Annotated in this window: 96 protein-coding genes and 1 pseudogene; 62 read left to right on the top strand and 35 right to left on the bottom strand. The window is 69.5% G+C overall.

The genetic code is table 11. The annotated features are described in order from the left end of the window. Positions 1–53 precede the first annotated feature (53 nt). The 7 genes from ACWGPE_RS01775 (at position 54) to ACWGPE_RS01745 (ending at position 7,231) form a co-directional block, all read left to right on the top strand. Positions 54–431, top strand: coding sequence for a hypothetical protein (locus tag ACWGPE_RS01775; protein ID WP_452047975.1), 378 nt, complete (start codon positions 54–56; stop codon positions 429–431). Then, positions 428–772 carry a hypothetical protein gene (locus ACWGPE_RS01770; RefSeq protein WP_452047974.1) on the top strand — a complete coding sequence of 115 codons (345 nt, stop codon included), beginning with the start codon at positions 428–430 and terminating at the stop codon, positions 770–772. The genes ACWGPE_RS01775 and ACWGPE_RS01770 overlap by 4 nt, the downstream gene beginning before the upstream one ends. Before the next feature lie 108 nt (positions 773–880). Next, the gene (locus ACWGPE_RS01765) at positions 881–2,689 is read left to right on the top strand and encodes a hypothetical protein (protein WP_452047973.1); all 1,809 of its coding nucleotides are present in this window, start codon (positions 881–883) and stop codon (positions 2,687–2,689) included. 119 nt (positions 2,690–2,808) lie between these two features. Beyond that, complete coding sequence (locus ACWGPE_RS01760; RefSeq protein WP_452047972.1) at positions 2,809–4,254, top strand: DUF1254 domain-containing protein; 1,446 nt, start codon at positions 2,809–2,811, stop codon at positions 4,252–4,254. Between the two features lie 410 nt (positions 4,255–4,664). After that, entirely contained in the window at positions 4,665–5,117 is a 453-nt protein-coding gene (locus ACWGPE_RS01755; protein ID WP_452047971.1) for an HAD family hydrolase, read from the top strand. A 132-nt stretch (positions 5,118–5,249) separates the two neighbouring features. Then, positions 5,250–6,131, top strand: a complete 882-nt coding sequence (locus ACWGPE_RS01750) for an alpha/beta fold hydrolase (protein ID WP_452047970.1) — start codon at positions 5,250–5,252, stop codon at positions 6,129–6,131. A gap of 119 nt (positions 6,132–6,250) precedes the next feature. Next, complete coding sequence (locus tag ACWGPE_RS01745; protein WP_376930838.1) at positions 6,251–7,231, top strand: M20 family metallopeptidase; 981 nt, start codon at positions 6,251–6,253, stop codon at positions 7,229–7,231. Here ACWGPE_RS01745 and ACWGPE_RS01740 read toward each other — a convergent pair. After that, positions 7,219–7,854 (bottom strand): TetR/AcrR family transcriptional regulator, encoded by a 636-nt coding sequence (locus ACWGPE_RS01740; protein ID WP_275506181.1) that lies wholly within the window; start codon positions 7,852–7,854, stop codon positions 7,219–7,221. The two genes, ACWGPE_RS01745 and ACWGPE_RS01740, sit on opposite strands and share 13 nt — an antisense overlap. Before the next feature lie 274 nt (positions 7,855–8,128). Between ACWGPE_RS01740 and ACWGPE_RS01735 the strand changes: the two genes are divergently transcribed. The 11 genes and pseudogenes from ACWGPE_RS01735 (at position 8,129) to ACWGPE_RS01685 (ending at position 21,002) form a co-directional block, all read left to right on the top strand. Further along, a complete protein-coding gene (locus ACWGPE_RS01735; RefSeq protein WP_452047969.1) occupies positions 8,129–9,997 on the top strand; it encodes a prolyl oligopeptidase family serine peptidase in 1,869 nt (622 codons plus the stop codon). Positions 9,998–10,123: 126 nt separating this feature from the next. Further along, positions 10,124–11,824 carry an ABC transporter substrate-binding protein gene (locus ACWGPE_RS01730; protein WP_275506183.1) on the top strand — a complete coding sequence of 567 codons (1,701 nt, stop codon included), beginning with the start codon at positions 10,124–10,126 and terminating at the stop codon, positions 11,822–11,824. A 33-nt stretch (positions 11,825–11,857) separates the two neighbouring features. Then, positions 11,858–12,826 carry an ABC transporter permease gene (locus ACWGPE_RS01725; RefSeq protein ID WP_275506184.1) on the top strand — a complete coding sequence of 323 codons (969 nt, stop codon included), beginning with the start codon at positions 11,858–11,860 and terminating at the stop codon, positions 12,824–12,826. Next, the gene (locus ACWGPE_RS01720) at positions 12,823–13,725 is read left to right on the top strand and encodes an ABC transporter permease (protein ID WP_275506185.1); all 903 of its coding nucleotides are present in this window, start codon (positions 12,823–12,825) and stop codon (positions 13,723–13,725) included. Before ACWGPE_RS01725 ends, ACWGPE_RS01720 begins: the two co-directional genes overlap by 4 nt. Then, positions 13,722–15,703 (top strand): annotated as a pseudogene (locus tag ACWGPE_RS01715) (ABC transporter ATP-binding protein). The gene ACWGPE_RS01720 and the pseudogene ACWGPE_RS01715 overlap by 4 nt, the downstream one beginning before the upstream one ends. A gap of 54 nt (positions 15,704–15,757) precedes the next feature. Next, complete coding sequence (locus ACWGPE_RS01710) at positions 15,758–16,840, top strand: tartrate dehydrogenase (RefSeq protein ID WP_275506188.1); 1,083 nt, start codon at positions 15,758–15,760, stop codon at positions 16,838–16,840. Positions 16,841–16,903: 63 nt separating this feature from the next. Beyond that, complete coding sequence (locus ACWGPE_RS01705; protein ID WP_452047968.1) at positions 16,904–18,049, top strand: glycerate kinase; 1,146 nt, start codon at positions 16,904–16,906, stop codon at positions 18,047–18,049. Next, on the top strand, positions 18,046–18,675 hold the full coding sequence (locus ACWGPE_RS01700) for an HAD-IA family hydrolase (protein ID WP_452047967.1): 630 nt from the start codon (positions 18,046–18,048) through the stop codon (positions 18,673–18,675). Before ACWGPE_RS01705 ends, ACWGPE_RS01700 begins: the two co-directional genes overlap by 4 nt. A gap of 619 nt (positions 18,676–19,294) precedes the next feature. Beyond that, positions 19,295–19,507 carry a helix-turn-helix transcriptional regulator gene (locus ACWGPE_RS01695; RefSeq protein ID WP_231428770.1) on the top strand — a complete coding sequence of 71 codons (213 nt, stop codon included), beginning with the start codon at positions 19,295–19,297 and terminating at the stop codon, positions 19,505–19,507. A 640-nt stretch (positions 19,508–20,147) separates the two neighbouring features. Continuing rightward, entirely contained in the window at positions 20,148–20,699 is a 552-nt protein-coding gene (locus ACWGPE_RS01690; protein WP_452047966.1) for a site-specific integrase, read from the top strand. Between the two features lie 114 nt (positions 20,700–20,813). Then, a complete protein-coding gene (locus ACWGPE_RS01685; protein ID WP_231428768.1) occupies positions 20,814–21,002 on the top strand; it encodes a hypothetical protein in 189 nt (62 codons plus the stop codon). 61 nt (positions 21,003–21,063) lie between these two features. On the opposite strand, the gene ACWGPE_RS01680 is transcribed toward ACWGPE_RS01685, so the two are convergent. Both ACWGPE_RS01680 and ACWGPE_RS01675 read right to left on the bottom strand, forming a co-directional pair. Continuing rightward, positions 21,064–21,927 carry an amidohydrolase family protein gene (locus tag ACWGPE_RS01680; protein WP_231428767.1) on the bottom strand — a complete coding sequence of 288 codons (864 nt, stop codon included), beginning with the start codon at positions 21,925–21,927 and terminating at the stop codon, positions 21,064–21,066. A gap of 30 nt (positions 21,928–21,957) precedes the next feature. Beyond that, entirely contained in the window at positions 21,958–22,341 is a 384-nt protein-coding gene (locus ACWGPE_RS01675; protein WP_452047965.1) for an L-rhamnose mutarotase, read from the bottom strand. Between the two features lie 209 nt (positions 22,342–22,550). On the opposite strand from ACWGPE_RS01675, the gene ACWGPE_RS01670 reads away from it, so the two are divergent. Further along, positions 22,551–23,528, top strand: a complete 978-nt coding sequence (locus tag ACWGPE_RS01670; protein WP_231428765.1) for an aldo/keto reductase — start codon at positions 22,551–22,553, stop codon at positions 23,526–23,528. 2 nt (positions 23,529–23,530) lie between these two features. Here ACWGPE_RS01670 and ACWGPE_RS01665 read toward each other — a convergent pair whose 3' ends face one another. Then, the gene (locus ACWGPE_RS01665; protein WP_255680038.1) at positions 23,531–24,265 is read right to left on the bottom strand and encodes a FadR/GntR family transcriptional regulator; all 735 of its coding nucleotides are present in this window, start codon (positions 24,263–24,265) and stop codon (positions 23,531–23,533) included. Between the two features lie 104 nt (positions 24,266–24,369). Between ACWGPE_RS01665 and ACWGPE_RS01660 the strand changes: the two genes are divergently transcribed. After that, positions 24,370–25,218 (top strand): fumarylacetoacetate hydrolase family protein, encoded by an 849-nt coding sequence (locus tag ACWGPE_RS01660; RefSeq protein WP_231428763.1) that lies wholly within the window; start codon positions 24,370–24,372, stop codon positions 25,216–25,218. Further along, positions 25,215–25,982: an SDR family NAD(P)-dependent oxidoreductase gene (locus tag ACWGPE_RS01655; protein ID WP_231428762.1), complete on the top strand. Its 768-nt coding sequence runs from the start codon at positions 25,215–25,217 to the stop codon at positions 25,980–25,982. Before ACWGPE_RS01660 ends, ACWGPE_RS01655 begins: the two co-directional genes overlap by 4 nt. Positions 25,983–26,154: 172 nt before the next feature. On the opposite strand, the gene ACWGPE_RS01650 is transcribed toward ACWGPE_RS01655, so the two are convergent. After that, complete coding sequence (locus ACWGPE_RS01650) at positions 26,155–30,093, bottom strand: discoidin domain-containing protein (protein ID WP_452047964.1); 3,939 nt, start codon at positions 30,091–30,093, stop codon at positions 26,155–26,157. A gap of 62 nt (positions 30,094–30,155) precedes the next feature. Next, positions 30,156–31,178 (bottom strand): LacI family DNA-binding transcriptional regulator, encoded by a 1,023-nt coding sequence (locus tag ACWGPE_RS01645; RefSeq protein ID WP_452047963.1) that lies wholly within the window; start codon positions 31,176–31,178, stop codon positions 30,156–30,158. Positions 31,179–31,249: 71 nt separating this feature from the next. Here ACWGPE_RS01645 and ACWGPE_RS01640 point away from each other — a divergent pair, with 71 nt between their 5' ends. Both ACWGPE_RS01640 and ACWGPE_RS01635 read left to right on the top strand, forming a co-directional pair. Continuing rightward, the gene (locus ACWGPE_RS01640; RefSeq protein WP_452047962.1) at positions 31,250–36,211 is read left to right on the top strand and encodes an Ig-like domain-containing protein; all 4,962 of its coding nucleotides are present in this window, start codon (positions 31,250–31,252) and stop codon (positions 36,209–36,211) included. 109 nt (positions 36,212–36,320) lie between these two features. Next, positions 36,321–37,094 (top strand): FadR/GntR family transcriptional regulator, encoded by a 774-nt coding sequence (locus ACWGPE_RS01635; protein ID WP_231428758.1) that lies wholly within the window; start codon positions 36,321–36,323, stop codon positions 37,092–37,094. A 9-nt stretch (positions 37,095–37,103) separates the two neighbouring features. Here ACWGPE_RS01635 and ACWGPE_RS01630 read toward each other — a convergent pair whose 3' ends face one another. Beyond that, the gene (locus ACWGPE_RS01630; protein ID WP_231428757.1) at positions 37,104–40,229 is read right to left on the bottom strand and encodes a glycoside hydrolase family 2 TIM barrel-domain containing protein; all 3,126 of its coding nucleotides are present in this window, start codon (positions 40,227–40,229) and stop codon (positions 37,104–37,106) included. Further along, entirely contained in the window at positions 40,226–41,476 is a 1,251-nt protein-coding gene (locus tag ACWGPE_RS01625; RefSeq protein WP_231428756.1) for an ROK family protein, read from the bottom strand. The genes ACWGPE_RS01630 and ACWGPE_RS01625 overlap by 4 nt, the downstream gene beginning before the upstream one ends. A gap of 194 nt (positions 41,477–41,670) precedes the next feature. On the opposite strand from ACWGPE_RS01625, the gene ACWGPE_RS01620 reads away from it, so the two are divergent. From ACWGPE_RS01620 to ACWGPE_RS01575, 10 genes are all read left to right on the top strand, one after another. Next, positions 41,671–42,972, top strand: a complete 1,302-nt coding sequence (locus ACWGPE_RS01620; protein ID WP_231428755.1) for an ABC transporter substrate-binding protein — start codon at positions 41,671–41,673, stop codon at positions 42,970–42,972. Between the two features lie 85 nt (positions 42,973–43,057). Then, entirely contained in the window at positions 43,058–43,954 is an 897-nt protein-coding gene (locus tag ACWGPE_RS01615; protein WP_452047961.1) for a carbohydrate ABC transporter permease, read from the top strand. 32 nt (positions 43,955–43,986) lie between these two features. After that, positions 43,987–44,889: a carbohydrate ABC transporter permease gene (locus ACWGPE_RS01610; RefSeq protein WP_255680036.1), complete on the top strand. Its 903-nt coding sequence runs from the start codon at positions 43,987–43,989 to the stop codon at positions 44,887–44,889. Next, the gene (locus tag ACWGPE_RS01605) at positions 44,870–46,162 is read left to right on the top strand and encodes a Gfo/Idh/MocA family protein (protein WP_308191585.1); all 1,293 of its coding nucleotides are present in this window, start codon (positions 44,870–44,872) and stop codon (positions 46,160–46,162) included. Before ACWGPE_RS01610 ends, ACWGPE_RS01605 begins: the two co-directional genes overlap by 20 nt. Before the next feature lie 61 nt (positions 46,163–46,223). Then, complete coding sequence (locus ACWGPE_RS01600) at positions 46,224–48,233, top strand: hypothetical protein (protein ID WP_452047960.1); 2,010 nt, start codon at positions 46,224–46,226, stop codon at positions 48,231–48,233. Next, the gene (locus ACWGPE_RS01595; protein ID WP_452047959.1) at positions 48,230–48,928 is read left to right on the top strand and encodes a ThuA domain-containing protein; all 699 of its coding nucleotides are present in this window, start codon (positions 48,230–48,232) and stop codon (positions 48,926–48,928) included. Before ACWGPE_RS01600 ends, ACWGPE_RS01595 begins: the two co-directional genes overlap by 4 nt. Further along, the gene (locus tag ACWGPE_RS01590) at positions 48,907–50,031 is read left to right on the top strand and encodes a Gfo/Idh/MocA family protein (RefSeq protein ID WP_452047958.1); all 1,125 of its coding nucleotides are present in this window, start codon (positions 48,907–48,909) and stop codon (positions 50,029–50,031) included. The genes ACWGPE_RS01595 and ACWGPE_RS01590 overlap by 22 nt, the downstream gene beginning before the upstream one ends. A 37-nt stretch (positions 50,032–50,068) precedes the next feature. Continuing rightward, positions 50,069–51,829: a class I mannose-6-phosphate isomerase gene (locus ACWGPE_RS01585; protein WP_231428748.1), complete on the top strand. Its 1,761-nt coding sequence runs from the start codon at positions 50,069–50,071 to the stop codon at positions 51,827–51,829. Then, the gene (locus ACWGPE_RS01580; protein ID WP_231428747.1) at positions 51,826–52,722 is read left to right on the top strand and encodes an ROK family protein; all 897 of its coding nucleotides are present in this window, start codon (positions 51,826–51,828) and stop codon (positions 52,720–52,722) included. The genes ACWGPE_RS01585 and ACWGPE_RS01580 overlap by 4 nt, the downstream gene beginning before the upstream one ends. Before the next feature lie 527 nt (positions 52,723–53,249). Continuing rightward, a complete protein-coding gene (locus ACWGPE_RS01575; RefSeq protein WP_275506191.1) occupies positions 53,250–53,483 on the top strand; it encodes a hypothetical protein in 234 nt (77 codons plus the stop codon). An 83-nt stretch (positions 53,484–53,566) separates the two neighbouring features. On the opposite strand, the gene ACWGPE_RS01570 is transcribed toward ACWGPE_RS01575, so the two are convergent. From ACWGPE_RS01570 to ACWGPE_RS01555, 4 genes are all read right to left on the bottom strand, one after another. Continuing rightward, positions 53,567–53,998, bottom strand: coding sequence for a DUF1761 domain-containing protein (locus ACWGPE_RS01570; RefSeq protein WP_452047957.1), 432 nt, complete (start codon positions 53,996–53,998; stop codon positions 53,567–53,569). Between the two features lie 193 nt (positions 53,999–54,191). Then, on the bottom strand, positions 54,192–57,059 hold the full coding sequence (locus ACWGPE_RS01565) for a GH32 C-terminal domain-containing protein (protein WP_452048014.1): 2,868 nt from the start codon (positions 57,057–57,059) through the stop codon (positions 54,192–54,194). 238 nt (positions 57,060–57,297) lie between these two features. After that, on the bottom strand, positions 57,298–58,278 hold the full coding sequence (locus tag ACWGPE_RS01560) for a PfkB family carbohydrate kinase (RefSeq protein WP_231428744.1): 981 nt from the start codon (positions 58,276–58,278) through the stop codon (positions 57,298–57,300). Then, positions 58,275–59,279, bottom strand: a complete 1,005-nt coding sequence (locus ACWGPE_RS01555) for a LacI family DNA-binding transcriptional regulator (protein WP_231428743.1) — start codon at positions 59,277–59,279, stop codon at positions 58,275–58,277. Before ACWGPE_RS01555 ends, ACWGPE_RS01560 begins: the two co-directional genes overlap by 4 nt. A 174-nt stretch (positions 59,280–59,453) precedes the next feature. Here ACWGPE_RS01555 and ACWGPE_RS01550 point away from each other — a divergent pair, with 174 nt between their 5' ends. The 5 genes from ACWGPE_RS01550 to ACWGPE_RS01530 all read left to right on the top strand — a co-directional run bounded on the left by ACWGPE_RS01550 (position 59,454) and on the right by ACWGPE_RS01530 (position 64,031). Next, positions 59,454–60,548 (top strand): substrate-binding domain-containing protein, encoded by a 1,095-nt coding sequence (locus ACWGPE_RS01550; RefSeq protein WP_231428742.1) that lies wholly within the window; start codon positions 59,454–59,456, stop codon positions 60,546–60,548. Positions 60,549–60,699: 151 nt separating this feature from the next. Beyond that, positions 60,700–61,776, top strand: coding sequence for an ABC transporter permease (locus ACWGPE_RS01545; RefSeq protein ID WP_231428741.1), 1,077 nt, complete (start codon positions 60,700–60,702; stop codon positions 61,774–61,776). Next, positions 61,773–62,567, top strand: a complete 795-nt coding sequence (locus tag ACWGPE_RS01540) for an ATP-binding cassette domain-containing protein (protein ID WP_452047956.1) — start codon at positions 61,773–61,775, stop codon at positions 62,565–62,567. The genes ACWGPE_RS01545 and ACWGPE_RS01540 overlap by 4 nt, the downstream gene beginning before the upstream one ends. Beyond that, positions 62,564–62,932: a putative quinol monooxygenase gene (locus ACWGPE_RS01535; RefSeq protein ID WP_452047955.1), complete on the top strand. Its 369-nt coding sequence runs from the start codon at positions 62,564–62,566 to the stop codon at positions 62,930–62,932. Before ACWGPE_RS01540 ends, ACWGPE_RS01535 begins: the two co-directional genes overlap by 4 nt. Positions 62,933–62,987: 55 nt before the next feature. Continuing rightward, positions 62,988–64,031, top strand: coding sequence for an aldo/keto reductase (locus tag ACWGPE_RS01530; RefSeq protein ID WP_452047954.1), 1,044 nt, complete (start codon positions 62,988–62,990; stop codon positions 64,029–64,031). A gap of 95 nt (positions 64,032–64,126) precedes the next feature. Here ACWGPE_RS01530 and ACWGPE_RS01525 read toward each other — a convergent pair whose 3' ends face one another. From ACWGPE_RS01525 to ACWGPE_RS01495, 7 genes are read right to left on the bottom strand one after another with little or no spacing between them, the layout of a single operon-like run. Continuing rightward, entirely contained in the window at positions 64,127–64,675 is a 549-nt protein-coding gene (locus ACWGPE_RS01525) for a hypothetical protein (RefSeq protein WP_452047953.1), read from the bottom strand. 7 nt (positions 64,676–64,682) lie between these two features. Then, a complete protein-coding gene (locus tag ACWGPE_RS01520) occupies positions 64,683–64,817 on the bottom strand; it encodes a hypothetical protein (RefSeq protein WP_255679799.1) in 135 nt (44 codons plus the stop codon). After that, on the bottom strand, positions 64,817–66,298 hold the full coding sequence (locus ACWGPE_RS01515) for an aldehyde dehydrogenase family protein (protein ID WP_452047952.1): 1,482 nt from the start codon (positions 66,296–66,298) through the stop codon (positions 64,817–64,819). The genes ACWGPE_RS01520 and ACWGPE_RS01515 overlap by 1 nt, the downstream gene beginning before the upstream one ends. Beyond that, positions 66,295–67,506 carry a M20 family metallopeptidase gene (locus ACWGPE_RS01510; protein ID WP_452047951.1) on the bottom strand — a complete coding sequence of 404 codons (1,212 nt, stop codon included), beginning with the start codon at positions 67,504–67,506 and terminating at the stop codon, positions 66,295–66,297. The genes ACWGPE_RS01515 and ACWGPE_RS01510 overlap by 4 nt, the downstream gene beginning before the upstream one ends. Beyond that, positions 67,499–68,182, bottom strand: coding sequence for a DUF1028 domain-containing protein (locus tag ACWGPE_RS01505; protein WP_231428735.1), 684 nt, complete (start codon positions 68,180–68,182; stop codon positions 67,499–67,501). The genes ACWGPE_RS01510 and ACWGPE_RS01505 overlap by 8 nt, the downstream gene beginning before the upstream one ends. Further along, positions 68,179–68,613 (bottom strand): RidA family protein, encoded by a 435-nt coding sequence (locus ACWGPE_RS01500; RefSeq protein ID WP_231428734.1) that lies wholly within the window; start codon positions 68,611–68,613, stop codon positions 68,179–68,181. The genes ACWGPE_RS01505 and ACWGPE_RS01500 overlap by 4 nt, the downstream gene beginning before the upstream one ends. After that, on the bottom strand, positions 68,610–69,938 hold the full coding sequence (locus ACWGPE_RS01495; protein WP_452047950.1) for a flavin-containing monooxygenase: 1,329 nt from the start codon (positions 69,936–69,938) through the stop codon (positions 68,610–68,612). Before ACWGPE_RS01495 ends, ACWGPE_RS01500 begins: the two co-directional genes overlap by 4 nt. 118 nt (positions 69,939–70,056) lie before the next feature. Here ACWGPE_RS01495 and ACWGPE_RS01490 point away from each other — a divergent pair, with 118 nt between their 5' ends. Next, a complete protein-coding gene (locus tag ACWGPE_RS01490) occupies positions 70,057–70,980 on the top strand; it encodes a LysR substrate-binding domain-containing protein (RefSeq protein ID WP_452047949.1) in 924 nt (307 codons plus the stop codon). A 433-nt stretch (positions 70,981–71,413) separates the two neighbouring features. Here the strand turns inward: ACWGPE_RS01490 and ACWGPE_RS01485 are convergent, their stop codons facing one another. Next, positions 71,414–73,417, bottom strand: coding sequence for a primary-amine oxidase (locus tag ACWGPE_RS01485; protein ID WP_452047948.1), 2,004 nt, complete (start codon positions 73,415–73,417; stop codon positions 71,414–71,416). Continuing rightward, positions 73,414–74,925 (bottom strand): APC family permease, encoded by a 1,512-nt coding sequence (locus ACWGPE_RS01480; RefSeq protein ID WP_452047947.1) that lies wholly within the window; start codon positions 74,923–74,925, stop codon positions 73,414–73,416. The genes ACWGPE_RS01485 and ACWGPE_RS01480 overlap by 4 nt, the downstream gene beginning before the upstream one ends. A gap of 281 nt (positions 74,926–75,206) precedes the next feature. On the opposite strand from ACWGPE_RS01480, the gene ACWGPE_RS01475 reads away from it, so the two are divergent. Genes ACWGPE_RS01475 through ACWGPE_RS01465 form a run of 3 tightly spaced genes read left to right on the top strand, consistent with a single transcriptional unit; the run spans position 75,207 to position 78,531 of the window. Then, complete coding sequence (locus tag ACWGPE_RS01475) at positions 75,207–76,709, top strand: APC family permease (RefSeq protein ID WP_231428729.1); 1,503 nt, start codon at positions 75,207–75,209, stop codon at positions 76,707–76,709. Continuing rightward, entirely contained in the window at positions 76,709–77,389 is a 681-nt protein-coding gene (locus ACWGPE_RS01470; RefSeq protein ID WP_231428728.1) for a TetR/AcrR family transcriptional regulator, read from the top strand. Before ACWGPE_RS01475 ends, ACWGPE_RS01470 begins: the two co-directional genes overlap by 1 nt. Next, the gene (locus ACWGPE_RS01465) at positions 77,386–78,531 is read left to right on the top strand and encodes a DmpA family aminopeptidase (protein ID WP_452047946.1); all 1,146 of its coding nucleotides are present in this window, start codon (positions 77,386–77,388) and stop codon (positions 78,529–78,531) included. The genes ACWGPE_RS01470 and ACWGPE_RS01465 overlap by 4 nt, the downstream gene beginning before the upstream one ends. A gap of 39 nt (positions 78,532–78,570) precedes the next feature. On the opposite strand, the gene ACWGPE_RS01460 is transcribed toward ACWGPE_RS01465, so the two are convergent. From ACWGPE_RS01460 to ACWGPE_RS01425, 8 genes are all read right to left on the bottom strand, one after another. Continuing rightward, positions 78,571–80,016 carry a rhamnulokinase gene (locus ACWGPE_RS01460; protein ID WP_452047945.1) on the bottom strand — a complete coding sequence of 482 codons (1,446 nt, stop codon included), beginning with the start codon at positions 80,014–80,016 and terminating at the stop codon, positions 78,571–78,573. A 16-nt stretch (positions 80,017–80,032) separates the two neighbouring features. After that, positions 80,033–82,069 (bottom strand): bifunctional aldolase/short-chain dehydrogenase, encoded by a 2,037-nt coding sequence (locus ACWGPE_RS01455; RefSeq protein ID WP_452047944.1) that lies wholly within the window; start codon positions 82,067–82,069, stop codon positions 80,033–80,035. A 99-nt stretch (positions 82,070–82,168) separates the two neighbouring features. Next, entirely contained in the window at positions 82,169–83,335 is a 1,167-nt protein-coding gene (rhaI, locus tag ACWGPE_RS01450) for an L-rhamnose isomerase (RefSeq protein ID WP_231428724.1), read from the bottom strand. A 40-nt stretch (positions 83,336–83,375) separates the two neighbouring features. Beyond that, positions 83,376–83,774: an L-rhamnose mutarotase gene (locus ACWGPE_RS01445; protein WP_231428723.1), complete on the bottom strand. Its 399-nt coding sequence runs from the start codon at positions 83,772–83,774 to the stop codon at positions 83,376–83,378. 103 nt (positions 83,775–83,877) lie between these two features. After that, entirely contained in the window at positions 83,878–84,918 is a 1,041-nt protein-coding gene (gene rhaS / locus ACWGPE_RS01440; RefSeq protein WP_231428722.1) for a rhamnose ABC transporter substrate-binding protein, read from the bottom strand. A gap of 64 nt (positions 84,919–84,982) precedes the next feature. After that, complete coding sequence (locus ACWGPE_RS01435; protein WP_231428721.1) at positions 84,983–86,041, bottom strand: ABC transporter permease; 1,059 nt, start codon at positions 86,039–86,041, stop codon at positions 84,983–84,985. After that, the gene (locus tag ACWGPE_RS01430) at positions 86,038–87,060 is read right to left on the bottom strand and encodes an ABC transporter permease (protein ID WP_231428720.1); all 1,023 of its coding nucleotides are present in this window, start codon (positions 87,058–87,060) and stop codon (positions 86,038–86,040) included. The genes ACWGPE_RS01435 and ACWGPE_RS01430 overlap by 4 nt, the downstream gene beginning before the upstream one ends. Next, positions 87,057–88,586: a sugar ABC transporter ATP-binding protein gene (locus ACWGPE_RS01425; protein WP_452048013.1), complete on the bottom strand. Its 1,530-nt coding sequence runs from the start codon at positions 88,584–88,586 to the stop codon at positions 87,057–87,059. Before ACWGPE_RS01425 ends, ACWGPE_RS01430 begins: the two co-directional genes overlap by 4 nt. Before the next feature lie 253 nt (positions 88,587–88,839). Between ACWGPE_RS01425 and ACWGPE_RS01420 the strand changes: the two genes are divergently transcribed. Then, positions 88,840–89,847 (top strand): LacI family DNA-binding transcriptional regulator, encoded by a 1,008-nt coding sequence (locus tag ACWGPE_RS01420; protein ID WP_231428719.1) that lies wholly within the window; start codon positions 88,840–88,842, stop codon positions 89,845–89,847. Between the two features lie 88 nt (positions 89,848–89,935). On the opposite strand, the gene ACWGPE_RS01415 is transcribed toward ACWGPE_RS01420, so the two are convergent. The 4 genes from ACWGPE_RS01415 to ACWGPE_RS01400 form a co-directional block, all read right to left on the bottom strand. Further along, positions 89,936–91,021, bottom strand: a complete 1,086-nt coding sequence (locus ACWGPE_RS01415; protein ID WP_452047943.1) for a LacI family DNA-binding transcriptional regulator — start codon at positions 91,019–91,021, stop codon at positions 89,936–89,938. Further along, a complete protein-coding gene (locus ACWGPE_RS01410) occupies positions 91,018–92,052 on the bottom strand; it encodes a DUF2804 domain-containing protein (RefSeq protein ID WP_376930858.1) in 1,035 nt (344 codons plus the stop codon). Before ACWGPE_RS01410 ends, ACWGPE_RS01415 begins: the two co-directional genes overlap by 4 nt. Before the next feature lie 121 nt (positions 92,053–92,173). Next, positions 92,174–94,072: a glycoside hydrolase family 2 protein gene (locus tag ACWGPE_RS01405; protein WP_452047942.1), complete on the bottom strand. Its 1,899-nt coding sequence runs from the start codon at positions 94,070–94,072 to the stop codon at positions 92,174–92,176. Next, the gene (locus ACWGPE_RS01400; protein ID WP_452047941.1) at positions 94,069–95,430 is read right to left on the bottom strand and encodes an MFS transporter; all 1,362 of its coding nucleotides are present in this window, start codon (positions 95,428–95,430) and stop codon (positions 94,069–94,071) included. Before ACWGPE_RS01400 ends, ACWGPE_RS01405 begins: the two co-directional genes overlap by 4 nt. A gap of 102 nt (positions 95,431–95,532) precedes the next feature. Between ACWGPE_RS01400 and ACWGPE_RS01395 the strand changes: the two genes are divergently transcribed. From ACWGPE_RS01395 to ACWGPE_RS01310, 18 genes are all read left to right on the top strand, one after another. Continuing rightward, positions 95,533–95,934, top strand: a complete 402-nt coding sequence (locus ACWGPE_RS01395) for a hypothetical protein (protein WP_231428714.1) — start codon at positions 95,533–95,535, stop codon at positions 95,932–95,934. 264 nt (positions 95,935–96,198) lie between these two features. Continuing rightward, positions 96,199–96,882: a hypothetical protein gene (locus tag ACWGPE_RS01390; protein WP_275506209.1), complete on the top strand. Its 684-nt coding sequence runs from the start codon at positions 96,199–96,201 to the stop codon at positions 96,880–96,882. A 125-nt stretch (positions 96,883–97,007) separates the two neighbouring features. Further along, positions 97,008–98,915 carry a DEAD/DEAH box helicase gene (locus ACWGPE_RS01385; RefSeq protein ID WP_452047940.1) on the top strand — a complete coding sequence of 636 codons (1,908 nt, stop codon included), beginning with the start codon at positions 97,008–97,010 and terminating at the stop codon, positions 98,913–98,915. A gap of 270 nt (positions 98,916–99,185) precedes the next feature. Continuing rightward, entirely contained in the window at positions 99,186–99,779 is a 594-nt protein-coding gene (msuE, locus tag ACWGPE_RS01380; RefSeq protein ID WP_275506211.1) for an FMN reductase, read from the top strand. A 53-nt stretch (positions 99,780–99,832) separates the two neighbouring features. Continuing rightward, on the top strand, positions 99,833–100,021 hold the full coding sequence (locus tag ACWGPE_RS01375) for a hypothetical protein (RefSeq protein ID WP_231428710.1): 189 nt from the start codon (positions 99,833–99,835) through the stop codon (positions 100,019–100,021). Next, complete coding sequence (locus tag ACWGPE_RS01370; RefSeq protein ID WP_231428709.1) at positions 100,018–100,476, top strand: hypothetical protein; 459 nt, start codon at positions 100,018–100,020, stop codon at positions 100,474–100,476. Before ACWGPE_RS01375 ends, ACWGPE_RS01370 begins: the two co-directional genes overlap by 4 nt. Before the next feature lie 47 nt (positions 100,477–100,523). Continuing rightward, complete coding sequence (locus ACWGPE_RS01365; RefSeq protein ID WP_231428708.1) at positions 100,524–101,612, top strand: fatty acid desaturase family protein; 1,089 nt, start codon at positions 100,524–100,526, stop codon at positions 101,610–101,612. Positions 101,613–101,779: 167 nt separating this feature from the next. After that, the gene (locus ACWGPE_RS01360) at positions 101,780–103,234 is read left to right on the top strand and encodes an NtaA/DmoA family FMN-dependent monooxygenase (RefSeq protein WP_231428707.1); all 1,455 of its coding nucleotides are present in this window, start codon (positions 101,780–101,782) and stop codon (positions 103,232–103,234) included. Positions 103,235–103,303: 69 nt separating this feature from the next. After that, positions 103,304–104,938, top strand: coding sequence for a TIGR04028 family ABC transporter substrate-binding protein (locus tag ACWGPE_RS01355; protein WP_452047939.1), 1,635 nt, complete (start codon positions 103,304–103,306; stop codon positions 104,936–104,938). A 136-nt stretch (positions 104,939–105,074) separates the two neighbouring features. Beyond that, positions 105,075–106,013 carry an ABC transporter permease gene (locus ACWGPE_RS01350; protein WP_452047938.1) on the top strand — a complete coding sequence of 313 codons (939 nt, stop codon included), beginning with the start codon at positions 105,075–105,077 and terminating at the stop codon, positions 106,011–106,013. Positions 106,014–106,231: 218 nt separating this feature from the next. Then, entirely contained in the window at positions 106,232–106,999 is a 768-nt protein-coding gene (locus ACWGPE_RS01345) for an ABC transporter permease (RefSeq protein WP_374201052.1), read from the top strand. Then, positions 106,996–108,708 carry a dipeptide ABC transporter ATP-binding protein gene (locus ACWGPE_RS01340; protein ID WP_452047937.1) on the top strand — a complete coding sequence of 571 codons (1,713 nt, stop codon included), beginning with the start codon at positions 106,996–106,998 and terminating at the stop codon, positions 108,706–108,708. Before ACWGPE_RS01345 ends, ACWGPE_RS01340 begins: the two co-directional genes overlap by 4 nt. Continuing rightward, positions 108,705–109,718, top strand: coding sequence for a putative FMN-dependent luciferase-like monooxygenase (locus ACWGPE_RS01335; RefSeq protein ID WP_376930865.1), 1,014 nt, complete (start codon positions 108,705–108,707; stop codon positions 109,716–109,718). Before ACWGPE_RS01340 ends, ACWGPE_RS01335 begins: the two co-directional genes overlap by 4 nt. A 192-nt stretch (positions 109,719–109,910) precedes the next feature. After that, positions 109,911–110,510, top strand: coding sequence for a CMD domain protein (locus ACWGPE_RS01330; protein WP_452047936.1), 600 nt, complete (start codon positions 109,911–109,913; stop codon positions 110,508–110,510). Then, the gene (locus ACWGPE_RS01325) at positions 110,507–111,142 is read left to right on the top strand and encodes an alkylhydroperoxidase domain protein (protein WP_231428700.1); all 636 of its coding nucleotides are present in this window, start codon (positions 110,507–110,509) and stop codon (positions 111,140–111,142) included. Before ACWGPE_RS01330 ends, ACWGPE_RS01325 begins: the two co-directional genes overlap by 4 nt. A 107-nt stretch (positions 111,143–111,249) precedes the next feature. Further along, the gene (locus ACWGPE_RS01320; protein ID WP_452047935.1) at positions 111,250–112,617 is read left to right on the top strand and encodes an aminotransferase class V-fold PLP-dependent enzyme; all 1,368 of its coding nucleotides are present in this window, start codon (positions 111,250–111,252) and stop codon (positions 112,615–112,617) included. Positions 112,618–112,684: 67 nt separating this feature from the next. Continuing rightward, complete coding sequence (locus tag ACWGPE_RS01315) at positions 112,685–113,494, top strand: hypothetical protein (protein WP_231428698.1); 810 nt, start codon at positions 112,685–112,687, stop codon at positions 113,492–113,494. A gap of 43 nt (positions 113,495–113,537) precedes the next feature. Continuing rightward, on the top strand, positions 113,538–114,032 hold the full coding sequence (locus tag ACWGPE_RS01310; RefSeq protein WP_376930869.1) for an FBP domain-containing protein: 495 nt from the start codon (positions 113,538–113,540) through the stop codon (positions 114,030–114,032). 112 nt (positions 114,033–114,144) lie between these two features. Here the strand turns inward: ACWGPE_RS01310 and ACWGPE_RS01305 are convergent, their stop codons facing one another. After that, complete coding sequence (locus tag ACWGPE_RS01305) at positions 114,145–114,432, bottom strand: MerR family transcriptional regulator (protein WP_231428696.1); 288 nt, start codon at positions 114,430–114,432, stop codon at positions 114,145–114,147. A 78-nt stretch (positions 114,433–114,510) separates the two neighbouring features. Further along, a complete protein-coding gene (locus tag ACWGPE_RS01300; RefSeq protein WP_231428695.1) occupies positions 114,511–114,699 on the bottom strand; it encodes a hypothetical protein in 189 nt (62 codons plus the stop codon). 154 nt (positions 114,700–114,853) lie between these two features. Here ACWGPE_RS01300 and ACWGPE_RS01295 point away from each other — a divergent pair, with 154 nt between their 5' ends. After that, on the top strand, positions 114,854–115,282 hold the full coding sequence (locus ACWGPE_RS01295) for an Hsp20/alpha crystallin family protein (protein WP_231428694.1): 429 nt from the start codon (positions 114,854–114,856) through the stop codon (positions 115,280–115,282). Positions 115,283–115,343 lie beyond the last annotated feature (61 nt).

Below are 115,343 nucleotides of genomic sequence, written 5' to 3'. Positions count from 1 at the left end.
CGGCTGAGAATCCTTGGAGCCCCTGAGAGACCGTTTACAGGTACCCTCGCCTCATGTGCGGTCAGTTCACGCTCAAGGAGCGGCCGGCGGAGCTCGCGGCCGCGCTCGGCGCGCTCGCGGGGGATTCCTCGAACTGGCGGCCGTCATTCAGCATCCCACCCAAGTCAACGATCCCCGTGTTCGTCGAGGCGAAGCTGCCGACTCCGAGCAGTTTGGTCGACGCTCGTGGGCCATCCGCGACCGATTCCCACGGCCGCTCCCGCGACCTCTGGGGCTGGTGGCTTGACCCGTCCCTTGTTGGCGACCACGCGCTGGTCGACGAAGCCGTGAAAGCCGCCCTCCGGCTCGCTGAACAGCTCGACGTCTACACGGTGCGACCATCTAGGGTCGGGCAGGACGGGCCTACCCTCATCGATCCAGTCGACGCATGAACGTGAGCAGCAGGGCTCTGTCACCCACGGCGGCGATGGTGGCGGCCGCCCTGTTCATGTCGGGTTGCGCAGATCCCGGCCCGTCGAACGGGTCCGTACGGGTCGAGATCGTGACGGCGGAGTACCCCGGCGGTCAGGCTGCGTTCCCGGTGACGGTGTTGGACGGCACTGGCGCCGTGGTCTACGACGAAGTGCTCCGGCCAGGCGAGAGTGTCGTCGTCGAGGACGTCTTGTCAGGGGAGGTGACGGTCTCGATCGAGGGACAATGCGACCTGACGGCCACGGTCAACGGCGGGCAGATGGAAGCGATTGTCGAGCCGGGGCACTGCACAGTCGGCTGACCAACGGGCAGACCAACCGAGGTTCTCGAGCCGCGCAACGACCGGGCGACACAACGAGAAGGTGCTTGCTGGGGTCTCGAATCATAGATTCCGGGCAGAATTGTTGGCGTGGTCGCCAGCGTAGAAAAGCATGCGGTCCTCGCCGTCGAGGGGCTGATCGTCGAGTGCCCGCACTTGAAGTCGGTCATCGACACGAACGACAGGACCCCGATCACAGACGGCCACATTGATATGTACCGTGGACTCGCCCGGAGCAATACGGACTTCGTCGGGCGGATGCCAGTACAGGTCAAGGGCCTCAGCATTGGGAAACGCCGGCTTAGGCCGAGATACTCGATCAGTCGAGGCGAACTCGACACGCTACGTAAGCACGGCACTGTCCTTTACTTCGTGGTCTTCGTCAGCGAAAACGGAGACCGCCACCCGTACTACGCGATTCTGTCGCCGTTCGCCATCGATCACATCCTGCGCTCCACTCCTGCGAAGCAGAAGAAGCCGACACTGCAGCTGAAGGAGGTCCCACGCGACCCGAAGAAGCTCGAGGGCCTCGTCGGCCTTGCACTGATGACTCAGAAGCAGAAGGATGCCTCGGACGTCAGCGCCGCAGTGTTCGAGAAGATGGCGAGTCTGACTGTGCACTCGGTAGAGGGGCTCGATTTCAGCGCGCCGCTCGTGATCTCACCTGACTCAGGCGAATATGCCCTAGAAATTGAAACCGAGGACGGGCTGAGGCTCCCATTGGACGGTGAACTGACGATCCTGCCTCCGTCGTATGTTGAGCGTGAGGTCGACCTTCGCGTCGAGTGCGGGGGGATTGTTTACGAGAATCCGCGATCGCAGCAGCTCGACGCTGAACGGCATGAGCTCAAGCTGTCCAACGGGTTGACGATGCATATCCGGCTTGCCGAGCAAACCCAAACGAACTCCTTGAATCTCACTCTTGTCAGCAACCTTGCGGACCGGGTGAAAGACATTGACTTCTATCTCAGCATCGTCGAGCAGCACCCGCTCACCTTCAACGGTTCCAGGTTTCGATTCGATGTGAACGATCACGCTCATCTCGACGAGCTCCGTGACCACCGCGCCTATCTAGGCCGGCTCCTTGAACTATTCGACGTGCTTCACGTCGATCCGAATCTGATTCTCCTCGACGAGATCGACGAGCCACAGCATGAGCGGCTGAAGTTCATCTACGCATCGCTCGTGAAGAAACGAGACCTCTACGCGATCAATGGGCAACCCGGCCAGGTGCTCGAACGGGTCGGACGCTGGGCCCTGAAACTACTCGTGACGCCCGGGTCTGCCCCGGACACCTGGTGTTATGTCGATCCGTTCGACCCCGACAGTCGTCACCGAGTCCGGGTCTACCGCGAACAGGACGGAAAGCAGGAGGAGTTTGCCGGGACGGTTTACGAAGGCGTCACACCCTCCGAACTCCCGGAGATTCTGAATCTCCACCTCGAGGCCGTCGTCGACGCATACAGACTCATCGCCGAACTCTCGCACGCAACCGGCCTTGCGAACTACGAGGTACTCAGGCTACTCGCCGCTGCGGACGCCTCCGACCAGCGGAGGGATGAATTTACCCGCGCAGCGACCATGCTCAACGAGTGGCTCATCGAGGAGGAAGGGGCGACGGCGATTCATCGCATTAACCGTTGGCAGATCCTCTCGCGCACCACGGGGCTGGGCAGTGCGGACCGTCAGGAGATCCGAGATCTCCGCCGCGAGGTCCTGATCGAGCGGCCGCCTCGAGAGCGCCAGCTTGAGGCGTCCTGCGCGATCCTTCTCGGCAATCAGGAAGACGTCGATAACTGCCTGCGGCGACTCGCTCTCGAAGAACGGCAGGAGATGGAGGAGTGGCCGATCTGGGCCCTTCATCCGGATCAGAATTCGTTCGTTGAGCAGACGGAATAGCCGCGTCGCAACTACCCGACCGAGCGCGCCGCGGGGTGTCGCCTTCGTGCGATCTTGGTGATGCGCAGTCGTGGCCGCGGTGCCACGATGGCCGGACCTGACTAGCGAGGGGAGTGCGCATGTCGACCGAGCCAACCACACGGGCGGGGCTGACGAAGGACGAGTTGGCGGATGAGGTGTCGCATCTGTCGACCCCCGACCGTTTGTCGACACCGTTCGGTGAGTTCGAGTTCTTCGATGGCGTGCCCAAGCCCGAGTCGGTTCAGACGATCTTCGACGGGCTCGACCTCGTTCGCGGTATCGACGCGTTCCTGAACACGATCCCCGGGGCTTCTCTCGTCGCTTTCCGCAAGGGGCTGCGGGTCGCCGGCGTCGACTCGCCCGACACGATCGGGTATACCGACCCGAGGTTCAACTCGGGCGCCATCTGGCTCACGCCGAACACCGAGACCACGTATGGCGTGGGGTTCCTCGACTTGAAGGCGTGGGGGCCGACGGTCGTCGAGGTGCCGCCGCAGTCGCTGTGCGTCGTCGACGACTTCTGGTTCCGCTACGTCGCCGACATGGGCATCGCGGGCCCTGACAAGGGTGCCGGCGGCAAGTACCTCTTCCTGCCTCCGGGATACGACGGTGAACGGCCCGACGGCTACTACACCTACGAGAGCCCGACATTCACGAACTTCCTGGTGATTCGAGCCCTGGGCGGGGTGCCCGCCATCAAGCAGGCTCGCGTCTACCGGCTCACGGACTCCGACGCCGTCCCCGAGACCACCTTCGTGAACGTCGCCGACACCGTGCACAACACCGTGCACTCCAACGACTTCTCGTTCTTCGAGGAGATCGCAGAACTCGTCGCCGAAGAGCCGGCTGCAGCGCTCGACCCCGAACGTGCGGGCACGCTCGCCGCGCTCGGTATCGCACACGGCAAGCCGTTCGCGCCCGACGACCGCCTGCGTGGAATTCTCGATGACGCGGCCAGGATCGGCGCGGGCATGGCACGCGCCATTCTCTACAAGCCCCGCGACCCCGAAACCTACCGTTGGGACGGGTCGTCATGGAAGAACGCCTTCGTCGGCGGCAGCTACGAGTTCCTGAACGACGGTGCACGCAACCTCGACGCACGCACTCTGTTCCACTACGCGGCAACGGTGATCACACCGGCGATGGCGAACGCACAGGTCGGCGCCGGCTCGGCCTACATCTACACCGCTGAAGACGCCGACGGCGCACTGCTCGATGGAGCCGCCACGTACTCGCTGACGATCCCCGCGAATCCGCCGGCGAAGAACTTCTGGGCGTTCGACCTGTACGACACGCAGACCAGGTCGCTGCTGCAGTCGACGCCATACCCGGCGCTGTCAAGTCTTGGCGAGGGTCTCCAGGCCGAACCCGATGGGTCGTACGTGCTGTGGTTCGCGCCGACCGCTCCCGAGGGCAAGGAGTCCAACTGGATCCCTACGCTGCCCGGCAAATCCTGGTGGCCCGTGCTGCGCCTCTACGGACCGCTCGAACCCTGGTTCGACAACACGTGGCGCCTGCCCGAGATCGTTCGCGTGAGCGAGTGATTCGCGATCACGGTTGAGTCTGCTACGGCGAAGCTCGCGAATACGAGGCTCTACCGGCATGGGTCGTTGCTTCTGAATGAAGGAACCCGGATGCGTGCTGGTCACCATCTGATGCGCGCACGCTTATTCAACGAATATCCACCCGATCACGGTCGAGACATTCCCAGCTCATCCGAGTAGCATCGCCGTCGTAGCATCCGTTCTCTCAAGAAATCCCGGGCCAGACCAAGAAAACTCGAGATCTCCGGAGCGCGAGCAGAAGGCTCGAGTGGGACCCCGTCGCCTCCGTGGTGTCGCGGGTTCGAGTCCCGCCCTCGCTACCAGAAATCTGGGGTTGATCTGGGGTTTCTTGTCCTATCGAAAGGCAAGGACTCAACGCTTTTCCGTCGAGCGTCCGTCCGCCGAGGTCGATGCGATGGCGGGAACTCCGCCGCTCCTCGATCGCATCGTTGCCGGCGCCCTCCGCGCCGCAGCGGCAGCCCGACCTCGAGGTCCGCTCGGGCGGTTCGACCTCGGCCGACATCACGAACCGCGGCATCGACAAGGCCCACGGCATGACGCGGCTCGCCGAGCAGGCCGGCATCCCGCTCGACGCCATGCTCTTCGTCGGCGACCGTCTCGACGAGCAGGGCAACGACTACCCCGTGCTCGCCATGGGCATCGAATGTCGTGCCGTAACCGGCTGGGAAGACGCGGTCGCCTACCTTCGAGGCGCTAGTGCCGTCACTTGCGCCGCATCTCGTTGCGGTAGTCCTGCCCGGCGGATCTGGACGGCGAGCACGGCTCGTTCGCGGCGAGGAGAACACCCGGTCGTGGCAAGGCAGCAGTGCATTGTCGGAAGGATTCGGCGCCCGGTGTTCTAGCGGTCCCCGGCGAGCTCCTCCCCGCCGGCCCGAGTCGGGTGCGCAGCGGCGCCGCATGGGCCGTCGAAATGGCGCGAAGTCAGTGTTATAGTCAACGTCATTGACAAGCAACGATGCTGAGTGGAGCGGCCGATGGTGTGGTTCGAAGGTCACCGGGTGAACGTCGAAGTCGACGGCGCGGTCTCCGTGGGGGCGACCCTGAGCGGCGATGGGCCAGCGGTGCTGCTTCTGCACGGCTACCCGCAGACGCGCTCGATGTGGCGTCTCGTCGCTCCCTTGCTCGCCGAGCACTTCACGGTCGTCGCGAGTGACCTGCGGGGCTACGGCGATTCGGCCAAGCCCGCCGGTGAGGTCTACGACAAGCGCGCCATGGCTGCCGACCAGCTAGCGCTCATGCGGTCGCTCGGTTTCGAGCGGTTCGCGGTGGTCGGGCACGACCGTGGCGGACGGGTCGGTCATCGGCTCGCGCTCGACGCCCCTGACGCGGTGACATCCCTCGCGGTACTGGACATCGTGCCGACCCTGCACATGTTCGAGCATGTCGACCGAACGATGGCCACGAGCTACTTCCATTGGTTCTTCCTCACCCAGGGCGGGGGGCTGCCTGAGAAGCTGATCGGTTCGGAACCGCGGGCCTGGCTCGAGAGTCGCTTCCGTGGCCGCGCGCTGCGGCCCGGGGTGTTCCCGGCTGAGGTGATGGACGAATACGAACGCTGTTTCGACAGTGCCACGGTCGCCGCATCCTGCGCCGACTACCGTGCCGCCGCCGGAACCGACCTCGAGCATGACCGTCTCGACCGCGCTGATGGTCGAGTGGTCGATGCGCCCGTCCTCGCGCTCTGGGGCGAGGCGAGCTATGTCGGCCGCAACTTCGATGTCCTGTCGGTCTGGCGAGGGTTCGCCGCTCGAGTCGAGGGCCGGGCGATCTCGGCCGACCACTATCTCGCCGAAGAAGCCCCGGTCGAGACCGCCGCGGCGCTGAACCAGTTCCTCGGTAGCGAAGGAGCAGCGTGAGCGCCGGGGAGGAGCGTGCCCTCGACCGGCTCCGGTCGCTCGTCTCGATCGAGACCCCGACGGGAGACGCCGTCGCGATCGGCGCGGCCCACGCCCTCATCGACTCGTGGATCGCCCCCGTGGTCGGCGCTCCGGGAGAGGTGGTCGAGGTCGACGGCGTGCGCCATCTGTCGTGGCGCGGCGGGGAGTCGCCCTCCGTGCTGTTGCTGGGACACGTGGACACCGTCTGGCCGTGTGGCACCGCTGCGGAGCGGCCGTTCGGCGTGGACGGCGATCGAATCACCGGACCCGGCGTCTTCGACATGAAGGCCGGCATCGTCGTGATGGCGGAGGCGCTCGGGCGCGTCGCGGATCCTCAGGACGTCGCGATCCTCCTGACGAGCGACGAGGAGACAGGATCGCTGACGTCGAGAGCGCTCATCGAACGCGAGGCGAAGCGGTGTGGCGCCGTTCTCGTGCTCGAGCCCAGCTTGGACGGCGCGGTGAAGACCGCGCGAAGGGGTGGCAGCATCTACCGCGTCGAGGTGCACGGCCGCGCGGCGCACGCCGGCCTCGAACCGGAACGTGGACGCAATGCCCTGACCGAGCTCGCGCATCAGGTGCTGGCGCTGCCGGTGCTCGCCGACGCGAGCCTCGGCACGACGATCAGCCCGACCGTTGCGCGGGCGGGCACCGTCACGAACGCCATTCCGGACCATGCGGAACTCCGCATCGACGTTCGCGCATGGTCGATCGCCGAGCTGGAGCGCGTCCACCAGGGGCTGCTCGCGCTTCCCGCCCACACGCCCGACGTGAGCGTCGTGCTGCACGGCGGCATCAACCGGCCGCCGATGGAACCGAACGCCTCCCGCACGCTGCTCGCCGTGGCGCGCGCGGTGGCCGCGAAGCTGGGGCAGTCCGAACTGTGCGACGTCGCTGTCGGCGGGGCATCCGATGGCAACTTCACGGCCGCGGCCGGCGCGTCCACCCTCGACGGGCTCGGGCCGAAGGGCGGGGGCGCTCACGCGATCGACGAGTGGGTCTCACTCGCCTCGATGCTCGAGCGGATCGCTCTGATCGCCGGGACGATCGACGCGATCGCGGCAGATCACGTCGCTTGAGCCCCGCCGTCGCCGGGTGCGCGACGGACGATGCTCTCGATCATGAGGTCGAGTGCGGTCTCCCACGCCCGCGGGTCGCGGATGCCGGGAAGGCTCTGCCCGGCCCAGACGATATTGGGGTGGTCCGATTCCTCGAGCCTCCGGTAATCCATCTCCCAGGTGACCTCGTCGGCCTCGCGGATCTCCGCCGGCTGCGCCTCGATCGCCGCCTGGATGCTCGTCGCCGAGCGCACCAGTTGGCCCAGGGCGCGAGCGTAGAGGGCGGACTCCTCCGGGCCGTACCCACCCCGCCGGAGCGCGCCGATCATGAATTCCATGGAGCCGAAGTCCGTCGGCCGCCGGGTTGCCATCTGCAGGGCGAACTCGGGATACCGCATGTAGTGGTCGTGGATCAGGTGCGCCTGCGCGCGAATGTCGGCGACCCAGTCGTCGGTGGCGACCATCGCCCCGGCGTACGAGCGGGCGCGCAGGGTGTCGATCAGGACCAGCATCAGCTCGTCCTTGTCCCGGAAGTGGCGGTAGATGGAGGTGGGGTGCGCGCTGAGCTTCTCGCCGATGGCCTGGAAGGTGAGCCGATCGAGTCCCTCGCGCAGCGCGATCTCCTCGGCCGCTGCGACGATCACGTCCCTGCTCAGGGAGTCACGGGCGCGTCGCTTCCGGCCCGTGCTCGCCGACGCCGCCTGCACTGGTTTCGCCGTTGACACGCGTGTCCTCCATCAGAACTGGTTGCGGGGAAGAGCCCGACTCCGCCCCGTGCGGATCCGCACCCACCGTACAACACGGGAGTCTTCCACGTAGTCAACGACATTGACGACGCAAAATGGTGCACCTGCTTGCAAGTCAACGGTATAGTCATTCATGCTGATTACGGATGCCGCCTTGCGAAGGAGCTTGTGGATGACCGAAGCGATCGATCGACTCGACCAGCGGATGCGTGCGCGATTCGCGGTGCAGCACACCCTTGCGATCCGCCCGGCCCAGTCCGACCCCGACCTCGCGCTCGTCGTCGAGGACCAGCGAACCGAGTCGTTCGCGAGGCTCTGGAGAGCGGGCGAGGCGCCCGGCGACGAGTTGCCCTTCCCGGTCGCGGTCGGCGCGATCATCGCGGGCGAAGGGAGCGGATGGATCGTCGACCTCGCCGACGGCGGAGGCTCCGAAGTCGGCACGCTCGTCGCGACGAGCCTCGACGGCGAGCAACGAGTCGACCTCACCCCGGGTCGCGAGTCCTTCGTGCTCCGCGGCCTGGAGGCCAGCGCCGACGGCTCGCTCGTGCTCGCCTCGATCGTGGACGAAGCGGGCTACCACCTACTGGCGATCCCCGCCCGCCCCTGGGGGAACGCCTCCGTCGTGCATCGCACCTCGGCAGAGGCCTGGTACGGCCAGCCGTCGGCCGACGGCCGGCTCGCCTCGATGGACACCACCGATCACAACCCGGGCGTCCGCCGGGCCGCGGTCAGCGTCTTCGAGGTCGCGAGCGGCGCGCCGGTCGCGGTGCTGAACGACATGCCCGCCGGCCCGGTGCGGGCGGTGCGCTTCTCACCTGAGGTCGGCGACGAACGCCTCCTCGTCTCGACGGAGCAGACGGGCTACGCACGTCCGGCGATCTGGGACCCGGTGAGCGGCGCGCGCACCGACTACCCGGTGCCGGATCTCCGCGGCGAAGTCATCCCGCTCGACTGGCACCCGGCCACCGGGCGCATCCTCGCCGCCCATGTCGAGGACGGCATTCAGCGCCTCGTCGAGATCGACGAGCATTCGGGCGAGCACCGGGTGATCCGCACGGGCGGGAGCTTCGCCAACCCGGATGTCGCCGACGTGCACGCCTTTCAATGGGCGTCCTGGTACCGCGCCGGTGGGGAGCTCACGGCCCTCCGGTCCGCCTGGGATCTGCCCCTCCATGCTGAGCTCATCGATGCCGACGGCGACGTGACAGCGGGATTGCCGCCGGCGGCGACACCGGCCGGCGTGCCGTTCACCTCGCGGATGGTCGCGAGTGCCGACGGCACACCCGTGCAGGTCTGGCTCGGCCTCCCGCCGGAGCGCGAACCGCTCGGCACGGTCCTCGAGGTGCACGGCGGGCCGAACCTCGTCTTCCTGGACGAATACAGTCCGACGGCACAGGCCTGGATCGATGCCGGCTTCGCCTATGCGACCGTCAACTATCGCGGATCGGTGACATTCGGGCAGGCGTTCCGCGAAGGGTTCTGGGGATCGGGCGGCGACCGCGAGATCGAGGACATCGCCGCTGCGGTCGGCTGGCTGCGCGACCAGGGGCTCGGCCAACCGCACTCCACCTTCATCACCGGAGCGTCGTTCGGCGGGCATCTGACCCTCCTGAGTCTCGGCCGGCTTCCGGAGCTCTTCGCAGGCGGGTTCGCGCACGTCGCGGTCGCCGACTGGGAGGCGGCGATCGCGGCGATGAATCCTGCGGTCCGCGGCGTCTGGCAGACATGGGTGCCGCCGGAGGCGGTCGCACGTTACTCCGCGGTGAGCTACGTCGATCGGATCCGCGGATCCGCCTGGATCAACCAAGGCGCGCTCGACACCAGGACACCGATCGTCGGCGTGCAACGGTTCGTCGACGAGCTGGCCGAACGCGGCGGCGACGTCGTGCTGCGAATCTTCGACGGCGGCCACGAGCCGACCGGTCTCGATCTGCTCGAATCGGAGCAGCGGATCATGCTTGAGCTCGCCCTGCGCGCGCTCGAGGGGCGCCGCTGGAGCGACGGCAACAAGCGCGACATCGCCCCGGCGCCCCGTTCATAGCACTTAGTCACTTACGTTGACTATGGGCATTGCTAACCTTCCGCAATGCGCCTATAGTCAAACCACCCACCGGCCCTCGCCGGTGGTGGCACCGGACGTCTTCCCCCACGATCACGGAGTTCCCCAATGCAGAGGTCTCAGGTTTCACAGTCCCAGCGGCGTCGGCCGGTTCGCGCCGCCGCCGTGCTCATCGCGACGCTCGCCGTCGCTTCCGTCTCGGCCTGCTCAGCGACGAGCGCCGAGCCCACCGACACCCCTAACCTCACCGTCACGGACGGCGGCGAGCTCGTCATCGGTGCCGAGCAGGAGCCCGACTGCGCCGACTGGATCGCCACCTGCGCGGGCTCCATCTGGGGCAGCTACATCATGCAGGTCCCGACGATGCCCGTCGCATTCGAGACCCGCCTCGTCGACGACGTCTGGACCCCGGTCGCGTCCGACCTCATGAGCGAGGAGCCGGAAGCCGTCATGCAGGGCGACAAGCAGGTCATCACCTACCGCTTGAACCCCGAGGCGGTGTGGTCGGATGGCACGCCCATCACGTCGGCCGACTTCGCCTACACCGCAATGCAGATCCGCGACGGTGACGACATCTTCGACAAGAGCGGCTACACCGGCATCGAGTCGGTCGAGACGCCCGATCCGCAGACCGCGATCGTGACCCTCGGCAGCTCGTACGCCGGCTGGCGTTCGCTCTTCAGCGTCTACGGCGTCCTTCCCTCGCACCTCCTCGACGGGAAGGACCGCGCAGCGATCATGAAGGACGGGTACGACTTCAGCGGCGGACCCTGGAAGATCGAGTCCTGGGACCGCGGCACCTCCGTGACGCTCGTGCCGAACGAGGAGTACTGGGGCGAGCAGCCGCACCTCGACAAGGTCACCTTCATGTTCCTGCCCGACACCGCCGCCGCGTTCCAGGCGTTGAAGAGCGGCCAGGTCGATGCCCTGTACCCATCGGCGCAGCTCGACGCGCTGAAGCAGATCGAGGCCGGGCTGCCCGGCATCAGCTCATCGATCGACGCGCGCAGCGGCAACCTCGAGGCGCTCTGGTTCAACAACTCGGTCGCTCCGTTCGACTCGAAGGCGGTCCGCACAGCGATCGCGTACTCGCTCGACCGCGACGCGATCGTGAAGCGGCTGTTCGGTGAGCTCGGAATCGATTCGGCCCAGCAGAGCTTCAACACCCCCATCGTCGGCGCGTTCGGCGGTGACGACTTCGCCGAGTACACGAAGGATCTCGACCAGGTCGACGAGATCATGACCGACGACGGGTGGGAGAAGAACGCCGACGGCGTCTGGGCGAAGGACGGCGAGACCGCCTCGTTCACCCTCGAGACGCTCGCCGGCAACAAGCGGCGCGACCTCACCGTCCAGGTCATCCAGTCGCAGCTGCAGGAGGCCGGTTTCGAGATGGACATCAAGTCGGTCACCCCGGCCGACCTGTTCGGCACCATCGCACCGGAGGGCGACTTCCAGGCGGGCCTGTGGGCGATCGTGGACACCTTCCCGGAGCCCACGCTCAGCGCCTCGTTCACCTCGACGAACATCCCGAGCGAGGCGAACGGCTACTCCGGGATCAACTTCTTCCGCGCCGACATCCCCGAGCTCGACGGCCTGCTGGCGCAGGTCGACGACGAGCTCGACCAGGACGCACGCGTCGCGGCCTCGATCGAGGCCGACCGCCTGATCGCCGAGGAAGTGCCGTCGATCCCGATCGACACCGTGCCGAACGTGCTGCTCTGGAACCAGAAGGTCGGCGGTCCGCTGAGCATCAACCCGGTCGAGGGCCCGTTCTGGAACCTCGCGGCCTGGGGCCTCGCCGGCTGACGCCGGACCGGAACGGCTCAGGAGAGGACGACGTTGTTCACCTTCATCATCCGACGAGTGCTGTATTCGATCCCGGTGATCCTGGTGGCCTCTTTCGTGCTCTTCTGGGCCGTTCGCTCGACCTTCGATCCGCTCGCGAAGCTTCGGCAGGCGCAGGATCCCACCGCGGTCGCGCGCGAGATCGAGCGACTCGGGCTCGACCGCTCCATCCTCGAACAGTACTTCCTCTGGTTGCGGAGCTTCGTCACCGGTGACTGGGGTACGAGCTCGCGAACCGGTTCGCCAGTGCTCCAGCTCATCGGCGAGGCGCTCTGGCCGACCATCCAGCTCGCGTTCTGGGGACTGCTCGTCGCGGTCGTCGTCGCGGGCCTCGTCAGCGTCTACTCCGCCGTCCGGCGCTACTCGCTCGGTGACAACCTGCTGACCGGCACTGCGTACCTCGGCATCGCCATGCCCGCCTTCTGGTTCGGGCTCATCCTCATCCAGACCTTCGCGGTGTGGCCGAAGGAGCAGTTCGGCCTCGCCGAGCCCCCGCTGTACTTCATCGGACTGCACTCGCCGGGGCAAGAGGGCTTCAACCTCGACTACGTCAGGCACCTGGTGCTCCCCGTCGCGGCGCTCATGATCGCCCTGGTCGCGACCTGGAGCCGATTCGGCCGGGCAGCGATGCTCGATGCCATGTCGAGCGACTACGTGCGGACCGCACGCGCGAAGGGCGTGCCTCGACGACAGATCATCTGGCGGCACGCTGTTCGCAACTCGCTCGCCCCCTTCGTGACCGTCGTCGCGCTCGACGCGGCTGTGCTGATCGGCGGGCTCGTCGTGACCGAACAGATCTTCGCGATCCCGGGCATGGGGCGGCTCTTCCTCGACTCGCTCGTCGCCGGCGACGTCTTCGTGCTGCTGCCGTGGATGATCGTCGTCGCGATCGCCGTCGTGATCTGCAACCTGCTGGCCGACGTCGGCTACGCACTACTGGACCCGAGAGTGAGGCTGCGATGAGCGGGGCCGGATTGGCTGGGAACGAGGAACTCCTCGCCGAACAGGACGTGCAACAGGGGTCGGGTCGCCAGCTCCTGCAACGCTTCCTGAAGCATCGGCTCGCGCTCGGGAGCATGATTGTCCTGCTCGTGCTCATGATCGTGTGCTTCGGCGCCGACTGGATCGCCCCCTACCCTCAGGGCCAACAGGATCTGCTGCTCGGGCCGACAGCGCCGTCGGCCGAGCACCTGCTCGGCACCGACGAGCTCGGACGGGACTTCCTGAGCGAGATCCTCTACGCCGGACGCATCTCCCTCGCGATCGGCCTGTTCGTCGCCCTGCTGTCCACGCTCGTCGGCACGACGCTCGGCGCGGTCGCCGGCTATCTCGGCGGCTGGGTCGGTGAGCTCCTCATGCGTATCACCGACCTCTTCCTCATCGTCCCGGCGATCGCGCTGCTCGCGGTCATCGTGCAAGGTCTCGGTCCCTCGCCGGTCACGATCGTGTTCGCGCTCACCGCACTCGGCTGGACGTACATCGCGAGGGTGGTGCGGGCGCAGGTGCTCTCGCTCCGGGAGAAGGACTTCATCGAGGCCGCCCGCGGAATCGGGGCGTCGAACCTCCGGATCATCCTCGCTCACCTCCTTCCCAATCTCGCCGGCGTGGTCGCCGTCGGCATGAGCCTCGCCGTCGCATCCGCGATCATCGCCGAGTCGACCCTCAGCTTCCTCGGCTTCGGCGTGCAGTCGCCGCAGACGAGCTGGGGTTCCATGCTCAGCCAGGCCGCCGGGTACGTCGGCACGCCGCAGGTGTACCTCCTCTACTTCCCGGGGCTGTTCATCCTGGTCACCGTGCTCGCCGTCAACTTCATCGGCGACGGGCTGCGCGACGCCCTCGATCCGCAAGGGAAGCACCTGTGAGTACCGACATCCTGCTCGAGGTCGAGCACCTCTCCATCGGCTTCCCGACCGATTCCGGTCTCGCCCGCACGGTCGAGGACGTCTCCTTCGTGCTGCGCGAGGGGGAGACGCTGGGCATCGTGGGGGAGTCGGGCTCCGGGAAGTCGATGACCGCGATGGCGATCATGGGGATCCTGCCGAAGGCCGCCGTCGTGACCGGTTCGATCCGGTTCCGTGGTCGCGAGCTGGTCGGGCTCTCCGAGGACGAGCTTCGCGAGGTGCGAGGCCGGCAGATCGCGATCGTGTTCCAGGACGCGCTCACCGCCCTGAACCCGGTGATGACCGTCGGTGACCAGCTCATCGAGGCTGTCCGGGTGCATCGCCCCGACATGAGCGGGGAAGCGCGCCGTGCCCGCGCGATCGAGCTGCTGACCCTGGTTGGGATCCCCTCCCCGGACCAGCGGATGGCGCGCTACCCGCATGAGTTCTCGGGCGGCATGCGCCAACGAGTGATGATCGGCATGAGCATCGCGAACGAGCCCGATCTGCTGATCGCCGATGAGCCGACGACCGCCCTCGACGTCACCGTGCAGGCGCAGATCCTCGACGTCCTGCGCGAGGTGCAGGCCCGGACCGGCACGACCGTCATGCTCATCACCCACGACCTGGGCGTCGTCGCGGGCAGCGCCGACCGGGTCCTCGTGATGTACTCCGGTGGGGTCGTCGAGTCCGCCCCGGTCGAGCCGCTCTTCTACGAGACCGCGCACCCCTACACGGCCGGCCTCCTTGCTTCGTTGCCTCGCCTCGACCGGCGTTCCCGCGACGAGCGGCTGTTCCAGATCCCCGGGCAACCGCCCGTATCGACCGCCTGGCCGCCCGGCTGCCGATTCGCGCCCCGCTGCAGGTACGCGATCGCCGGCCGCTGCGACGTCGCGGTGCCACCGGCGGTCGAGGTCGGCGACGGGCATGTGGCGGCATGCGTGCGTGTCGGCGAATGGCAGGTGGAGGCACGATGACAGCGACACTCGAAGTCGGCGGGCTGGTCAAGGAGTACCGGGTCGGCGGCGGTGGGCTGTTCGGTCGCGGCGGCGAGATCGTCCAAGCGGTCTCCGACGTGAGCCTGGAGGTCGCTGCCGGCAGGACCTACGGACTCGTCGGCGAGTCCGGCTGCGGGAAGTCGACACTCGGCCGAACCGTCGCCCGCCTGCAGACCGCCACCGCCGGCACCATCGCCCTCGATGGCGAGGACATCACGTCGATCGGAGGCTCGGCGCTTCGCAGCCTGAGGCGACGCGTCCAGTTCGTCTTCCAAGACCCCTACGCGTCGCTGAACCCCCGAAAGACGGTGCGTGCGACGCTCAGCGAGCCGCTCGAGATCCACGGACTGCACCGGACCGACCGGGCGGCCCGGATCAACGAACTGCTCGAGCAGGTCGGGCTCGACCCTCGGCATGGCAGCCGATTCCCGCACGAGTTCTCGGGCGGTCAGCGTCAGCGCATCGGCATCGCCCGGGCCCTCGCCGTCGAGCCGTCGCTCATCGTCCTCGATGAGCCCGTGAGCGCGCTCGACGTCAGCGTCCAGGCCGGTGTGCTGAACCTGCTCGATGACCTCCAGCGAGACCTCGGCCTGGGCTACCTCTTCATCGCGCACGACCTCTCGGTGGTCAGGCACCTCAGCGACCGAGTCGGCGTGATGTACCTCGGCAAGCTCGTCGAGGAAGCCCCGGTGGATCAGTTGTTCGATCACGCGAAGCATCCGTACACCCAAGCGCTGCTGTCCGCGATCCCGGTCCCCGACCCCAGGGTCGAGCGCGGTCGGCAGCGGATCGTTCTCGGCGGCGACGTACCGAGCCCGGTCGACCCGCCGTCCGGATGCCGCTTCCGCACCCGGTGCTGGAAGGCGACCGAGCTCTGCGCGGCCGTCGAGCCGCCGCTCGCCGGGCTCGGCGACGGACAACGCGTCGCCTGCCACTACCCGGAGGAGCGGGCCGCCGTCTAGGTCCGCGCCCGTCCACCGAGCCGCTCCGCACACCGACGAAGACAGGAACTCTCCATGACTGAACGCGCCCACCGCATCGCCGTGATCCCCGGCGACGGCATCGGCACCGAGGTGGTCCCCGAAGGGATCCGCGCCCTCGACGCCGCCGCGAAGCGCTTCGGCATCCCGCTGGAGTACGAATGGTTCGACTTCGCCTCTGCACCGTACTGGCAGCAGCACGGGCAGATGCTGCCGGACGACTGGTTCGAGACGTTGCGCGGATTCGACGCCATCTTCTTCGGTGCCGTCGGCTGGCCCGACGTCGTCCCGGACCACGTCTCGCTGTGGGGAAGCCTCATCCAGTTCCGCCGCACCTTCGACCAGTACATCAGTCTGCGGCCCTGCCGGCTGATGCCCGGCATCGAGTCGCCCCTCGTCGGTCGCGGGCCGGGCGACATCGACTTCGTCGTCGTCCGCGAGAACACTGAGGGGGAGTACTCCGCGATCGGTGGCCGAATCTTCGACGGAACCGACCGTGAGGTCGTGATGCAGCAGACCGTCATGACTCGCACCGGCGTCGACCGGGTGCTGCGCTACGCATACGACCTCGCTGACCGTCGACCGAAGAAGCACATCACCTCCGCCACCAAGAGCAACGGGATCACGATCTCGATGCCTTACTGGGACGAACGATTCGCAGCCGTCGGCGAGGAGCACCCCGACATCGACCGTGATCAGTACCACATCGACATCCTCGCGGCGAACTTCGTCCTTCATCCCGACTGGTTCGACGTCGTCGTGGCGAGCAACCTCTTCGGCGACATCCTGTCCGACCTCGGACCGGCCTGCACCGGAACGATCGGCATCGCACCGAGCGCAAACATCAACCCCGAGCGCACCTTCCCGAGCCTCTTCGAGCCGGTCCACGGGTCAGCACCCGACATCGCCGGCCGTGGCATCGCGAACCCCATCGGCCAGATCTGGGCAGGCGCCATGATGCTCGACCACCTCGGCCACCCCGAAGCAGGCGACGCTATCGTCGCCGCGATCGAAGCCGTGCTCGAGATCTCCGACGACTCGATGCTCACCCCGGATCTCGGAGGTCGGGGCACGACGGTTCGACTCGGCAGCGAGATCGCCGAGGCGATCGAGGGGTAGGTTCCACGTGTTCTCCCTTCCCCGTCAGTACTCCCTACCGGTGCGGCCGGTCGGGCACGCCTGATGAAGGTGGTGGTAGCGCCCGACTCGTTCAAGGGAACTGTCGGTGCGGACGAAGCCGCGAAGCTGATCGCGGCCGGCTGGAAGACCCGACGCCCGGAAGACGAGCTCGTGCTCAAACCCATGGCGGATGGCGGTGAGGGGACTCTCGCAGCGCTCGCCACCGCCATTCCGGGCGCCTCGTGGGAGCACGCCCGAGTTTTCGGCCCAGACGGCAGGGCGATGAACGCGCCGTGGCTCATGCTCCCCGACGGGACCGCGGCTGTGGAGCTCGCGAGTGCTTCCGGCATCACTCTGATGGACGCGCTTTCGCCGCTCGATGCCCATACGTTCGGACTCGGTCAGGTCATTTCGACGGCGCTTGATGCGGGGGTCACCCGGGTCCTCGTCGCCCTCGGCTCGAGCGCATCCACGGACGGCGGGTCCGGCATGCTTTCGGCCCTCGGCGGACGATTCACCACTGCCGACGGCCAGCCGATCAGTCTCGGCGGTCGGGGGCTCATGGGGCTCCGAACCACCGATCTCGCAGGCCTTGCCCGTGTCCCGAGCAGGGGCGTGATCGGGCTGTCGGACGTCACCAATCCGCTGCTCGGACCGCACGGAGCGGCCGCCGTCTTCGGCCCGCAGAAGGGTGCCGATGCGGACGAAGTCGACATCCTCGAACGAGCGTTGGACCACTATGTCTCCGTTCTGGGTGAAGCGGGCGTCCGTGTCGCGCACGACTCCGCTGGTGCTGGGGCCGCCGGCGGTACCGGCTACGGGCTCATGGTCTGGGGCGCCAGCCTGGAATTGGGAGCATCGGTGGTCGCCGACGCGATCGGCCTCGCCGAAGCCGTCACCGACGCTGACTTCGTCATCACCGGAGAGGGCCAGTTCGACGGGCAGTCATTGGCAGGGAAGGTGCCCTCCGAAGTGCTCGGCATCGCGCGCCGTGCTCACGTTCCCACGGCACTCGTCGCCGGGAGGATCGTCGCCGCGACGGACGGGTTCGCCTTGGCCATCTCGTTGACGGAATCCGCAGGGTCGACCCGAGCGGCGATCTCCGACCCTCGCCGATGGCTGATCGACAGCGGGTCCCGCCTCGCAGCCAAGCTCGCCGTGGCGATTGCTCCCGCGGCTCCGCCCGATCGAACGGACATCCACTCATGAAACCCCGGTACGACGCCGTACTCTTCGATCTCCTGACCGCGCTCCTCGACTCGTGGTCGCTGTGGAACGCTGCGGCGGGCAGCGCGGAGCTCGGCGCGCGATGGCGCCAACGTTATCTGGAACTCACCTACGGGGCAGGCGAGTACCGCCCGTACGAGGCCGTCGTCGCTGAAGCGGCGCAGCAGGAAGGCGTCGGGCAGGCTGCGGTTCAGATGCTCGTCAACACCTGGGATGAACTCGAGCCATGGCCTGATGCACCAGAGACCCTCGGCCGGCTCGGTCAACACGTCCGGCTGGGCGCGGTCACCAACTGTTCGGAAGACCTCGGGCACCGCGCGGCTCGTCTCCTCAGGACTCCGCTCCAGGTCGTCGTGACGTCGGAACGGGCCGGCGCCTACAAGCCACGGCCGGAGCCCTATCGGCTCGCCCTGGACGAGCTTGGCACCGACCCGGCGCGAACGCTGTTCGTCGCGGGTTCGAAATTCGACATTGCGGGTGCCGCCGGCGTGGGGATGCCGGTCTGGTGGCACAACCGGATCGGCATGGATCGCGGTGACCTCCCGGCCCCGATATCCGAGCAGAGAACGCTTGCGCCGCTGGCCAACGAGGTGCTTGGCGTCGCATAGGCGCGTCACGATGCGGTGACGGCTGTCGGGCGATCGAGTCGGGGAGGTCTCGGGGCGCCTGAGCAACCTCGTCTCACTTCATGGGGATCGCTCAGCCCATGCGGACGGCCCAGCCCCGGCGCGTGCCGCGGGCGGGGCCGGAAGCCGCATGCGGCACCGGGGCCACGCACGAGGTCAGGTATTCGTCGACGCCGATTTCATGTGAGGCGCGCCTGGGCGGGCGCACATGTCGACGATCTGATGCGCGCACGCATACTCAACGGATATTGGTCCGAGGAGACCCCAAACGTTCCCAGCTCGTCCGTGTAGCATCGCACTCACAGCATCCGTTCTCTCAAGGAATCCCGGGTCATCCCGAGAAAAACCGAGGTTTCCGGATCGCGAGTGGCAGCTCGAGCAAGACCCCGTCGTTTCCGTGGTGTCGCGGGTTCGAGTCCCGCCCTCGCTACCAGAAATCTGGGGTTGATCTGGGGTTTCTTGTCCTATCGAAGGGCAAGGACTCGACGAGTTCAACGTGTATTCAACGCTTTTCCGTCGACGGCCGCGTTCAGCGGGCCTCAATGGGGAAGGTGTTCGAGCCGTCCCGAATCGCTTGGGACGGCTTGGTGCACCTATGGTCATGGACACCGAACGACTCTCCGGACTCGGCCTCGAGCCGGTCCCCACGACCAGCGAACTCGTCGTGCACGTACAGGCGATCTACGACCTGCGCGCTGCAGGCAGGGGACCTGCCGGCATCCTTGTCGGGCGCGAGATCAGGTATCGGGCCTCCGAGGTGCTCAGCTGGATGGACACGTTGCACGACCCCGTGCCATCCGATCGCGGGCGGTGAGTGCTGATGGTCGGGCGGACGCGTCTGCCGATCGGAACCTTCGGCGACGTCAAGACGAACCAGGTCGGGCCCGGACGGTTCCGCGCGTACGCACGCTTCCGCGACTGGGACGGCGAGACCCGGCAGGTCTTGGCGACCGCGGCGAGCCGGGGAGCTGCGAAGTCCGCGCTCAAGGTGCAACTCGCGACGCGGATGCGACTCGGCGACGGCGACACGCTCACCGCCGACTCGCCGTTCACGAAGCTCGCCGACGCGTGGATCGAAGACGTCCGCCGCGACGTCGATCGCTCCGACGCACGAAGGAGACCTACGCTCGCGAACTCCGGACGCTCATCGTTCCGTACTTCGAGCACTTCACCGTGCGAGAGGTCACGGTCAGCCGCGTCGATCGGTTTCTCAAGGATCAGCGAGACAAGTCCTTCGCACGAGCGAAGCATTCCCGCACCCTCCTCGGCATGATCATGGCGTTCGCGGTGCGGCAGGAGGTCATCCCGCGCAACCCGGTCAAGGAGGCCTCGCGGATGAAGGCGCCGAAGCACACTCCGAAGGCCCTCACTCCCGAGCAGATCGCGGCGATCCGTATCGCCGCACGTGACTGGCGGACTGGCGAAGACGTCAAGGGCCGAAGCCCGACGGCCAGGTGCGCGACCTCATCGAGGTCATGCTCGGCACGGCCACTCGAATCGGCGAGACACTGGCGTTGCGCAAGTGCGACGTCGACATGACCGCCGATCCGCTGCGGGTGAGCATCACCGGCACCATCGTGGTCCGCGCAGGAATGGGCGCGTTCCGGCAGGAGCACCCGAAGACGCACGAATCGGTTCGCACGGTTGCGGTGCCGGCGTTCGCCGCCGAGGTAATCCGGCGGCGGCTCGCCCTCATCGCAGGCGAGGGCGCAGAGCACCCGCTCTTCTTCACGAAGCACGGAACTCCGCTCGCACCGCACAACGCACGGCGCACGTTCCGCGAAATCCTCAAGGAGGCCGGACTTGAGGGGTTGAATTTCTCGCGGCACGCGTTCCGGCGTACCGGAGCGACCCTATTGGCGAATGCGCTCGACCTGCAGGCTGCAGTCGACATGCTCGGGCACGCCTCGACGTCGACGACGAAGAAGCACTATGCGGAGCCCGACAGGTCGGTGAAGCCGCTGTCCGCAGTGGTGCTGCAGAGGCTCGCTCCCACTCCTGATTGAGGTACGGCCGGAGCCGTCCCGTCAGGTTAGGAGAAGCGCGAAATTGCGCGGTGTGGGCTGCAGCTCGCCTTCGAGCTCGCGAGTTCTCCGCAAGACTGGGCTGCGACGACCGACGTGCCCGCCGCACCGAGCCTCACCGATTTCACGCTCGTGCAGACCGAGTTCGAGTACTCGATTCTGCGCACCGCGGTCGTACTCGTCGCAGTATTCGCAGCGATCGTGCTCGTGGTCGCGGTGCTCGTCGTGCTGCGGCGTCGACGGCGACGGAACCGGACACAGCCGGCCCCGTCGACCCGGCGATAGCTGCTGATCGTTCCGCGCACCGCGCCAGCGCCGGCGCATCTCTGCCGGCATACCGGTCTCACTATTGCGATGCGACAGAAAGTTCGTAGAACCGCTCACCCGTGCGTGCCTTGACGGCGGCGCGCGAGTCTGCATCATCCCCTACAATTCGCAGAACCCTCATGGCCCAGTCGCTGAAGCCACGGCTCCCTGCTCGACCGCTGCTTACCGGCCAATCGCTGCCGAGCATCGCCCGCTCCGCGCCGAACACTTGGAGCGCATGCTCAAGGAAGGCATCGGCGTTCTGGTCGTACGTCCGGGTCTCGCACACCTCAGGTGCAAGACCCGAAAGTTTCACGCACGCATTCGGCAATTCGGCGATGGCGCGGAGCTCCTCGGCCCAGGCCCGACCGGCGCTGCTGTCGATGCCGGCAGCGAGCGGCGGATTGCCGAGGTGGTCGATGACGACGGAGAGTGTGGGCGGCACTGAGGCGAGAAGCCCACGCAGTGCGGGAAGCTGGGCATGTCGCACGCATGCGTCGAATGTCAGCCCACGAGCGGCGAGCTCACAGAGGCCCGCGCGCAACCGGGCATCCGCGAACCCTTCAACCGGCTCGCCCTGCAGGACATGTCGGATTCCTACGACCCGACCGACCTCATCGAGTGCATCGAGGTGGAACCCCAAGGCATCGCCCGACCTCAAGTCAGCCCCTGCGACGATGCCGACGAGCTCAGGCCACTTGGAGGATGCAACCCAGCGTGCCTCCTCGAGTGCCTGCTCGTTCCGGCAGTCGGCCTGCACGAACACCATACGATCGACGCGCCCACCGTCGCGATCGATGTCGTGCGGTAGGAACGACTGGTTCAACGTGGGCGCCTCCGCAAGCCACGGATATTCGAACCGCGCAGGATCCCACACGTGAACATGCGTATCGAGGAACGTCACCGTTGCGCCTCGCCTCTTTCGTTCACAGCATCACCCGTGGAGACGCCGATTCACTCGAGGCGCGGCCGCGCGGGCGATGCGGAGATCATCTTCGCCGTCCACCCGCCGCTGATCCGCGAGACTCCAGACGACCTCCAGCGGCGCGAAGGCGGGGGTTCCCTCCGGCCCGAAGAACTCATCGACGAACCGGCCGATATCTGATTGCCACTGGTCGTTCGCCGGATCGCCGTTGATCGCGGCGATCGCCTGCTCGAAGTCGTCGCAGTCGATCAGATGGAACAGGCGAATGCCGGATCGCCAGATGACCCAGTCGTGGATGCCCACCCGGTCGAACAGTTCGCGCAATTCGGCGGGAACGCGTGCGTGATGCTCGCAGTACTCATCGATCGCGCCAACGCTGATGGTCGAATGCAATCCAACCCGCATGGTCCCTCCATATCTGCGATCCGCCCCCTGCTTCGATGGTTGCCTGACCGCTCATGTCGGGCGCACGACCTCGGACTCGGAACATATTCAGCTGATGATTCAGCGCCTTAAGGTAATTGAACGGCGCAATCCTTGCACACTCTCCCACAATTGGTATAACGTTTCGAGCGATTTCCGCGATCTCTGGAGGAGCACGAATGCGCACCCGACAGCTCGCCAACGGTCTGGCCTTGACGGAGATCGGTTTGGGAGCAGCCCAGTTCGGCAACCTCTTCCGCGAATCAACAGACGAGGCATCCGACGATGCCGTTGACGCGGCATGGTCGGCAGGCATCCGCTACTTCGACACCGCCCCCCACTACGGTCTCGGCCTCTCGGAGCGGCGCCTGGGCTCCGCGCTGAAGGAGTACCCGCGGGACGAGTACGTCGTCTCGACGAAGGTCGGCCGCCTACTGGTACATGACCCGTCAGGCGCTGGCCGGCTCGACGAGGGATTCGTGGTGCCGGCGACGACGCGGCGGGAGTGGGACTTCTCCCGAGATGGGATCCTCCGGTCGCTCGAGTCGAGCCTCGATCGGCTGGGTCTCGCACACGTGGACATCGTCTATCTCCACGACCCCGACCAGCACGAGGATCAGGCTTCGCGGGAGGCGTTCCCAGCCCTGATCGAACTGCGCGAACAGGGCGTCGTACGGGCTATCGGCGCCGGGATGAACCAGTCGGCGATGCTCGACCGCTTCGTCGTCCGACACGACATCGACGTGGTCATGCTCGCCGGGCGGTACACGCTGCTCGAGCAGCCGGCGCTCGACGACCTCCTGCCACGCGCCGTAGAGCGCGGTGTCTCGGTGGTCGCGGCCGGCGTCTACAACTCCGGGCTGCTCGCGTCGCCGCGGCCTCAGGCCGATGCGAAGTACGACTACCAGGCGGCACCGGCGGAGCTCGTGCGACGAGCCAATGCGATCGCCGACGTCTGCGATGAGTTCGGCATCACGCTGCCCGACGCCGCCGTGGCGTTTCCGCTGCGGCATCCGGCCGTCGCATCCGTCGTCGTCGGTACGCGCACGGCGGATCACGTCTCCAGCTCGGTCGAACGCTACAGCAAGCCGATTCCCGATGAATTCTGGGGCGAACTCATCGAGCGCGGCCTGCTTCGCCCGGACGTGCTCGGGTGAGTTCAGGAGTGCTGTTCGCCTGGCGTCGCCGGATGCTCGGCGATGAAGTCCTCCACACCCAACACATGCACGAGCATCCGCAGGCGAGCCCGCTCAGGGTCGCGCGATCGCAATGCCTCCAGCACCGCGCGATGCTCCTCCTGGGTTCGGTGGAGGGCGCCCTGGTCGTGGATGGCTCGCCAGAGCCGGGCGCGTGCGGTGCGGCCGATCAGCGCCTCGATGATCGCCGCGAAGGCGGGGTTTCCGCTCGCCCGCGCGATGATGCGGTGGAACTGGGTGTCGACGTCGATCGTCGCCTCCAGATCGACGTCAGAGCCCGAGAGCAGGGCGTCACCGCGGTCGAGCACCTCGGTTGCGACGGCAAGGTCCTCGTCGCTGACGAGAAGGGCCGCCTTCGCCGCGGCTTCGGGTTCGAGCACCCGTCGCACGGCGAGCAAGTGCACGCTCGACTCGGGACTCTGCAGATCGGCGAGAAAACTCAGGGGGCCGAAGAGCGTGGTCGCGTCGAGGCTCGTCACGTAGGTGCCGTCACCCTGCCGGGTCTCGAGTACCCCGAGAATCACCAGCGCGCGGATGCCCTCGCGGAGGGGACCTCGCGACACGCCGAACTGCGAGCACAGGTCGCGCTCGACCGGCAGCCGAGACCCCGGCTCGAGCACTCCCTCGGTGATCATGTCCCGGATGCGGTCGATGACCACTGCCGACTGCGAGCGTGGGGTCGCGTCGGGAGTCAGCATGGCCACATCATAGATCGCCCGCCACGCACGCGTCGGGCATTCGTCTGACCACCGTCCGACCACCGGGCAAACCCGGTCCAAACCCCGAAGAGATCGGAGAGTGCATGAAACTGGCCAGACACGGCGATGCCGGGAACGAGATCCCGGTCATCCTGCACGCCGATTTGGCGTATGACCTGCGGCCGATCACGAAAGACATCGACGGCGACTTCCTTGCGCGCGGCGGCCTCGATCAAGCGCGTGCCGCGTTTGTCGAAGGACGGCTCGCCTCCCTCTCGACCGTCGGGTTGCGCAGAGGTGCTCCAATCGCCCAGCCGGGCAAAGTCGTGTGCATCGGGCTGAACTATCGCGACCACGCGGAAGAGACCGGCGCCGCGATCCCGCGCGAGCCGGTGGTCTTCATGAAGGACCCGTCCACCGTGGTCGGACCTTTCGACGACGTGTACATCCCTCGAGCCTCAACCAAGACGGACTGGGAGGTCGAACTCGGCGTGGTGATCGGCCGAGAGGCCCGCTACCTCGGATCTCCCGAAGACGCGCTCGCCGTCGTCGCGGGCTACGCGGTCTCGCATGACGTCTCGGAACGGGAGTTCCAACTCGAACGCGGCGGCCAATGGGACAAGGGCAAGAGCTGCGAGACGTTCAACCCGCTCGGACCGGTGCTCGTCACCGCGGACGAGGTGCCCGATCCACAGGACCTCGGGCTCCGTCTGAGCGTCAACGGCCAGGTCCGCCAGGACGGCTCGACCGCGAACATGATCTTCCCTGTCGCTCACGTGATCTGGTACCTCAGCCAGTTCATGGTGCTGCGCCCCGGCGACCTCGTGAACACGGGAACACCGGCCGGCGTCGCACTGGGGCTCCCGGGCACGCCGTACCTTCGCGCGGGCGACGTGGTCGAACTGTCGATCGATGGATTGGGTACGGCGCGACAGGAGGTGCGGCAGGCATGAACGCGAACGAGTTCGACGGTCTCGTCGCCATCGTGACAGGCGGTGCGAGCGGAATCGGGCTGGCGACCGCCCACGAGTTCGCCGACCGCGGCGCGCGGGTCGCCGTCCTCGATCCGGTGATCGAGGGTCTCCCTGAAGGGCTGCTCGGCGTCCCGTGCGATGTCACCGACCGCGCATCGGTCGACGCCGCGATCGGTCGTGTGCGGGCGGAGCTCGGGGGTATCGACATCGTCGTGAACAACGCCGGCATCAGTGCTGTCGGCACGGTCGAGGAGAATTCCGACGATGACTGGGCGCGAGTGCTCGACGTCAACGTGATCGGCATGGCGCGCGTGTCCGCGGCGGCGCTGCCGTCGCTGCGCGAGTCCAGCGCTGCGGCGATCGTCAACGTCAGCTCGATCGCCGCCCTGAACGGACTCCCGCAGCGCGCCCTGTACAGCGCCTCCAAGGGTGCGGCCCTCGCGCTGACGTTCGCGATGGCGACCGACCACGTGCGCGAGGGCATCCGCGTCAACTGCGTGTGCCCCGGCACGGTCTCCACTCCATTCGTCGAGCGGATGCTGCTGCGGTTCGCAGACCCCGTCGCAGAGCGCGCCGCCCTCGATGCGCGGCAGGCCACTGGGCGGATGGTCACTCCCGAAGAGGTCGCGCTCTCGATCGTGTTCCTCGCTTCGCCTCGATCGGCATCGACGACCGGGACCGCGCTCGATGTGGACGGCGGGGTCACTCACCTCCGCGTACGCCCGCAGACGGACGGCGGCTGACTCGCGGCAGAGCGACAGCATCGGCCCGGCGCCCCAGATATGGGACGCCGGGCCGATCCGCGCAACGGCGGATGCTATTTCACCGTCTCGGTCGCTCCTCCCTCTACGTTGGTTGCTCCAACGCGTCGGTCGTCGCCGAGTTTCGGCTGGACCGAATTGCTCGCCCGGCCGGTCACTCGTACGCGCCCTGGATCTGCACCTCGAGCAGGTCGAGCGATGTACCGGCCGACCCCTCGGGGAAGGCGACCCGAACGTGTTGCGCGGTTCCGGTCACCGGGTAGGAGTTGACGTTGCCCCAGAAGACCGCACCGCTCGGGCCAGTCGCGGAGTGCGCGTCCGTCCAGTTCTCGCCGTCGATGCTGGTCTGAATGACGAGCTTGCGCGGAGTGTTCACATAGCGCTGTCCCACCTCGTTGAACGCCAGGCCGACGCTGGAGAGCTCGGTCGGCGCGGCGAGATCGAACTGCACCCACGAGGCGCCGTCAGCGGCCGTGCTCCAACCAGACCCACCCAGGTGGGTGGCGTCGATGAGGATGCCGTCGGTGAGGTTGCCCGCGTCATCCGACGCGTCACTGGTCGTGACCGTGGCGGCTGTTGCGACGTCGCGGGTGGGCAGCAGATCGAGGAAGACCCGGTTGCTCGTGACGGTCTTGCCGTCCAGCACAACTTCGGCCCAGACTGCGGCCTTCGTCGGCTCGGCGACCCGCGGTGTGGTCATCCTGCCCTTCGCGAACCCGAACGTGTCCACCTCGGTGATCGCGACCGGCTCGGTCTTGGTGCCGCCGTTGACGTCCACAATGCCGGCGTGCCAGGTGACCTTCGCGGCATCCAGCCGTACCGACTGTCCGTGCCCGGCACGCCCCTCGAGGGAGTACATCGGCTGTGCGCCGGTCGGGAACGTGCCGAATGTCTCCTTGCCACCGATCCGCAGCACCGCCGACGACAGGTCGTCGCCGATGTATGCCACGCCGTCCTTGACGGTCACCTCGACCTGAGCCTTCTTGGTCACCTGACCGGAGGTCACGGCGAGCTCGACCTTCACCGATCCGTTCTCCCGCGGGATGACCACACCGTTCGCGTTGACCTTCGCCACAGGGGTGTCTGGGGCGCTGAAGACCACCTTGTCGAGCTTGGCTGGCAGTGCCGGGTAGGTCATGTACCCGCCTGCGATGAGCTTCAGCCGGCCCGCACCGAGCGGTTCGGCGTCGATCGTGGCCTCAGTCAGGGTGTATTTGCGGGCGGTGCTGTCAGTCTCGAGCTTGATGATCGTGTCGATGGGGTCTGCAGACACAGTGGACAGTTCGAGGGAGACGGTGTCTCCGTCCTGCGAGAACGAGATCGCCTTTCCGGTGTTCAGGTGCGTGACCGCGGTGACGTCGTGCTCGAGGCCGCCGATGGTCAGCTTCCCGTCCTGGATCGCCCCGAAGCCCTTCTTGCCGTCGGGCCCGCTGAGGATGTGCAGGTACATGTTGTTGTCACGTGCTGTCGCATAGCCCCATTGCGGGCCGGTCGTTGCGTTCGGGTGCGCGAACTTCTCGTAGTTGCCCACCCCATCGTCTTCGTAGCCGTAACCGGGGAGGAAGAACGGTGTCGTACCGGTGACCGACTCCAGAAGGTTGATGCCCGGCTTCGGAGCGAACCAAGCGCCCATCTGCTCGCGGACGTCGATGAACTCCTGCGCACCCTTGGGATAGCGGGTGACGATCTCCTCCGGCGAGTGCCAATTCGGACCTCGTCCGTCCACGATCGTCTGGTCGTTGTTGTCGACGTAACCGCGGCCGGCGTTCATGATCGTTTCCTGCGCCACCAGACGGAAATCGTCGCGCTGCGGATAGTAGGGCGAGTCCTGGTTCCTCGTACCGAGGATCTTCCACGGCTCCATCGGCGTGCGCTTGACCAAGTGGTTGGCGCTTGCGTTGGAGAAGATGTGGGAGGCCTCATTCGTGCGGAGGTCGGGGTCGCCGTATTCTTCGCCCCAGGCATTGGAGTCGATGACCACGTCGGCGCTGTGGTTGCGCACGGCGCTGTACATCACGTCGTAGTTGGCGTTCGGCATCGACTGCGGACCGTCGAAGTAGAGGTAGCGCGGATCGTAGCGCTCGAGCAGGTCCTCGACGTTCTGAACGAGCACGTCGGTGGAGAAGTGCTGCAGGCCGCCGCCCTCGGTGGCGTAGTAGATGCCGACGTCCATGCCGTAGCGGCGGATGGCGTCGACCATCGGCTTCAAGCCGTCGACGACGTTGCCGTCCTCACCCTTGGGGAGGTACTTCTGCCGCTCGCCTGCGGGGTCGGAGAACTTCGAAGGCCAGTGGTAGTTCTGCTGCAACGCCTCGACCGACACCATCGACAGACCCTGAGCCTTGGCGCGTGCGGCCCACTGGTCGAACGAGTAGCCCGGGTCGACGAAGTAGCTGTACATCGGCGCTGCGTGGGTGAGGGCGCTGACCCGGCCTTCTTCGAACCTGCGATTCGGCCGATCCTTCACCGTCAGCGTGAACTCCTTCGTCGCCACCGTGCCCTCGCGGTCGGTCACTTGGAGAGTGAAGTCGTAGTCGCCGGTCTTCGCGTCGGGGCTGATGATGCCCTTGCGACTTGCCAGGTCGGCCTTCCCGTTGACGAGCCCGTCGGCGATCGTCCCGTCCGCGTTCAGCTCGAGGCCCTCGGGCAGGTTGCCGTCGATGAGCTTCCAGGTGTATCCCGGCTCCCCGCCGCTCGCGAGGAACTGGAACGCCGAGGCCGAGACCCCGTACTTCTTGTTCGTGACCGACTTGTTCCAGACGTATGGCCACTCGAGGTAGCCGGTGGGCAGTTGCTGGGCTGGAAGGCCCTTCCCGCCCTCGCCCGCGGACTTCAGACCGGTGGTGTCGATCTTCAGCTCCTCGGACGGCCCGTTCACGGAGCTTACGATGCCGTCGATGCGGTTGCCGTCCTGGTCGCCGACCCTCCCGTAGAAGCCGAGGAACGCGACGTTCTGGTCCTTGCCCACGGGGACGCCGTTGGCATTGACATCCTCGGTGTAGGTGTGCTGGATCTGGAGGAGGACCTTGTTCCACCCCTTCTTGAGGCCGACCTCCCGGCGCGTGAGGTCCTTCTGCACCTCCACGGGCGTGCTGGGAGCGGTGATGCAGTCGTCGTTCACATACAGCCGGTACGAGCCGCTGGCGCCCACGTTCACGAACGCCTTGCGGGCCTCGGGGCTGTACACGTAGGTGTGCGCATAGAGGAACTTGTTGCGCGTATCCTCCCCCTGCTTCACCTCGAAATACCCGTACAGGTCCTGGTAGTCGTCGTAGTTGCGGTTGTAGACCCGGTCGTCGAAGTACTCCCAGTCGTTCGACTCCGCGTCGTCGCCGAACGCGGCGCCGAGCGCGGGGTTGATCGGTTTGTCGCCGGGCGACGGCTCGGCACGCTGGTACACCTCGACCTCGGAGAGCCCGGTGATCGTCGGGTAGGGCGTGAGGCCTCGATCGATCGCGATTGTCATCGACGACACGTCGGCGAGTGTCTCCGGGTGGGTGTAGACCGTGGGAGCGGACGGTGAACTCGACGTGCTGTTCACCCGGGGCGAGGTCACCGTGGACCCGTCCGCCAGCGTGAAGGTCAGGTCGTAGTACTTGTTGACGTGTCGGCCGTCGCCCCACTGCGCCAGCCGGACCTCGTTGAGCGAGATCGGGGTCGCCCATGTCAGCGTGACCGTCGGCGCAAGGTCGTTCTCAGCAACCCACTGCTTACGGATGTCGCCGTCGTTGACCTGTGCCGCCGGGTTCGGAGAGAGGGACGAGGACGCTGTGGCCTTCGCCGTCCTGGCGAGATTGGTCTCCTCCGCAGCCGTGCATCCGTAGATCTCGTCGGCGACCGCGGTGTCGAATGGTCCCGATACGAGCCACGAATTGATGAACGGCGCCGTACCGGTCGCCTGTTGCGCCTGCGCGGCGCCTGCGCCTGCGCCGAGCGCCATGATCGTGGTGATCAGCGCGGTCACGCCGATCATCGCCATCGGTTTCCTTGGATCGTGTTTCATGATGCTCCTTGGGGAATCCGGTTCGTCGATGAACCGGCTGTCGGTATCGCCTGGCGGGGGTTTTGCCCGTGCCTGCTTCCAGCTCGACATGTGCTTAGACGATTAAGCACATGTTGGCGAGGGCCGGTGTTTGTGTCAAGACCTGTTTCCGGTCAGTGCTGCGCGCGGGTCGAGTCCCGTGAGAACAGCACCGGATCGAGGTCGAGCACCCGGCTCTGCGGTGTTGCGGCATCGAGCGCGCGCTCCAGCACGAAGTCGACAATGCGCTCTCGCATGTCCATGGCGCCGACTGAACTCATCCCCGACCGCTGGGCCAGCCCGGAGTCGCCGATGCCGATCACAGCGACATCCTCGGGCACGCGCAGGCCGAGTTCGCGAGCTGTCTGCACGGTCGCGAACGCCGCGAAGTCGGCCTCGGCGAAGACCGCTGTGGGAGGATCCTGCCGGCTCAGCAGTGCCCGTGCCGCCCGGTATGTGTCCAGCACGTCCTTCTCGAACTCCATGAGGAATCCAGCCTCGATCGGGAGGCCGGCGTCCGTCATCGCCTCGATGTACGCCCGGCGACGCACGCCTCCGTCCGGTTCGTCGGCGGCACTTGCACCCACCAGGCAGGCGACCCGCCGATGGCGCTCGATGAGGTGGTCGACGGCCAGCCGCGCAGCCCGGCGCTCATCGAACCGGATCACGTCGAAGCCGTCGGGCTCCAGCGTCGGTGAGTACACCGCGACCTTGCGCGCCAACGCGCCGAGCGCTTCGCGCCACTGAGCGGGCTCCGACACGCCGGCTGCCGCGACGAATGCCGCGTCGAACTCGCTGCGCGCGAGCGCTGCCGCGAAATCGGAGTCCAATGCGATCAGGGTCGTAAGTCCATGCTCGGGCGCCCGCGCGGTGAAGGTCTCCGCGATGTCCTGGGTCCAGGGGTCGCCGAGCATGTGCAGGACGAGCTGGATGACACCGGTGCGGCCGGTCCGGACCGACCGCGCCATTCGATTGGGCAGGTATCGAAGTTCGGCGGCAGAACGCCGGATCCGCTCCGCTGTCTCGTCGGAGAACCGCGCGCCGGGCTTCTGGGTGCCGGAGAGCACATACGACGCAGTGGCGACCGAGACGCCGGCGTGCTCCGCGATCTCGCGCAGCGTGACCCGCGTGCGCGCCTCTCCTGAATCGCTGCCCATAACGTCAGAAGCCTAGTGCGCGGTCGGAGGGGCGGCCTGTCAACGAGTCGAGCCGCTCGGCGCCAGCGCGAATGAATCAGGTTGATCAGGCGCATTCTTGCGATGTGTCTTGCGGATCGTGCAATGTATCTGGTCTACTCGGCGGGAACGTTCGCTTGAATCTGATACATCTGCCCCTCGATGAAGAGAAGGACATCACCATGACCAGATCCCGCAGAATCCGGAAGCGAACGGGGGGCGCGCTCATCGCCGCTGCCGCGGTCGCCGGGTGCTTGCTGCCACTACAGCCCGCATTGGCCATGCAGACGACCGGCACCGCACCGTATCTCAATCAGTGGCTCGTCTCCGGGCCGTTCACGGTTCCCGTGATCCAGGGGACGGACGCCCCCACGGCCGTTCTCGGCCATGAGGTCGTCGCCCCGGGCGGTGCGGAGAAGTCGCGCTGGCAGTACTTCGACGACCGGATCTTCAACCGCAATTACGACGACTACAACGACCTGATGGGCTACTTCGACGTCAAACAGGGGCAGCCCACCGTCGACAAGTGGGTGCTCGCCGCAACGCACGTCTACAGCCCGACGGCACAGACCGTGCAATGGCAGCTCGGCGGCTCCGGTGTCTACTCCGTGTTCGCCAACGACGAGAAGGTGGGAGCGCAGACTTCCGTCCCTGGCCGGGTGAGCAAATCCGGCACGCGCTACGCCGTGCAGCTGAAAGCTGGCTGGAACGAACTGGTCATCCAGATTCAGCACAAGAACCCCGGGGCCAGCAAGAACTTCCTCGGGTTCTACTCGCGCATCTCGGATGCGAACGGCAACACCGTCCCCGGACTGACGTACTCGGCATCCTCCAGCGCGACGGATGAGCTCGAGATCGTCACGCGTGGACTCGACGTGGACAAGGACGCATTCACGCAGCGCAACGCGAACGTTCCTGCGAACGACTACCCGGCCAACGTCCTGCCCTACGGGTACGACGAGAACCCCTACGTCGCCATGACCGCGACACTGGATGGAAAACGGAACACCTCCGGCATCGCGCCGCAGGCCTCCGCCTTCACCTTTCAGGCGGCCGGTGGCGCACCGGGATATGAGTGGAAGGTCACGGACGGAGAGCTTCCGCCCGGGCTGACGCTCGCCGCTGACGGCAGCATCACCGGCACCGTGAAGGACGGCGCCCAGGGCAAGAACGGCAAGGACTACGCCTTCACCGTGAAAGTCACCGATGCCGACGGCGCCACGGCGACAAGGAAGTACACGATCACCGTCAAGGAGAACCCGGTCGACTGGTTCATCGACGGCAAGATGTCGGCGCTCTCGCACACCACGGGCACGATGCCCAACCTGTACGACCCGAACTACAACTACGACGAGTGGGCGCGCACGGCGAAGGAGATGGGCATGACCATGCTCTCCACCGAGAGCCTGCAGAACACCGTCTACTACTGGCCGTCACCGAACGCCAACCTCACGCCGAACGACGGCAACAAGCTGTTCAAGTACGGTGCGCTGGAGCAGTCAACCGACGGCGCCTGGCAGGTGAAAGACCGTGTGCAGCAGGCCAAAGACGCCGCGGAACGGTACGGGATGAAGTTCGGGGTCTATGTCTCCTCGCTCTACGAAGGACGCGAGATCCTCGAGAGCGACATCCAGAACCTCGTCGCCCGTTACGACCCGTGGTACCTGTTCGCCGACGGCGGCCCCGAGTCGTACTCCAACACGGATATCGCCTGGAGCTCGGCTCGCAACTACAACGACCGGGTGCTCATCGACGCGAACCCGAACGCGCAGACCGGCGACCAGGACATCACCCTGCACGAGCGGCCCTTCTGGAACGCCGAGCCCTACAACGAGGGCGGCTGGGTCAACGGCATCCTGAAGCAGGGTCGCAAGGTCGCGCACGAGGAGTGGAACGACCCCTACACCACCGCGCTCGACGTCTGGACCCAGTACGCGAAGGGCAACGAGCGCGACGACTGGCGCGAGGCGACCAAGGAGCTCATCAACCAGTACGGCCACGGCTACGTGATGAACTACGACTCGTCGATCACGGTGACCCGCGGCATGGACAACCTGAGCAGCAACCTCGACAACACGAACATCTTCTCGATGGTCCCGATCTCGTCGCAGCAGCTCTCGGACATGCGACAGGGCATCATCACCTGGATGGACAACCGCGGAGGCCCCGACCTGCGTGAGTCGCTCTACGGCACCACGCCCTACACGCTCGACTATGAGCGCAAGCCCGGCTGGTTCGAGGACCCGCAGAAGGCGATCGCCTTCGGCCAAGGACCCGACTGGGGCTACGCGATGGCCCGCGATCAGTACGTGTACCTGCACCTGATCGAGAACCAGATCAAGGGCACCGCGAAGTCCGGGCTCGACGGCGCTGAAACTCTGCAGAGGGTTGGACCTTTCACCCACGACATCGCCAAGGTCGAGTGGTTGAACAAGGGTAGGGCACTTCCGTTCACCACGGCGAAGACGGACGCCGGCTACTACGTGGACATCGACACCTCCTCGGTGCGGACGGACCCGATCGACACGGTCATCAAGGTCACCACGAAGGACAACACCCGCGAGTACCGGCTGTCGAGCGTCAAGGTCTTCAGCAGCCAGCAGGAACCTCAGCTGCTCAAGCTTCGGGCGGAGAGCTACATGAACGGCTACACGAACGTGCTCGCCCCGGCGAAGCTCACCTTCACGACAGACAACCCGAGCGTGGCGAGTCCGAGTGGGAAGAGCGGCGTCATCCATGCCGGTGCCGACGGCACCGCCACGATCACCGTCACAGCGACCTACGACGACGGAGTGAACGCGCCGCAGGTGAAGAAGGACACCTACCCGGTGATCGTCCGCGACGGCGCGATCTCGCCGAACCTGCCGCTCACCGGCATCGAGATGTCGACCGGGGGAGCGCGATTCTGGAAGGAGCTCGACGCGCGCGAGCGGGTGGAGGTCGGCTTCACGGGGTACACCGAGAAGGGCGGCGGCGTCGACATCGTCTCGTCGTCGAAGGTGACCTACCACTACGCGACCGTCGATGGCCGCCGGGACGTCCCCGGCGGAAAGATCGACATCCGTGAGGTTCCGGCCAGCACTGTGCCGTTCTCGGTGGCCGACGGCGAGCTTCGAGCCACTGGAACCGTGGACAAGCCCACGATGTACGCATACTGGGCAGACATCACGGTGAACGGGAAGACTTTCACGGCATCCCGGAACTTCGTCACGGTGCAGCCGGATGCCAACGCCGCGGCCGGCCTGGTACCAGAGGTGACAACCGACGCGGTAGACGCGAAGGACCTCTCCGACGGCGTCATCAACGACGCCTCCGGGGCGAACACGTCCCGGTGGCGGATCCCCGGCGGGGAGGCCGGCAGCATCACCTACGACCTGAAGTCGCTGCAGGAGCTTTCACGGGTGAACGTGTTCTTCGATCACCACATGCCGAACGCCGACAACGTCACTTACACGAACGCGCCGCAGAAGCTCAAGATCGAGTACAGCAAGGACGGGACCGAGTGGACCACGGGCACGCAGACGACTGAATTGTCTGGAGGAGGCCTGCCCACGTCGCGGAACACCAAGGCCGTGCCGAAGAACGACACCACCTTGTACGGATGGGAGCAGGAGGGCAATTACTACGACTACCCCGTCGATCCCGCACACGACAGCGTGCAGGCGCGCTACGTACGGGTGTCGTTCCCGGAGGGCGGCCAGAACGGCAGCCCGGTGGACGTACTCGAGGTGCGGATCGGTTCGCTGCGAGACCTGACGGCGCTCGGCAGCATCCGCCTCGATGCAGCAGTCGCCGACGACGCGAAGACCGCGCAGGTCGAGGTCGAGGGACGCTCATTCCAGGACGCGGGGATCAGCCTTGACCCGTCCGAGCTGTCGTTCGAGAGCGAGAACCCGGATGTCGCCACGATCGACGCCACCGGCAGGGTCACGGCCGTCGCCGCAGGGCGGTCGAAGATCACCGCGACAGCCGATCACGAGGGGTACCGCGCGAGCAGTTACCTGTACGTGAACGTCGACGCCCAGGGGCGGATCTCGCTGCCGACGTTCCTCACCGAGGTGAGCCTGAAGCTCTCCGCGGACGAAATCCGCGTCGGTGCTCCCGTCGTCGCGTCGCTCGAGGGGACGCTCAACACCGGCGACATGGCGAACCTGTCGAAGGCAGACATCTCTTACGAGTTCGGCGACAGCCGGCTGAAGCAGGTGCCTGGCAGCGACACGATCGTGCTCGGTGAACCGATCACCGGTACGTTCACGTCGACGGTCGAAGCCGTCGTCGAACTCGACGGCGTGACCATCCGCTCGGGCGCAGCGAAGCTGAAGGCCGCGGGAGACAACCTCGCCGGCCTGGCGGACGTGACCGTCTCGTCCGTGCGCGACCGAACCGGTGACCCCAACGGGAACAATCAGGACCCGCGCTACGTCGGCACCATGGCGATCGACGACAACCGAGCAACGACGTGGGCCGCGAAGAAGGCGGACGCCAAGCCCTCGATCACGCTGCGTTTCCCGTCGCCGATCGAGATCGATCGGGTCAACCTCGTCGATCGCGGCGCGCTCGTCGATCACGCCGGCGAGGGCCTCATTGAGTGGGAAGGCGGCAGCAAGCTGGTGAAGGACATCCGGTGGGACGGGCAGCCCGACAACCTTGTGAAGCTGGACAGCCCGGTCACGACCTCTTGGATGAAGTTCACCATCGATCCGAACCAGACGTATGACAACGTCGCAGTCGGCGGGGAGAGTGGCTTGGTCGAGTTCCAGGTGTACGGCCCGCAGAAAGCCAGCACGGTCGTGGACACCGTCTCGCTCCCTGTCGACACCACGGTCGGAAGTATCCCCATGCTGCCCGCGCAGGTTGACGCCGTGTACTCGGACGGCAGTACGAAGGCCGTCGCGGTCGAGTGGGAGCCCATCTCCGAGGATGACGTCGCGAAGGAGGGCTGGTTCACAGTGACGGGCACGATCGCCGGCTCCCAGGTAGAGGCTGAAGCCGTAATCACCGTGGCGCGAGGCTGACGCCGCGTGACCGACCCCAGACGCGCCCGGTGCCGCTCCACGAGCGGCGCCGGGCGCCCTGCCGTTGCTGTAATAGGCTCGGACGCAGCGACCCCCAGGGAGGGTGAACGTGGCATCTGAGGCAGGGGCCGAACTCGACGCGCCGGCGCCGGCATCCGGTTACCGTCCCGGCTACGAGATCGCCGCAGAGCGCATCCTCGAGTACATCGTCGAGCAGGAACTGCCGCCCGGGACGCGCCTGCCCACCGAGAGCGCACTCGCCGAAATCGTCGGGATGTCGCGGACCATCGTCCGGGAGGCGGTGAAGATCCTCTCGGCGCTTGGACGGCTTTCCGTCCAGCGCGGCCGGGGCATCTATGTGGCCCGGCCGCCGGAGGCGCCTTGGGGCGCCTCGATTTCCGGGTTCCTGCCCGCCGACCCCGACCAGGTGGGTGAGATATTCGAGTTCCGTCGCTTCGTCGAGCTCAGTACCACCGATCTCGCCTCCCGCAGGGCGACCCCGGCGCAGGTGAGGGCGATCCGGGAGGCAGCCGAGCACACCCGGGAACTCGCCGCCGGCGACCTCGAGGATTTCAACCGGGCGGATGCCGTGTTCCACCGCTCAATCGGCGAGGCTGCGGCGAACACCTTCATGCTGGGATGCCTCGATGCCGTGCAGCGCCTCCAGCAACAGATCAGCGTCATCGCGCTGGCCAGCACCGCCGGTGGATCCGTCAGCGCCGCAGCGGATCAGCACGTCGCGATCGCGGCGGCGATCGCGGACGGCGACACGGCGCTCGCCGTCCGCCTCATGACCGAACACGTCGACCTCACCGCGCAGCAGTTCAAGAGCGCCATCCTCGGACGCGTGTTCACCGCGCCCCAGGGGCCCTCGCAGGACTGACGCGGATCGCTACGACAGTGCCCGGATCCGCGCCACGATCGTCCGTGCCGCACTGCTGAGCATGTCGCCCGGCCACACGTCGGGACCGCACGACCGCGACCCGATCCCGTTCTGGGCGGCATCGAGGTACAGGTGGGACGCGCTCGGCGCGGGCAACTCGTACGGATGCCGCACCTGTGCCAGTTCCTGCGCGGTATGACGTGTGAGCGTGAACCCGGGCCAGCGGCCCTGCAGGTCCGGAGGCGTGTCGAGTCGCACGCGAGGCACGCCGTTCGCGGTGAGCGTCAACTCGCGCAGCCCGGCACGGTGTCCGGTTTCCTGCGGTCGCGCGTAGGGAACGCTCAGCGCATCGATGTCCGCGGCGAAGCGTCCGACGCGCACCGCGTGGTCGGTGTCGGGGTAGGACTCGCCCGGGCCGGTGCCGAACCAGCGTGCGCCGTCCACCTCGCGCGGGAGATCGAGGCGGACGCCGAGCCGCGGCCAGATGTAGGGCCAGTCGGAGGTCGGCTCGAAGTCGAACCTCACCCAGAGTTCCCCCCGGTGCAGCTGCCACGTCTCGGTCAGCGTGACGGCGTGCCGCGAGTTGGGTGGCGCCCATCGGCTACGCGTCCGCAGGCCCTCTGCGAAGACCTCCACAGACTCGACGCGGCCGACGAGCAGGTGCAAGTAGTCCCGTGTCCAGACGTCGGCGTGCGGGGGATCGACGGTCGCGTGCCGGTAGTCGACCGGGAGCATCGGGTCGTATCGAGTGGAGTCGACGGCGCCCGCGCCGCGATCATTGTCGGTCGGCGCCCGGAACAGTTCGCAGCGCACAGGCCCGGTGGTCAGCCCGGCCAGCGAGGTCAGGCGGCCGCCGGCGAAGGACGCGGGCCCGAGGGTCGCCCGGTGCGCGCCGGATGCCGGCGAGGTCACAGCCGGGGGCGGCGGCGCCTCCGCTCGGGCGTGGTCGTGCACGCGCTGGCGGGTGAGGTCGAACTGCGTGACGGCGACGATGTGTCCGGCTCCGGCCCAGGGAAGATCGGCGTCGTAGCGCGCATCGATCGTCACCCAGATCTCCTGCTCGTCGGCGAGCTGCGGCAGCGTGATGCGCAGCGACCGGCACTCGCCCGCAGCGAGCGGCGACTCGGATCCCGTGTCCAGCACCGGAACCTCTTCCCCAGGCGCACCGTCGATCTCCACACGGCCGGTGAACTGCACGGGCGCGATGTCGACGCCTGCGTGCCCGCGCACCCCGACTGTGACGTGGTCGTCGTGCACCTCTGGCGTGCCGAATTCGACCGGGGCGACGACGGCAGCGAACTCGAGCAGCCCGGGGCTCGGCGTGCCGTCGGAGAACACCAGCCCGTCCAGCACGAAGTTGCCGTCGTGCACGCGTTCGCCGAAATCGCCGCCGTAGGCGAAGTACTCCTCGCCGTCGGGGGTCGTCTGCCGGATGCCGTGATCACGCCACTCCCAGATGAACCCGCCGTGCAATCGGGGGTACCTCCGGCTGCCGTCGGCGTTGCGCGCACGTACCAGTTCTTCGTAGCGCGCGAGGCCGCCGGGGCCGTTGCCCATCGCGTGGCCGTACTCGGCCATCAGGAAGGGGCGTTTTCGCACCCTCGCCGCTTCGGCGAAGTCGGTGGCCCACGGGGTTGATCCGTCTTCGTCGCTGCAGATGCTGCGCACGTCGGCGACGGACGTGTACATCCGGGAGTAGATGTCGGTGTAGCGGCCTTGATAGTCGCCCTCGTAGTGCACCGGCCGCTCCGGGTCGCGTGCGCGTACCCAGTTGGCCGCAGCGGCGAGGTTCTCGCCGGTGTGAGACTCGTTGCCGAGCGACCAGATGATCACGCTCGGATGGTTCTTGTCACGCTCGACCGTGCGGCGCATCCGATCGACGACGGCGTCGCGCCATTGCGGGTCGCCGCTCGGATTCCGTTCCCATTGGACGGGTTCCGCCTTGCCGAACGCATGCGATTCGTAATCGTTCTCGAGTACGACCCAGAATCCGACCTCGTCGATGAGGTCGAGCACCCGCGGATGCGGCGGATAGTGCGACGTGCGGATCGCGTTCACGTTGTGCCGCTTCATCTGGTGCAACTCTTCGCGCACCCAGGCCTCGTCGAACACCCTGCCGTGGTCGGGGTGCGTCTCATGCCGGTTCACGCCGTTGAAGATCACCTGGGTGCCGTTGACCCTGATCTCGCCGTCGACGATCTGCACGGTGCGGAATCCCACGCGCAGCGTGATCGTCTCGGTCGCGCTGGCCACGGATGCCTCGTACAAGCGGGGGATCTCGGCTGACCAGGGTGCGACCGCCGCGATGCGCACGGGCCGCACGTCGTCGGCCGTCGGCCAGCTCACGTCGACGTCGAGCTCGGGAACCCGCAGCCGGATCGGGTACGCCGCGTCGGCGGCGACGACCTCTGGCAGAATCTCGCCACTCCCCGTCGTCGGGTCGAACGCCGTCCGCAGCCACACGTCGTCGATGCCGCCGATGGGTCGCGCCTGCAGGCTCACGTCCCGGAAGATGCCGGGAAGGTACCACTGGTCCTGGTCCTCGACGAACGTCTGGGCCGACCACTTATGCACACGAACGGCGATGGTGTTGAGCCCGGGATGCAGTGCGGAGGACACGTCGAACTCCTGCGCGAGCCGGGAGCCGACCCCGACACCGATCTCGCGCCCGTTCACCCACACCCGGTAGATCGACTCCACGCCGTCGAACCGGAGCACCACTGCCTCGAACCGGAGCGGGTCGAGCCAGTCGGCCGGCACGTCGAAGGTTCGGCGGTGGTCCCCGGTCGGATTCTCGTCGGGCACGAAGGGCGGATCGATCGGGATGCTCAACTGGCTGTTCGTGTACTCGGGCCATCCGAATGCGCCGTCGGCTGCGAGCACCCAGTGGCAGGGCAGCTCGATCGTGGTCCAGTCGGAGTCGTCGAACGTCGGAGCGGCGAACCCGTCGACCGCCTCGCCCGCCGGCAGGGCGTCCGGTGCGCCGACGGAACCCGGAGCCCCCGGCAGCAGTCGGAAGCGCCACGGTCCGTCGAGTGACAGGAACGGCGCGTCAGAGCGCAGCCACGATCGCGCGGGCCGGCGTGCACCGGATCCAGGGCCGATCGCGGTGATGTATCCGGCAGTGTCGTTCATCCGGCCTTCTCGGCGGTGTTCGCATGGGCGAAGGGATTCGTGAACAGGTTCTCCTCGATCCTGTTCAGCGCGAGACGCACCGCGCCGATTGCGGCGGCGCTCTCGCCGAGCGGTGAGACGACCACGCGCGGCTCGAACATGCACACTCGGGAGAGGCGGGAGCGGATAGCTTCCGCCGCGATGTCGCCGGCGACCACGCCCCCGCCGCCGACGACGACGACCTCGGGATCGACGGTGATGACGAGCCCTTCGATGCCCTCGGCGAATTCGTCCGCGAAGTCCACGACGGCCTGTTGCGCGTCGGCCTCACCCCGCTGCGCTGCTTCGAAGACCGTCAACGGATCGATCCCGAGCACCCGATCATCCGGAAGCGCATCGACGTCGACCCCAGTGAAGCTCACGAGCTTGCGGTATGCATGGATCAGCCGGCGACCGGATTCCGGTGGGATCTCCCCAGCGGCACCGTGATGGCCCAACGGTGAGACACCATCGATGAGATACGCGGATCCGAGGCGTCGTCCCACGTGCAGGTAGACGGCGCTGTCGCACCCTGCGGCCGCACCGACCCAGTACTCGCCGAGGACGGCGGCGCGCATGTCGTTCGCCACGTGCACGGGGACTGGAAGGAACTGCCCGAGCATCTCGGCGATGTTCTGCCCCATCATTTCGGGGATCGTCGAGCGGACGACCTGGCCGTCGGCGCGCGCGATGCCGACCGTCGAGGCGGTCGCGGCGAGGATCTGGTCGGAGTCGCGGCCGGCAAGGCGGAGTGCCTCCGTGATCGCCGTGCGGGCGGCGGCGCCACGCTCCTCCGCGGTAGCCCCGTCGGCAACGGGATAGTCGGCCCGTCCGATCACCGTGCCGGCCAGATCGGAGATGAGCGCCCGTACCCAGTGCGGCGCGAGATCGATCCCGGCCACGCAGCCGGCTTGGGAATCGAACCGGATCGTCCGAGCGGGCCGACCGGCCTGACGTCGTCCACCACGCGGGTTCGGTGGCGCCTCGACCAGCCAGCCCTGCCCGATCAGCGCGTCCACCACGTCTTCGGCGGTCGGCCGCGAAATTCCCGCCGCTTGCGCGATCTCGGTGACGGTGTACCGGTCTGCACCATCGCCCTCGCCGCTGCGGAGACCGGGGTCCGCCTGCGCGGAGTAGAGGAGGCGCAGCACTGCGACGACGTTCATCCTGCGCAACGCGGAGGAGTCCCCCGCGTACGCAGTGCCCGAGCCGACATCGTTGACCGACATAGTGAATCTCATTTCTGAATCGTCAGAGTGCTCGCAATCCCCAAACGCTAGCAGAAATATAGGGTTGACAGCACCCCTGCCTCCTGCAAAACTACCCGAGCCGGAGAGAATACGAAAACTACTTTGGTAAACCTGCTTCATTGCGTCGCACCCCACATCGCGCCGCACACCCCACCCCGAGAAAAGAGACACTCGTGCGTATACAACGACGTAAGACGCGGTACCTGGCCCTGGGTGCCGTCGCCGCGGCCGCCATCGCGCTCACCGGCTGCACCGCCGGCGGGTCCGCTTCCTCCGGCTCTGACGACAACGTCACCCTGACCTTCCTCGTCTCCGAATCCCCGAACCTGACCCCGGAGTACTGGGATGCCGCGATCGCCCGCGCCTCGAAGGAGGTCCCAGGCGTGACGATCAAGAAGGTCGTCGGCGAGAACACCCCGGCCTACGCGCAGCAGCTGTTCGCGTCGGGCCAGGCACCCGACATCTTCGCCGCAGGCATCGCGAACGGCCTTGCCCAGAAGGGTGAGCTCGCGGAGTACAGCCGCGAGGAACTGGAGGCAGCGGGAATCACCGACTTCACCTCGGGTACCATCGACGGCAAGTTCTACGGCATCCCGACCGCCGCGCAGGCCATCCCGCTCGTCTACTACAACAAGGACCTTTTCGAGCAGGCCGGCATCAGCGCCCCGCCGAAGACGTACGACGAACTCATCGAGGACGCAGCCGCGCTGAAGGCGGCCGGCATCGCCCCGTTCGAGATCGGCGGCGGCGGCAAGGACACCTGGGCGACGGCCTTCGCGCTCAACGCCGCCGTCTCCGCCGACGTGCTCATCGACGACCCGGAATGGTTCCTCAAGCGTGAGAAGGACGAGGTCAAGTTCACCGACCCCGAGTTCGTCGGCGCAGCCGAGAAGGTGTCGTCGATCATGAAGGACGGCCTCGCGGACCCCGACGGTATGACCCGGACCTACGCCGACCTCGAGCAGGCATTCATCGACGGCAAGGCGGCCATGTACCCGATGGGGTCGTGGTTCACTGCCGCAGCCGACGGCAAGAAGCTGGACAACATCGGCGTCTTCGGGTGGCCGAGCGATGCGGGCAAGCCGGCCTTTCCGGTCGTCACCGGTGCCGGAATGAACGTGAACGCGAACTCGGAGCACGTCGACCTCGCCAAGGAATGGGCGCTCGCCTTCGCGACCGACAAGGAGAACCTCGACGCCTCCGCCATCGTCGACGGCGGAATCGTCACCGTGAAGGACTACACGATCCCCGACGGCGTCGGTGCGCTCTACACCGAGATGGTGGCCGCGTACGACCTCGCCACCTCCGCTGAGGCGACAGTGCCGGCCTGGGGCAACATCACCGGCGACGGTGCGCTTCCTCCTGGGTTCAACGACAAGATGATCGCGGCGAACGTCGATCTGCTCACGGGCAAGACCACGCCCGAGCAGTTCGCGAAGTACCTCGACGAGCAGTACGCCGCCGCGCAGAAGTAACCGCGTCCCGCAAGGGGAAGGGGACGGCCTCCGTCCTAGGCCGTTCCCCTTCCCGACGAGATGCTCGAGAAGCGAAGACGCCTCCATGAACACGCAGACCAAGCGCCGGAAGATCCTGCGCAACCCGCTCCATTTCCTCCTGTTCGCGCTGCCCGGCGCCGCCCTCTACGCGGTGTTCGTGCTCTGGCCGCTCCTGGTCGCGTTCGGGTCGAGCCTCACGAACGAAGACGCCTACCGTGTCGACACCTCGTTCGTCGGACTCGAGAACTACATCCACCTCTTCTCCGACCCGGCGTACCTGCAGACCCTGAGGAACACCGTCATCCTCACGATCATCGCCGTGATCGTGCCGAACGCCGTCGGCCTCGGCATCGCGATCCTCCTCGATCGGAGCGGCTGGGCGTTCAACGCAATGCGCGCCGTCTTCTTCGTGCCGGTCATCCTCTCATCGGTCGTCGTCGCAGTCGTCTGGCAATTGCTGCTGAAGGATGACGGCCTGATCAACGCCGCCCTCCGACCGTTCGTGCCGGAGCCGCCGGGCTGGCTCTCCGACCCCGACCTCGCCCTGTACAGCGTGGGCGCCATCGTTGCGTGGCAGTCCGTCGGCGTGTGCGTCGTGCTGTACCTCGCCGGCCTGCAGAGCATTCCCAAGGAACTCCTCGAGGCAGCAGCCATCGACGGCGCCGGACCTGTGCGCCGATTCTGGGCCGTGACGTGGCCCCTGCTCGCCCCCTCCGTCACGATCATGACGGTGCTGTCGATGATCGGCGGCTTCAAGATCTACGACCAGGTGAAGGTCATGACCAACGGCGGGCCGGGCGTCGGCACGACGTCGACCCTCGCGTTCGACGTCGTGCAGACGAGCCTCGATGCGGGGGCCGTGGGGTACGGCGCGGCCAAGGCCGCGGTGATGTTCATCATCATCGCGATGATCTCGTTGTTCTCGATCCGAATGATGCGCAAACGGGAGGTCGACCTGTGATCACCGCAGAAACGACGGTCGACGCAACGTCGATGACCGCCACGGAGGCGATCGTCACCGCCGATGCCCCACGGGGTCAGCGATCCCGGCGCCGCTGGCGCGGCCTCGAAGCAAGCGGCGCCGGACCGGTCCGTACGATCATCGCCCTGGTCGTCACCGCCGTCTTCATCTACCCGATCTACCTTGTGCTGCTGAACGCCTTCAAGACGCAGGAGGACATCTACAAATACCCCGGGCTCCCGGTGCTGCCTCTCACCGTGCAGAACTTCATCGACGTCTTCACTCGCCCCGACGGGCTGTTCTGGACGGGCTTGGTCAACAGCATCCAGATCACCGTCATCGGCACGCTGATCTCCACCGTCCTGGCAGCGATGATGGCGCACTACATGGTGCGCTCCACGAGCTGGTTCGCGAAGGCGCTGTGGATCGCCATCCCGCTCGGGCTCATGATCCCCGCAGCGACCACCCTGATGCCGCTGCTGCGCATGCTGAAGGACTTCGGCATGATCGGCTCGATCTTCGGACTGATCATCGTGTACGTCGCGGGCAACCTGCCGTTCGGCGTGCTGGTGTTCACCGGGTTCATGCGGACCATCCCGAAAGAGATCGAGGAGGCCGCCGCCATCGACGGCGCCGGGCCGATCCGGACGTTCTGGGCGATCGTGTTCCCCCTGCTGCGGCCCGCCGCAGCGAGCGTGATCATCTTCCTGGCGGTCGGGCTCTGGAACGACTTCATCACCCCCTTGATCATCCTCGGGCCGGCCAGCGGCAGCACGGTCACTGTCGGCATGTACCGCCAGATCAGCGAGCACGTGTCGAACTACGGCGCGGTGTTCGCGTTCATGGTGCTCGCGACGATCCCGATCGTGATCCTCTTCGTTTTCTTGCAGAAGTACTTCGTGAAGGGACTGCTCAGTGGTGCAGCAAAGGGATGACACCCGCCTCGGAAAGGAGCGAGTCGTACGCCTCGCTGTCGTGGGAGCCGGTATGCGCGGGTACGCGTATGCGGCGGAGGCAGCCGAGCTTCCGGGTGTTGAAGTCGTCGCCGTCGCAGAGCGGAACCCGACGACGCTGGCCCGTTTCACCGGCCTCTTCACTGACGCGAGGGCCTTCGACGACTGGCGCGACCTTGTCGCCCTGCCCCGTCTGGCCGATGCGGTCATCGTCGCGCTCCCAGACGAGTTTCACCGGGATGCGAGCGTGGCCTTCGCCCAGGCCGGCTACGACATCCTCCTGGAGAAGCCGATCGCGACCAGCCCAGAGGACTGCGACGACATCGAGGAAGCGGCGAGGGTCAACGGCGTCAGCATCACGGTGTGTCACGTACTGCGCTACACCACGTACACGCAGAAGTTGAGGGAGCTCCTCGATTCCGGGGCGATCGGCGAGATCATGCAGATCGAGCATCTCGAGCCGATCGGCCACCTCCACTTCGCGCACTCTTTCGTGCGCGGGAACTGGGCCCGTTCCGCCACCAGCCACAGCCTGCTGCTGGCAAAATCGTGCCACGACATCGACTGGCTCTTGCACATCATGGGGCGGCCTGTGCAGCGGGTGACCTCTTTCGGCTCGCTCGGGTACTTCCGACCCGAGTCGCAGCCCGCCGGTGCAACCGACCGATGCATCACGTGCCCCGTAGCGTCGGCCTGCGCGTTCGACGCCGTGCGGTTCTATCGCAGCGGTCTAAACAATCCGGGTTCCGCAGAGGAGTACAACGCGCTCGTGATGGCCGGCGAAGTGACCCCGGAGGCGATCGACCGAGCCCTGGAGACGGGCCCATGGGGCCGCTGCGCCTACCTCTGCGACAACGACGTGGTCGACCATCAGACGGTTCAGATGGAGTTCTCCGACGGGAGGCTCGCGAGCTTCACCCTCTCCGCGTTCACCGAGGGCGCCAACCGCAAGACGCGCCTGTTCGGCACGGCTGGGCAGATCACCGGCGACGGGCGGATCATCAGCGTCTACGATTTCCGCACCCTGGAGACGACGGTGTACGACACCGACGGGCTCGGATTCGACGCCGCGACGGGGCACGGTGGCGGCGACCGAGGACTCATGTCCGAATTCGTCGCGGCATTGCGGGATGCCTCGCCCGAGCACCTCTCATCCAGCATCTCCGCGAGCATGGCCAGCCATCGTGTGGTGTTCGCGGCAGAGGAAGCCCGCCGCACCGGGACCGTGGTCTCTCTCCCGCGCGAAGCGGCCTGACACGATCCGCGATTCCCTCTCGCGACGCCGTCGCGCCTGCAGCAGCTTGGAAACATCACGCATGACCACTGAACCCGATTTCGAATGGATCTTCGTGGAGTCGGCTGTCGCTGCTCCTCGCTGGGCGAGGCTCGAGCGCGAGCTCATGGCCCGCCTCGAGGAGGCTGCCGCCGAGTTCATCGCCCGCTACACGCGTGAGGATGGCACGCTCATCTGGCGTGACGAATGGCCCGGTATGGACGGATCGGATGATCCGTACGAGGCATTCATGTATCTCGCCCTGTTCTACAGTCTCGGCGGCAGTGAGGAGGTGTACGAGTCGGCCCGCAGGATGTGGGATGCGATCACCTGGCAGTGGACGCAGTACGGACAGATCGAGCGCGAGTTCGACGGCTACTACGACTGGATGCACCACGGCGAGGCGAACCTCTTCCATTATTTCTTCGGTCTGGGCAAGCCCTCGTCGCTGGTCGATCGACAGCGCGCCGAGAACTTCGCACGGATGTACAACGGAGAGGATCCGTTGGCGCCGAACTTCGACCGGGAACTCGGAATCATCCGGGCACCGCAGACCGGCAGTCGCGGGCCGCGCCATGTGGTGACGGAGGAGGACCTCGGTACCCACCGCGGCGTGCTGGTCGATTACCTCCCGCCGTTCGAGGACATGACGACGGCGCCGTTCGACGGCGGCGCAGGCCGAGCCGACTGGCTCGATGACGAGGTCTTCGCCGAGGTCATCGAGCTCATGAACCAGCGCACCACGCGGGGCGATGTGCCGCTCAACCTCAATGCCACGGGACAATTCACCCACGCATTCCTCTACTCGGGCGCCGAGAAGCACCGCCAGTGGGTGGTGAAGTACCTCTCGGCTTGGGCTGCGCGTGCCGAGGCGAACGAGGGCGGCATCATGCCCGACAACGTGGGTCTCTCCGGCCGTGTGGGCGAGTACCTCGACGGCAAGTGGTGGGGCGGCCACTACGGCTGGCGCTGGCCGCACGGCTTCCTCACCATCATCGAGCCGCTCGTGAACGCCGGCACAAACGCCTTCTTGCTCACGGGCGACGATTCGCACTTGGATGCAGCCAGGAAGCAGCTCGACCTCAACTTCGGGCTCGGGAGGCAGGAGGATGGCGTGTGGCTGGTGCCGTCCAAGCACTTCGACAGCGGCTGGGCCGATTACCGCCCGTCGAGCCCGTTCCATGCGATCCACGTCTGGGCTCGCACCCTCTCCGACGCCGACCTCGAACGGGTCGAACGTGTGCCCAGGTCCGCGGACTGGGCCGAGGTCCACGTACCGCGCGCGCCGTTCTCGGCGAAGCACTACAACGTCAACACGCTCGCGTGGTACGAGTACGCGCGGGGACGTAACCCCGGCTATCCGGAGCGGGCCCTGGAGGCGAACGGCGAGCTGCTGGACCAGCAGCTGGCTCGCTTGCGCTCCGACGACGGAGACCCGCGCGCATGGGAGACGATCACCCACCTCACGGGGCACCCCGACACGGTCTCACTGCAGGTCGATGGCTACGCCATCCACGCCTGGATGGAGTTCAACCCGGTGTACTTCGAGTCCCTCGTGCAGCTCATGTGGGGTGCGCCAATGCACGTCCCCCACGGCGGACTGCAGCACGCAACGGTGCGGTACTTCGACGCGGAGGAGCGGCGCCCCGGCCTCCCGGGCGAGGTCGCCGCTCTCGTACGCGAGATCGCGGCCGACTCGGTGATCGTCGAGCTCGTGAACCTGGGGGTGCGGGAGCGCACCGTCGTCCTGCAGGCGGGTGGGTTCGGCGAGCACCGCTTCACCTCCGTGGAGCAGATGAGGGATGCTGCCGCCGGCGCCGCCCGTGCGGTCGACTCGACCTGGGTCGGCGTGCGTCTGGCCGCGGGGGCGGGCGCGAAGCTCCGACTCGGCATGCGACGCTACGTCAACGAGCCCAGTTATCAGACCCCGTGGTCGCGCAGGGAGGACTGGGCCCCGCTCATCAAGGGCCGCACGAGTGGTGCAGCGACCGACACGCGGGCCTCGGGCGAGATCGTGGCCTCGGCACCCGAAGAAGCAGGAGATCTCGCATGACGCGTAACGTGCTGGTCGTCCGCGGCGGCTGGGAAGGCCATCATCCCGTCGAGACGACCGACCTGTTCCTTCCGTTCCTGCAAGGGCAAGGGTTCGAGGTCACGATCGAGGACGACCCCGAGGTCTACGCCGATGCCGAGCGCATGGCCGCCGTGGACCTCGTGCTGCAGTCGGTCACGATGTCGCACGCCTCGGGCGGAGCCGTGACCGGGCTCCGCGACGCGGTGGCCGCCGGCGCCGGGTTCGCCGGGTGGCACGGCGGCATCACCGACTCGTTCCGCGCGAGCTCGGACTACCTCCAACTCGTCGGCGGGCAGTTCGTCGCCCATCCGTCCAAGCATCCCGACGCACGCCGCGACGACGGGCGGGACGGCTTCCTCGAGCACACCATCGACATCACCGACCTCGGCCGCGCGCACGAGATCATGGTCGGTCTCGACGACTTCGCGCTCGACACCGAGCAGTACTGGGTGCTGCACGACGACCTGAACGACGTGCTGGCGACCACGACCCACCCCGTCCAGTCGCACCAGCCGTGGCACCGGCCGCTCACCTGCCCCGCCGTCTGGACGCGCTATTGGGGGAACGGCCGCGTCTTCGTCGCGACCCCGGGGCACGACATCGAAGCGCTGCAGGACACCAACGTCAAGACCATCATCGAGAGAGGAATGCTGTGGGCAGCGCGCACCGCGTAGGAATCATCGGGCTCGGAACAATCTCGGGGACGTACTTGGACGCGCTCTCCGGGCTGGACGATGTGATCATCACCGCCGTGGCCGATCTTGACGCGGCACGGGCTGAAGCGGTGGCGGCGACGTTGCCCGCCGCCCGCGCGCTCACGGTCGACGAGCTGCTCGCCGCGCCCGACGTTGATGTGGTGCTGAATCTGACTGTCCCGGCGGCGCACGCCGAGATCGCCGAGGCGGCCGTCCGGCACGGCAAGGACGTGTTCGGCGAGAAGCCGCTCACCGCACGTCTCGACGACGGCGTACGGCTCATCGCCGCAGCCGAGGCGGCCGGCGTGCGGGTAGGGTGCGCGCCGGACACCGTCCTCGGCACCGGCATCCAGACCGCTCGGAAGCTCATCGACGACGGCCGAATCGGCCGTCCGCTGGCGGCGACCGCGGTGATGGCGACGCCCGGACACGAGCACTGGCATCCTAACCCCGACTTCTACTACGCCGAGGGCGGCGGTCCGCTGTTAGACATGGGGCCCTATTACGTGACCTCGCTCGTGCACCTGCTGGGACCAGTGCGCAGCGTCATCGGCGCTGGAAGCAGAATGCGTGATGAGCGAGTCATCCTCAGCGGCCCGCGAGCCGGCGAGAGAGTCCCCGTAGAGGTCGACTCGCACGTCTCCGGCGTACTCACACACGAATCCGGTGCACTGTCGACCATCACGATGAGCTTCGACAGCATCGCGACGACCGCGGCCCCGATCGAGGTGCACGGCGAGGCAGGCAGCCTTCGGGTGCCGGACCCGAACGGGTTCGACGGCATCTGCGCCGTGCGGCCGCTCGGCGGAGCGGACTGGCTCGAGTCCGAGCCGCTCGCAGGCATCGCCGGTGCGACCCGCGGCGCCGGGCTGGTCGACATGCTGCGTGCGGGGCGCCGCTCGCATCGAGCTGACGGCAGGCTCGCCCTGCATGTGCTCGAGGTGATGACGGCGCTGCTGGAGTCAGCGGAGACCGGTTGCCGCGTCGACATCGTCACCGCGGCCGACAGGCCGGTGCCGATCGAGCTCTGCGATGGGTTCGACAAGTTGGAAATCGAGGTGTCTCCAATTGCCCGTTCCTGACCGCACGTACGTCTCGTCGTACGACCAGAGCCCTGCCGTGAACCTCCCAGCGGGTGAGCTGATCGCCCGGGGCCGCGAGCCTTGGAAGCGAATCGCCGATGCCGCTCAGTCGCGTGGCGCACTGCCGACGGTCGTGATCGACACCTATCCGGGTGCAGACCTCGACGCGCTCATCGCACAGGCGCAGGAGGGGCTTCCCGACTTCGATGTCATCAATTGCGAGTCCGCAGCGATCGGTGGGGCTGAACTGACGGCGTGGATGCAGGACAACCTCACCGATGACCGCGTGTTCGGCGTCCTCTCGCACGCGACCATCGACGCCTTCTACGATGACGCTGCCATCGCGGCCCTGCGCCGCGCCATTCGCGAGCGCGAGCGCGGCGTGGTGCTCATCGGGTGGGGTGCCGCGATGGTGCAACCCGCCGCCGATGTGCTCGTTCTCGGCGAACTCGCTCGATGGGAGATCCAGCTCCGGTATCGAGCAGGCATGGCGAACTGGCATGCGGCGAACGGCGACGAGGACACCCTCCGGAAGATCAAGCGCGGGTACTTCGTCGAATGGCGAGTCGCTGACCGGCATAAGCGACCACTGCTCGAGACGGCGGACTTCGTGCTCGATCTCAACCGCTCGAACGAGCCGGCACTGATCAGCGGACAGGGCTTGCGTGGTGCCCTGACTTCGGTGACCACCCGCCCATTCCGTGTCGTGCCCTACTTCGATCCGGGAGTGTGGGGCGGACAGTGGATGAAACGTGTCTGCGGCCTCCCCGACGGCACGCCGAACTACGCGTGGTCGTTCGACGGCGTGCCCGAGGAGAACAGCCTGCTGCTGACCGATGGCGCATCCACCTTCGAGATTCCCTCGATCGATCTGGTTTTCCTGCACCCGAAAGAACTGCTCGGCGAACGCACGCACGCACGATTCGGCGCCGAGTTCCCGATCCGATTCGACTTCCTCGACACGATGGAGGGCGGCAACCTCTCGCTGCAGGTGCACCCGCTCACCGACTACATCCGCGACAAGTTCGGCATGTCGTACACGCAGGACGAAAGCTACTATCTTCTGGACGCTTCCGACGACGCCGTCGTCTATCTCGGCTTGAAGACCGGAATCGATCGGGGACGGATGACCCAGGACCTGGTCGCAGCACAAGCCGGTGAAATCTCGTTCCCGGCCGATCGCTACGTGAACGAGTGGCCGGCCCGTAAGCACGATCATTTCGCGATCCCCGCCGGAACCGTGCATTGCTCAGGGAGCAACTCGATGGTGCTCGAGATCTCCGCCACCCCGTACATCTTCACATTCAAGATGTGGGACTGGGATCGAGTCGGGCTGGACGGCGTTCCTCGTCCGATTCACATCGAGCACGCCCTCGAGAACATCCAATGGGACCGCGACACCGAATGGACGAAGCGGAACCTCGTCGGGCAGGTTCAGCAGATCGCGTCCGGCACGGGGTGGGTCGAGGAACGCACCGGATTGCATGAGCTCGAGTTCATCGAGGTGCGTCGACACTGGTTCACGGGCACGACCCCGCACAACACGAACGGAACAGTGAACGTCCTGAATCTCGTCGAAGGGGTCGAAGCGATCGTCGAGTCGCCCGTCGGCGCATTCACGCCGTTCGTCGTGCACTACGCGGAGACGTTTATCGTGCCGGCCAGGGTAGGGGAGTACACGATCCGCCCCTTCGGCCGTGGCGAAGGAAAGCGCCATGGCACCGTCAAGGCATTCGTCCGAGGCACTGAGCGCAACCTCTGCACGCCGGGGCAATCCGAACCGGGGCCGAAGGCATGACGCTGCAGCCCGTCCTCGAGATCGGCGGCACTCATGTCACAGCGGCCGTGGTCGAAGGCGGCGTATGGGAGGTCCGCCGGCAACGCCGCTTTCCACTCGACTCGCACGCGCCTGCCACCGTGATCCTCGACACACTGGCCAACGCTGCACGCTCGGTGTACGAGGGAACCGCGGCGCACTGGGGGGTGGCGATTCCCGGACCCTTCGACAACACGATCGGGGTAGGGAGTTTCACCGGTGTGGGCAAGTTCGAATCGCTCGCGGGTCTGCATCTGGCAACGGAACTCGCATCGAGGATGCCGGAGGTCGCGGACGCGTTCGTCTTTGTGAACGACGCGGACGCGTTCGCGATGGGAGAGTGGATTCTCCTCGACCCAGCTGTCGACCGAGCGGTGTTCCTGACCCTCGGCACCGGCGTAGGATCGAGCTTTCTCGACCAGGGGAAGCCGGCCGCGGGCGCGGCGGGGATCCCGCCCCACGGGCACGTCCACCACTTGGAGTGGAACGGCCTGCCCATCGAGGAGACGGTCTCGCGTCGTGCGCTGATCCGTGGATTCGAGTCGGTGACCGGGATTCGCCTTGACGTACACGAAATCGCCAGTCGCGCGCGGGAAGGCGATCGCCCGTCGAAGGCCGTCTTCGATCGGGCGTTCACCGCACTCGGCGAATGCATCGCCCCCTCCGTGACAACGTTCGATGCCGACGTGATAATTGTGGGTGGGTCGATCGCCAGCTCCTGGGAGCTTGTGCACAACCCGCTCGGTCGAGGACTCGACGCCGGAGGCCTTAACGCGGCCGACCGATTCCTGTGGCGAGCGAGATCGCCGCACGTTTCACCGCTTGTTGGCGCGGCGCGAGCGGCACGACTTCTTCAGGCGGTTCATCCAGAGTGAACTGTGGCTCCCACACGGATCCTCGAAGACTGAGCTGGGATAGGGGGCGTCAGGCGCGCCACGATGTAGGACTGGGAGTCGGGAAGCCCGGCCCTTCAACGGATGCGAACTCGTTCGTTGTGCCTTACCGCCCGGCAGGCGGATGCCCCGAATGTTCGACGCTCAGCATAGAGAAGGAGCCCTCGGGCGCTGGAGTGCATCAGCGAGGCACCGGGGCGGGTGGCGCTTGCGCTCCGTCGGGCCGTCCGCGCTCACTCGTGCGGATCGCGGGTGGCAGCGATTGCGTCGTCTATCGCGGCATCCGAAGAAGACCGGGCCGATGGTAGCGAGGGCGGGACTCGAACCCGCGACACCACGGAAGCGGCGGGGTCTTACTCGAGCTTCTCCCCGCGATCCGCGTTCTCTCAAGAAATCCCGGGCTAGCCCAAGAAAATCCGAGATCTCCGAAGTGCCGGGCCTTTCGCATCTCCGCTGCGCCTCACCGCCACGTGCGTCGGCAGCGCGCCGCTCACAGCTAGGCTGACGTGGTGCAACTCGGCCTGGTCTTCGCGCTCGCATGGGCGGTGCTCGCCCTCGTCGCCGGCATCGCGCTCGTCACCCGGCGGAGGTGGCTCGCCGAGACGATCGCGGCGGAGCGCCGGTCGCGCCCGGGGCGCGCGGCGGCGCGCGCCCCGAGCCGGGCCCTGTTCGTGGTCATCGGCCTGCTCTTCATCGTGATGGGGCTCTTCATCATCGGCTGGTGGGTCGCGACCTCGCTGTGACCCGAGTGCCGTGAAGGCCCGGCGTACGTCGCAGGGCCCTCGCGCATCCCGGCCCCTATGCAGGGGAGAAAACGTGCCCGGGACTAGACCGTGCCCGTGGGCGGCCAGACGCCGATGATGATCGCCATCACGACGACGGTGACGAGTTCGTGCGCGATGTTCATCGTGGTGAGCGCGGCGGGGCGCCCCTCGAAGGCGTCGTGCGTGATGAAGCGAGCGGCCGTGAAGCCGGCCCAGAGCGCGATCGCCGTCACGACGGCCGACAGCAGGAATCCGCCGCCGTAGAAGTGCCAGGCGATCGCCGTGCTGCCCGCGAGCACCCAGGCCGTGATGAAGCTCACGAGCACGGTGACGACGATCGGCCCGACGGCGCTCGCCCCCGGTCGGTCGATGTCGACGTCGGCGAGCTTCGCCCACTTCATGCCGAAGACCTTCGGGGCGTACCAGATCGAACCGATGACCATGCTCGAGAGGGTGGCGAGCAGGACGGTCCAGTAGTTGATCTCGGGAACCATGAGAACACCCTTCCGTGGGCGAGAGGCGGCGAGGACCGCCTCGCTGTGGCACGGCATGCGGGCTCGCATCCGTTATGCCGCATTCTGCTCCTGCCGGAAGTCGACGGGCGGTATTTCCGCATCTCCGTCGCGGCATCACGCCGATGGACGAGAGCGGGGCGCCCGGTCAGCACGACGGGCGCCCCACCCGGGCTCATCCGGCGACGTGCACCGTGACCTCGCCGCCGGCGGTCACGCCGGCGGAGTTCTCGAGCTCGACCGTGTAGCGGTGCTCGCCCGGCGAGGCATCCTCGATCTCGAACGCGACGACGCGCTCGGCGTCGGCGCCGCGGTAGGCCCGGTCGATCACGCGGCCGCTCTCGAGCAGCCGCACGACCGTGGTCGGCCGGCCCTTGCCGGTCTTCACCTTGATCTCGTAGTCGCCGTCGGCGTCGGGTCCCTTGCGCGGGCCGGTGAGCGCCGTCACCTCCGCGCTCGGGGGCGCGGAAGTCGCGCCGTCGGCCCCGGCCTCCTTCCACATCGCGCCGTTGAGCGGCGTCACCGTGAGCGATTCGATCGCGGCGTCGCCGCCGTCGGCGAAGAGCCCGATGCGGTCGGCGCCGGCGTTCGGGAACACCTGGTCGGTGATGGTCGTGCGCCCGTCGGCCGTGAACACCTCGACCGAGGCGCGGTCGACCCAGACGGTGAGCGCGATGCGCCCGTCGGCGAGCGGCACGGCGACGTCGTCGACCGACGCGAAGGCGGGGTGGAAGCCGGTGACGCCCGAGTCGCGACGGTCGACGAAGAGCCGACCCGACCGAGCGTCGTAGCCGATTCGCGTCGCCGACTCGTCATCGCCGAGCACGGTCAGCCCAGCGGCATCCGCCGAACCGGGGTCGATGACCGCGTCGATGCGCACCCGGTCGCCCGAGATCGGCAGGGTCTCGGTTCCCGAGGCGATCGCCCGGCCGCCGGCGGCTGCCGCCGGATCGATGAAGGCGCGGTCGGGCTGCTCGAGCTCGGCGAACTCGGGCACCACCTGCTGCGTCAGGCGCGGTCCCTTCGGCGTCGTGACGAGGGCGACCTCGCGCGGCAGCGTCATGGCGCTGCGCCACGAGCCCGTCGGGATGTCCTGCGCGTAGTCCCAGTCGTTCATCCAGCCGAGCATGACGCGGCGGCCGTCGGGCGCGTTGTTGAACGACACCGTGGCGTAGTAGTCGCGCCCCCAGTCGAGCCAGTCGTAGCCCTCGATGCGCGGCGTCGCCGCGGCATCGGCGAACATCACCTGGTCGACGAGCACGTGACCCCAGCCCGACCGGTTGTTGTCGACGATCCGAATGGATGCCTCGCGGCCGGCGAACTCCGACACGTCCCAGCTGCGCCAGTCGAGGCCCTCGCTGTTCGTGCCGGTCGCCGAGCGCACGACCTCGCCGTCGACGATCAGGTTGACGGTGGTCTCATCCGAGCGCACGACCGCCGGTTCGGCACCCAGCACGAAGTGGTCGGCGGTCAGGTGGCCCCAGCCGCCGGTGGCGGCGTCGTGCACGCGCAGCCTGGCCTCGCGGCCGGCGTATTCCGAGACATCCCAGCTTCGCCAGTTCAGGGCGCCCGCCTCGGGACCGGTTGCGGACCGCACGACCTTGCCGTCGACGAGGAGCTGCACGTCGAGCGAGCCGTCGGTGCGCTTGCCGCCGCCGACGAGGAAGCTCAGGTGGTCTTCTCCGGGCTCGATCGTGAAGGCCGGCGAGGTGAGGTCGCCGGTGTTGTCGTCGCCCTTCGGGCCGCCCTCCCAGGTGTTGATGCGCTTCTGGCCGAGGGAGTACTCACCGCCCGCGGTCGAGGGGTTGCGTGCCGGATCGGTCGCGAAGTCGCCCGTCACGCTCCAGCCGCTGTCGGCGAGGGTCGTGCCGTCGGGCAGCTCGAAGTCGAAGAGGGTGCGACCCGCCGGCGGCTCGTTGCCGAGCTGTGCGCCCTCGACGTGGGGGTGGTTGCCGCCGCCGACGAGCAGGTTGACGAGGTCGTGCTCGACGGTGAAGGTCGGCGAGTCGATGGTGCCGACCGGCCAGTCGCCGTCGTTGAAGCCGTTGACGAGGCCGGCGCCGATGAAGCCCGACACCGGGTTCTGGCCGGGCAGGCTGCCGGCCGCGGGTGCGTCGCCCCACGGGCCGTTCTTCCAGTTGCCCGGCTCGTTCCTCACCGTCCAGCCGTCGTACGTGCCGTCGTCGAAACCCGCGAAGACGGTGCCGTCGGGCAACTGGTCGGCGCTCACGGTGCTCTCCGACGTGAACGTCGTGCCGTCGAAGTCGCCGACGAAGTACTGGCCGCCCGAGCCGCCGTTCGGCGCGCCGGGGTTGAGGTTCACGACGAGCACCCACTTGGTGTTCGCCGGGTCGCCGTCGACCGCGAGCGGGAACAGGTCGGGGCACTCCCAGATGCCGCCGGTCGCGTTCGCCGGGCCGAAGGTGCTGAGCTCGGTCCACGACTTCAGGTCGTCGCTGCGCGAGAGGATCACCTGGTAGCTCGTCGCCTCGACCGCGGCCATCACCCAGTACGACTCGCCGGTCCCGGGGTTCGTGTAGCGGAACACCTTCGGGTCGCGGAAGTTCGCCGAGTCGCGGTCGTAGACCGGGTTGCCCTCGTACTTCGTCCACGTCTGCCCGTGGTCGAGCGAGTAGGCGAGCGACTGCGCCTGCTTGCCCGCGTGCGTCGGGTGGGTGCCGGTGTAGGCGCTCGTGTAGATCGCGACGAGGGCCGGGTCGTCGGCGGTGCCGAAGCCCGTCGTGTTGCCCTCGTCGACGACGACCGACCCCGAGAAGATGTCCTCGATCGCGGTGCCCGACTCGTCGAAGGTCTGGGGGATCGCGAGCGGCTGCTCCTCCCAGTGCACGAGGTCGGTGCTCGTGGCGTGGCCCCAGCTCATGTTGCCCCAGCGGGTGCCGTTCGGGTTGTGCTGGAAGAACAGGTGCCAGGTGCCGTTCTCGTACACCATGCCGTTGGGGTCGTTCATCCAGTTGCGTTCGGGCGAGAAGTGCAGGTACGGCCGGTACTGCTCGCTCGCCGGGTCGGGTGCGTCATCGGCCATCGCCGGTGCCGCTGCGGCGAGCGTGCAGCCCGCCGCGGTCACGGCCGCGACTGCGGCCAAACGGAGTCTTGATACCGTCGTCATCGATCGATTCGCCCTTCATTGCGCGGAAGTCGTCACCCGAGGTGACATCGTTGTCAGGTTCGACGCCGGCGATGCTACGCAGTGTCCGCCGGACAATGCAAGGGCCGTTTCGCCGGGTGTCCCGCGGGCAGGATGCCGAGCGCGGCGGTGCGCGTCAGCTGCCGAGCGCGTCGGCCGGCCCGACCAGGTGCGGCACCCGCAGCAGGGCGCCCTCATGGCGCACGGTCGCGGCCGCGATCGTCATCGCGGCGTCGAGGGCGACCGACCAGGATGCCTCGTCGACGGGCATCCCGCCATGGCCGATGTGGTGCGCGACGGCCGACAGGGTCGCGTCGCCCGCCCCCATCGTGTCGATCACCGGGCCGGGCAGCGAGGCGATGCCGGCGTGCACGTGCACGCCTCCGTGATGCACCGACGCGCCCTCGCGCCCGGCGGTGGCCAGCACGGCGAGGGGGCGGGTGCGCGAGGCATCCGGGGCGTCGACGGACGCGGCACCGCGCAGGCGCGCGACGAACGCGTCGAGCCCGTCGCCGAGCAGCAGTGCGGCGTCTTCGTCGCCGACCTTCACGAGCAGGGCACGTGCGGCGACGCGCTCGAACCCGGCGAGGAACGCGGCGCGGTCGCGCAGCATGCCCTCGCGGGGATTTCCGTCGACGACGAGCCGGCGCTCGGGCTCATCGATCGCTTCGACGAGGGCGTCGAGCTGCCGCGCGTCGTCGAAGGGGAAGCAGCTCACGACGACGAGGTCGGCCCCGGCGATCGCCGAACGCGCCCGGTCGTCGAAGTCGAGTCGTCGTCGCCGCGCGGCCTCGTTGAACTCGTAGCGCGGCTCGCCGTCGCGGCGGTCGGAGATCGCGCGCGACGTGCCGAGGGGCGACGGGGTCGCGACGAGCCGCACGCCGTAGTCGGCGAGGTACGCGCGGATGCGCCGCCCCGGCTCGTCGTCGCCGACCATCGCGACGAGCGTGACGTCGTCGCCGAGGAGCGACAGGCCCACCGCGACGTTCAGTGCGGCGCCGCCGACGAACTCCCGCGCGCCGAGCAGGTCGCGCAGCTCGTCGATGAGCGCGTCGCCGATGACGGTCACCCGCGTGGCGCGAGGCCGCGCACCGCCCGGCGTCGTCGCGCCCGTCACCGCTCGGCCTTCGGCGGCAGCTCGCCCGATCCGCGCACGATGAGCGTCGTGGGCACGACCGTGCGGAGCGCGGGCGCCTCGTCGCCGTCGAGGCGTGCGAAGACGCGCTCGGCGGCGAGGCGGCCGATCTCCTGCGGATGCTGCGCCACGACGGTGATGCCGGGATCGAGCAGGTCGCCGAGCGGTACGTCGTCGAATCCGACGAGCGCGGTGTCGTGGTGTCGACCGAGTTCGCGCAGTGCCCGGATCACGCCGATCGTCACGAGGTTCTGCGAGCTGAAGATCGCGGTCGGCGGCTGGTCGCCCGCGAACAGGGCGAGGGTGGCCTCGCGGGCGGTCGCCTCGTCGTGCAGGCCTTCGACGACGGGGATGTCGCGTGTCGCGACGCCGGCCCGGCCGAGCTCCTCGAGGAATCCGCGGCGGCGCTCTCGCGCGGTCTGGATTCCGGCCCGGTCGCCGAGGTAGGCGAGGCGGCGATGGCCGTGCTCGAGCAGGTGGCGGGTGGCGAGCGCCGCACCGTCGGCGTTGTCGCTGACGACGGAGTCGGAGGTGAGGCCTGCGGGCTCGCGGTCGACGAAGACGACGGGGGTGCCGCGGCGCAGCTCGGGCGCGAGGTACGCCTGGCTCTCGGAGACCGTCGTGAGGATGAGGCCGTCGACCCGGCGACGGAGGAACGCCGCGACCGCCTCCTGCTCGCGGGCGGGGTCGTCGTCGAGGCTCGAGGCGAAGACGGCCACGCCCCGGTCGGCCGCCGCGTCTTCGACGGCGCGATGCACGGCGCCGGCGAAGGGGTTGTCGACGCTGCCGACGAGGAGCCCGAGGGTGCGGGTGCGGCCATCGGCGCGACGGAGGTTGCCGGCGTGCAGGTCGGGCTGGTAGTCGAGCTTGCGGGCGGCGGCGTTGACCTTCTCGATCGTTGCGGCCGAGACGTTGGGCTCGCCGTTGATGACGCGCGAGACGGTCTTCACGCCGACGCCCGCGAGCGCGGCGACGTGTCGCATGGTGGGTCGCGATCGGGTGCCGCCCGCTGCGGGCTCCGACTCTGACAACGGTGTCACGTTTCGGTCTCCAATGTGCTCGTTGGACTTGACTATACACATGGTGATCGGCTAGACCTACCTTTGACATCGTTGTCAGGAGGACAACGGGTCCCCCACACCAGAGGAGATTCATCGATGAATCACGCAGCAACCGGCGGGCTCCGCCGTCGACTGATCGCCGGCGTCTCGATCACCGCCGCAGCCGCCTTGGCCCTCACGGGCTGCGCGTCGGGCAACGGCTCGAGCGCGTCGGGCAGCGACGAGGAGATCGGCGTCTCGCTCATCGTGAAGACGACGACCAACCCGTTCTTCGTCGCGATGCAGGACGGCGCGAAGACCGCCGCCGACAAGCTCGGCGTCGACCTCACGCTCGCCGCGGGCAAGGAGGACGGCGACGAGGACACCCAGATCCAGGCGATCGAGAACGCCATCTCGAAGGGCGACGCCGGCATCCTGATCACCCCGAACGGCCCCGGCGTCGAGGACGCGCTCGTGAAGGCCCGCGACGCCGGCCTCTACGTCATCGCCCTCGACACCCCGCCCGCCGACCCCGAGGCCGCCGACATCACCTTCGCGACCGACAACTTCCTCGCCGGCCAGGAGATCGGCGAGTGGACCGCCGCGAAGCTCGACGGCGAGAAGGCGACGATCGCCATGATCGACCTCTTCGACGACAAGGTCGTGTCGGTCGACTGGGCTCGCGACCAGGGCTTCCTCGACGGCATGGGCATCGACCTCGCCGACGACCAGACGAACGGCGACGAGGAGAAGACCGGCGACTACTCGGGCGGCGAGTACGAGATCGTCGGCAACGAGGCATCCCAGGGTGCCGAAGACGGCGGCCGCACCGCCGCCGAGACGTTGCTGTCGAAGAACCCCGACATCAACGTCGTCTACACGATCAACGAGCCCGCGGCGTACGGCGCGTACCAGGCGTTCAAGGCGGCCGGTGCGACCGACGACCTCATCGTCGTCTCGGTCGACGGCGGCTGCGCGGGCGTGGAGAACGTCGCCGACGGCGTGATCGGCGCGACGAGCCAGCAGTACCCGGTGAAGATGGCCGACCTCGGCGTGCAGGCGATCTTCGACCTCGTGAAGACCGGCGAGAAGCCCGAGACCAGCGACGGCCTCGACTTCTTCAACACCGGCGTGGCCCTCGTCACCGACGACCCCCAGGACGGCGTCGAGTCGATCGACACCGCCGAAGCCGGCGAGATCTGCTGGGGCTGATCGCACCAGCCGCCTGAACCCGGTGCGGGTCGGGTGACGGATGCTGCGGCATCCCGCCCCTCCCCGGCCCGCACCGACCGCCCGGGCGACGCCGCTCCGCGGCATCCCGCCCCTCGTACCACCGCACCGACCGACACGACGGAGTCTCAACGTGAGTCAGCACACCACCGAACCGGCGCCCGCGGCGCCGGCCCAGCCCACCAGCGGGCCGCCGACCTCGGCGCTCGACCTGGCCGAGGAGTTCCTCGACCGCTCAACGCCGCTCAGCCGCATCCGCAACGTCCTGCACCGCTACCCGGCGATCAGCCCCGCGATCGTGCTCGTCATCGCGGTCATCGTCTTCGGTCTGCTGAACGACCGGTTCCTGAACCCGGCGAACCTCTCGCTCATCACCCAGCAGGTCGCCGTCGTCGGCACCCTCGCCGTCGCGCAGACGCTCGTCATCCTGACCGCCGGCATCGACCTCTCGGTCGGCGCCGCCATGGTGCTGAGCTCGATGGTGATCGCGCAGACGAGCGTGAACCAGGGCATCCCCGCCGTGCTCGCGCTGCTGCTGGGGCTCGTCGTCGGGCTCGCCGCCGGCGCGCTCAACGGCGTGCTCGTCACGCGGCTCAAGCTGCCGCCCTTCATCGTCACCCTCGGCACGCTCAGCATCTTCGTCGCGCTCACCCTGCTCTACTCGGGCGGTGCGACGGTGCGCGGCGGCGAGATGCCCGAACTCCTCACCTGGACGGGTTCGACGTTCGACATCGGCGGGGTCAACTTCACGGTCGGCGTGCTGCTCATGCTGCTGCTCTACGTGGCGATCGCACTGATCCTGTCGAAGACCGCGTGGGGGCGGCACGTCTACGCGGTCGGCGACGACCCCGAGGCCGCGCGGCTCGCCGGCATCAGCGTCAGCCGCGTGCTCATGAGCGTCTACCTCGCGGCCGGCGCGATCCTCGCGCTCGCCGCGTGGATCCAGATCGGCCGCACCAACGCCGCCTCGCCGAACGCGGGCGCCGAGCTCAACCTCGACTCGATCACCGCCGTCGTCATCGGCGGCACGAGCCTCTTCGGCGGCCGCGGCACCGTGTGGGGCACCCTGCTCGGCGCACTCATCGTCGGCGTGTTCCGCAACGGGCTCTCGCTCGCCGGGCTCGACGTGCTCTGGCAGACGTTCGCCGTCGGCGTGCTCATCATCGTGGCCGTCTCGGTCGACCAGTGGATTCGGAAGGTACGCAAATGACCACCGCAACGCCCGCAGGGGCTGCAACGGAAACCCGCACCCCCGTGCTGCAGGCACGCCGGCTCGTGAAGACCTTCGGCCGGGTCGTCGGCCTCGACGGCGTGAGCCTCGAGCTCTACCCGGGCGAGGTGCTCGCCGTGATCGGCGACAACGGCGCGGGCAAGTCGACGCTCATCAAGTGCCTCACCGGCGCCTACATCCCCGACGAGGGCGAGCTGTTCCTCGACGGGCAGCCGGTGCACTTCAAGCGCCCGCAGGACGCGCGGGCGGCCGGCATCGAGACGGTGTACCAGAACCTCGCCGTCTCGCCAGCGCTCGACGTCGCGTCGAACCTGTTCCTCGGCCGCGAGGTGCGCAAGAAGGGCATCCTCGGCTCGGTGTTCCGCGTCGTCGACCAGAAGGGCATGCGCAAGCAGGCGCGCGAGCAGCTCACCTCGCTCGGCATCTCGACCCTGCAGGACGTCACGGTGCCGGTCGAGAACCTGTCGGGCGGCCAGCGCCAGGCCGTCGCGGTCGCCCGCGCCGCAGCCTTCGGGTCGAAGGTCGTCGTGCTCGACGAGCCGACCGCCGCGCTCGGCGTGCGCGAGTCGAACCAGGTGCTCGAGCTCGTGAAGCGGCTGCGCGACCAGGGCATCCCCGTGATCCTCATCTCGCACAACATGCCGCACGTGTTCGAGGTGGCCGACCGCATCCACATCCAGCGGCTCGGCAAGCGCGCCGCGACGATCACGCCCGAGTCGCACTCGATGACCGACGCGGTCGCGATCATGACGGGCGCGTCGCAGGGATGACGCGACCCGGGCGACCCGCCGGACCGGTGCGTCTCGTCGCCGAGTTCACCGCCCTGCCGGGGCGCGAGGAGGAGGTCGAGCGCCTCCTCCTCGCGCTCACCGAGGACGTGCGCCGTGAACCGGGATGCCTCGACTTCACCCCGCTCAGGGTCGTGGGCGCGCCCGTGCCCGCGCCAGGGGCCGACGCCGTGGTCGCCGGCCCCGCACCGGCGGGTCGCCGCTTCATCGTCACCGAGGCGTACCGCGACGCCGCGGCCTTCGCCGCGCACCTCGCCGCACCGTACGGGGCCGTGTTCAACACCGCGCTGGGACCGCTCATCGAGGAGGACGGGTCGCAACTCACCTTCGTGCAGCCGCTCCCGTGAGGGGGTCGCGCTTCCAGTAGCGTTTCGGGGGATCCCTTCCGCGCAGAGGAGCACCATGCCCATTCCCGCCGACGACCCCCGACTCGTGACCCCGCACACGGCCGCGGCCACGCGATACGACGACGTGCCCTTCCGGCGCGCGGGCGCGAGCGGCGTGCGACTGCCGCGCATCTCGCTCGGGCTCTGGCAGAACTTCGGGCGCGACCGCTCGATCGAGAGCCAGCGGCAGATCCTGCTGCACGCGTTCGATCGCGGCATCGTGCACGTCGACCTCGCGAACAACTACGGGCCGCCGTACGGCGCCGCCGAGTCGACGTTCGGGAGCGTGCTCGAGACCGATCTCGGCCGCTACCGCGACGAGCTCTTCGTCACGACGAAGGCGGGCTACGACATGTGGCCGGGCCCGTACGGCGACGGCGGATCGCGCAAGTACCTCGTCCGCTCGCTCGAGCAGAGCCTCGCCCGCATGCGCACCGACCACGTCGACGTCTTCTACTCGCACCGCGTCGACCCCGAGACGCCCATCGAGGAGACCATGCAGGCGCTCGTCGACATCGTGCGCAGCGGCAAGGCGCTCTACGTCGGCATCTCGAACTACCCGGCACCGCTCGCTCGCCGCGCCCACGAGCTGCTCGCAGGAGAAGGCGTGCGGCTGCTGCTCCACCAGCCGCGGTACTCGCTGTTCGATCGCACGCCCGAGGCCGAGCTCTTCCCGCTGCTGACCGAGCTCCGGGTCGGCAGCGCCGTGTTCTCGCCCCTCGCGCAGGGACTGCTGACCGCGAAGTACCTCGACGGCGGCATCCCCGCCGATTCGCGGGCGGCGAACAGCCGGTTCCTCGACGGGTCGGCCATCACCGACGACTACCTGCGCCGCATCCGCGGCATCGACGGCGTCGCGAAGCAGGCGGGCCTGTCGATCCCGCAGCTCGCGGTCGCCTGGGTGCTGCGCAACCCCGCCGTGACCACCGCCATCATCGGCGCGTCGCGCCCGGGGCAGATCGACGAGGCGGTCACCGCCAGCAGGGCCGAGCTCTCGGCCGACGTGCTCGCCGCGCTCGAGGAGTTCGCGGCGCCGTCGGGCGGCCCGCTCGCGGACTGAAGCCGATCGTTCCTCGCCGCGCCCATCGACGGCTCGGCGTGCGAGGGACCACGGCTCTCGGCGCTTCGGCGGAATTCAGCTGTGCCGGTTCCGCCTCATCGTGAGGCGGAACCGGCATCGCCCGAACGGACGACGGTCGTCACGCACCCGCGCTCGGATCGCCGCCGTACTCCGCCGACCACGAGGGCGAGCATCGCAACGCCGAGTTCGATCGCCGCGAGCGTGAGCGCGAGGGCATGCACCGCCGCCGTCGCGCCGCCGATCGGGGCATCCGCACCGCCGGAGCCGCCGACGAGGGCCGCCGCATGGTGCCCGCCCGCGCCTCCCACGCCCGTGAGGTGGACGACGAGCATCGCGAGCGCGGCCACCGCCATCAGGCTCCACTCGCCCGTCGAGGGCAGCGCCGTGCCTCCGCGGTGCAGCATGCAGGCGGCGCACGCCGCCGCGAGCGCGAGCATGGCGAGCGAGCGCCAGTCGGGGGCGCCGACGGCGAGCCACACGTGCAGGCCGACGCAGAGCGCGGCGACCGCGGCCATCGCGGCGCGCACGGCCAGCGCCGCCGACGCGCGGCGCGGCGGCCGCGACGGCCCGTGCGCGCGCGTGGCCGCGCCGCGCCGGTCGGCGGTGGCGGTGATTGTCGTCATGGGTCGCTCACGTCGTCGAGGGCTCGGTGCCCGGCTGGATGAGTGCCAGCCTCCCACCGGGGTCGGCCGGGGTCTTGCCCGTCGCCGCCCGGAGCTTGCCGATCCCTGCACGACGCCCGACGACGACGGCGGCGACCCGCATCACGCCCACTGGAACCACGTCGTCTTCCAGTCGGTGTAGTTGTCGAGGGCGTGGCGCGACAGGTCGCGGCCGAAGCCCGACTGCCGGAAGCCGCCGAACGGCGTCGTCAGCCCGAGCGCGTCGACGGTGTTGACCGAGACGGTGCCGGCGACGAGCCGCTCCGAGAGGCGGTGCGCGCGGGCGAGGTCGGTCGTCCACAGCGAGGCGGCGAGCCCGTAGTCGGTGGCGTTCGCGAGCCGCACGGCCTCGTCCTCGCCGTCGAACGGCAGCACCGCCACGAGCGGGCCGAACACCTCGACGCGATGCAGGTCGTGGTCGGCGGCGAGGCCGGTCACGATCGCAGGCCGCAGGTAGGCGTCGGAGCCGGTGATCGTCACGCGCTCACCGCCGCTGACGAGCGTGCCGTCGCCGGCCGCGAGCGCGATCGCCGCGCCGACGTCGTCGGCGTGCGCCCGGCTGATGAGGCTGCCGTTGCCGTCGGTGCCCGCGAGCGGGTCGCTCGGCTCGTACGCACGGGATGCCTCGGCCAGGAGCTGCACGAACTCGTCGTGGGCGCTCCGCTCGACGAGGATGCGCGAGTTCGCCGAGCACACCTGTCCCTGGTTGTAGAACGCACCGAAGGCCGCCTTCGCGGCGGCGAGTCCGAGGTCGGCGTCGGCGAAGACGAGGTTCGAGCTCTTGCCGCCCGCCTCGAGCGCGACGCGCTTCATGTTCGAGGTGCCGGCATCGACCATGAGCTGCTTGGCGACGGCGGTCGACCCCGTGAACGCGAGCACGTCGATACCGGGATGCCGCGCGATGCGCCCGCCGACGGTCGAGCCGCGACCCGGGACGACGTTGAGCACGCCCGCGGGGATGCCCGCCTCGAGCGCGAGGTCGGCGAGCCGCAGCGCCGTGAGGGATGTCTCGGTCGCGGGCTTCAGCACCACGCTGTTGCCCGACGCGAGGGCCGGCGCGAGCTTCCACGCGGCGATCTCGAGCGGGTAGTTCCACGGCACGATCGCACCGACGACGCCGAGCGGAACCCGGCGCACGAGTGCCGTCGAGCCGGGCGGGGTCGACGGGATCTCGTCGAACCGCTTGTCGGCGAGCTCGCCGTACCAGCGGAACGTCGCGGCGGCGCCCGGTACGTCGACGACGCGGGTCTGCGCGATCGGCTTGCCCGAGTCGAGCGTCTCGAGCAGGGCGAGCTCGTCGAGGTGCTCCATCATGAGGTCGGCGAGGCGCACCAGCACGCGCCCGCGCTCGGCCGCGTCGAGGCGGCTCCAGCGGCCGTCGTCGAACGCCTGCCTGGCACGGTCGACGGCGAGGTCGACGTCGCGCTCGGTGCCCGCGGCGAGGTCTGCGAGGTGGGTGAGCGAGCCCGGGCTGATCACCGGGATCGTGGCGCCCTCCGAGGCATCCACCCGCCGGCCGTCGATGACCGCGCGGCCGTCGATCGCGAGTTCGCGGCTGCGCGCCGCCCAGTCGATGGTGGTCATGATGCGTGCTCCCGGGGGTTCGAGGCGGGGTCGTCCGAGGTGACGACGTCGATCGCCGTCCAGGCCATCAGGACGGCGGCGTCGGTGAGGGCGCGTTCGGCGGCAGCGCCGACGCAGGCCGCCGCGAACTCCTTCTGGTGGTTGGTGTGCGGCAGCGAGCCGACCCCGATGTACGGGTGGATCGCGGGCACGAGCTGCGACACGTTGCCCATGTCGGTCGAGGCGCGGTTCATGCGTCCGGCCACGAGCGGGTCGGCGAAGACGCGGCCGCGCTCGAGCGCGTTCGCCCGGTAGGCCGCGAGCGCCCGCTCGTCGGTGCGGAACTCGGCGTAGGGCTTCGACTCGGGCGTGATCGTGAGGCTCGCGCCCGAGGCGAGCGCTCCCGCCTCGAAGCAGCGGCGCACGCGCTCCTCCAGCACCTCGAGCTCGGCGAGCGAGCTCGCGCGCGCGTACCAGCGGCCCTCGGTGCGCTCGGGGATCGCGTTCGGCGCGAAGCCGCCGAGGGTCTGGATGCCGTGCACCCGCGTGTCGGCGGGCAGCTGCTGGCGCAACAGGCCGATCGCGACCTGCGCGACGAGGAACGCGTCGTTCGCGTTGACGCCGTCGTCGGGGTAGGCCGCCGCGTGCGCCGAGACGCCGTCGTAGGCGACGTGGCTGTGCGAGACGGCGAACGGCCGCGCCTCGGCGACGTCGACGGGCCCCGGGTGCACCATCATCGCGAGGTCGAGGTCGCCGAACGCGCCCGCCTCGATGAGCTCGATCTTGCCGCCGCCGCCCTCTTCGGCCGGGGTGCCGTAGACCCGCACCGTGATGCCCAGCTCGTCGGCGACCCGCGCGAGCGCGAGCCCGGCGCCGACCGCGCTCGCCGCGATGAGGTTGTGCCCGCACGCGTGCCCGAGCCCGGGCAGCGCGTCGTACTCGGCCATGATGCCGATCGTCACCGGCCCGCTGCCCGCCTCGGCGAGCAGGGCGGTGTCGTAGCCGAGGTAGGCCGGCGTGACGTCGAACCCCGCGGCGGCGAGCGCGTCGCCGACCCAGCCGGCGGCGCGGTACTCCTGCCACGCGGTCTCGGGGTGCGCGTGCAGCGTGTCGGAGAGGGCGACGAGCGAGGCGGAGGCCTCGGCGACCGCCGCATCCGCGGCTCGCCTCATCGCGACGCTCGCGTTCATCGTGGCGGCGGCGCTCGCCGCTGCGACCGACTCACTCATCGCCGGGCACTCCGTACGACGGCGCGGCCGACGGGTCGAGCGCGCGCGTGACGTAGTCGTCGCGCTGCGGCAGCCAGACCTCGACGAGTCGTCCGAGCTCGCCGATCGGGTCGTCGTCGACCCAGTCGACCCGCAGGTCGGTGACCCGCCAGCCGTTGCCGCGCACGACCGAGAGCCCGGCGGAGTGCACGGGCCCGGCCTCGCCGCCCGCGTCGATCGCGGCGCGCAGCGCCGCGAGGAGGCGCATCTCGAGATCGCCCTCGGTCTGTTCGAACCGCACCACCATCGCCGCGGGGATGTCGGCCGACGCCAGCATGTTGCCGCCGGCTGCGACGCCGTCGCCCCGTGCACCGCCCTGGGCGTCGGCGAACACGCCCAGCGCACGCTGCCCCGAGTGCACGGCGGTGCGGCCCTCGGCGTCGACGACGAGGAGCTGGCGGAACTCGAGGTGCTCGCGGCCGTCGGCGACGGCGGCGAGCGCCTCGGCGGCCGAGTCGCCCGCGGCGAGCCGCTCGAGCACGGCAGGTCCGAGCCTCGGGTCGGTGACGTTCTGCGAGTTGACGCCGCCGACGCCGTCGGCGAGGTGCACGCAGCGGGCGGCCACCGCGGGCGATGACGAGCAGATGGCGGAGCCGATGGCGCCGGAGGCATCCCGGGCGACGATCGAGAAGGTCATGCGCCGGCTCCTTCGGTGCGGGTGCTGATGACCGCGGTCGCGTCGATCTCGACGAGCCACTCGGGGCGCGCGAGCGCGCTCACCACGAGTCCGGTCGAGACCGGGAAGACGCCCTTCAGCCAGCGCCCCATGACCCGGTAGACGGGCTCGCGGTAGCGGGGGTCGATCAGGTAGACGACGACCTTCACGATGTCGTCGAGCGACGACCCGGCCTCCTCGAGGAGCATCGCGATGTTGGCCATGGCCTGCTCGGCCTGCGCCTCGACGTCGCCGATGCCGACCGACTCGCGCGTCTCGAGGTCCTGCCCGATCTGGCCGCGGAGGTAGACGACCCCGCCGGCGACGACGGCCTGGCAGAGGTCGTTGTCGAGGTTCTGCTCGGGGTACGTGACCTTCGTGTTGAAGGGCCGGATGCGAGTGTGCGTGGTCAACGGAGGGCTCCTGTCGTGGTGAGGGCGGCGATGTCGGGGGCGGATGCCTCGGCTGCGGCCGCGGTCGTCACCGAGGCCGCCTCGTCGTAGGCGCGGTAGCTCTGCTGGATGCCGATCTGGTCGGCCACGTACTTGGCGTCGTGCCACACGCCCCAGATGAAGCTCGACCCGCGGCGCGACTGCCACGGCAGGCCGAGGAAGTACACGCCGGGCTCGACCGAGACGCCGCGCTGGTGGCGGGGCCGGCCGCGCTCGTCGAACGCGTCGACCTCGAGCCAGCCGTAGTCGGCCGCGAACCCGGTCGCCCACACGATCGAGGTGACGCCCGCGGCGGCGAGATCGAGCTCGAGCACCGGGTCGGTGACGCACGCCGGGTCGGGGCCGAGGCGGCGCGCCTCGGGCTCCTCGGGGAGGTCGAGGCCGTTGCGCTCGACGTAGGCGTCGGCCTCGTCGAGGAGCGCCAGGTAGTCGGCGTCGCCGCCCGCGATGTTCGCGGCGAGGTCGGGGGCGAAGTGCATGACGCCGTCGTCGTACGCGCTCGCACGGCCGACGAGGGTGATGCCGTCGGCGGCGAGGCGGCGGAAGTCGACGGTGTGGCCGCCGCGCGCCCCGCTCACGGCGATCGTCACGTGCTCCGCGCCGGCGGCGGGAGCCGAGGCATCCCACTTGCCCAGGACCCCCAGCCACCAGCAGAAGTCGCGGTCGCGGTAGGCGCGGGGCGGGCGGGCGTGGGGGCCGACGGCGAGGTGCACCTGCCGTCCGGCGGCGCGCAGTTCGTCGGCGATCTGCACGCCCGACGAGCCGGCCCCGATCACGAGCACGCCGCCGTCGGGCAGCTGCTGCGGGTTGCGGTACGAGCTCGAGTGGAGCTGGTGCACGCGCGCGCCGTCCGGAACGATCGCCGGGATGACGGGCTTCTGGAAGGGACCGGTCGCGGCCACGACGAAGCGGGCGACGTACGAGCCGTCGGTGGTGTCGACGTCGAAGCCGGGCTCGCCGTCGCGCCGACGCACCGAGACGACCTCGACACCGGTGCGCACCGGGGCGGCGATGAACTGCGCGTACTCCACGAAGTACTCGGCGACCCGGTCCTTCGACGCGAACGCGTCGGGGGAGAGGCCGGCGAACTCGAGGCCGGGGAACCGGTCGTGCCAGGCGGGACCGTTCGCGACGAGCGAGTCCCAGCGCCCGGTGCGCCACCGTTCGGCGATCCGGTCGCGCTCCAGCACGACGTGCGTGACGCCGCGTGCGCTCAGGTGCTCGCTCATCGCGATGCCCGCTTGGCCTGCGCCGACGACGACCACGTCGACCTCGTGACTCGACATGCCGAAACTCCATTCCGACCGGCGTCTTCACCGGTGGAATCAGGCTAGGAAACGCCATTGCATCTGTAAACCAGACAATGCTGAGGCAGTGCATCAGATCGATTGATACACTCGTCGCATGGCACGACTCGGCCGATCGGACCTGACCCTGGTGCAGCTGCGGTACTTCGTCGCGGCCGCGACCAAGCGGTCGATGACCGAGGCATCCGTCGACCTGCATGTCGCCCAGTCGGCCGTCTCGACCGCGATCGCGCAGCTCGAACGCACCCTCGGCGTGCAGTTGTTCGTGCGGCAGCGCAGCAAGGGCCTCGCGCTCACCGAAGCCGGCGAGCAGCTGCTGCGCGACGCGCACTCGCTGCTCGCCCAGGTCGACGAGATGGCCGACGCCGTGCGCGGCCATCACCACGACGTGCGCGGCACCCTGCGGCTCGCGTGCTTCGTGACGCTCGCGCCGTTCGTGCTGCCGACGCTCATCTCGCGCGTCGAGGCGGAGCACCCCCGCCTGCGCATCGAGGTCTTCGAGGCCGACGCCGACGGCACCGTCGCGATGCTGCTCAACGGCTCGGTCGAGGCCGCCATCGCCTACGACTTCGGGCAGCTCCACGACCTGTCGTTCGACCACCTCTTCTCGGCGCCGCCCCACGTGATCCTGCCGGCCGACCACCCGCTCGCGGCGAGCGAGCGCATCGAGCTCTCGGCGCTCGCCGGGCAGGACCTCGTACTGCTCGACATGCCGCACTCGCGCGAGTACTTCCTCGGCATGCTCGCCGCGGCGGGTGTCGAGCCGCAGATCCGCTACAGCTCGCGCAGCTACGAGACCGTGCGTTCGCTCGTGGCGCGCGGACAGGGCTACTCGATCCTCAACCAGGTGCCGCGATCGCCCCAGACCTACGACGGCGGCGAACTCCGGGCCGTGGCGATCGCCGACGACGTGGCGCCGCTCGACGTGTGCCTCGTGCGCGTCGCCGGGGTGCGGCCGACGGCGCGGGCGCGGGTCGTCGCGACCCTCGCGCGCGAGCTGTTCGGGGCGCCGCAGGGGTAGGGGCCGGGCGGGTGCACGCGTGCCCGCCGCCGGGCGGGTGACGCGTGCACGCGTGCCCGCCGCCGGGCGCGCGTGGCGGCATCCGGGCCTTGCGCAGGATATTTCGACCGGCAGGCCCGTATGCGGGGGTGCGTGTCGGATATTCCTGTTCACGCAGCGTGGGCAGGTGCCGGGTGGGGTCGGCGGCGGGCGCGCGTGGCGGCATCCGGGCCTTGTACAGGATATTTCGACAGGCAGGCCCGTTTATGGGCGGCCGGGCGCGGCTGGGGCGACAGCATCCGTGGTCTTGAGCAGGATATTTCGGCGGGTAGGCCCGTATGCCAGGGGTGCGTGTCGGATTCTCCTGTTTTCACGCGACGGCGCGGCGGCCGGCAGGGGAGTGCACACCCCGCCGACCCGCCGATCGCAGCCGTCAGCCGTCAGCCGTCAGCCGTCAGCAGTGACAGGCGTCGCCGTCGGCGCCGCAGTGGCCCGTGGCCGGCTGCGACGGCGGCACGTCGAGCGCCGGGTTCTGGTCGAAGAAGCCCGTCGGCTTCAGCGTGAAGCCCGTGTAGTCGACCGGCATGATCGGCCAGTCCTCGACCCGCGGGTAGTGGGTCAGGCCGAAGCTGTGCCAGACGACCAGGTCGTGCCCGTCGAGGTCGCGGTCGGCCGCGACGTACTCGGGCAGGCCCGGCGAGCCGATGCTCTGGTTCACGAAGTCGCCCGCGGGGTAGCGCTCGTCCTCGGCGAAGCGCGTGACCCACAGGTGCTCGGTCGCGAACGCCGCGCGGCGGCTGATCGACGAGTCGTCGGCCGCGGCGAGCGTCGGCTGCCCCTCGGGGAAGAGCGTGTACGCGACGGGCTCGCCGACGACGTTCGTCTTCTCGGTGTTGACGATCTCCCAGACCCGGCCGACCGAGCCGTCGGCCTTGCGCCGCCCCTCCGACTCGCTCGCGAGCACGCGCCGCGAGCGGGTGAAGGCGTTGCCGTGCGGGTTGCCCTCGCCCTTCGGCACGCGCTGCAGGTCGAGCTCGTGCACGGCGTTGGCGTCGCCGTCGACGGCCATGTCGAGCCGGGCGCAGAACAGGTGCTGGTGGTACGGCGCGGCCAGCCCGGGCGCGATCTCCGACGCGTAGGGGTAGCCCTTGCCGGGATACCGCGCGGTGAAGACGATGCCCGTCGCCTTGGCCTCGAACTCGATGGTGCCGTCGAGGTAGAAGTACCAGTAGAAGCCGTAGTCGTAGTTGCCGACGGTGGTGAAGAAGCTCACGACGAGCCGGCGCTGGCGCCTCGTCGACTTGTGCCCGGCCCAGCCGTCGGTGTGCTTCCACAGCAGGCCGAAGTCCTCCTCGTGGATGCAGATCGCCTGCGGGATCTCGCGCGGGTTGCCGAAGTCGTCGGCGACGACCGGCGTCAGGTACGTGATCTCGCCGAGGCAGTCGCAGCCGAGCTCGAGCGAGTTCGCGTCGCGGCCGACGAGGTACTCGCCAGTGTCGAAGTAGTTCTGCCACGAGCGGTAGGGCGCCGGGTCGCCGTAGGGCACGACCATCTCGGCGATCGAGGCGCGGTCGATGATCGAGCGCCGGCGACCGCGGTCGTCGAAGCCGATGCGGCTGAGCACGAGGCCCTCGCGCGCGTCGAAGCCGACGTGCAGGTCCCACTTCTGCCAGCTCAGCACGTTGCCGTCGAGCGAGAAGCTCGGCCCCTCGGGCTGGCTGATGACGAGCGGCTTGAGGTCGGTTCGCAGCGGTCCCGTGAGCTCGGGGTCCTCGAAGTTGCCGTTGTCGAGCGGGATCTCGGCCGGCCCGTCGTCGATGATGCGCACGACGCGGCGCTCGATCATGTCGACGAAGGCGACGAGCTGGTCGACCGGGTGGCCCCAGGCGTAGTCGCCCGGCTCGCGCTCGACGAATGCGAGCCCTCGCAGCAGGCGCTTGCCCTCCTCGCCGGGGTAGTCGAAGATGCCCGCCGAGAGGGGAGCGACCCGCACCCGGTCGGGGGTGAGCCCGCGTGAGGCGAGGGCGGCGATCCAGCCCTCGTCGGCGGCCAGGATCTCCTCGATCGCGTCGAACTCCTCGAGCAGCACCGGCGCCTGGCCGGCGACGGCCGGGTCGACCGCGACCGAGGCCGTGATAGCGCCGGCGGTGAGGTCGAGCACGAGGTCGGTGGTCTCGCCCGTCGCGGTGTCGAGCAGGATGGCGCGGGCCTCGCGGTGCGGGCCGGTACCACCGGGCTCGAGCCCGGCCGCGACAGCGCGCTTCGCGGGTTCCTTGAGCGAGAGGTAGGCGACGCGGACCGTGTCACGGAGCCGGCCCTCGGCGACGAGCAGGTCGCGCGCGGCGACGATCTCGTCGGCGCCGAGCGGATCGAGCGGGTGCACCCGCCGGATGGTCGGGGTGGCGAGGTCGGTCACTGGGCTCTCCGTCTCTGCGTGGATGAGTGCGGTCGGGTTCATGAGGCGGTCCCCTCGAGGACGTCGAGTTCGTCGATCACGTCGAGGTCGGTCGCCCGGTCGCGGCTGCGCTGCCAGAAGTAGCCGACGACCGCGAGCAGTGCGATGACGACGAGGGTGCCGATCGTGAAGGTCTCGAAGACCAGCTGGTCGACGCCCCAGACGTCGATGAAGTCGTACTCGAGTCCGAACAGGGGTTCGAGCGTACCCGGGAAGACGGCGACCCACGAACCCAGCAGCACCCATGCGTAGATGAGGGCGAACGACACCCACAGGCCGGCCTTGCCGCCGGGCACCCGGAAGGGGCGCTCGACGTCGGCGTACTTGCGCCGCAGCACGATGATCGTCGGGAAGATGACGAGATACGAGAGCAGCAGCGTCGAGATCGCGACGATGAGCACGATCGTGAAGATCGTCGCGGCGCTGCCCTCGAGCAGCACGGTCGCCGCGAGGCAGAAGACGGTGGCGACGATGCCGCTCAGCAGGTTCATGCGCACAGGGGTGCCGAGGCGCTCGGAGAACTTGCCGAAGTAGCGGAAGAAGGCGCCGTCGGCACCGGCCGCCGCCTGCACCCGGTCGGAGGCGATCATCCAGGCGCTGGCCTGCGTGAACGCGATGAACACGAACAGGAGGCCGGCGACCATCATGATGGGCTCCGAGGCGCCGCCGTAGACCTTGAACACCTCGCGGAGCGCCTCGAGGAAGCCGCCGGCGCCCTCGATCCTGTCGGCCGGCACGACCGCGAGCAGCGCGAAGATCGGCACGAGGTAGCAGAGCATCGAGATGGTGCCCGAGGCCGCGATCGCCCGCGGGACGTCGCGCTGCGGGTTGCGCATCTCCTCAGCCGCGCCGTTGGGGGCCTCGAAGCCCACGACGGCGAAGAGGATGACGGGCGTCACCGCGAGGAAGCCCGCCGTCGTCGGCGAGAAGTCGCCGGCGACGAAGCCGTTGATGCCGTAGCGCAGGCCGTAGAGCACGACCGTGATGACGAAGATCGCGAGCAGGCCCACCTTGACGATCGCGCCGGCGGCGAGGATGTGCTTGCCGTACTGGAGCCCGATCACCGCGGTGGCGATCGCGAGCCAGATGAACGCGATCTTGAACACGTAGTCGCCGACGCTGCCCGGCGGCAGCGGCGAGATATAGGCGTCCCACGTCGCGGCCGAGATGAAGACGAGCGAGCCGCCCATCCAGAGCGGGTTGGTGATCCAGTAGAACATCGTCGCCACGGCCGCGGTGAGCTTGCCGAAGGCGAGGCGCACCCAGACGAACGGGCCGCCCTCCTCGTGGAACGCGCTGCCGAGCTCGGCGATCACGAGCGCGTACGGGAACAGGAACGTGATGCCGATCACGAGCGTCCAGGTGAACGCCTCGGCACCGGCGCCCGCGATCAGGGCGATCGTGTCGATCGCGATGATCGCGCTGATCGACATCAGCACGATGTCGGCGCGGCCCAGCGTCTTGCGGAAGTGCTGGGTCCTGAGGTTCGAGGTCTCAAGCTGTGCGCTCATCGAGGACTCCTCTGTCCGTCTCATGGCCTGGGGGATCGCGGGCCGACCGATGCTCCGTTGCACCGATGGGGCTGACCGCGTGACGAGTCAAGCGCAGCCGTGTCGATCGCGCCAATACATGTCTTCGCTCCACCAGATCAGTTCAATTGATGCCAGGTGTTTTGCACGATCGTATAGCTCCATGCGGGGCATCAAATGCAATCATCGCTTGACAGCGGAACCTAAAACGATACGGTTGTTCAGTCTTCACACCACAACGTCGTGCCATGGAAGGTCCCCCGATGACGAACGCACCCACCGAGACATCCGAGAACGCCGGCCTCGCCAAGGGCAGGCTCGGCACCTTCGACATCGTCTTCTTCGTCGTGTCGGCCGCCGCGCCGCTCACCGTCGCAGTCAGCTCGGCGCCGCTGGCGTTCCTCGTCGGCGGTGTCGGCGCGCCCGGCGCGATGCTCGCGAGCGGCGTCGTGCTGATCCTGTTCGCGATCGGGTTCACCGCGATGTCGCGGTTCGTGCGCAACACGGGCGCGTTCTACGCGTACGCGGCCGCCGGCCTCGGCAAGCCCGTGGGCATCGGCGTCGCCTTCACGACGATCGTCGCCTACGCGTTCCTCTGCATCTGCTTCTACGCACTGCTCGGCTTCTACGCGAACCTCACCTTCGCGAACCTCTTCGGGTTCGACCTGCCGTGGGGCGTCTGGTCGGTCGTCTCGGTGCTCGTGATCGGCTACCTCGGCTACCGCCGCATCGACGTCGGCGCCAAGGTGCTCGCCGTGCTGCTGAGCGCCGAGATCGCGATCCTGCTCGTCATCGCGGTCGCGATCATCGTGCAGAACGGCGGCACGATCGGCGAGGCGACGGCGGCCTCGTTCGACCCCCAGAACGTGTTCTTCGCGGCCGGCGCGAGCGCGCTGTTCGTCTTCGGGTTCGGCGCGTTCCTCGGCTTCGAGGGCACCGTCATCTACGCGGAGGAGGCGAAGGACCCCGACCGCACCGTGCCGCGGGCGACGTACATCGCGATCGCGTTCCTCGGCATCTTCTACGCGTTCACGTTCTGGGCGCTCACGGTCGCCTTCGGCGCCGACGGCGTCATCGCGCTCGCGAACTCCGAGAACTTCGAGGAGATGCAGTTCATCGCCGGTGAGAACGCGCTCGGCGCGTGGGCCGGCGTCGTGCTCGAGGTGCTGATCGTCACGAGCTTCTTCGCATGCACGCTCGCCTTCCACAACGCCTGCTCGCGGTACCTGTTCTCGCTCGGGCGCGAGCGCCTCCTGCCCACCCCGCTCGCCCGCACCCACCCGCGCATGCAGTCGCCGCACGTCGCGAGCATCACGCTCACGGCGATCTGCCTCATCGCGGTGCTCGTGGGCGCCCTCTCGGGCGCCGATCCCTTCCTCGGGCTCGGCCTGTGGACCTACGCCATCGGCGTCGCGGGCCTCATCTTCGCCCAAGGCGTCGCCGCCGTCTCGGTGATCGGCTTCTTCTGGAAGGACCGCCGCGGCCACGGGGTGTGGCGGGTGCTCGTGGCGCCCGTGCTCGGCGCCGTCGGCCTGCTCGTCGCGTTCGTCGTGATCATCACCAACTTCGACCTCGTCTCGGGCTTCACCGACCCCGTCGTGAACTGGGCGCTCATCGGGTGCGTGCCGGCCGTCTTCGTCATCGGCATCGTGGTCGGCCTCGTCATGAAGCGCCGCTCGCCCGAGCGCTATGCCGCCCTCACCCGGTCGGTTACCGTCGTAGCACCGGAGCGCACCGTCGAACCGGAGAACGCGGAGGTCCGGTAGTGGCGGCAGAGAAGGTGCAGCAGCGCAAGCGGGACCTGCTCCGCGCGGCGAGCCAGGTCATCAGCGAGCGCGGCATCGCCGGTGCGAGCGTGCGGTCGGTGGCCGAGCGGGCCGAGGTGAGCTCGGGCAGCGTGCTCTACCACTTCGACAGCTTCGACCACCTCGTCGAGACTGCCGTGCGCGGGGCGATCGACGAGTTCATCGAGCGCCGTCACGCGCTCGTGGACGGCATCACCGATCCGGTCGAGCGACTGCGCGCGACCATCGAGGCCGGCATCCCCGAGGTCATCAGCGACGACCTGCGCATCACGTACGAGGCGTCCGCCACCCTGCGCGACCACCCGCAGTACCGGCTGCACATGGCGGTGCTGCTCGAGCGCCAGGTCGCGCTCTACCGCACGAACATCGAGGTCGGGGTCGCGCTCGGCGCGTTCCGCCCGCGGATGCCCGCCGACATGATCGCGTCGAACCTCGTCGCCCTCGAGGACGCCTACGACCTCTACCTGCTGAACCCCGACAACTGGGAGCGGGGCCGCTACCTCGAGTGCACGGTGCGGTACGCGGAGCTCGCGCTCGACTGCGACCTCGGCGGGGATGCCGCCGGCGGAGCCGGCGATGCCGACCGCGACGCCGATGCGGCTGCCGCCGACCACGACGAGACACCGAAGGATCCGCTGTGACCGACCTGCCCTCCGCGCCCCGCGCCCGCGACCTCGGCATCCCGTTCGACGGCGAGCCGGGGCGCTGGAACGCGATCACCGACGTGCCCGGCCTCGAGGTCGGGTACGCGACGATCGTCGCCGACGACCCGGTCGTCGCGCGCACCGGGGTGACCGCGATACTGCCGCGCGGCAAGGGCGCACCCGGGGTTCCGTGCGCCGCCGGCGTCGCCGTGCTCAACGGCAACGGCGAGCTGACCGGCCGCAGCTGGATCGAGGAGGCCGGTCAGTTCCAGACGCCGGTCGCGATCACCAACTCGCACGCCGTCGGCGCCGTGCACCGGGGCATCGACCGGTGGCTGGCCGAGCACGACCCCGTCACCGCCGCGCAGTGGATGCTGCCCGTCGTCGGCGAGACCTGGGACGGCTACCTGAACTCGATCAACGCCGACACGGTGACCCCCGGGCATGCGATCGAGGCGCTGGATGCCTCGGCCACGGGCCCGATCGAGGAGGGGAGCGTCGGCGGCGGCACCGGCATGAACTGCTACGGCTTCAAGGGCGGCACCGGCACCGCATCGCGCATCGTGCGGTCGGGCGAGCGCAGCTGGACCGTCGGCGTGCTGCTGCAGGCGAACTTCGGCTCGCGCAGGGAGCTGCGGGTCGCCGGCCGGCCGCTCGGCCGCGACTCCAAGGCCCCGAACCCGCTGGAGTCGACCGACTGGTTCGAGCGCGACACCGGCACGGCCGGCGCGTCCGTGCCCGCTCGCGCCGTGGCCGGCGCCGGCAGCGTGATCGTCGTCGTCGCGACCGACGCGCCGATGCTGCCCGACCAGTGCCGTGCGCTCGCGCGCCGGGTGCCGCTCGGACTCGCCCGGACGGGCACGACCGGCAGCCACTTCTCGGGCGACATCTTCCTCGCGTTCTCGACCGCGAACGAGGGGGCGCTCGCGTCGCGCATGGGCCACGGCGAGGTCCGGGTCGAGCAGCTCGAGCACGTCGCGTGGGGCAGCATCGACCCGTTCTACGAGGCCGTCGTCGAGGCGACCGAGGAGGCCGTGCTCAACGCGCTCGTCGCCGCCCGCGACACCGTCGGGCGCGAGGGGCACGTCTCCTACGCGCTGCCTCACGACGAGGTCAGGGCGGCGTTCGGCGGGGCCTGAGGGGTTGCGCGGCGGCGCCGGCCCGGGGAGCGCGCGAACTCAGCCGCCGTGCCGGCTCGCACGCGGCTCGTACCGCACGGGCTCGAACGCGCGCGCGACGAGCGCGCGCAGCGACTCGAGGTCGCCGGAGGCGAACCCCTGGGCCCGCGCCTGCACGAGCACGTTGCCGATGGCCGTCGCCTCGACGGGGCCCGCGAGCACGGGAATGCCGGCACGGTCGGCGGTCCGCCGGCAGAGCAGCTCGTTGAGCGCGCCGCCGCCGACGACGTGGATCGTCGACACGACGACGCCCGACAGGATCGACGCCTCGCGCACCGCGTCGGCGAAGGCCTGGGCGAGGCTCTCGATGATCGACCGGGCGAACTCGGCACGGGTCTGCGGGGCGGCGACGCCGTACTCGGCGCACCACCGGGCGATGCGACCGGGCAGGTCGCCGGGCGCCAGGAAGCGGGGGTCGTTCGCGTCGAACAGCGCCACCGGGCGATCGACGGCGGCCGCGGCATCCAGGAGCTCCGCGAGCACGATGCGCGAGCCGTCGCGCTCCCACCAGCGCACCGTCTCGCTGAGCAGCCACAGGCCCATGACGTTGTGCAGGAACCGCACCCGCCCGTCGACGCCGCCCTCGTTCGTGAAGTTCGCGGCCCGGGCCGCATCGCTCGTGACCGGTGCCTCGAGCTCGACGCCGACGAGCCCCCAGGTGCCGCACGAGATGTACGCGGCCGATCCGGCCCGCATCGGCACGGCGACCACGGCCGAGGCCGTGTCGTGCGAACCGACCGCGACGACGTCGAGCCCGTCGGGCGCTCCGAGCTCGGCGGCGACGGCCGGGCGCAGCGGCCCGACGACCGTGCCGGGCGGCACGAGCGGGGGCAGCAGGGATGCCTCGAGCCCGAGCCGCTCGAGGAGCTCGGTGTCCCATTCGCCGGTCGCGAGTCCGACGAGCCCCGTGGTCGAGGCGTTCGTGCGCTCGGCGACCTTCGCGCCGGTGAGCTGGAAGCCGATGAGATCGGGGACCAGCAGGAGCGTGTCGGCGAGCCCGAGGCATCCGGACTCGCGTTCGGCGGCGAGCTGGTAGAGGGTGTTGAACGGCAGGAACTGCAGGCCGTTGCGACGGTAGAGCTCCGCGGGCGGCACCGCCGCGTGCACGGCGGCGACGGCCCGCTCGTTGCGTTCGTCGCGGTAGTGGAACGGCTCGCCGAGCATCCGGTCGCCGCGCAGCAGGCCGTAGTCGACCGCCCACGAGTCGACGCCGATCGACGAGATGCCGGGCTCGAGGCGGAACGCCTCGGCGAGGCCGTGCGTCAGGTCGCGGTAGAGCCCCGTGACATCCCAGTGCAGGCCCGAGGCGAGGCGTACGGGGCCGTTCGGGAAGCGGGCGACCTGCTCGAGGTCGAGCCGCCCGGTCGACTGGTCGACGTGGCCGACCACGACCCGGCCGCTCGTCGCGCCCAGGTCGACCGCGGCGACCGAGCCCGGGGTCGTCATCGCCGTGCTCCGCCGGTCATCGCAGGAACGCGGCGGCGACGCCGGAGTCGACGGGGATGTGGAGCCCGGTGGTGCGACTCAGCTCGGGGCCGGTGAGCACGTAGACGGCGTCGGCGACGTTCTCGGGCACGACCTCGCGCTTGAGGATGGTGCGGTTCGCGTAGAACTGGCCGAGGTCCTCCTCCTCGACCCCGTAGGTCGCGGCGCGGTTCGCGCCCCAGCCCGAGGCGAAGATGCCGGAACCGCGCACGACGCCGTCGGGGTTGATGCCGTTGACGCGCACGCCGTGCTCGCCGAGCTCGACCGCGAGCAGGCGCACCTGGTGGGCCTGGTCGGCCTTCGTCGCCGAGTAGGCGATGTTGTTGGGGCCGGCGAAGACGGAGTTCTTCGAGGAGATGTAGATGACGTCGCCGCCGAGCTTCTGGTCGATGAGCACGCGGGCCGCGGCCTTCGAGACCAGGAACGAGCCCTTGGCCATGACATCGTGCTGCAGGTTCCAGTCGGCCTCGGTGGTCTCGAGGAGCGGCTTGGAGAGCGAGAGGCCGGCGTTGTTCACGACGAGGTCGACGCCGCCGAACGCGAGCACCGCCTCGTCGAGCGCGGCCTGCACGGCGGCGGCGTCGGCGACGTTCGCCGCGACGCCGATCGCGACGTCGGCCGTGCCGAGCTCCGCGGCGGCGGCCTGCGCCTTCTCGAGGTCGAGGTCGGCGACGACGACGCACGCGCCTTCGGCCGCGAGCCGGGTGGCGATGGCCTTGCCGATGCCCGACGCAGCGCCCGTGACGAACGCGATGCGGCCCTGGTGGGTCTTGGGCTTCGGCATCCGCTGGAGCTTGGCCTCCTCGAGCGCCCAGTACTCGATGCGGAACTTCTCGGCGTCGGAGATGGGGGAGTAGGTCGACACCGACTCGGCCCCGCGCATCACGTTGATCGCGTTGACGTAGAACTCGCCGGCCACGCGGGCGGTCTGCTTGTTCGCCCCGTACGAGAACATGCCGACGCCGGGCACCAGCACGATGAGCGGGTCGGCGCCGCGGATCGCGGGGGAGTCGGCCGTCGCATGGGCGTCGTAGTACGCCTGGTAGTCGGCGCGGTACTCGGCGTGCAGCTCGTGCAGGCGGGCGATCTGCTCGTCGGCCGCCGCGGTCGCGGGCAGGTCGAGCAGCAGCGGCTTGACCTTCGTGCGCAGGAAGTGGTCGGGGCAGCTCGTGCCGAGCGCGGCGAGGGCCTGCGCCTTCTCCGACGCGAGGAAGTCGAGCACGACGTCGGCATCGGTGAAGTGGCCCACCATCGGCTTGTCGTGCGACGCGATGCCGCGGATCGTGGGCGCGAGGGCGGCCGCCCGCTCGCGTCGCTCGACCTCGGGCAGCGCCTCGAAGCCGGGGCGCACGCCGCCGAACGGCTGCGGGTCGCCGTGCTCGGCGAGGTAGGCCGCGGCGGTGTCGATGATCCAGAGCGAGTTCGCCTCGGCCTCGTCGGAGGTGTCGCCCCACGCCGTGATGCCGTGCCCGCCGAGGATGCAGCCGACCGCCTGCGGATTCGCGGCCTTGATCGCGGCGATGTCGAGGCCGAGCTGGAACCCGGGGCGTCGCCACGGCACCCACACGACCTTGTCGCCGAAGACCGTCGCGGTCAGATCCTCGCCGTCGGCCGCGGTCGCGATCGCGATTCCCGAGTCGGGGTGCAGGTGGTCGACGTGCGCCGCGTCGACGAGGCCGTGCATCGCGGTGTCGATCGACGGTGCGGCACCGCCCTTGCCGTGCAGGCAGTAGTCGAACGCGGCGACCATCTCGTCCTCGCGGTCGACGCCCGGGTAGACGCCCTGCAACGCCTGCAGCCGATCGAGGCGCAGCACCGCGAGGCCCTGCTCGGTGAGCGTGCCGAGGTCGCCGCCCGAGCCCTTGACCCACAGCAGCTCGACGGGCTCGCCGGTGACCGGGTCGGTCTCGGTGCCCTTCGCCGACGTGTTGCCGCCGGCGTAGTTCGTGTTCTTCGGGTCGGCCCCGAGTCGGTTCGACCGCGCGATGAGCTCGGCGGCTGCGGGGTTCGTCATGGTGGTTCCTTCGAGATCTGTGGGGTTCGGTGGTCGGGCGGGCCGCGACGCCGTCGGTTCGTGGGCCTGCCGAGGCATCCCGGATGCCTCGTGGCGGGCCTACGCGCCCCAGCCGGCCTGCACGCCGCCGACGCGGTCGGCCGCGATCTGCTGCAGGTAGCCCGACTCGGCGAACGCCCGCATGGGGTCGGCGGGCAGGCCCCGCGACTCGCGCCACTCGGCGAGGGCGGGACGCACGTCGGTGTAGAAGGCGTCCATGAAGACGCGGTTGGCCTCGAGCACGTCGCCCGAGACCTGCGCAGCGCGCAGCGCCTCGGCGTCGACGAGCAGGGCGCGCGCCGTCATCTCCTGCACGTTGAGCACCGAGCGGATCTGGCCCGGCACCTTGTCTTCGACGTTGTGGCACTGGTCGAGCATGAACGCGACGTCGGGGTGGTTGAAGCCGCCGCCGCGGATCACCTCGAAGATGATGCGGAACAGCTGGAACGGGTCGGCGGCGCCCACGATGAGGTCGTCGTCGGCGTAGAAGCGCGAGTTGAAGTCGAACGACCCGAGCTTGCCGAGGCGCAGCAGCTGCATGACGATGAACTCGATGTTCGTGCCGGGGGCGTGGTGGCCGGTGTCGAGGCAGACCATGGCCTGCTCGCCGAGCGCGGCGACCTGCGCGTAGCTCGTGCCCCAGTCGGGGACATCGGTGTGGTAGAACGCCGGCTCGAAGAACTTGTACTCGAGCACGAGGCGCTGCTGGTCGCCGAGCCGGGCGTAGATCTCCTGCAGCGACTCGTGCAGGCGGTCCTGCCGGCCGCGCAGGTCGGCCTGGCCCGGGTAGTTCGAGCCCTCGGCGAGCCAGATCTTGAGGTCGCGGCTGCCGGTCGCGTGCATGATGTCGATGCACTCGAAGTGGTGGTCGATCGCCTTTCGGCGCACCGCCGGGTCTTCATGGGTGAGGGCGCCGAACTTGTAGTCGTCGTCCTGGAAGGTGTTCGAGTTGATCGTGCCGAGTTCGACGCCGTGGTCTTCGGCGTGCCGCTTCAGCGCCTCGTAGTCGTCGACGCGGTCCCACGGGATGTGCAGCGCCACGGTCGGTGCGAGCGCCGTGTAGCGGTGCACCTGCGCGGCATCCGCGATCTTCTCGAACGGGTCGCGCGGCGTGCCGGGCGTCGTGAACACCTTGAAGCGCGTGCCGGAGTTGCCGAAGGCCCAGCTCGGCAGCTCGATGGCCTGCGCGGCGAGCTGCCCCGTGATGTCGTCGGTGAGGATGCTCACTGTGGTCCTGCTTTCGTGAGAAGGGCGGTCGGATGCCGCGTCAGCGGGTCGTCGGGCTCGCGGGGTCGGCGCCGGTATCGGCGTCGAGCCGTGCGAGCTGGTCTTCGAGGTGGAACACCTCGGGGAGTCGGGGGGCGCCCTGGTCGGGGCGGGTGCCGTCGAGGGCGACGAAGAAGGGGGCCATCTCCGCCTCCCATGCGGCGGTGCGCGGGTCGGCCGCGAGGGCCGCCTGGGATGCCTCGTCGTCATCGGTCTCGTAGGTGCCGATGAGCAGGCCGTCGTCGCGCAGGTACAGCGAGTAGTTGCGCCGGCCCGAGGCCTCGATGGCGCGGAGCATCTCGGGGTCGACCGCGGCGTGCCGCTCGCGGTACTCGTCGAGGCGTGCGGGGTCGACCTGCAGCTGGAAGCAGATGCGCTCGGGGCGCGATTCGGAAGCCATGTCGAGCGCTCCTCTCTTCGATCTGGTCCGGTCTGTGCCGGGGAGGGTGCGGGCCGTGCCGGCCGGTACGGCCCGCACCCTCGTTCAACGGTGTTCCGACGGCTCAGAAGTCGAAGTCGCCGATGTTCTCGGCGTCGAATACGTAGGGGTCGCCGAGCAGCACGACGCCGTCGGCGCCGACCTCGTAGTCGCCGAGCTTGCCGGCCTCGAACGAGTCGCCCTCCTCACCCGTGATCTCGCCCTCGATGAGCGCCTTCGACGCGTACGCGGCGAGGTAGCCGAGGTCGGCCGGGTTCCACAGCGCGAACGAGGTGACGGTGCCGTCCTCGACGTACTCGCGCATCTGGTTCGGGGTGCCGAGGCCGGTCAGCGCGACCTTGCCCTTGTACTCCGAGGTGGAGAGGTAGCGGGCCGCCGCGGCGATGCCGACCGTCGTGGGCGAGATGATGCCCTTGAGGTTCGGGTGCGTCTGCAGCAGTGCCGCGGTCTTGTCGAACGAGGTCTGGTCGTCGTCGTCGCCGTAGACGGTGTCGACGAGCTTCACGTTCGGGTGGTTCGCGGCGAGCTCCTCCTTCATGAGCTCGATCCACGCGTTCTGGTTCGTCGCGTTCGCCGACGCCGACAGGATCGCGATCTCGCCCTCGTCGCCGATCTGCTCGGTGATCTCGTCGACCTGCACCTTGGCGATGCCCTCGGCGGTGGCCTGGTTGATGAACAGGTCGCGGCACTCGGCGTTCGTGTCGGAGTCGAAGGTGACGACCTTGATGCCGGCGTCGCGGGCCTCGTTCAGCGCGTCGCAGATGGCCTCGGGGTCGTTCGCCGACACGGCGATCGCGCCGACGCCCTGCTGGGTGAGCGTGTTGATGTAGCTCACCTGCGCGTCGGGCGTCGCCTCGGCGGGGCCGACCTCGGCGAACGTGCCGTCGAACTCGGTGATGGCCTCCTTGGCGCCCGCCGACGAGGTGTCGAAGTACGGGTTGCCGAGGTTCTTCGGCAGGAACGTGATCGCGAGGTTCGCGGAATCGCCGCCGTCGGTCGAGCCGCCGCCGTCGGTGCCGCTGTCGACGGCGCAGCCGGTGAGCACCAGTGCGGCGGCCGCGACGACCGCGGTCAGCGCACCGGCGCGGGTCTTCTTCTGAAACATCGTTGTTCTTCCCTTCATCGGATGAGGTCGACGAGTGATCGCCTCGACGGTTCGCGCGGCCCGGTCACCCTGCTGTGGAGGCCTCGATGCGCGGTGTTCCCCCTGGTGCCTTCCGGCGCTTGCGCAGCCAGGCCAGGAAGCTGGTGGCCACCACCGAGAGCACGAGCAGCGCTCCGGTGATGATGTTGATGACGTCGCTCGTGACGTTGGCGAGCCGCAGCGCACTCGAGAGCACGCCGATGAGCAGCACGCCGGCGATGACGCCGTGGATGGCGCCGCGACCGCCGAAGACCGAGACCCCGCCGAGCACGACGGCGGCGATGACCTGCAGTTCGAGGCCCGTCGCGTTGTCGCCGCGGGCGCTGCCGAAGCGCAGCGTGTAGAAGACGCCCGCGAGCGCCGAGATCGTGCCGGCGAGCACGAACAGCACGAACTTCGTGCGCTCGACGTGCACGCCCGAGAACCGGGCCGCCGCCTTCGACAGGCCGATCGCGTAGATGCCGCGGCCGAACGGCGTGAAGTGCAGCAGCACGATGAACACGACGAGCAGCACGAGGAACACGAACAGCACGACCGGAACGTTGCTGCCGCCGACGCGCGCCTTCGCGAGGTCGGTCCAGAAGTCGGGGAAGTCGGTGATCGCGGTCGTGCCGAGCAGGCCCACGGCGAGTCCGCGGAAGAGGGCGAGCGTGCCGATCGTGACCGCGAGCGACGGCAGGCCGACGACGGTCACGAGGAAGCCGTTGACCGCGCCGCACACCGCGCCGGCCACGAGCGCGACGACGGCGGCGACCTCGAACGGCAGTCCGCCCGCGGTGAGCACACCGGTGAGCACGCTCGAGAGGCCGACGATGCTCGCGACCGAGAGGTCGATCTCGCCCGTGATCATGACGAGCGTCATCGGCAGTGCGATGAGCAGGATCGGCATCACGTCGAGCAGCAGGTAGGTGACGGTGATCGGCTGCCCGAATCCGCGCACGGTGGCCGCGGCGACGACCGAGACGAGGACGACGAGCGCGATGATCGCCATCTCGCGGGTGAGCAGCACGCGCTGCCAGAGGGGACGGTCATAGTCGCGGTAGCTGCGCGCGATCGCGGCGGCCGCGGTGGTCGTGGCGGTCATCGGTCGTCCTCCCTCGCCTCGAGGAGCTTGCGTCTCTGTCGAACGGCGAGCACGCGGTCGAGCACGATGGCGCCGATGATGAGCGCGCCGACGACGGCGCGCTGCCAGAAGTCGGGGATGCCGAGGATCGGCAGGGCCCGGTTGATGGTGAGCAGCAGCCAGGCGCCGATCGCGGCGCCCCACACCGAGCCGACGCCGCCCGTGATGGCGACGCCGCCGATGACGGCCGCGCCGACCGCGTCGAGCTCCCAGCCCGAACCCGCCTGCGAGTTGATCGTGCCGTAGCGGGCGGCGTAGAGCACGCCGGCGAGACCGGCGAGGGCGCCCGAGACGACGAACGCGATGAGCAGGCGGCGGGTCACGCGCAGGCCGTAGAGCTCGGCCGCGGCGGGGTCGGAGCCGATCGCGTAGAACTCGCGGCCGCCGCGGGTGTTCTTCATGATCCAGCCGGTGACGGCGAGCACGACGACGGCGATGATCGTGAGGATCGGGATCCAGAGGATCTGCCCGGTGCCGAGCGCGAGGAAGTCCTTCGGCAGGTCCGACGCGTTGATGCGGTCGCTGCCCGTCCACAGCACGTTGATGCCGCGGTAGGCGTAGAGCGTGCCCAGCGTGATGACCATGGCGGGCACCTTCGCGAACGCGACGAGCGCGCCGTTGACGAGGCCGAGGAGGCCCCCGAACACGACCGCGATCACGAAGACCGCGACGATCGGGATGCCCTGGAGGTCGATGAAGAGCCGGCCCGTGAGGTAGGCGGAGAGGCCGAGGATCGAGCCGACCGAGAGGTCGACGTTGCGGGTGATGATGACGATCGCCTGGCCGATCGCGACGAGCACGAGGATCGACGGGGTCAGCAGCAGGTCGCGCCAGCCGTCGGCGCTGAACAGGAAGTTGGGGTTCGCGACCGTCGCCGCGAGGACGACGAGCGCGAGGGCGAGCAGGATGCCGAACTCGCGCACGGCGCCGATGGCGTGCAACCGCTTCGTGACGGCGGTCTTCTCGATGGTGGCGGTCACTGGTGGGCTCCCTGGGCGTGGGTCGCGGCGAACATGACGTTCTCGCTCGTCGCGTCGTCGCGGTCGATCTCGGCGGTGATGCGGCCCTCGCGCATGACGAGCACGCGGTCGGCCATGCCGAGCACCTCGGGCAGCTCGGACGAGATCATGAGGATGCCCATGCCGCGGCCCGCGAGCTCGGAGAGCAGCCGGTGCACCTCGGACTTCGTGCCGATGTCGATGCCGCGGGTCGGTTCGTCGATGATGAGCACCCTCGGCTCGGTCGCGAGCCACTTGCCGAGCACGACCTTCTGCTGGTTGCCGCCCGAGAGCGTGCCGGCCACGGTCGACAGCGCGTTCGTCTTGACCTCGAGCCGGCTCGCCCACTCCTTCGCGGCACGGTTCTCCATGCCGGAGGTGATGAGGCCGGCCTTCGCGATCGTCTCGCGGATGGCGAGCGTGACGTTGCGGGCGACGGATGACTCGAGCACGAGCCCCTGCTTGCGACGGTCTTCGGGAACGAGTGCGAGACCGGCCCGCATCGCGGCATCCGGCCGGTTCTTCGGAATCGCCCGCCCGCCCAGCCGCACCGTGCCCTCGTCGTAGGCGTCGACGCCGAAGACCGCGCGCGCCACCTCGCTGCGGCCGGCGCCGACGAGGCCGGCGAGGCCGACGATCTCGCCCGCGCGGACCGTGAACGAGATGTCGTGGAACAACGGGCTCGACAGCCCCTCGACCTCGAGCAGCGGCTCGCGGATCTCGGCCGGGAGCTTGGGGAAGAGGTCGGTCACGTCGCGGCCGACCATCTGGCGGACCAGCCCGTCGACCGTGGTCTCGCCGATGGGCGTCGTCGCGATGTAGGCGCCGTCGCGCATGACCGTGACGGTGTCGCAGAGCGCGAACACCTCGTCGAAGCGGTGCGAGATGAAGAGGAGCGCGCGGCCCTCGTCGCGCAGGCTGCGGGCGATCTGGAAGAGTCGGTCGACCTCGACGCCCGAGAGCGCGGCGGTCGGCTCGTCCATGATGAGCACGCGCGCGTCGAGCGAGACCGCCTTCGCGATCTCGATGACCTGCTGGTCGGCGATCGAGAGGCCCTCGGCCGGCCGGTCGGGGTCGATGCCGACGCCGAGCCGGGAGAACAGCTGCTCGACCTCGGCGCGCATGGCCTTGCGGTCGATGCGGCCGAACCGGCCGACGGGCTGGCGGCCCATGAAGACGTTCTCGGTGACCGTGAGGTCGGGGAAGAGCGTCGGCTCCTGGTAGATGACCGCGATGCCCGCGGCCTTCGACTGGGCGGTCGAGCCGAAGTCGACCGACTCGCCGTTGAGGCGGAAGTCGCCGGCGTCGCGGCGGTAGAGCCCGGCGACGATCTTCACGAGCGTCGACTTGCCGGCGCCGTTCTCGCCGATGAGCGCGTGGATCGAGCCGCGCTCGAGCCGCAGGCTTCCGGAGCGCAGCGCGACGACGGCGCCGAACGACTTCGCGACGTTCTCGAGTTCGAGCATGGGCGGGGTCGCCGCGGGGGCGGGCGGGGTGTCCGCCGTCATGCGCGGGGTGTCCGACACGGGGGCCTCCTCGTCGAGGTGGGAGCGGGGGGGATCGCTCTGCAGTGAATCTGCTATGAATCGATTCAAAATCGATGCATGGTTACTGTAAGGTCAGGTCGCACGAGTGGTCAAGTCACGATATTGAAACGAATCAATATCGCGCGCCGCTCACGGTCCGGATTCGATGTCATGATCGAATCGGTTCAACGCCGAGCGACCCGACGGGGCCGGTGCGAAACGAGGAGGAACGGCCATGGCAGTCAGTGTTCGCGACGTCGCGGCCGCCGCGTCGGTCTCGGTCGGCACCGTCTCGAACGTGCTCAACCGCCCCGACAAGGTGGCCCCCGCGACCGTCGAGCGGGTGCTCGCCGCGATCGAGGAGCTCGGCTTCGTGCGCAACGACGCCGCCCGCCAGCTGCGAGCCGGACGCAGCCGGTCGATCGGCTTCGTCGTGCTCGACGTGCGCAACCCGTTCTTCACGGAGGTCGCCCGCGGCGCCGAGACCCGCGCCGCCGACGCCGGACTGACGGTGCTGCTCGGCACGAGCGACGAGGACATCGAACGCGAACGCGTCTACGTCGACCTCTTCGAGGAGCAGCGCGTGCACGGCGTGCTCATCTCGCCGCTCGCCGACGACCTGCCGAGGCTGCAGCGCCTCCGCGACCGCGGCACCCCGGTCGTGCTCGTCGACCGGCAGGCCCACGACCGCAGCTTCTCGTCGGTCGCGGTCGACGACATCGCCGGTGGCCGGCTCGCCGCCGAGCACCTGCTCGGGCTCGGCCGGCGGCGCATCGCGTTCGTCGGCGGACCCGAGAGCATCCGCCAGGTCGCCGACCGCCTCGAGGGCGCCCGGCGAGCCGTCGCCGAGGTGCCGGATGCCTCGCTCGAGGTCGTGCCCACCGAGAACCTCACCGTGCTGCAGGGGCGTGCCGCGGGCGAGGTGCTGCGCGCGCGCCCCGCGGCCGAGCGGCCCGACGCCGTGTTCGCCGCGAACGACCTGCTCGCGATGGGCGTGCTGCAGGCCCTCGTGATGCGCGGCGACGCGAAGGTGCCCGGCGACATCGCGCTCATCGGCTACGACGACATCGACTTCGCGGCCGCCGCGGTCGTGCCGCTCTCGTCGATCCGGCAGCCCGCCGCCCTCATCGGGCACACCGCCGTCGACCTGCTGCTGCGCGAGGCCGACGCCGACGACGACTTCACGCCCGAGCAGGTGGTGTTCCAGCCCGAACTCGTGGTGCGGGCCTCGACCGCCGGATGAGGGCAGGGCGCGCCGCGGCGCGCTGGGGCAGCAGTTCGCGCACCGTGACGACGACGAGCTGCGCGTCGGTGCTCTTCACCGGCTGCGGCTACGGCGCCGACTCGCGCACGACGAGCCGGTACGGCGCCTGCTCGACGCGGGGCGGCGCGTGCGGGTCGTCGACGAGGCGCAGCACCGAGGCGACTGCGAGGCGGGCGATCTCGGCGAGGTCGGGCGCGATGCTCGTCAGGGCCGGGGCGGCGTACGCCGACTCTGGGGAGTCGTCCCAGCCGACGACGGCGACCTGCCCCGGCACGTCGACCTCCGCCTCGCGGAACGCGCGCAGCGCACCGATCGCGAGCAGGTCGTTCGCGCAGACGAGCCCGTCGAGGCCGGCGAGCCCCTCGGGCTCCGCGAGCAGCGCCCGCACGCGCGCATAGCCCTCCTCCCGCGAGTAGTCGCCGTCGGGCGAGGCCGGGTCCCACGGCGAGACCTCGAGCACGTGCCGCGGGTCGGCTTCGAGCTCGGCCGTGCGAAGCGCCTCTCGGAACCCCTCAAGCCGCAGGTCGGCCGCGGCGGCTCCTGACGAGGCATCCGGAACCGTGCCGAGGAAGCCGAGCGCACGGCGACCCGACACGATCAGGTGTGAGGTGGCATCGCGCGACGAGACCACGCTGTCGACGACGACCCGGTCGACGCGGGCGCCGCGGATGCGCTCGCCGAGGACGACGAGCGGAGTGCTGCCGCGCGCGGCCTCGAGCTGCGCGTCGCTCAGCGACATCGGACTCAGCACGATGCCGTCGGTGAGCATCGTGCCGAAGCCGCGCGCCGCCCGCAGCTCGCGCTCGGGATCGCCGTGCGTCTCGTCGACGACGACGTCGTAGCCGACCCGCTCGGCCGCGCCCACGACGGCGTGCGACAGCTGCGCGAAGTACGGCAGCGAGAGGAACGGCACCGAGAGGGTGAGCAGGTTGCTGCGGCCCATCCGCAGCTGGCGCGCCGCGAGCTGCGGGCGGTAGCCGACCTCGGCGATCGCGGCCTCGACCCGTCGCTTCGTCGAGTCGCTCACGGGGGCGCCGCCGTTGATGACGTTGGAGACCGTGCGGTACGAGACGCCGGCGATGGCCGCGACATCCTTCAGGGTCGGCCCCGCTGAGCGGCGGCCGCCGACGGCCTTCGGATCGCGTTCGCTCACCAGCGGTTCCGTACGTCCTCGGCCCAGCCGAGCAGCCCGTCGACGGCGATGCGCTCGCCGCCCGCATCGACCCAGCCCGAGTAGTGACCGAAGCACTGGTGCCCGTGCGAGCCGAACACGACGAGTTCGGTCGCGCTCACCCGGTCCCAGAACGGCTCGAACCACAGGTCGGCGTGCTCGCCGCGGATGTGCCACGGCGCGAGCCAGTCGTGGATGTCGTAGTCCCAGTCGAGCTCCTCGCTGATCTTGTGCAGACGGCCGTCGACGACGACGGCGTTCTCGGCCGAGCCGGTGCCGTCGGTCCACTTGCCGCCGAGCTGCAGGCCGATCGTGCGGCCGTCGACCTCGCCGGACGCGGCGCCCCAGTTCCAGACCATGCGGTACGGCCAGCGGCCGCGGCCGTGGTCGAGCACCGCCCAGCTCTCGCCCTCGGGCAGGGCGATGCGTTCGACGGGCCGATCGCCCTCGCCGCCGAGCTCGAGCCAGCCGGTCGCGGGTCGCGCGACATCCTTCACCGTGTACTGGAACCGGCGGTCGGACCACGGCACGACCACGCCGAGGCACTCGTGCCCAGCCGGCCGGTGCGCGTCGATCTCGAAGCGCACGCCCTGGGCCGAGCCGCGCAGCAGCGTTCCCGAGCCGTCGGCGCGCTCCTCGATGTCGATCTCGATCGCCTTCGTGCGCGCTCGCGCCGGCCCGCCGCCGAGCGAGGCGGGCAGCGTCGCGCTCGAGCCGAGCGGTGCGATCGCCGCGCGGTCGACGGTCGACCCGTCGCGTCGGTCGTGCACGAGGACGGCGTGCACCGCGGCGTAGTCGATCGACGAGACGGTGAGGGCGATGATGTGGGTCGGCGTCGTGACGGCCCAGTACTCCCACCGCTTGTTGCGGCCCCAGACACGGCGGCCGTCGATGCCCGACGTGTCGTGCAGCGGGGTGCGGGTCCAGCCGACGGCATCGCGGTTCAGCCGGCCGTCGGGCCCGCAGAGGGCGACGGGTGTCGTGAGTTCGCGCTCGACGATGGTGCGGGGCATGGGGTTCCGATCTCGGGTTCGGTGCGGTGTGGGGGGCGTGGCGGGGCGCGTGCCTCGAATCCTCACCTGAGGCTCGCCCCACGTGGGGCGAGCCTCACCGGGGCGACGCCGTGCCGTGTCGTCATGCGGGTTCTGCCTCATGCGGGGCGGGACGCACCTGAGGTTCTCGGGGTGCCGAGGCCCGGCGGGCGGGTTCGGCGACCTCCGGCGTCGTCGCCGCGGCGAACTCCGCGAACAGCTCGCCGAGCACGTCGCGCACCCGGTCGGCGTCGACCTTCACCACGGTGCGGTCGGCGGTGAGCAGCCCGTTGAGCTCGTCTTCGACGTCGGAGAGCTGCGTGTACACGATGCCCGAGAGCCCGGCCGCGATCGCCGGCAGCACCTCGCGCCGGTGCAGCTCGACGAAGCCGTCGGTCAGGGCGTCGACCGAGCGGTAGCGGCGGTAGCCGAACTCCCTCGGCGAGAACTCGTGACCGGGCAGGCGCAGGCTGTAGCCGCCGTACTCCGACACGACGACCGCGCGGCCGTCGCGCCCCCAGTCGCGTCCGGGCTTCAGCCGCCGGAAGTACACGTGCAGGCTCAGGAGGTCGCCGCCCCCCTGGTCGTGCCAGCCGCTCGCGTGATCGACGACCCGCGACGGGTCGATCTCACGCACCCGCTCCACGGCGTCGAGCGCATCGAACTGCCCCCAGCCCTCGTTGAACGGCACCCACACGACGACGCTCGGCGCGTTCTTCAGCAGTCGCACGGTCGACTCGAGCTCGACGGTGAACTCGGCCCGCCCCAAGGCATCCTGTCGGCCGAACCGCCGATGCCTGCGGTCGTCGAGCCGCACCGGGAGCTTGACCGGCGCCGTGATCACCGCCGGGTTGTAGCGCCGGCCGCCGTTCACCATGTCCTGCCAGACGAGCAGGCCGAGGCGGTCGCAGTGGTGGTACCACCGCAGCGGCTCGATCTTGATGTGCTTGCGCACGGCGTTGAAGCCGAGCGCCTTCATCGACGTCAGGTCGTGCACCATCGCCTCGTCGGAGGGCGGCGTGTAGAGCCCCTCGGGCCAGTAGCCCTGGTCGAGGACGGCCGCGTGGAACACCGGCTCGCCGTTCAGCACGAGCCGTGGCCGCCCGAACGCATCGGGGGCGACGCCGACCGAGCGCATGCCGACGTAGCTCCGCACCAGGTCGTCGCCGAGTCGTACCTCGACGTCGTAGAGGTAGGGGTCGTCGGGGCTCCAGCGCCGCGCCTGCGGCACCGCCAGGGTGAGGGTCGCGCCGGCCGCGCCCTCGGCGCGCGCGACCTCGAGGCCGTCGGCGAGCAGCACGACCGTCGCGACGGGCGGCCCGGCCGGGCCGGTCGCCGTTTCGGTCGCGCCGCCCGTCGGCGGTTCGTGCGGGGTGGATGCCTCGACGACGACCTCGACCGTCTCGTCGTCGAGCCTCGGGCGCAGGTCGAGGCCCGCGACGTGCAGCGCCGGCACCGACTCGATCCAGACGCTCTGCCAGATGCCCGACTGCGCCGTGTACCAGATGCCGCCGCGCTTCAGCGACTGCTTGCCGCGCGAGTGGTACGACGTGTCGCTCGGGTCGACCACGTCGACCACGAGCTCGTGCTCCTCGCCGGCGGCGAGTGCGTCGGTGACGTCGAGCGAGAACGGAAGGTAACCGCCCGCGTGCGCACCGACGAGCACGTCGTCGACGAAGACGCGGCAGCGCTGGTCGACCGCTCCGAAGTGCAGGACGACGCGGTCGACGAGGAACCCCTCGGGCAGGCGCACCGTGCGGCGGTACCAGAGGTGCTCCCCGGGCTGCAGTTGCCGGCCGACGCCCGAGAGCTCGGCCTCGGGGGAGAAGGGCACGAGGATGGCTCCGGCCCACGCCCGCGGTCGGCGATCGTCGACCGTGAAGGCGTGCTCCCACCAGCCGTTGAGGCTGAGGTGGCTGTCGCGCGCGAGCTGCGGGCGGGGGTACTCGGGGAGGACCGCGGCGGGATCGATCGCGTCGGCCCAGGGCGTGCGGCGACTCATCCGGCGTCCTCCGGAGCGGGAGGGAGCGGAGCTGTCGTCCCGGAACCCGACCGCCGCAGCATCCGCCGCCGCAGCACCGCGAGCACGGGCACGACGAGCAGCACGGCCGCCGCGACCGGGAAGATCTCGGGTCCGGGCACGGGTTGCTCCCGGCCGAGCTCGAGGTACGTGTGGGCCGTTCCCGAGATGATCGCAGCCCCGATCGCCGGGCCGATCACCATCGGCAGCATCACGGCCATGATCATGCGAGCACCCTGCACGCCACCCGCGCGGTCGGCGGGGGTGCAGTCGCGCGTCATGGCCGAGACCGCCGCGATCGAGCTCATCATGCCGGCCATCATGAGCGTCGCCGCGACGACGACCCAGGTGAAGTCGCGGGCGAACGACATCGCGACGAGCCCGACCGCGAACACGGCGACCGCGGGCAGCAGGTAGCGCTCCTTGCCGACCCGGTCCATGATGCGACCGCCGACCACGCTCAGCGCCGACGCGAGGATGAGCACGACGCCCAGCACGATCGCCGAGTCGTCGAGCTGCAGCGAGTAGCGCAGGTAGATGAGCACGAAGGGGATGAACACCTGCGAGCTCACGCCGATGACGCACCAGATCGCCAGGGTGATGAACAGCGCCGGCTCGCGGCGCACGGTCGAGGGGCGAAGCCCGTCGACGACCGATCGCCAGACCCCGGACGGCCGCGGCGCGACGCCCCGGTCGCGCACGAGGAACCACGCCGCCGCGCCGGTCGCCGCCGTCGCGCCCCCGACGATCGCGAAGAAGGCGGGCCATTGCCCGGCCTGCGTCATCGGATCGAGCAGGCCGAACACGATCAGCATCGCGACGAGCGGCATCGTCGCGAGCCAGCCGTCGACCCGGCCGCGGTTCGCCGGCACCGTCGAGTCGGTCACCCACGCGGCGAAGGCCGCGTCGTTCGCACCCGAGCCGATGAAGCTCATGATGCAGTCGAGCGCGACGATGGCCACGACGGCGGCGATCACCGCCGGTGCGGCCTCGGCCGCGGCATCCGGTGCGCCGACGAGGCCGAAGGCGGCGGTGACGGCGCCCCAGGCGACGTACCCGGCCGCGATGAGTTCCCGGCGGCGACCGAGCCGGTCGGACCATGCGCCGACCACGAGGGTCGCGACCGTGGCGGCGACGGCGCTCGCCGCCACCATCACGGCGAGCACGGCGGGGTCGGTCGAGATCGTGTCGTAGACGAACACGTTGAGGTACATGTTCTCGATCACCCACGCGAGCTGGCCGACGAGACCCACGAGGATGACGGCGGCCCAGGTGCGGGCGCCGAGCGGATGGGAGGCACGTGCGGTGCGTGCCGTGGGGGTGTCGGTTCGAGTCGTCATCGTCCTCGGTCGGGTCAGGGTTTCAACGTTGAAACCACGATGCACAGTAGCAGGTGCGCCGCGCCGCTGCCGCAGTCGCGCGCCGGCCGATAGGGTGGCGGCATGACCAGCCCCGAACCAGCTCCCGGTACGCCCGCGCCCGGCTACGGTTCCGCCGGCCACGCGCCCGCTCAGCGCAAGCCGCCGGCCGACTCGCGACGGAGCGAACCCGTCGGCGTCGTGGCGCTCGTGTTCGGCGTCTTCATCGTCGTGCTCGACTTCGTCATGATCTTCGTGACCGCTTCGATCATCCGCTCGGCCGACTTCGCCGCGTACTCGACGGTCTCGCTCGTGTCGGCGGCCGTCATGGTCGTGCTCGCGCTCGCCGCGATCTCGGTGGGCGTCGTCGCCTTCGTGCGGGGCGGCGCCACGCGCGTGTACGGCGCGATCGGCGCGACGATCGGCGCGATGGCGCTCATCCAGCAGTTCGGATCGCTCATCTACGGACTCATCGTCGGCGCCTGAGTCGGGTCGCAAGCCAGCGGCCTCGCCGAGCCTCGCCGAGCCTCGCTCGACCCTGTGCGCCTGCGCACCGCGCGCTTCTGGAGGAACTTCGGGCGCCCGTGCGGCGTGTCGCCGGCATCGGCTCGGCGTGTCGGCCGGTTCTTCCGACATTCGGTTCGGTCATCCACGCCCGCTCGGGATGCGGCGGCGGCGGTCACCGCCTATCCTCGATGGGAACGTCCCCCGTTCGCGGGTCGCGCTCCCGATCCCGCATCGCGGAGCCCGGTGATCGACCCGACGGCGACCGACCCGAGCACCTCCCGAGGCATCGTGACCGACGAGTACCCCCACGACGACGAGCCGCTGCGGCGTCCGCGTGGCCGACGAGCCGCGCCGAAGCCCGCGCGCGGTGCCGTGCTGCTCGCGCCGTTGACGGTGATCGCCGCCTGGTTCGTCGCACGAGCCGCCTCGATCGCCGCCTGGTCCGGCGCCCTGCCCGGCCGAGTCCCGCAGCTCGGCCGAGCGGTCACGTGGGCTCGTTCCCGCCTCGCACCCGTCGGTCGTGCGCTCGCCCCGGCCGTGCTCTGGGCGCGCGGGCACCGTCCGGCGGTCGTCATCGCCGGCGCAGGACTCGTCGCCGTGGCCATGCTCGGCGGCGCCGTCGCCGTCATCGGGTCGACCGCCGGGCAGGTCGACGAGGCCGGCCCCGCCGTCGAGTCGCCGCGTCCGACGCCGGGCACGACGACGCCGACGCGCGCGTACCCGCCGATCCTGCCGACCGCGACCCCGCCCGCCGACGAGACGCCGACGACCGAGCCCGACGATGGTGCCGCCGACGATCCCGGCACCGAGCCGACCGTCGAGCCCGAGCCTGCGCCCGAGACGGCCGAGCCCACGCCCGAACCGACCCCCGAGCCCGAAGACGACCACCCGGGCCGAGGCCAGGGCCCGAAGAAGCCGAAGGGCTGAGGCGGGGTCTCGCTACGCGTCGCGCTGCTCGACCACCCGGCGGGTCTCGATCCGCGCGGCGCCGGCCGTGAGGCATCCCGAGCCCGACTCAGGTATCGCGCAGGGGGCGGGCGGTACCCTGAAGGGTGACTACAGGCGACGCCCCCGTCGAGGCCGCGGCTCCGGAGGAGCCCGCCACGACCACCTTCGCGGACCTCGGGCTCGGCGACGCCGTGCTCCGCGCACTCGACGACGTCGGGTACGAGACGCCCTCGGCGATCCAGGCGGCGACGATTCCGACGCTGCTCGCCGGGCGCGATGTCGTGGGCCTCGCGCAGACCGGCACCGGCAAGACGGCGGCCTTCGCGCTGCCCGTCCTCGACCGGCTCGACGTCGACCAGAAGACGCCGCAGGCGCTCGTGCTCGCGCCGACGCGCGAGCTCGCCCTGCAGGTCTGCGAGGCGTTCGAGAAGTACGCGGCGCACCTGCGCGGCGTGCACATCCTGCCCGTCTACGGCGGCCAGGGCTACGGCGTGCAGCTCTCGGCGCTGCGCCGCGGCGTGCACATCGTCGTCGGCACGCCCGGACGCATCATGGACCATCTCGACAAGGGCACCCTCGACCTCTCGGAGCTCAAGTACCTCGTGCTCGACGAGGCCGACGAGATGCTCAAGATGGGCTTCGCCGAAGACGTCGAGACGATCCTCGCCGACACCCCCGACGACAAGCAGGTCGCGCTGTTCTCGGCGACCATGCCGGCTGCGATCCGCCGCATGTCGAAGCAGTACCTGCACGACCCCGAAGAGATCACCGTCAAGACGAAGACGCAGACGTCGGCGAACATCGCCCAGCGCTACCTGCTCGTCGCGCACGCGCAGAAGATCGACGCGCTCACCCGCATCCTCGAGGTCGAGAACTTCGAGGGCATGATCATCTTCGTCCGCACGAAGAACGCCACCGAGGAGGTCGCCGAGAAGCTGCGTGCCCGCGGCTACTCGGCCGCCGCCATCAACGGCGATGTCGCGCAGGCCCAGCGCGAGCGCACCGTCGACCAGTTGAAGAGCGGAAAGCTCGACATCCTGGTGGCGACGGATGTCGCGGCGCGAGGCCTCGACGTCGAGCGCATCTCGCACGTGGTCAACTACGACATCCCGACCGACCCCGAGCCGTACGTGCACCGCATCGGCCGCACCGGTCGCGCGGGGCGCTCGGGCGACGCGATCAGCTTCGTCACGCCGCGTGAGCGTGGCCTGCTCAACCGCATCGAGAAGACGACGAAGCAGCCGCTGACCCAGATGCAGCTGCCGACCGTGGAGGACATCAACGTCACCCGCCTCGCGCGCTTCGACGACCGCATCACGGCGGCGCTCGGCGAGACCGACCGCATCGCCGGATTCCGCGACATCATCGCGCACTACGTGCGCCACAACGACGTGCCCGAGACCGACGTGGCCGCCGCGCTCGCCGTGGTCGCGCAGGGCGAGTCGCCCCTGCTGCTCGAGCCCGAGCCCGAGCGGCCCGCGCGGTTCGACCGCGATCGGGATCGCGGGTCGCGCGACTCGCGCGGCGACCGCTTCGACCGCGGTGACCGCGGAGGCGACCGGTACGAGCGCGACGGCTCCGACCGTCGTCGCGGCGGCGGCGCGTCGTTGCAGAACTACCGCATCTCGGTCGGACGCCGCCAGCACGTCGAGCCGCGCCAGATCGTCGGCGCGCTCGCGAACGAGGGAGGCCTCCGTCGCGAGGACTTCGGTCGCATCCAGATCCGCGGCGACTTCTCGCTCGTCGAGCTGCCCGCCGACCTGCCCCGGGACGTGTTCGACCGGCTCGCCGGCACGCGGATCTCGGGCGAGCTCATCGACCTGCGCCCCGACCGCGGCGGATCGTCGCGGGGCGGGTCGGGCGGCGGGTACGACGGCGACCGCGGTGGACGCGGCTACGACCGCGACCGGGGATCGCGCGGCGGCTACGACCGCGACCGCGAGGGCGGGCGTGCGCCCGAGGGCGACGACCGCCCGGCCCGGAAGCCGCGGCACGGTTCGTCGCGCGACTGAGCGACGAGGCATCCGCTCGCGTTCGACAGGATGAGCCCTCCGGCACCGCCCTGGCGGCGGGTGCCCTACCGCTCATCCTGTTGACGCGCGCGAACGAAGCGCCCCGCCGCAGCCGGTGACCTCCGAGAAGAACTGAGGAACTCGAGCGTCTCGTCGATCGTCGAGGCGCGGATGACCTCGTGTGACCGGCCGTTCCGCCGGATGACGGCGGGTTCCGTCGTATGACCCGGTCGGTCGCGGCATCCGGGGCGGCTGCCTAGCGTCGGGAGCATGTCGCACCGTGTCTCACTCGTCGCCGTCTCGGGCAGCCTGCACGCCCCCTCGAAGACCACCGTGCTGGTGCGCGAGATCCTCGAGGAGTTCGCGGTCGCCCTCGCCGCGCAACCCGGGGTCGAGGTCGAGACCGAGCTCATCGAGCTCGGCGCGATCGGGCGCGAGTTCAGCGGCGCGCTGCGGCGCGACGAGCTGAGCCCCGTCGCCGAGGCGGCGATCCGGCGCATCGAGTCGGCGACCCTGCTCATCGTCGCGAGCCCCGTCTACCGGGCGAGCTTCACGGGGCTGTTCAAGCACGTGTTCGACTTCGTCGGGCAGTACGCGCTCATCGACAAGCCCGTGCTGCTCGCCGCGACCGGCGGCAGCGACCGTCATGCGCTCATCATCGAACACCAGTTCCGGCCGTTGTTCGCCTTCTTCCAGGCGCTCACGCTGCCGATCGGCGTGTACGCGAGCGACGTCGACTTCGTCGACTACCGCCTCGAGTCGGCGCAGCTGCGCGACCGCATCTCGCAGGCCGTGCAGCGCGGCGTGCCGGTCGTGCGCGGCACGCTCCCCGACCGGGTGTCGGAGTACGTCGCGACGTGGTGAGGCCTCGCGTCGAACCTGTGTACGTACACATGTTCGAGGCGTAACGTCCGATCATGAACGCAATACGAGGAGCAATCCGCCCGCCCCCGGCCGACGACATGCGAGTCACCGCGCAAGCCGCAGAACACCGCCGGACCGCAGCCTTCTGGTCGCACTTCGAGGCGAACGTCTCGAACCCGAACCGCTGGGTCGACAGCGCGGCCGCCTACTGGCGACCGGCCGCCGAGGTGATCGCATCATGATCACCGCCGACATGGATGTCTCGACGCTCGGGCCGTTCGCGCTCGATCACATCCTGGCGAGCGAACTGCCCGCCACGCTCGGCACCGCCGAGGCCCCCGAACGGTACGTCGTGACCGCCGTCTTCTCGAGGCGTCCCGACCCGCTCGAACTCGAACTGCTCGCCGCGGCGAGCGTCACCGACCAACTGGCTGCAGCCGGCTACAAGGGCATCACGCTCATGACCGCCGACCGCCGGTTGCTCATCGGCAACACGAACCTGCACGAACTCGAGGCCGGGCTCGCGCAGCGCATCGGGGAGATCCTCGCCGACATCGGGACCCAGGTCGCGACGCTCCGCAAGTCTCGCGATCTCGAGCGCGTGAAGCTCGCCGAGGAGGAGTCCGATCGCGCCGCCGCGGTCGTGAAGCTGGCGAACCGCATCAGCTTCGACCCTCACAGCTCGACGTACCGATGACCTGATTCGCGCCGCCCGTCGGGCGGCGCGGGCTGGGAGCAGACCTCATGGACGAGGCATCCGCTACTCAGGTGAAGGCGGCCGCGCCGGTCGCCCGCCCCAATCCCAACAGCGACTTCACCGACCTCGCGAGGCTCGTGAAGTCCGCCGGGCTCATGCGCCGGCGCTACGGCTACTACTGGACGAAGCTCATCGCCGTGCCGATGGCGGTCGCCGCGGCGATCGCCGTCTTCATCTGGATCGGCGACAGCTGGTGGCAGATGTTCACGGCCGCCGTCTTCGCGTTCCTGTTCACCCAGACCGCGTTCCTCGGCCACGACGCCGCCCACCGCCAGATCTTCCGATCGGGCAAGTGGAACGACTGGACGAGCCTCGTGCTCGGCGGCATCGTCGGCATGAGCTACGGCTGGTGGCAGCACAAGCACACGCGGCACCACGCGAACCCGAACCAGCTCGGCGCGGACCCCGACATCGAACTGCCCGTCGTCGCGTTCACGCCCGAGCAGGCGGCCCGCGAGCGCGCGGCGTTCTTCCGCTGGGTCATCGCGCATCAGGGGGTGTTCTTCTTCCCGATCCTGCTGCTCGAGGGGCTCTCGCTGCACGCCTCGAGCGTGCACCGGGTGCTCGCCCGCGAGCACCTCGCGCACCGACCCGTCGAGATCGCGTTCCTCGCCGTGCGCATCATCGGCTACCTCGCGCTCGTCCTGCTCGTGCTCTCGCCCGACAAGGCGGCCGTGTTCCTCGCGATCCAGCTCGGCCTGTTCGGCTTCTACATGGGCATGTCGTTCGCTCCGAACCACAAGGGCATGCCGCTCGTGCCCAAGGGCATGAAGCTCGACTTCCTGCGCCGGCAGGCGCTCATGAGTCGCAACATCCGCGGCAACCGGGTGCTCGACTTCGCGATGGGCGGGCTCAACTACCAGATCGAGCACCATCTCTTCCCGTCGATGCCGCGCCCGCACCTGCGGCGGGCGGCCCCGCTGATCGCCGCCTACCTGCGCGAGCACGACGTCCCGTACACGCAGACGACGCTGTGGCGGTCGTACGCGATCGTCTTCCACTACATCAACCGGGTGGGGCTCGGTGAGCGCGATCCGTTCGAGTGCCCGCTCGTGGCGCAGCGGGCGAGCATCTGAGGCGCGGGCGGCCTGGACGCGCTCGCTGCGCTCGCTGCTCGACCATCCGGGGCCCGTCGTCATGTGACGTTCGGGTGACCTCGTGTGACACCCGGTTCCCCCGTGTGACAGGCGGGCTCGCGGCCCGCTGCCGCCCTCCCTAGCGTCGGAGCCCGGGAGGTCGACACATGACACGACTCATCATCGGCGCAATGGTCCGGGCGATCGGGGCCTACCCGTCGGGCTGGCGGTATCCGGGGGCGCACCGGGATCCGAGGGGGGATGCCGCGGTGCTGCGCCGCGCGGCCGAGGTCGCCGAACGGGCGCGCCTCGACTACCTGTTCTTCGGCGACTGGCTCGCGACGGGGCACGACCTCGAGTTCCGCGACCCCTACCTCGTCGCCCGCATCGACCCGCTCTCGGCGATCACGTACCTCGCGGGCGTCACCGAGCGCATCGGGCTCATCGCGACCGCGAACACGAGCTACTCCGACCCGTACACGCTCGCCCGTGCGACCGCCTCGGTCGACCTGCTGAGCGGAGGCCGCGCCGGGCTCAACCTCGTCACGGGAGCCGAGCCGCGCGCGGCCGGCAACCACGGCCGCGACTTCCACGCGGCGAACGAGACCCGCTACGACCGCGCGGTCGAGTTCGAGCACGTGCTGCGCCGGCTGTGGGACTCGTTCGAGGACGACGCGATCGTCGCGGATGCCGCGGCGGGGGTCTTCATCGATCCGTCGAAGCTGCACGCCACCGACTTCAACGGCCAGCACCTCGACGTCACGGGTCCGCTCAACGTCGCCCGCCCGGTGCAGGGCCACCTGCCGATCGTGCACGCGGGCACCTCGCCGCGCTCGCGCCTGTTCGCCGCGCAGAACGCCGACCTCGCACTCGTCGCCGTCGGCGACCTCGAGCACGCGGTGCAAGTGCGCGAGGAGCTGCGAGCGCTCGCCTTCGAGTCGGGCCGCGACGATCGCACGCTCAAGGTCATCGCGCCCGTGCTGCCCATCGTCGGCGAGACGCGAGCGCACGCCCAGGCGATCGCCGACGAGCTGAGCGAGCTCGTGCAGATCGCCGAGGACTGGCCAGACGGCCCGCCGCCCGCGTTCCCCGCGAACCGATCGCTCGCGCAGCTGTCGACCCTGCTCGGCGTCGACGTGTCGGGGCTGTCGCCCGACCGCGCGGTCACGCCGGCGCTCGTGGCCGAGTTCAGCGCGCCCGGTCAGGAGCTCGTCGAGATCGTGGCCGAGCGCACCGGTCGCAGCCCCGCGGGCGAACGCCCGCCGACGCTCAGGCACCTCGTCGTCGCCGCCTCGGTGAACGCCTCGATGATCGTGGGCACGGCCGACGACATCGCCACGGAGTTCGAGGCGTGGGGTGATGCCGGCGCCGTCGACGGCTTCAACGTGCTCTCCGCGATCCAGCCCGCGCAGTTCGACGCGTTCGCCCTCGAGGTCGTGCCGGAGCTGCAGCGGCGGGGCGTCTTCCCGACCGAGTACGAGGGCGAGACCCTGCGCGAGCACCTCGGCCTGGCCCGCCCCGACAACGTCCACGTGACGCGGCATGACGCCCCGTTGCCGCCGGTTTCCCGCGGTGACGGCGGGCGTCGTGGGGCGGTTGAGACGCCGGCGAGGCATCCGTAGCTTCGACGATCACACCCCGCACCACTGGGTGACCTGATCGCACTTCCGAACCGAAGGAACTCCACGCACATGTCCACGAAGCACACGCGACTCATCGCCGCCGGCGCCGCCGCGCTCGCCGCAGTCGGGCTCCTCGCCGGCTGCGCCGGGCAGGGCGCCGCAGGCTCGGCCGGCGCCGCCGGCGAGCCGGTCGAGGGCGGCACGCTCACGTACCTCGAGCACCAGCCGTACACGACGCTCTACCCGCCGCAGGCCGGTTTCTACCCGAACGGCGGGCTCGTCAACAACCTCACCGCCCGCCTCACCTGGCAGGACCCGGAGACGCTCGAGATCCAGCCGTGGGTCGCGACCGACTGGGCCGTCAACGCGGATGCCACGGAGTACACGTTCGACCTTCGCGACGACGTGACCTTCTCCGACGGCACCCCGCTCGACGCGGCCGCGGTGGCCGAGAACTTCGACACGTACGGGCTCGGCGACGAGGAGCTCGGACTCACCGTCTCCGAGGCGATCAACAACTACGCCTCGAGCGAGGTCGTCGACGACGACACCGTGACGTTCCGGTTCTCGGCGCCGGCGCCGGGCTTCCTGCAGGCGACCTCGACGATCAACTCGGGCCTCGTCTCGCCCGACACCCTCGACCGCAAGCTCGAGGACTGGGGCGCCGGCTCGGCGACCGAGATCATCGGCTCGGGTCCGTTCACGATCACCGAGGAGGAGATCGGCACCTCGCTGCACCTCGCGGCGCGTGAGGACTACGACTGGGCCCCGGCCTCGTTCGAGCATCAGGGCCGGGCCTACCTCGACGGCATCGACCTCGTCGTCACGCCCGAGGACAGCGTGCGCATCGGCTCGCTGCTCGCCGGGCAGGCCGACGTCATCCGCTACGTGCAGGCGTTCGACGAGCAGCAGGTCGCCGACGCCGGCTTCGAGATCGTCGCCGCCCCCACCCGGGGCGTCAACAACTCGCTCGGGCTGCGGTTCACCAATCCGCTGCTGAGCGATCTGCGCGTGCGCCAGGCGCTCGTGCACGGCGTCGACGCCCAAGAGGTCGTCGACACGATCTTCACCGCGAACTACCCAGTCGCGACGAGCGAGCTCGCGGCGACGGCCGCCGGGTACACCGACGAGTCGGCGAAGCTCGCCTACGATCCCGAGCAGTCCGAGCAGCTGCTCGACGAGGCCGGCTGGAAGGTCGGCGACGACGGCATCCGCGAGAAGGGCGGCGAGCGGCTCTCGCTCACCGTCTACGAGGCGAAGCCCCAGCCGCTCTCGAAGCAGACGCTCGAGCTCGTGAGCCAGCAGCTCGCGAAGATCGGCGTCGAGCTCAACGTCAAGGCCGCCGACGCGGGCAGCTACGCCGAGGACATCCTCGACCCGCTGAAGACCCCGGTCTACCACTCGATGGTCGGACGCGCCGACAACGACGTGATCAAGAGCCAGTACCACACGCAGAACCGCAACACGCTGCTGTCGGACGACGCGAAGCTCGACGAGCTGCTCGAGGCCGTGGCCTCCGAGCCCGACCCCGCGAAGCGCGACGAGGCCTCGGCCGCCGTGCAGGACTACCTGACCGAGCAGGCCTACGTGATCCCGCTGTTCGAGGAGCCGCAGGTCTACGGCGCTGCGCCGTACGTGCACGGCTTCACGACCGAGGCCGTGGCCCGTCCGCAGTTCTACGACACCTGGGTCGAGAAGCAGTAGCCGCTCGGTCGGTCGAGCAGGTCGAGGAGGGAGCGTCGGCGACCGTCTCGAAACCCGGGCCCGCACGTCGCGGGTTTCGAGACGCCGCTCCGCTCCTCCTCGACCCGCAACCGCAACCCCTCGAAAGGAGAGAACGATGCCCTACCTCGCATGCCGCACCGGACAGGCGCTCATCGTGCTCGCGATCGCGTTCACCGCGACGTTCGTGCTGCTGCAGGCGCTGCCCGGTGACGCGATCCTCATCAAGTTCGAGAGTCCCGAGCTCGGGCTCTCGCCCGAGCAGATCGCCGACATCCGGGCGAGCTACGGCGCCGACGTGCCCGCGTGGCAGCAGTTCCTGCACACGATCTCGGGGTTCGTCGTCGGCGACTTCGGGTACTCGGTGCAGTACGGCACGCCCGTGCACGAGCTCATCGGCACCGCGCTGCCCGAGACGCTCGTGCTCGCGGGCCTCGGGTTCGTCGTCGCGGTGGTCCTCGCGGTCGCGCTCGCGTTCCTCTCGACGCTCGCCCCGTTCGGCTGGCTGCGCCAGGGGCTGCGAGCGTTGCCCGGCGTCTTCGTCTCGGTGCCCGTGTTCTGGCTCGGCATCGTGCTCATCCAGGTCTTCTCGTTCCAGTTGCGGCTCGTGCCGGTGATCGGGGCCGACCCCGTGCAGGGACTCATCCTCCCGGTGCTCACGCTCGCGGTGCCGATCTCGGCGCCGCTCGCGCAGATCCTCGCCCGATCGATCGACGAGGTGCAGCTCTCGCCGTTCGTCGCCGTCGTCCGGGCGAAGGGCGCGAGCCCCGCGCGGGTGCTCTGGCGCGACGTCGCCCGCAACGCGACCCTGCCCGCGATCACGATCGCGGGCGTGCTCATCGGCGAACTCATCGGCGGCGCGGTCGTCACCGAGACCGTGTTCGGCCGCGCCGGCATCGGCCGGCTCACCGAACAGGCGGTCGCCAATCAGGATGTCGCGGTGCTGCAGGCGATCGTCGTGCTGGCCGCCCTCGTGTTCGTCGTCGTCAACCTCGCGGTCGACCTGGTGTACCCGGTGCTCGATCCGCGACTCAAGCGGAAGGCGGTGGCGGCATGAGCGTCGATGTGCGCGAGTCGGTCGAGGCCGGCGGCAGAGGTGGGAGCGTGGCGAGCGCGCCGAGCCCCGTCACGACCGGGCCCCGGTCGGAGGTTCTCGAGGCGCGGCCTCCGTCGCCGGACGCTCCTCGACCGGCGGCAGCGGGGCCTCCTCCGTCGGGCGCTCCCCGAGCGGCCGACGTGCGGCGCCGGCTCCGGGGCATCCGGCCTGGGCTCGTGGTGGCGTGGACCGTGATCGCCGTCGTGATCGCGTGGGCGATCGTGCCGTGGCTGTTCACCGGGCAGGACCCGCTCGCGGGCGTGCCCGCCGAGAAGCTGCAGGCGCCGAGCGGCGCCCACCTGTTCGGCACCGACGCCATCGGCCGCGACCTCTTCACGCGGGTCGTGCACGGCGCGGTGCACTCGCTCTCGGGCGCCTTCGTCGCCGTCACCGTCGGCCTCGTCGGCGGCACCCTGCTCGGCGTGCTCGCGGGCTCGCTCGGCGGCGCGGTCGACGCGGTCGTCATGCGTCTCGTCGACGTGCTGCTCGCGATCCCCGGGCTGCTGCTCGCGCTCAGCATCATCATCCTGCTCGGCTTCGGCACCGTGAACGCCGCGATCGCCGTCGGCGTCGGCTCGGTCGCCGCGTTCGCCCGGCTGTCGCGCTCGGAAGTGGTGCGAGTGCGCCAGGCCGACTACGTCGAGGCGGCGTTCGGCTCGGGCGCCCGACTGCACGCGGTGCTCTTCCGCCATGTGCTGCCGAATTCGCTGACCGCCGTCGTCGGCCTCGCAGCGCTGCAGTTCGGCACCGCGATCCTCGCGATCTCGACGCTCGGCTTCCTCGGCTACGGCGCGCCGCCGCCGACGCCCGAGTGGGGCCTGCTCATCGCGGAGGGGCGCAACTACGTCGCGACCTCGTGGTGGCTCACCGTGCTGCCCGGCCTCGTCGTCGTCGCGGTCGTGCTCAGCGCCAACCGCATCAGCCACGCCCTCGGGAGGACCCGATGACCGCCACCGCCCCGCTGCTCTCGATCGAGCACCTCGACGTCGGCTACCGCACCCGCGACGGCGTGCGACCCGTCGTGCACGACGTGTCGTTCGACGTGCAGCCGGGCGAGGTCGTCGCCCTCGTCGGCGAATCGGGCTCGGGCAAGACGACGACCTCGAGCGCCGTGCTCGGCCTGCTGCCCGAGGGAGGCCGCGCCCTCGGCGGTGCGATCCGGCTGTCGGGTACCGACATCGCAGGCTGGAGCGACCGCCGCCTCGAGTCGGTGCGCGGCGCGCGCATCGGCTACATCCCGCAGGACCCGGTTTCGTCGCTCAACCCCGTGCGGCCGATCGGCGTGCAGCTCGCAGAGACGTTCCGCATCCACGGGCGGGGCGACCGTCGTAGCATCCGCGGGCGCGTGCTCGAGCTGCTCGAACGCGTCGGCCTCGACGACCCGGCGCTGCGGGCGAAGCAGTACCCGCACGAGCTGTCGGGCGGCATGCGGCAGCGGGTGCTCATCGCCAACGCGGTCGCGCTCTCGCCCGAGCTCGTGATCGCCGACGAGCCGACGAGCGCGCTCGACGTGACCGTGCAGCGGCGCATCCTCGACCTCATCGACGAGCTGCGCCGCGAGCACGGCACGGCGGTGCTGCTCGTGACGCACGACCTCGGCGTCGCCGCCGAGCGCGCCGAACGCATCGTGGTCATGCAGCACGGTCGCATCGTCGAGCAGGGCGCGACCGAAGCCGTGCTCGATGCGCCCGGCGAGTCGTACACGCGCCGGCTGCTCGCCGACGCGCCGGGGCTCGCCGAGCACGCGTTCCGGCACCCGAGGCCGCCGCTCTTCCTCCGCGACCCGGGCGTCGCCGCCGCCGAGAACCCGTTCGTGCTCGAGGCATCCGGTCTCGTGAAGGAGTTCTCGCTCGGGCGCCGGCGGCCGGCGTTCCGCGCCGTCGACGACGTGTCGTTCCAGGTGCTGCGCGGCACGACGCACGCGATCGTGGGGGAGTCCGGCTCGGGCAAGACCACGACGGCCCGCATCATCGCCCGGTTCGCGGCGCCCGACGCGGGCGCGGTGTCGCTCGGCGGCGCCGACGCGACGGCGCTCGCCGGGTCCGCGAAGCGGGAGTTCCGCCGCCGAGTGCAACTCGTCTACCAGAACCCGTTCGCGTCGCTCGACCCGCGCCAGACGGTCGCCGAGATCATCTCGGAGCCGCTGCGCAACTTCGGCGTCGGCGATCGCGCCACCCGCGCCGCGACCGCGCGCCGGCTCATCGACCGCGTCGCCCTTCCGGCCGACGTCGCCGGACGTCGCCCGGCCGAGCTGTCGGGCGGGCAACGGCAGCGCGTCGCGATCGCCCGTGCGCTCGCGCCCGAGCCCGAACTCGTCATCCTCGACGAGGCCGTCTCGGCGCTCGACGTCACCGTGCAGGCCCGCATCCTGGAGCTGCTCGAGCAGCTGCAGGACGAGCTCGGGCTCAGCTACCTCTTCATCTCGCACGACCTCGCGGTCGTCGCCCGCATCAGCCACTCGGTGTCGGTGATGCGCCGCGGGCGCATCGTCGAGCAGGGCGCCACCGAGCAGGTCTTCCGAGCGCCGCAGCACGCCTACACCCGGGAGCTGCTCGACGCGGTGCCCCGACGCGCGGCGGTCGCTGCCGTCGCGACGCCCGCTCCATCCGCTCCCGCCGTCCCTCCCGCCGTCCCGACCGGAAAGGCCCTCGCATGACCCGCATCGGATTCTTCACCAGGCTCCTCGACGACGCCGGCGCGGCCGAGCGCTACCGCATCGCGACCGAGCAGGTCGTCGCCGCGGAGCGGCACGGCTTCGACTCGGCATGGGTGGCGCAGCACCACTTCCACGCCGCGGAGGGCGGGCTGCCGTCGCCGTTCGTGTTCCTCGCCCACGTCGCGGCGCAGACCTCGCGCATCCGGCTCGGCACGGGGGTCGTGACGCTGCCGCTCGAAGACCCCGTGCGGGTCGCCGAAGACGCGGTCGTGCTCGACCTCCTGTCGGGCGGCCGCGCCGAGCTGGGGCTCGGGTCGGGTTCGGCGCCCGCGTCGTTCCTCGCCTTCGGCGAGCGCTCGGAGGATCGCGGCCGGGTCTTCGGCGAGAAGATCGATGCGCTCGTCGCGGCCCTCGCCGGCGGCGCGCTCGGCGACGACGCGAACCGTCTGCAACCGCCGGGTCGCGACCTGCTCGGCCGGGTCTGGCAGGCCACGTTCTCGGCGTTCGGCGGCACCCGAGCCGGGCGCGCGGGGCACGGCCTCATGCTCTCCCGCACCCAGCCCCGGTCTGCGGATGCCCCGGGTGCGAGCCTCTCGCAGGTGCAGCAGCCCGTGATCGACGCGTACCTCGAGGCGCTGCCGCACGGGGTGCCGCCGCGCATCCTCGCGTCGCGCACGCTCTTCGTCGCCGACTCGCGCGACGAGGCGAGGCGCCACGCCGAGATCGGCTTGCGTCGCGCCGCCGTGGGCTTCACCCGCATGGGCCAGCCGCCCCTCGGCGACACCCTCGACGACCTCATCGCCGCGTACGACACCCACGTCGGCACGGTCGACGAGGTGATCGAGTCGCTCTCGCGCGACACGGTCGCCGCGCAGGCGACCGAGGTCGCGTTCCAGGTGCACTCGGTCGACCCACCGCACGAGCTCGTGCTGCGCTCGATCGAGCTCATCGCCCGCGAGGTCGCGCCCGCGCTCGGCTGGGGCGCACGCTCGCACGCCCTCGCCGGTTGAACGCACCCACTCGCGCGGGCGAGGAACGGGTCGGCCGGCCGTTCGCCATTCGGCCCCGCGCCTCACTCGGGAGAGGGCGACCACATGACCGAACCCGCTGAGGAGCGGGATCCTTCCGTCGGCAGCGAACGACCAGGTCGGCAACGACCGACCAAGACCGGCAACGAACGACTACGACAGAAAGGCACCGACATGACCGACCTCATCGACCGGCTCGCGGGGGTGACGCCCGGCAGCGCCGTCGACGCGCTGCGCCGGCACCGCCCCGCGACCCGCGACAACGCCCAGGCGAGCTACGACGCCCTCTTCACCGCGATCGACGAGACGCACGCGAGTCTCGCCGAACGCGCCGCGGTCGCCCAGTTCGTCTCGATCCTGCACGACGACGAGGTCGCGGCCGCGCACTACGCCGCACTCGCCCGCGACGCGGGCGGCGACGCCCTCGTCGACGCGACGACCGACCTCGCCGCCTCGGTGCGCACGACCGGTCCGTACGGCGCGTACCCGGCAGGCCCGCTCACCGCCGAGGACCGCGACGGCCTGCGCCTCGGGGTCGCGGCCGACGACCCCGCCCGCACGGTGCTCGGCACCCGGCTCACCGCGGCGTTCGAGCACGCGCACCTGCTCGTGTTCCGCCCGCGGGAGTCGTCGCCCGGGGCGCTCGGCGCGCTCGCCGCGGCCGGCTGGTCGACCGACGGCATCGTCACCCTCTCCCAGCTCGTGTCGTTCCTCGCGTTCCAGTTGCGCGTCGCGGCCGGGCTCCGCCTGCTCGACACGGAGGACGCAGCATGACCGACCAGACCATCACCGACCAGGCCGTCGACGACGCGGTCGTCGCCCACCCCGAGGCATCCACCCCTGATCGCTTCACCCAGGACGAGCTCGGCTGGACGCCGTGGCTCGAACCGGCCGACGAGGCGGGTCTCACCGAACGCCAGTACGAGGGGCTCGTCGACCGCGCCCGTGCGAAGAGCGACTACTTCAGGCTGCTCGCGCGCGACCCCGACATCCTGAGGGCGCGCACCCTCACCGACAAGGACATCTTCTACAACGCGAAGGACGGCCTGCCGCGCGCCGAGCGCGAGCTCGCCGCCGCCGCGACGAGCCGGTTCAACGGCTGCATCTTCTGCGCCTCGGTGCACGCGCGCTTCGCGACGCACCATTCCAAGCGCCACGACGACGTGCAGCGGCTGCTCGACGAGGGCACGGGCGGCGAGCAGGATGCCGCATGGCGGGCCGTCATCGACGCCGCGGTCGCGCTCGCGGCCACGCCGCCGCGGCTCGAGCGGCGCCATCTCGACGCGCTCCGCGAGGTCGGCCTCGATGAGCAGGCCGTCTCCGACGTCATCCATTCCGCGGCGTTCTTCAACTGGGCGAATCGGCTCATGCTCTCGCTCGGCGAGCCCACCCCGCCCGCGGCCTGAGCCGATTGTGTCCGAATGTTGCGCGGCGTGACGGTGCGCGACGGCAAGGGTTGAGGCGGTCACGGGCGGCTCGTAGCCTCGACCCACCACGCACCGAGGAGACTTCCGTGATCGCCACAGAACAGGCCGCCGTCCGCCCCGCGCGCACGTCGGAGGCGGCGCGCATGACGGAAGCCCCGGCGCCGACCCCGGTCGCCGGGTTCGACCCGCTCGCCCCGCTCGTCGACGCCGGTCTCGAGGTACCCGTGCTCGGCGGTCGCACCGTGCGCCACGTCAACCTCGACGTGGCCGCGTCGGCTCCCGCCTTCACTGTCGTCGCCGAGCAGGTCGCCCGGGTGCTGCCGTACTACGCGAGCGTGCACCGCGGCACCGGGTACCCGTCGCAGCAGACCACGGCGCTCGTCGAGGGCGCGCGTGCGACCGTCGCCCGCCATGTCGGCGCCCGCGATGACGACCTCGTCGTGTTCACCCGCAACACGACCGACGCGCTCAACCTGCTCGCGGCCGCGGTGCCGGGCGACACCGTCGTGCTCGACCTCGAGCACCACGCGAACCTGCTGCCCTGGCGCGACGGCGCCCGCCGCGTCGTCGTCGCCCGCCCGACGATCGCCGAGACGCTCGACGCGCTCGACGCCGAGCTCGCCCGATGTCCCGCGGCGCTCCTCACCGTCACCGGCGCGTCGAACGTCACCGGGGAGGTGCTGCCGATCGACCGGCTCGCGCGGATCGCCCACGCGCACGGCGCCCGCATCGCCGTCGACGCCGCGCAACTGCTGCCGCACCGTCGGGTCTCGCTCGAGGCATCCGGCATCGACTACCTCGCCTTCTCGGGTCACAAGGCCTACGCGCCGTTCGGGGCCGGTGCGCTCGTGGGCCGCGCCGATTGGCTCGACGCGGCGCCCGCCCACCTCGCCGGCGGCGGCGCCGTCGAGCACGTTCGCCTCGACCGCGTCGAATGGAAGCACGGCGCCGCCCGCCACGAGGCCGGCACGCCGAACGTCGTCGGCATCGTCGCGATCGCCCGCGCGCTCACCGAGTTCGAACGCCTCGGCGAGCCGGCCCGCGCGGCGCACGAGCTCGCGCTCACCGAACGCCTGCACGCGGGGCTCGCGTCGCAGCGCGGCATCCGGGTCGTGCGCGGGTTCAGCGACGCGGATGACCGCCTCGGCATCGCGACGATCGAGCTCGAGCAGGGTTCGGTCGGGTTGCTGGCCGCCGCGCTCGGGGCCGAGCACGGCATCTCGGTGCGCGCCGGCCGGTTCTGCGCCCACCCCTTCTTCGACCGAGTCGGCAGCCGCTCGAACGGCTTGCGCGCGAGCCTCGGCGCGGGCTCCACGACCGACGACGTCGACCGCTTCCTCGCGGCGCTCGCGAAGCTCGTCGCCGGCGGACCGGCGCACGCGTACGATCGCGGCCCCGAGGGTTGGCACCCGCTCGTCGACGACCGCCCCCGGGCCGTGTTCGACTTCGCCTGAGACGCCCGCCGAACGGGGGCTGGCCGCGACGATCGCCGCGGACTAGCGTCGGGAGCGGAGGCTCCCAGTGACGGGCGACGATGCTGAACTCGAGGCGCGTGCCGACGCGCTGCGGCGCGTCGTCTACGGAACCCCCGACGGCTACGAGACGGATGCCGCGATCGAGCTCGAACGCGTCGAGGCCGAACTCGCCCGGCGGTCGGAGCAGCGCCGGGCCGCGGCATCCCGCACGGCGGCACCCGCCCCTGATGCCGGATCCGGGGAATCCGGCGATGCGCCGGGCGCGGATGCCCCCGTCGCCGCGCGGCGCGACGAATCTCCGAACCCGCCAGCGGCGGCGGCGTTGCGTCCTCGCCGGTGGCCCGGCGTGCTCGCGATCGCAGGAGTGCTCGGCGTGTTCGCGGCGGTCGGAGCCGTCGCGCTCGACGCGGCGCTCGCGCCGCCGCGCGGACTCGCGGTGTTCGATCGGCCGCAGCAGCCGGAGGACGAGAGCCTCGTCGTGGCCCTCGGCGCCCAGGCCGACACCGTGCGCAAGCTCGACGAGCTGTTCGGCCGCGGGTTCTGGGTGTACCTCAACGGCGCCGACCAGGTCTGCCTCTCGGTGATTCCGATCGGCGGCACGAACCTCGTCGAGCGCGGCGAGTGCGCCTCGCGCGAGCGGTTCGCCGAGCACGGCATCGTCGTGCAGTACGCGGCGACCGAGCTCGGCGCCCGCCGACCGCGCGGATCGGGTGAGCGCGACGTGATCGTCGTCTCCTGGCTGCCCGACGCCGAGGGCGTCGAGTGGGAGCTCGTGATGATCGACCCGCCCGGGAACGATCGGATGACCTACGGTGAGTGGTCGTCGGGTCGCGAGGATGAGGCGTTCGTCGACTGAATGCGCCGTTCGTAGACTGGGGGAGTCGCACGAGGGGAGACCGATGCAGCCACTGGTCGAGTCCGACGTCAAGTCCGCGCTCGGCAACGCCAGCCAGGCGGAGATCGCCCAGCTGTCGCTGCCGGTCAAGTTCTTCGTCACCGAGTGGGCGCACCTCGACGCGTTCGCCTGGCGCGACCCGCGCATCGCCGAGCGGGGCTACCTCGTCACCGAGCTCGACGGTTCGCCCGCCGGCGTCGTGCTGCGCGCGTCGGAACGCACCGGCTCCCGGCACCGCGCCGCCGTGTGCAACCTCTGCCACACCCACCAGCCCGGCGACCAGGTCGCGCTGTTCTCCGCCCGGCGCGCGGGCGAGGCGGGCGAACGCGGCGACAGCATCGGCACGTACATCTGCAGCGACCTCGCCTGCCAGGAGACGGTGCGGCTCGGCCGGCCCGCCGCGCCGTCGGAGGTACTGCCGAGCGCCCACGAGCTCGAGCGCATCGAGGGGCTCGCGCGACGCACCAAGGCGTTCGTGGCCGACGTGCTCGGGGCGTAGTCGCGGCTTCTGAAGCAGCATCCGCACCGGGCATTGTCATCGGCACGACCGACGGATGCCCCCGATCGAGCGCGGCGTCGCCGTCGCCTCGTCACGCTGATGGGCGGGATCGTCAGCGCCGGGGGCGTCGCCCGAGCCGACGGCGCAACTCGTCGTTCTCCTGCTCGAGGGCGAGGACGCGACCGATGCCCGCGAGGTTGATGCCGTCGCCCTGGAGCCGCACGACCTGGCGCACGAGCGCGAGGTCGTCTTCGCTGTACCGGCGCGTGCCGCCCTCGGTGCGGGCGGGTGTCAGCAGCCCCTTCTCCTCGTAGAGGCGGAGGGTGGCCGGCTGCAACTCGACGAGTTGAGCCGCCACCGCGATGCTGTACAGCGGCATGCCGCCCGCCCGATCGTTCATCTTCGGAAGTCTGCTCGGGGACTTGAAACAAGTCAAGCAGTTGGTGTATTAAATCTATTGCAAACACTGTAGGTAATCTCAATCAGCGATGACGGGTAACCCATCGGTCGGCCCGTCGAGGTCGGGGGTGGCCGGGTTGATGCAGATGTCGGCGACGTCGACGGCCGGGTTCGTCGAGCTGGTGCTCGCCGACCAGGCGTGGGTCGACGTCGAGTTCGAGGCGATCGTCGCGCGACTGCGCACGTCGTCGACGACGACGGCGCTCACGGCCGGCCGATCGCCCGCTCGTGCCGCTCGCGGCCGGGCGCTGACCTCGACGCAGCCGCCGACACGCCCGGCGCACGTCGGCGGGAGGGCTCGCGATCCCCCGCGCGACGGGCGCGCAGACGAGAGATCCCACCATCGACGAAAGGAGTTCACCGTGGCCATGTCATTCGATCCCTTCAGCCAACTCGACCGGATCGCGCAGACGATCTTCGACACCAGTCGCCAGCCGAGGATGATGCCGGTCGACCTCTTCCGAGAGGGCGACCGCTACCTCCTCAATGCCGACCTCCCGGGCATCGATCCCGGGTCGATCGACATCGACGTCGATGGGCACCTGCTGACGATCCGCGCCCAGCGGTCGGCTGCCGCGGGTGAGAACAGCAGGTGGATGCTGCAGGAGCGCCCGTTCGGCAGCTACATGCGGCAGTTCACGATCGGCGACGACGTCGATCCCGACGGCATCAGCGCCAGCTACGACAACGGCGTGCTCAGCGTGCTCATCCCGATCGCCGAGCGTGCCAAGCCGCGCAAGGTCGCGATCGAGTCGGCCGGTGAGGTCGGGCGCAAGTCGGTGACCGCCTGATCCCCACGGCGACGCGGGCGCCCGGCCGATGCCGCCCCGCCCGCCGCGCCGCCCCCGAAGT

This window comes from Agromyces sp. NPDC055658 (genome assembly GCF_053618155.1).
Note: the sequence above shows the minus strand (reverse complement) of the source record. Positions and strands in the feature narration are given on the sequence as shown.

What these genes read in the sequence shown, in the direction of transcription:
- ACWGPE_RS01775 (WP_452047975.1), top strand. Translation starts at nt 54, where the DNA reads ATGTGCGGTCAGTTCACGCTCAAGGAGCGGCCGGCGGAGCTCGCGGCC.
- ACWGPE_RS01770 (WP_452047974.1), top strand. Translation starts at nt 428, where the DNA reads ATGAACGTGAGCAGCAGGGCTCTGTCACCCACGGCGGCGATGGTGGCG.
- ACWGPE_RS01760 (WP_452047972.1), top strand. Translation starts at nt 2,809, where the DNA reads ATGTCGACCGAGCCAACCACACGGGCGGGGCTGACGAAGGACGAGTTG.
- ACWGPE_RS01755 (WP_452047971.1), top strand. Translation starts at nt 4,665, where the DNA reads ATGCGATGGCGGGAACTCCGCCGCTCCTCGATCGCATCGTTGCCGGCG.
- ACWGPE_RS01750 (WP_452047970.1), top strand. Translation starts at nt 5,250, where the DNA reads ATGGTGTGGTTCGAAGGTCACCGGGTGAACGTCGAAGTCGACGGCGCG.
- ACWGPE_RS01735 (WP_452047969.1), top strand. Translation starts at nt 8,129, where the DNA reads ATGACCGAAGCGATCGATCGACTCGACCAGCGGATGCGTGCGCGATTC.
- ACWGPE_RS01730 (WP_275506183.1), top strand. Translation starts at nt 10,124, where the DNA reads ATGCAGAGGTCTCAGGTTTCACAGTCCCAGCGGCGTCGGCCGGTTCGC.
- ACWGPE_RS01720 (WP_275506185.1), top strand. Translation starts at nt 12,823, where the DNA reads ATGAGCGGGGCCGGATTGGCTGGGAACGAGGAACTCCTCGCCGAACAG.
- ACWGPE_RS01710 (WP_275506188.1), top strand. Translation starts at nt 15,758, where the DNA reads ATGACTGAACGCGCCCACCGCATCGCCGTGATCCCCGGCGACGGCATC.
- ACWGPE_RS01705 (WP_452047968.1), top strand. Translation starts at nt 16,904, where the DNA reads ATGAAGGTGGTGGTAGCGCCCGACTCGTTCAAGGGAACTGTCGGTGCG.
- ACWGPE_RS01700 (WP_452047967.1), top strand. Translation starts at nt 18,046, where the DNA reads ATGAAACCCCGGTACGACGCCGTACTCTTCGATCTCCTGACCGCGCTC.
- ACWGPE_RS01695 (WP_231428770.1), top strand. Translation starts at nt 19,295, where the DNA reads ATGGACACCGAACGACTCTCCGGACTCGGCCTCGAGCCGGTCCCCACG.
- ACWGPE_RS01670 (WP_231428765.1), top strand. Translation starts at nt 22,551, where the DNA reads ATGCGCACCCGACAGCTCGCCAACGGTCTGGCCTTGACGGAGATCGGT.
- ACWGPE_RS01665 (WP_255680038.1), bottom strand. Translation starts at nt 24,265, where the DNA reads ATGCTGACTCCCGACGCGACCCCACGCTCGCAGTCGGCAGTGGTCATC.
- ACWGPE_RS01660 (WP_231428763.1), top strand. Translation starts at nt 24,370, where the DNA reads ATGAAACTGGCCAGACACGGCGATGCCGGGAACGAGATCCCGGTCATC.
- ACWGPE_RS01655 (WP_231428762.1), top strand. Translation starts at nt 25,215, where the DNA reads ATGAACGCGAACGAGTTCGACGGTCTCGTCGCCATCGTGACAGGCGGT.
- ACWGPE_RS01650 (WP_452047964.1), bottom strand. Translation starts at nt 30,093, where the DNA reads ATGTCGAGCTGGAAGCAGGCACGGGCAAAACCCCCGCCAGGCGATACC.
- ACWGPE_RS01645 (WP_452047963.1), bottom strand. Translation starts at nt 31,178, where the DNA reads ATGGGCAGCGATTCAGGAGAGGCGCGCACGCGGGTCACGCTGCGCGAG.
- ACWGPE_RS01640 (WP_452047962.1), top strand. Translation starts at nt 31,250, where the DNA reads ATGAATCAGGTTGATCAGGCGCATTCTTGCGATGTGTCTTGCGGATCG.
- ACWGPE_RS01630 (WP_231428757.1), bottom strand. Translation starts at nt 40,229, where the DNA reads ATGAACGACACTGCCGGATACATCACCGCGATCGGCCCTGGATCCGGT.
- ACWGPE_RS01625 (WP_231428756.1), bottom strand. Translation starts at nt 41,476, where the DNA reads ATGTCGGTCAACGATGTCGGCTCGGGCACTGCGTACGCGGGGGACTCC.
- ACWGPE_RS01615 (WP_452047961.1), top strand. Translation starts at nt 43,058, where the DNA reads ATGAACACGCAGACCAAGCGCCGGAAGATCCTGCGCAACCCGCTCCAT.
- ACWGPE_RS01610 (WP_255680036.1), top strand. Translation starts at nt 43,987, where the DNA reads ATGACCGCCACGGAGGCGATCGTCACCGCCGATGCCCCACGGGGTCAG.
- ACWGPE_RS01600 (WP_452047960.1), top strand. Translation starts at nt 46,224, where the DNA reads ATGACCACTGAACCCGATTTCGAATGGATCTTCGTGGAGTCGGCTGTC.
- ACWGPE_RS01595 (WP_452047959.1), top strand. Translation starts at nt 48,230, where the DNA reads ATGACGCGTAACGTGCTGGTCGTCCGCGGCGGCTGGGAAGGCCATCAT.
- ACWGPE_RS01580 (WP_231428747.1), top strand. Translation starts at nt 51,826, where the DNA reads ATGACGCTGCAGCCCGTCCTCGAGATCGGCGGCACTCATGTCACAGCG.
- ACWGPE_RS01570 (WP_452047957.1), bottom strand. Translation starts at nt 53,998, where the DNA reads ATGGTTCCCGAGATCAACTACTGGACCGTCCTGCTCGCCACCCTCTCG.
- ACWGPE_RS01565 (WP_452048014.1), bottom strand. Translation starts at nt 57,059, where the DNA reads ATGGCCGATGACGCACCCGACCCGGCGAGCGAGCAGTACCGGCCGTAC.
- ACWGPE_RS01555 (WP_231428743.1), bottom strand. Translation starts at nt 59,279, where the DNA reads ATGCGACACGTCGCCGCGCTCGCGGGCGTCGGCGTGAAGACCGTCTCG.
- ACWGPE_RS01550 (WP_231428742.1), top strand. Translation starts at nt 59,454, where the DNA reads ATGAATCACGCAGCAACCGGCGGGCTCCGCCGTCGACTGATCGCCGGC.
- ACWGPE_RS01540 (WP_452047956.1), top strand. Translation starts at nt 61,773, where the DNA reads ATGACCACCGCAACGCCCGCAGGGGCTGCAACGGAAACCCGCACCCCC.
- ACWGPE_RS01535 (WP_452047955.1), top strand. Translation starts at nt 62,564, where the DNA reads ATGACGCGACCCGGGCGACCCGCCGGACCGGTGCGTCTCGTCGCCGAG.
- ACWGPE_RS01530 (WP_452047954.1), top strand. Translation starts at nt 62,988, where the DNA reads ATGCCCATTCCCGCCGACGACCCCCGACTCGTGACCCCGCACACGGCC.
- ACWGPE_RS01525 (WP_452047953.1), bottom strand. Translation starts at nt 64,675, where the DNA reads ATGACGACAATCACCGCCACCGCCGACCGGCGCGGCGCGGCCACGCGC.
- ACWGPE_RS01520 (WP_255679799.1), bottom strand. Translation starts at nt 64,817, where the DNA reads ATGCGGGTCGCCGCCGTCGTCGTCGGGCGTCGTGCAGGGATCGGCAAG.
- ACWGPE_RS01515 (WP_452047952.1), bottom strand. Translation starts at nt 66,298, where the DNA reads ATGACCACCATCGACTGGGCGGCGCGCAGCCGCGAACTCGCGATCGAC.
- ACWGPE_RS01510 (WP_452047951.1), bottom strand. Translation starts at nt 67,506, where the DNA reads ATGAGTGAGTCGGTCGCAGCGGCGAGCGCCGCCGCCACGATGAACGCG.
- ACWGPE_RS01505 (WP_231428735.1), bottom strand. Translation starts at nt 68,182, where the DNA reads ATGACCTTCTCGATCGTCGCCCGGGATGCCTCCGGCGCCATCGGCTCC.
- ACWGPE_RS01495 (WP_452047950.1), bottom strand. Translation starts at nt 69,938, where the DNA reads ATGTCGAGTCACGAGGTCGACGTGGTCGTCGTCGGCGCAGGCCAAGCG.
- ACWGPE_RS01490 (WP_452047949.1), top strand. Translation starts at nt 70,057, where the DNA reads ATGGCACGACTCGGCCGATCGGACCTGACCCTGGTGCAGCTGCGGTAC.
- ACWGPE_RS01485 (WP_452047948.1), bottom strand. Translation starts at nt 73,417, where the DNA reads ATGAACCCGACCGCACTCATCCACGCAGAGACGGAGAGCCCAGTGACC.
- ACWGPE_RS01480 (WP_452047947.1), bottom strand. Translation starts at nt 74,925, where the DNA reads ATGAGCGCACAGCTTGAGACCTCGAACCTCAGGACCCAGCACTTCCGC.
- ACWGPE_RS01475 (WP_231428729.1), top strand. Translation starts at nt 75,207, where the DNA reads ATGACGAACGCACCCACCGAGACATCCGAGAACGCCGGCCTCGCCAAG.
- ACWGPE_RS01460 (WP_452047945.1), bottom strand. Translation starts at nt 80,016, where the DNA reads ATGACGACCCCGGGCTCGGTCGCCGCGGTCGACCTGGGCGCGACGAGC.
- ACWGPE_RS01455 (WP_452047944.1), bottom strand. Translation starts at nt 82,069, where the DNA reads ATGACGAACCCCGCAGCCGCCGAGCTCATCGCGCGGTCGAACCGACTC.
- ACWGPE_RS01445 (WP_231428723.1), bottom strand. Translation starts at nt 83,774, where the DNA reads ATGGCTTCCGAATCGCGCCCCGAGCGCATCTGCTTCCAGCTGCAGGTC.
- rhaS (WP_231428722.1), bottom strand. Translation starts at nt 84,918, where the DNA reads ATGTTTCAGAAGAAGACCCGCGCCGGTGCGCTGACCGCGGTCGTCGCG.
- ACWGPE_RS01435 (WP_231428721.1), bottom strand. Translation starts at nt 86,041, where the DNA reads ATGACCGCCACGACCACCGCGGCCGCCGCGATCGCGCGCAGCTACCGC.
- ACWGPE_RS01425 (WP_452048013.1), bottom strand. Translation starts at nt 88,586, where the DNA reads ATGACGGCGGACACCCCGCCCGCCCCCGCGGCGACCCCGCCCATGCTC.
- ACWGPE_RS01420 (WP_231428719.1), top strand. Translation starts at nt 88,840, where the DNA reads ATGGCAGTCAGTGTTCGCGACGTCGCGGCCGCCGCGTCGGTCTCGGTC.
- ACWGPE_RS01410 (WP_376930858.1), bottom strand. Translation starts at nt 92,052, where the DNA reads ATGCCCCGCACCATCGTCGAGCGCGAACTCACGACACCCGTCGCCCTC.
- ACWGPE_RS01405 (WP_452047942.1), bottom strand. Translation starts at nt 94,072, where the DNA reads ATGAGTCGCCGCACGCCCTGGGCCGACGCGATCGATCCCGCCGCGGTC.
- ACWGPE_RS01400 (WP_452047941.1), bottom strand. Translation starts at nt 95,430, where the DNA reads ATGACGACTCGAACCGACACCCCCACGGCACGCACCGCACGTGCCTCC.
- ACWGPE_RS01395 (WP_231428714.1), top strand. Translation starts at nt 95,533, where the DNA reads ATGACCAGCCCCGAACCAGCTCCCGGTACGCCCGCGCCCGGCTACGGT.
- msuE (WP_275506211.1), top strand. Translation starts at nt 99,186, where the DNA reads ATGTCGCACCGTGTCTCACTCGTCGCCGTCTCGGGCAGCCTGCACGCC.
- ACWGPE_RS01375 (WP_231428710.1), top strand. Translation starts at nt 99,833, where the DNA reads ATGAACGCAATACGAGGAGCAATCCGCCCGCCCCCGGCCGACGACATG.
- ACWGPE_RS01370 (WP_231428709.1), top strand. Translation starts at nt 100,018, where the DNA reads ATGATCACCGCCGACATGGATGTCTCGACGCTCGGGCCGTTCGCGCTC.
- ACWGPE_RS01365 (WP_231428708.1), top strand. Translation starts at nt 100,524, where the DNA reads ATGGACGAGGCATCCGCTACTCAGGTGAAGGCGGCCGCGCCGGTCGCC.
- ACWGPE_RS01360 (WP_231428707.1), top strand. Translation starts at nt 101,780, where the DNA reads ATGACACGACTCATCATCGGCGCAATGGTCCGGGCGATCGGGGCCTAC.
- ACWGPE_RS01355 (WP_452047939.1), top strand. Translation starts at nt 103,304, where the DNA reads ATGTCCACGAAGCACACGCGACTCATCGCCGCCGGCGCCGCCGCGCTC.
- ACWGPE_RS01350 (WP_452047938.1), top strand. Translation starts at nt 105,075, where the DNA reads ATGCCCTACCTCGCATGCCGCACCGGACAGGCGCTCATCGTGCTCGCG.
- ACWGPE_RS01340 (WP_452047937.1), top strand. Translation starts at nt 106,996, where the DNA reads ATGACCGCCACCGCCCCGCTGCTCTCGATCGAGCACCTCGACGTCGGC.
- ACWGPE_RS01335 (WP_376930865.1), top strand. Translation starts at nt 108,705, where the DNA reads ATGACCCGCATCGGATTCTTCACCAGGCTCCTCGACGACGCCGGCGCG.
- ACWGPE_RS01330 (WP_452047936.1), top strand. Translation starts at nt 109,911, where the DNA reads ATGACCGACCTCATCGACCGGCTCGCGGGGGTGACGCCCGGCAGCGCC.
- ACWGPE_RS01325 (WP_231428700.1), top strand. Translation starts at nt 110,507, where the DNA reads ATGACCGACCAGACCATCACCGACCAGGCCGTCGACGACGCGGTCGTC.
- ACWGPE_RS01310 (WP_376930869.1), top strand. Translation starts at nt 113,538, where the DNA reads ATGCAGCCACTGGTCGAGTCCGACGTCAAGTCCGCGCTCGGCAACGCC.
- ACWGPE_RS01305 (WP_231428696.1), bottom strand. Translation starts at nt 114,432, where the DNA reads ATGAACGATCGGGCGGGCGGCATGCCGCTGTACAGCATCGCGGTGGCG.